Annotated in this window: 118 protein-coding genes and 1 pseudogene (2 of these 119 only partly in view); 38 read left to right on the forward strand and 81 right to left on the reverse strand. The window is 70.2% G+C overall.

Annotated features, from left to right (window positions below; translation table 11 throughout):
* From OG912_RS11925 to OG912_RS11935, 3 genes are all read right to left on the reverse strand, one after another.
* Positions 1-1,043: the beginning of a protein kinase gene (locus OG912_RS11925; RefSeq protein WP_327709339.1), read on the reverse strand. The gene continues 1,672 nt to the left of window position 1, outside the view; 1,043 of the gene's 2,715 nt are visible here — the first part of the coding sequence; it begins with the start codon at positions 1,041-1,043; its stop codon lies beyond the left edge, outside the window.
* Between the two features lie 179 nt (positions 1,044-1,222).
* Complete coding sequence (locus OG912_RS11930; RefSeq protein WP_327709340.1) at positions 1,223-3,169, reverse strand: serine/threonine-protein kinase; 1,947 nt, start codon at positions 3,167-3,169, stop codon at positions 1,223-1,225.
* A 430-nt stretch (positions 3,170-3,599) separates the two neighbouring features.
* Complete coding sequence (locus OG912_RS11935; RefSeq protein ID WP_327709341.1) at positions 3,600-5,306, reverse strand: glycerol-3-phosphate dehydrogenase/oxidase; 1,707 nt, start codon at positions 5,304-5,306, stop codon at positions 3,600-3,602.
* 249 nt (positions 5,307-5,555) lie between these two features.
* On the opposite strand from OG912_RS11935, the gene OG912_RS11940 reads away from it, so the two are divergent.
* Both OG912_RS11940 and OG912_RS11945 read left to right on the forward strand, forming a co-directional pair.
* Positions 5,556-6,818, forward strand: coding sequence for a nucleotide sugar dehydrogenase (locus OG912_RS11940; protein WP_327709342.1), 1,263 nt, complete (start codon positions 5,556-5,558; stop codon positions 6,816-6,818).
* A gap of 106 nt (positions 6,819-6,924) precedes the next feature.
* A complete protein-coding gene (locus tag OG912_RS11945; protein WP_327709343.1) occupies positions 6,925-7,530 on the forward strand; it encodes a hypothetical protein in 606 nt (201 codons plus the stop codon).
* Between the two features lie 76 nt (positions 7,531-7,606).
* Here the strand turns inward: OG912_RS11945 and OG912_RS11950 are convergent, their stop codons facing one another.
* The 4 genes from OG912_RS11950 to OG912_RS11965 all read right to left on the reverse strand — a co-directional run bounded on the left by OG912_RS11950 (position 7,607) and on the right by OG912_RS11965 (position 11,979).
* On the reverse strand, positions 7,607-8,731 hold the full coding sequence (locus OG912_RS11950) for a GuaB3 family IMP dehydrogenase-related protein (protein ID WP_007453079.1): 1,125 nt from the start codon (positions 8,729-8,731) through the stop codon (positions 7,607-7,609).
* 104 nt (positions 8,732-8,835) lie between these two features.
* Complete coding sequence (gene guaB / locus OG912_RS11955) at positions 8,836-10,338, reverse strand: IMP dehydrogenase (protein WP_326738165.1); 1,503 nt, start codon at positions 10,336-10,338, stop codon at positions 8,836-8,838.
* A gap of 128 nt (positions 10,339-10,466) precedes the next feature.
* Positions 10,467-11,042 carry a sigma-70 family RNA polymerase sigma factor gene (locus tag OG912_RS11960; RefSeq protein WP_326738164.1) on the reverse strand — a complete coding sequence of 192 codons (576 nt, stop codon included), beginning with the start codon at positions 11,040-11,042 and terminating at the stop codon, positions 10,467-10,469.
* Between the two features lie 325 nt (positions 11,043-11,367).
* Positions 11,368-11,979, reverse strand: coding sequence for a response regulator transcription factor (locus tag OG912_RS11965; protein WP_003948568.1), 612 nt, complete (start codon positions 11,977-11,979; stop codon positions 11,368-11,370).
* Positions 11,980-12,390: 411 nt separating this feature from the next.
* Here OG912_RS11965 and OG912_RS11970 point away from each other — a divergent pair, with 411 nt between their 5' ends.
* A complete protein-coding gene (locus OG912_RS11970) occupies positions 12,391-12,717 on the forward strand; it encodes a WhiB family transcriptional regulator (RefSeq protein ID WP_327709344.1) in 327 nt (108 codons plus the stop codon).
* A 121-nt stretch (positions 12,718-12,838) separates the two neighbouring features.
* On the opposite strand, the gene OG912_RS11975 is transcribed toward OG912_RS11970, so the two are convergent.
* Complete coding sequence (locus OG912_RS11975; RefSeq protein ID WP_326738163.1) at positions 12,839-13,729, reverse strand: LysR family transcriptional regulator; 891 nt, start codon at positions 13,727-13,729, stop codon at positions 12,839-12,841.
* Between the two features lie 89 nt (positions 13,730-13,818).
* Here OG912_RS11975 and OG912_RS11980 point away from each other — a divergent pair, with 89 nt between their 5' ends.
* On the forward strand, positions 13,819-14,475 hold the full coding sequence (locus tag OG912_RS11980) for an MOSC domain-containing protein (protein ID WP_327713399.1): 657 nt from the start codon (positions 13,819-13,821) through the stop codon (positions 14,473-14,475).
* A gap of 57 nt (positions 14,476-14,532) precedes the next feature.
* A complete protein-coding gene (locus tag OG912_RS11985; protein WP_326738162.1) occupies positions 14,533-15,306 on the forward strand; it encodes an SDR family NAD(P)-dependent oxidoreductase in 774 nt (257 codons plus the stop codon).
* Positions 15,307-15,314: 8 nt separating this feature from the next.
* Here the strand turns inward: OG912_RS11985 and OG912_RS11990 are convergent, their stop codons facing one another.
* Positions 15,315-16,844 carry a right-handed parallel beta-helix repeat-containing protein gene (locus OG912_RS11990; protein WP_327709345.1) on the reverse strand — a complete coding sequence of 510 codons (1,530 nt, stop codon included), beginning with the start codon at positions 16,842-16,844 and terminating at the stop codon, positions 15,315-15,317.
* A gap of 214 nt (positions 16,845-17,058) precedes the next feature.
* Here OG912_RS11990 and OG912_RS11995 point away from each other — a divergent pair, with 214 nt between their 5' ends.
* The 5 genes from OG912_RS11995 to OG912_RS12015 all read left to right on the forward strand — a co-directional run bounded on the left by OG912_RS11995 (position 17,059) and on the right by OG912_RS12015 (position 22,426).
* Positions 17,059-18,144 carry a substrate-binding domain-containing protein gene (locus tag OG912_RS11995; protein ID WP_327709346.1) on the forward strand — a complete coding sequence of 362 codons (1,086 nt, stop codon included), beginning with the start codon at positions 17,059-17,061 and terminating at the stop codon, positions 18,142-18,144.
* Between the two features lie 144 nt (positions 18,145-18,288).
* Positions 18,289-19,617 carry an ABC transporter substrate-binding protein gene (locus tag OG912_RS12000; RefSeq protein WP_327709347.1) on the forward strand — a complete coding sequence of 443 codons (1,329 nt, stop codon included), beginning with the start codon at positions 18,289-18,291 and terminating at the stop codon, positions 19,615-19,617.
* Positions 19,617-20,510: a carbohydrate ABC transporter permease gene (locus OG912_RS12005; protein WP_326738158.1), complete on the forward strand. Its 894-nt coding sequence runs from the start codon at positions 19,617-19,619 to the stop codon at positions 20,508-20,510. The genes OG912_RS12000 and OG912_RS12005 overlap by 1 nt, the downstream gene beginning before the upstream one ends.
* A complete protein-coding gene (locus OG912_RS12010) occupies positions 20,507-21,361 on the forward strand; it encodes a carbohydrate ABC transporter permease (protein ID WP_327709348.1) in 855 nt (284 codons plus the stop codon). Before OG912_RS12005 ends, OG912_RS12010 begins: the two co-directional genes overlap by 4 nt.
* 36 nt (positions 21,362-21,397) lie before the next feature.
* A complete protein-coding gene (locus OG912_RS12015) occupies positions 21,398-22,426 on the forward strand; it encodes a hydroxyacid dehydrogenase (RefSeq protein WP_327709349.1) in 1,029 nt (342 codons plus the stop codon).
* Positions 22,427-23,229: 803 nt separating this feature from the next.
* Here OG912_RS12015 and groL read toward each other — a convergent pair.
* The 4 genes from groL to OG912_RS12035 all read right to left on the reverse strand — a co-directional run bounded on the left by groL (position 23,230) and on the right by OG912_RS12035 (position 26,872).
* Positions 23,230-24,852 carry a chaperonin GroEL gene (gene groL, locus OG912_RS12020; RefSeq protein WP_326738155.1) on the reverse strand — a complete coding sequence of 541 codons (1,623 nt, stop codon included), beginning with the start codon at positions 24,850-24,852 and terminating at the stop codon, positions 23,230-23,232.
* Between the two features lie 104 nt (positions 24,853-24,956).
* Positions 24,957-25,265 carry a co-chaperone GroES gene (groES, locus tag OG912_RS12025; protein ID WP_024490209.1) on the reverse strand — a complete coding sequence of 103 codons (309 nt, stop codon included), beginning with the start codon at positions 25,263-25,265 and terminating at the stop codon, positions 24,957-24,959.
* Positions 25,266-25,529: 264 nt separating this feature from the next.
* Positions 25,530-25,859, reverse strand: coding sequence for a hypothetical protein (locus OG912_RS12030; protein WP_327709350.1), 330 nt, complete (start codon positions 25,857-25,859; stop codon positions 25,530-25,532).
* Complete coding sequence (locus OG912_RS12035) at positions 25,856-26,872, reverse strand: polysaccharide deacetylase family protein (protein WP_327709351.1); 1,017 nt, start codon at positions 26,870-26,872, stop codon at positions 25,856-25,858. Before OG912_RS12035 ends, OG912_RS12030 begins: the two co-directional genes overlap by 4 nt.
* Positions 26,873-26,968: 96 nt before the next feature.
* On the opposite strand from OG912_RS12035, the gene OG912_RS12040 reads away from it, so the two are divergent.
* Entirely contained in the window at positions 26,969-28,234 is a 1,266-nt protein-coding gene (locus OG912_RS12040) for a class I SAM-dependent methyltransferase (RefSeq protein WP_327709352.1), read from the forward strand.
* 10 nt (positions 28,235-28,244) lie between these two features.
* Here the strand turns inward: OG912_RS12040 and OG912_RS12045 are convergent, their stop codons facing one another.
* The 6 genes from OG912_RS12045 to OG912_RS12070 all read right to left on the reverse strand — a co-directional run bounded on the left by OG912_RS12045 (position 28,245) and on the right by OG912_RS12070 (position 33,099).
* Positions 28,245-28,610, reverse strand: a complete 366-nt coding sequence (locus tag OG912_RS12045) for a hypothetical protein (RefSeq protein ID WP_327709353.1) — start codon at positions 28,608-28,610, stop codon at positions 28,245-28,247.
* 52 nt (positions 28,611-28,662) lie between these two features.
* Positions 28,663-29,328, reverse strand: coding sequence for a hypothetical protein (locus tag OG912_RS12050; RefSeq protein WP_327709354.1), 666 nt, complete (start codon positions 29,326-29,328; stop codon positions 28,663-28,665).
* A gap of 53 nt (positions 29,329-29,381) precedes the next feature.
* Positions 29,382-29,852, reverse strand: coding sequence for a VOC family protein (locus OG912_RS12055; protein WP_327709355.1), 471 nt, complete (start codon positions 29,850-29,852; stop codon positions 29,382-29,384).
* A gap of 63 nt (positions 29,853-29,915) precedes the next feature.
* On the reverse strand, positions 29,916-31,166 hold the full coding sequence (locus tag OG912_RS12060; protein ID WP_327709356.1) for an RNA polymerase sigma factor: 1,251 nt from the start codon (positions 31,164-31,166) through the stop codon (positions 29,916-29,918).
* Between the two features lie 51 nt (positions 31,167-31,217).
* Positions 31,218-31,580, reverse strand: coding sequence for a YciI family protein (locus tag OG912_RS12065; RefSeq protein ID WP_327709357.1), 363 nt, complete (start codon positions 31,578-31,580; stop codon positions 31,218-31,220).
* A gap of 43 nt (positions 31,581-31,623) precedes the next feature.
* Positions 31,624-33,099, reverse strand: coding sequence for an MFS transporter (locus OG912_RS12070; RefSeq protein ID WP_327713400.1), 1,476 nt, complete (start codon positions 33,097-33,099; stop codon positions 31,624-31,626).
* A 122-nt stretch (positions 33,100-33,221) separates the two neighbouring features.
* On the opposite strand from OG912_RS12070, the gene OG912_RS12075 reads away from it, so the two are divergent.
* Positions 33,222-33,929, forward strand: a complete 708-nt coding sequence (locus tag OG912_RS12075; protein ID WP_327709358.1) for a TetR/AcrR family transcriptional regulator — start codon at positions 33,222-33,224, stop codon at positions 33,927-33,929.
* Here the strand turns inward: OG912_RS12075 and OG912_RS12080 are convergent.
* From OG912_RS12080 to tsaB, 4 genes are read right to left on the reverse strand one after another with little or no spacing between them, the layout of a single operon-like run.
* Positions 33,874-34,158, reverse strand: a complete 285-nt coding sequence (locus tag OG912_RS12080) for a hypothetical protein (protein ID WP_327709359.1) — start codon at positions 34,156-34,158, stop codon at positions 33,874-33,876. The genes OG912_RS12075 and OG912_RS12080 overlap by 56 nt on opposite strands.
* The gene (tsaD, locus tag OG912_RS12085) at positions 34,155-35,258 is read right to left on the reverse strand and encodes a tRNA (adenosine(37)-N6)-threonylcarbamoyltransferase complex transferase subunit TsaD (protein WP_327709360.1); all 1,104 of its coding nucleotides are present in this window, start codon (positions 35,256-35,258) and stop codon (positions 34,155-34,157) included. Before tsaD ends, OG912_RS12080 begins: the two co-directional genes overlap by 4 nt.
* Positions 35,258-35,785: a ribosomal protein S18-alanine N-acetyltransferase gene (gene rimI, locus OG912_RS12090; protein ID WP_327709361.1), complete on the reverse strand. Its 528-nt coding sequence runs from the start codon at positions 35,783-35,785 to the stop codon at positions 35,258-35,260. Before rimI ends, tsaD begins: the two co-directional genes overlap by 1 nt.
* Positions 35,782-36,429, reverse strand: a complete 648-nt coding sequence (gene tsaB / locus OG912_RS12095; RefSeq protein ID WP_327713401.1) for a tRNA (adenosine(37)-N6)-threonylcarbamoyltransferase complex dimerization subunit type 1 TsaB — start codon at positions 36,427-36,429, stop codon at positions 35,782-35,784. Before tsaB ends, rimI begins: the two co-directional genes overlap by 4 nt.
* A gap of 195 nt (positions 36,430-36,624) precedes the next feature.
* Here tsaB and OG912_RS12100 point away from each other — a divergent pair, with 195 nt between their 5' ends.
* Positions 36,625-37,161, forward strand: coding sequence for a hypothetical protein (locus tag OG912_RS12100; RefSeq protein WP_326740737.1), 537 nt, complete (start codon positions 36,625-36,627; stop codon positions 37,159-37,161).
* Between the two features lie 24 nt (positions 37,162-37,185).
* On the opposite strand, the gene OG912_RS12105 is transcribed toward OG912_RS12100, so the two are convergent.
* The 9 genes from OG912_RS12105 to OG912_RS12145 all read right to left on the reverse strand — a co-directional run bounded on the left by OG912_RS12105 (position 37,186) and on the right by OG912_RS12145 (position 46,468).
* A complete protein-coding gene (locus OG912_RS12105; protein ID WP_326738142.1) occupies positions 37,186-37,350 on the reverse strand; it encodes a hypothetical protein in 165 nt (54 codons plus the stop codon).
* A 139-nt stretch (positions 37,351-37,489) separates the two neighbouring features.
* Entirely contained in the window at positions 37,490-38,056 is a 567-nt protein-coding gene (gene tsaE / locus OG912_RS12110) for a tRNA (adenosine(37)-N6)-threonylcarbamoyltransferase complex ATPase subunit type 1 TsaE (RefSeq protein WP_326738141.1), read from the reverse strand.
* 40 nt (positions 38,057-38,096) lie between these two features.
* Positions 38,097-39,320, reverse strand: a complete 1,224-nt coding sequence (locus tag OG912_RS12115) for an alpha/beta fold hydrolase (RefSeq protein WP_327709362.1) — start codon at positions 39,318-39,320, stop codon at positions 38,097-38,099.
* A gap of 135 nt (positions 39,321-39,455) precedes the next feature.
* Positions 39,456-40,625, reverse strand: coding sequence for an alanine racemase (gene alr / locus OG912_RS12120; protein ID WP_327709363.1), 1,170 nt, complete (start codon positions 40,623-40,625; stop codon positions 39,456-39,458).
* 82 nt (positions 40,626-40,707) lie between these two features.
* A complete protein-coding gene (locus tag OG912_RS12125) occupies positions 40,708-41,094 on the reverse strand; it encodes a DUF488 domain-containing protein (RefSeq protein WP_327709364.1) in 387 nt (128 codons plus the stop codon).
* 32 nt (positions 41,095-41,126) lie between these two features.
* A complete protein-coding gene (locus OG912_RS12130; protein WP_327709365.1) occupies positions 41,127-42,593 on the reverse strand; it encodes an NAD(P)H-hydrate dehydratase in 1,467 nt (488 codons plus the stop codon).
* A 29-nt stretch (positions 42,594-42,622) separates the two neighbouring features.
* Positions 42,623-42,991, reverse strand: a complete 369-nt coding sequence (locus tag OG912_RS12135; RefSeq protein WP_326738136.1) for a holo-ACP synthase — start codon at positions 42,989-42,991, stop codon at positions 42,623-42,625.
* Between the two features lie 29 nt (positions 42,992-43,020).
* Complete coding sequence (gene glmS, locus OG912_RS12140) at positions 43,021-44,868, reverse strand: glutamine--fructose-6-phosphate transaminase (isomerizing) (RefSeq protein WP_327709366.1); 1,848 nt, start codon at positions 44,866-44,868, stop codon at positions 43,021-43,023.
* 118 nt (positions 44,869-44,986) lie between these two features.
* Positions 44,987-46,468, reverse strand: coding sequence for an MFS transporter (locus OG912_RS12145; protein ID WP_327709367.1), 1,482 nt, complete (start codon positions 46,466-46,468; stop codon positions 44,987-44,989).
* A gap of 133 nt (positions 46,469-46,601) precedes the next feature.
* Here OG912_RS12145 and OG912_RS12150 point away from each other — a divergent pair, with 133 nt between their 5' ends.
* Together OG912_RS12150 and OG912_RS12155 are read left to right on the forward strand one after the other, a co-directional pair.
* Entirely contained in the window at positions 46,602-47,585 is a 984-nt protein-coding gene (locus OG912_RS12150; RefSeq protein WP_327709368.1) for an Lrp/AsnC family transcriptional regulator, read from the forward strand.
* 66 nt (positions 47,586-47,651) lie between these two features.
* Positions 47,652-49,103, forward strand: coding sequence for an ATP-binding protein (locus OG912_RS12155; RefSeq protein WP_327709369.1), 1,452 nt, complete (start codon positions 47,652-47,654; stop codon positions 49,101-49,103).
* A gap of 103 nt (positions 49,104-49,206) precedes the next feature.
* Here the strand turns inward: OG912_RS12155 and OG912_RS12160 are convergent, their stop codons facing one another.
* The 3 genes from OG912_RS12160 to OG912_RS12170 all read right to left on the reverse strand — a co-directional run bounded on the left by OG912_RS12160 (position 49,207) and on the right by OG912_RS12170 (position 52,450).
* Positions 49,207-51,090, reverse strand: a complete 1,884-nt coding sequence (locus OG912_RS12160; protein WP_327713402.1) for an ATP-binding cassette domain-containing protein — start codon at positions 51,088-51,090, stop codon at positions 49,207-49,209.
* Between the two features lie 305 nt (positions 51,091-51,395).
* Entirely contained in the window at positions 51,396-51,602 is a 207-nt protein-coding gene (locus OG912_RS12165) for a DUF397 domain-containing protein (protein ID WP_327709370.1), read from the reverse strand.
* The gene (locus tag OG912_RS12170) at positions 51,599-52,450 is read right to left on the reverse strand and encodes a helix-turn-helix domain-containing protein (RefSeq protein WP_327713403.1); all 852 of its coding nucleotides are present in this window, start codon (positions 52,448-52,450) and stop codon (positions 51,599-51,601) included. Before OG912_RS12170 ends, OG912_RS12165 begins: the two co-directional genes overlap by 4 nt.
* Positions 52,451-52,585: 135 nt before the next feature.
* On the opposite strand from OG912_RS12170, the gene OG912_RS12175 reads away from it, so the two are divergent.
* The 5 genes from OG912_RS12175 to argG all read left to right on the forward strand — a co-directional run bounded on the left by OG912_RS12175 (position 52,586) and on the right by argG (position 57,330).
* Positions 52,586-53,092: an ATP-binding protein gene (locus OG912_RS12175; protein ID WP_327709371.1), complete on the forward strand. Its 507-nt coding sequence runs from the start codon at positions 52,586-52,588 to the stop codon at positions 53,090-53,092.
* Positions 53,093-53,340: 248 nt separating this feature from the next.
* Positions 53,341-54,213, forward strand: a complete 873-nt coding sequence (locus OG912_RS12180; RefSeq protein WP_327709372.1) for a helix-turn-helix domain-containing protein — start codon at positions 53,341-53,343, stop codon at positions 54,211-54,213.
* Between the two features lie 107 nt (positions 54,214-54,320).
* Positions 54,321-54,794 (forward strand): carboxymuconolactone decarboxylase family protein, encoded by a 474-nt coding sequence (locus tag OG912_RS12185; RefSeq protein ID WP_327709373.1) that lies wholly within the window; start codon positions 54,321-54,323, stop codon positions 54,792-54,794.
* Between the two features lie 36 nt (positions 54,795-54,830).
* The gene (locus tag OG912_RS12190; RefSeq protein ID WP_327709374.1) at positions 54,831-55,754 is read left to right on the forward strand and encodes an RNA polymerase sigma-70 factor; all 924 of its coding nucleotides are present in this window, start codon (positions 54,831-54,833) and stop codon (positions 55,752-55,754) included.
* A gap of 130 nt (positions 55,755-55,884) precedes the next feature.
* Positions 55,885-57,330, forward strand: coding sequence for an argininosuccinate synthase (gene argG, locus OG912_RS12195; protein ID WP_327709375.1), 1,446 nt, complete (start codon positions 55,885-55,887; stop codon positions 57,328-57,330).
* A 61-nt stretch (positions 57,331-57,391) separates the two neighbouring features.
* Here argG and OG912_RS12200 read toward each other — a convergent pair whose 3' ends face one another.
* Positions 57,392-57,793: a winged helix-turn-helix transcriptional regulator gene (locus OG912_RS12200; protein ID WP_327709376.1), complete on the reverse strand. Its 402-nt coding sequence runs from the start codon at positions 57,791-57,793 to the stop codon at positions 57,392-57,394.
* A gap of 84 nt (positions 57,794-57,877) precedes the next feature.
* Between OG912_RS12200 and OG912_RS12205 the strand changes: the two genes are divergently transcribed.
* Entirely contained in the window at positions 57,878-58,786 is a 909-nt protein-coding gene (locus OG912_RS12205; RefSeq protein ID WP_327709377.1) for an NAD(P)-dependent oxidoreductase, read from the forward strand.
* A 290-nt stretch (positions 58,787-59,076) separates the two neighbouring features.
* On the opposite strand, the gene OG912_RS12210 is transcribed toward OG912_RS12205, so the two are convergent.
* A complete protein-coding gene (locus OG912_RS12210) occupies positions 59,077-61,170 on the reverse strand; it encodes a DUF7507 domain-containing protein (protein ID WP_327709378.1) in 2,094 nt (697 codons plus the stop codon).
* 189 nt (positions 61,171-61,359) lie between these two features.
* On the opposite strand from OG912_RS12210, the gene coaA reads away from it, so the two are divergent.
* Entirely contained in the window at positions 61,360-62,355 is a 996-nt protein-coding gene (gene coaA, locus OG912_RS12215; protein WP_326738120.1) for a type I pantothenate kinase, read from the forward strand.
* A gap of 19 nt (positions 62,356-62,374) precedes the next feature.
* Positions 62,375-63,340 (forward strand): DUF389 domain-containing protein, encoded by a 966-nt coding sequence (locus OG912_RS12220; RefSeq protein WP_327709379.1) that lies wholly within the window; start codon positions 62,375-62,377, stop codon positions 63,338-63,340.
* A gap of 46 nt (positions 63,341-63,386) precedes the next feature.
* Here OG912_RS12220 and glmM read toward each other — a convergent pair whose 3' ends face one another.
* The 4 genes from glmM to OG912_RS12240 form a co-directional block, all read right to left on the reverse strand.
* Positions 63,387-64,745 (reverse strand): phosphoglucosamine mutase, encoded by a 1,359-nt coding sequence (glmM, locus tag OG912_RS12225; protein ID WP_327709380.1) that lies wholly within the window; start codon positions 64,743-64,745, stop codon positions 63,387-63,389.
* 163 nt (positions 64,746-64,908) lie between these two features.
* Positions 64,909-65,445, reverse strand: coding sequence for a 30S ribosomal protein S9 (rpsI, locus tag OG912_RS12230; protein WP_326738117.1), 537 nt, complete (start codon positions 65,443-65,445; stop codon positions 64,909-64,911).
* 45 nt (positions 65,446-65,490) lie between these two features.
* The gene (rplM, locus tag OG912_RS12235; protein WP_326738116.1) at positions 65,491-65,934 is read right to left on the reverse strand and encodes a 50S ribosomal protein L13; all 444 of its coding nucleotides are present in this window, start codon (positions 65,932-65,934) and stop codon (positions 65,491-65,493) included.
* A 730-nt stretch (positions 65,935-66,664) separates the two neighbouring features.
* Positions 66,665-68,284: an ABC-F family ATP-binding cassette domain-containing protein gene (locus OG912_RS12240; protein WP_327709381.1), complete on the reverse strand. Its 1,620-nt coding sequence runs from the start codon at positions 68,282-68,284 to the stop codon at positions 66,665-66,667.
* A gap of 67 nt (positions 68,285-68,351) precedes the next feature.
* On the opposite strand from OG912_RS12240, the gene OG912_RS12245 reads away from it, so the two are divergent.
* Positions 68,352-69,206: a hypothetical protein gene (locus tag OG912_RS12245; protein ID WP_327709382.1), complete on the forward strand. Its 855-nt coding sequence runs from the start codon at positions 68,352-68,354 to the stop codon at positions 69,204-69,206.
* A 50-nt stretch (positions 69,207-69,256) separates the two neighbouring features.
* A complete protein-coding gene (locus OG912_RS12250) occupies positions 69,257-71,128 on the forward strand; it encodes a DUF4034 domain-containing protein (RefSeq protein WP_327709383.1) in 1,872 nt (623 codons plus the stop codon).
* A gap of 7 nt (positions 71,129-71,135) precedes the next feature.
* On the opposite strand, the gene truA is transcribed toward OG912_RS12250, so the two are convergent.
* The 31 genes from truA to rpsJ all read right to left on the reverse strand — a co-directional run bounded on the left by truA (position 71,136) and on the right by rpsJ (position 88,650).
* Positions 71,136-71,990 (reverse strand): tRNA pseudouridine(38-40) synthase TruA, encoded by an 855-nt coding sequence (truA, locus tag OG912_RS12255; protein ID WP_327709384.1) that lies wholly within the window; start codon positions 71,988-71,990, stop codon positions 71,136-71,138.
* 91 nt (positions 71,991-72,081) lie between these two features.
* Positions 72,082-72,585, reverse strand: a complete 504-nt coding sequence (rplQ, locus tag OG912_RS12260; RefSeq protein WP_136328425.1) for a 50S ribosomal protein L17 — start codon at positions 72,583-72,585, stop codon at positions 72,082-72,084.
* Positions 72,586-72,886: 301 nt separating this feature from the next.
* Positions 72,887-73,909: a DNA-directed RNA polymerase subunit alpha gene (locus OG912_RS12265; protein ID WP_003966937.1), complete on the reverse strand. Its 1,023-nt coding sequence runs from the start codon at positions 73,907-73,909 to the stop codon at positions 72,887-72,889.
* Positions 73,910-74,046: 137 nt separating this feature from the next.
* Positions 74,047-74,451, reverse strand: coding sequence for a 30S ribosomal protein S11 (rpsK, locus tag OG912_RS12270; protein WP_003956432.1), 405 nt, complete (start codon positions 74,449-74,451; stop codon positions 74,047-74,049).
* A gap of 105 nt (positions 74,452-74,556) precedes the next feature.
* Entirely contained in the window at positions 74,557-74,937 is a 381-nt protein-coding gene (gene rpsM, locus OG912_RS12275) for a 30S ribosomal protein S13 (RefSeq protein ID WP_014154579.1), read from the reverse strand.
* 194 nt (positions 74,938-75,131) lie between these two features.
* Complete coding sequence (rpmJ, locus tag OG912_RS12280; RefSeq protein ID WP_003956441.1) at positions 75,132-75,245, reverse strand: 50S ribosomal protein L36; 114 nt, start codon at positions 75,243-75,245, stop codon at positions 75,132-75,134.
* 60 nt (positions 75,246-75,305) lie between these two features.
* Positions 75,306-75,527 carry a translation initiation factor IF-1 gene (gene infA / locus OG912_RS12285; protein WP_014047798.1) on the reverse strand — a complete coding sequence of 74 codons (222 nt, stop codon included), beginning with the start codon at positions 75,525-75,527 and terminating at the stop codon, positions 75,306-75,308.
* 289 nt (positions 75,528-75,816) lie between these two features.
* Entirely contained in the window at positions 75,817-76,653 is an 837-nt protein-coding gene (map, locus tag OG912_RS12290) for a type I methionyl aminopeptidase (protein WP_326738111.1), read from the reverse strand.
* Positions 76,654-76,769: 116 nt separating this feature from the next.
* Positions 76,770-77,426 carry an adenylate kinase gene (locus OG912_RS12295; RefSeq protein ID WP_327709385.1) on the reverse strand — a complete coding sequence of 219 codons (657 nt, stop codon included), beginning with the start codon at positions 77,424-77,426 and terminating at the stop codon, positions 76,770-76,772.
* Complete coding sequence (secY, locus tag OG912_RS12300) at positions 77,426-78,745, reverse strand: preprotein translocase subunit SecY (protein ID WP_326738109.1); 1,320 nt, start codon at positions 78,743-78,745, stop codon at positions 77,426-77,428. The genes OG912_RS12295 and secY overlap by 1 nt, the downstream gene beginning before the upstream one ends.
* A 224-nt stretch (positions 78,746-78,969) precedes the next feature.
* Entirely contained in the window at positions 78,970-79,425 is a 456-nt protein-coding gene (rplO, locus tag OG912_RS12305; protein WP_018550610.1) for a 50S ribosomal protein L15, read from the reverse strand.
* Position 79,426: 1 nt separating this feature from the next.
* Positions 79,427-79,609, reverse strand: a complete 183-nt coding sequence (rpmD, locus tag OG912_RS12310) for a 50S ribosomal protein L30 (protein ID WP_018550611.1) — start codon at positions 79,607-79,609, stop codon at positions 79,427-79,429.
* Entirely contained in the window at positions 79,609-80,211 is a 603-nt protein-coding gene (gene rpsE, locus OG912_RS12315) for a 30S ribosomal protein S5 (protein ID WP_326738108.1), read from the reverse strand. Before rpsE ends, rpmD begins: the two co-directional genes overlap by 1 nt.
* Positions 80,212-80,258: 47 nt before the next feature.
* Complete coding sequence (rplR, locus tag OG912_RS12320; RefSeq protein WP_018550612.1) at positions 80,259-80,642, reverse strand: 50S ribosomal protein L18; 384 nt, start codon at positions 80,640-80,642, stop codon at positions 80,259-80,261.
* 2 nt (positions 80,643-80,644) lie between these two features.
* Positions 80,645-81,184, reverse strand: a complete 540-nt coding sequence (gene rplF / locus OG912_RS12325) for a 50S ribosomal protein L6 (RefSeq protein ID WP_326738107.1) — start codon at positions 81,182-81,184, stop codon at positions 80,645-80,647.
* A gap of 21 nt (positions 81,185-81,205) precedes the next feature.
* The gene (rpsH, locus tag OG912_RS12330; RefSeq protein ID WP_326738106.1) at positions 81,206-81,604 is read right to left on the reverse strand and encodes a 30S ribosomal protein S8; all 399 of its coding nucleotides are present in this window, start codon (positions 81,602-81,604) and stop codon (positions 81,206-81,208) included.
* A 224-nt stretch (positions 81,605-81,828) separates the two neighbouring features.
* Positions 81,829-82,014 (reverse strand): type Z 30S ribosomal protein S14, encoded by a 186-nt coding sequence (locus tag OG912_RS12335; RefSeq protein ID WP_024491590.1) that lies wholly within the window; start codon positions 82,012-82,014, stop codon positions 81,829-81,831.
* Between the two features lie 2 nt (positions 82,015-82,016).
* The gene (rplE, locus tag OG912_RS12340; protein ID WP_018550615.1) at positions 82,017-82,574 is read right to left on the reverse strand and encodes a 50S ribosomal protein L5; all 558 of its coding nucleotides are present in this window, start codon (positions 82,572-82,574) and stop codon (positions 82,017-82,019) included.
* Positions 82,574-82,897 carry a 50S ribosomal protein L24 gene (gene rplX / locus OG912_RS12345; RefSeq protein WP_018550616.1) on the reverse strand — a complete coding sequence of 108 codons (324 nt, stop codon included), beginning with the start codon at positions 82,895-82,897 and terminating at the stop codon, positions 82,574-82,576. The genes rplE and rplX overlap by 1 nt, the downstream gene beginning before the upstream one ends.
* A 2-nt stretch (positions 82,898-82,899) precedes the next feature.
* Positions 82,900-83,268, reverse strand: a complete 369-nt coding sequence (gene rplN, locus OG912_RS12350) for a 50S ribosomal protein L14 (protein ID WP_003966950.1) — start codon at positions 83,266-83,268, stop codon at positions 82,900-82,902.
* Positions 83,269-83,375: 107 nt separating this feature from the next.
* Positions 83,376-83,660 carry a 30S ribosomal protein S17 gene (gene rpsQ / locus OG912_RS12355; protein ID WP_024494977.1) on the reverse strand — a complete coding sequence of 95 codons (285 nt, stop codon included), beginning with the start codon at positions 83,658-83,660 and terminating at the stop codon, positions 83,376-83,378.
* A complete protein-coding gene (gene rpmC / locus OG912_RS12360; protein ID WP_024494976.1) occupies positions 83,660-83,884 on the reverse strand; it encodes a 50S ribosomal protein L29 in 225 nt (74 codons plus the stop codon). Before rpmC ends, rpsQ begins: the two co-directional genes overlap by 1 nt.
* Positions 83,884-84,303, reverse strand: a complete 420-nt coding sequence (rplP, locus tag OG912_RS12365; protein ID WP_003966953.1) for a 50S ribosomal protein L16 — start codon at positions 84,301-84,303, stop codon at positions 83,884-83,886. Before rplP ends, rpmC begins: the two co-directional genes overlap by 1 nt.
* Before the next feature lie 5 nt (positions 84,304-84,308).
* Positions 84,309-85,145: a 30S ribosomal protein S3 gene (gene rpsC, locus OG912_RS12370; RefSeq protein WP_326738105.1), complete on the reverse strand. Its 837-nt coding sequence runs from the start codon at positions 85,143-85,145 to the stop codon at positions 84,309-84,311.
* Positions 85,145-85,492 carry a 50S ribosomal protein L22 gene (rplV, locus tag OG912_RS12375; protein WP_026290933.1) on the reverse strand — a complete coding sequence of 116 codons (348 nt, stop codon included), beginning with the start codon at positions 85,490-85,492 and terminating at the stop codon, positions 85,145-85,147. The genes rpsC and rplV overlap by 1 nt, the downstream gene beginning before the upstream one ends.
* Before the next feature lie 42 nt (positions 85,493-85,534).
* Entirely contained in the window at positions 85,535-85,816 is a 282-nt protein-coding gene (rpsS, locus tag OG912_RS12380; protein WP_015610726.1) for a 30S ribosomal protein S19, read from the reverse strand.
* Positions 85,817-85,828: 12 nt separating this feature from the next.
* Positions 85,829-86,665: a 50S ribosomal protein L2 gene (gene rplB / locus OG912_RS12385; protein WP_024494973.1), complete on the reverse strand. Its 837-nt coding sequence runs from the start codon at positions 86,663-86,665 to the stop codon at positions 85,829-85,831.
* A 39-nt stretch (positions 86,666-86,704) separates the two neighbouring features.
* The gene (gene rplW / locus OG912_RS12390; protein WP_014154589.1) at positions 86,705-87,028 is read right to left on the reverse strand and encodes a 50S ribosomal protein L23; all 324 of its coding nucleotides are present in this window, start codon (positions 87,026-87,028) and stop codon (positions 86,705-86,707) included.
* On the reverse strand, positions 87,028-87,678 hold the full coding sequence (gene rplD, locus OG912_RS12395) for a 50S ribosomal protein L4 (RefSeq protein WP_326738104.1): 651 nt from the start codon (positions 87,676-87,678) through the stop codon (positions 87,028-87,030). The genes rplW and rplD overlap by 1 nt, the downstream gene beginning before the upstream one ends.
* A 4-nt stretch (positions 87,679-87,682) precedes the next feature.
* Positions 87,683-88,327: a 50S ribosomal protein L3 gene (gene rplC / locus OG912_RS12400; RefSeq protein WP_136328436.1), complete on the reverse strand. Its 645-nt coding sequence runs from the start codon at positions 88,325-88,327 to the stop codon at positions 87,683-87,685.
* Positions 88,328-88,341: 14 nt separating this feature from the next.
* Complete coding sequence (gene rpsJ / locus OG912_RS12405; RefSeq protein ID WP_003948644.1) at positions 88,342-88,650, reverse strand: 30S ribosomal protein S10; 309 nt, start codon at positions 88,648-88,650, stop codon at positions 88,342-88,344.
* A gap of 505 nt (positions 88,651-89,155) precedes the next feature.
* Here rpsJ and OG912_RS12410 point away from each other — a divergent pair.
* The 3 genes from OG912_RS12410 to OG912_RS12420 all read left to right on the forward strand — a co-directional run bounded on the left by OG912_RS12410 (position 89,156) and on the right by OG912_RS12420 (position 94,107).
* Positions 89,156-90,826 carry an RNA ligase family protein gene (locus OG912_RS12410; protein ID WP_327709386.1) on the forward strand — a complete coding sequence of 557 codons (1,671 nt, stop codon included), beginning with the start codon at positions 89,156-89,158 and terminating at the stop codon, positions 90,824-90,826.
* Positions 90,826-93,066, forward strand: a complete 2,241-nt coding sequence (locus OG912_RS12415; protein WP_327709387.1) for a poly(A) polymerase — start codon at positions 90,826-90,828, stop codon at positions 93,064-93,066. The genes OG912_RS12410 and OG912_RS12415 overlap by 1 nt, the downstream gene beginning before the upstream one ends.
* 114 nt (positions 93,067-93,180) lie before the next feature.
* A complete protein-coding gene (locus OG912_RS12420; RefSeq protein ID WP_327709388.1) occupies positions 93,181-94,107 on the forward strand; it encodes an ornithine cyclodeaminase family protein in 927 nt (308 codons plus the stop codon).
* 16 nt (positions 94,108-94,123) lie between these two features.
* Here the strand turns inward: OG912_RS12420 and OG912_RS12425 are convergent, their stop codons facing one another.
* Both OG912_RS12425 and OG912_RS12430 read right to left on the reverse strand, forming a co-directional pair.
* Positions 94,124-94,333: a DUF397 domain-containing protein gene (locus tag OG912_RS12425; protein ID WP_327709389.1), complete on the reverse strand. Its 210-nt coding sequence runs from the start codon at positions 94,331-94,333 to the stop codon at positions 94,124-94,126.
* Positions 94,330-95,208, reverse strand: coding sequence for a helix-turn-helix domain-containing protein (locus OG912_RS12430; protein WP_327713404.1), 879 nt, complete (start codon positions 95,206-95,208; stop codon positions 94,330-94,332). Before OG912_RS12430 ends, OG912_RS12425 begins: the two co-directional genes overlap by 4 nt.
* Before the next feature lie 163 nt (positions 95,209-95,371).
* On the opposite strand from OG912_RS12430, the gene OG912_RS12435 reads away from it, so the two are divergent.
* The 3 genes and pseudogenes from OG912_RS12435 (at position 95,372) to OG912_RS12445 (ending at position 97,914) form a co-directional block, all read left to right on the forward strand.
* Complete coding sequence (locus OG912_RS12435; RefSeq protein ID WP_327709390.1) at positions 95,372-95,797, forward strand: ATP-binding protein; 426 nt, start codon at positions 95,372-95,374, stop codon at positions 95,795-95,797.
* A gap of 299 nt (positions 95,798-96,096) precedes the next feature.
* Entirely contained in the window at positions 96,097-97,080 is a 984-nt protein-coding gene (locus OG912_RS12440) for a helix-turn-helix domain-containing protein (RefSeq protein WP_327709391.1), read from the forward strand.
* A 14-nt stretch (positions 97,081-97,094) separates the two neighbouring features.
* Positions 97,095-97,914: pseudogene (locus OG912_RS12445) on the forward strand (hypothetical protein).
* A 12-nt stretch (positions 97,915-97,926) separates the two neighbouring features.
* Here OG912_RS12445 and OG912_RS12450 read toward each other — a convergent pair.
* A complete protein-coding gene (locus tag OG912_RS12450) occupies positions 97,927-99,051 on the reverse strand; it encodes a GNAT family N-acetyltransferase (protein WP_327713405.1) in 1,125 nt (374 codons plus the stop codon).
* On the opposite strand from OG912_RS12450, the gene OG912_RS12455 reads away from it, so the two are divergent.
* The 5 genes from OG912_RS12455 (at position 99,016) to OG912_RS12475 (ending at position 102,864) form a co-directional block, all read left to right on the forward strand.
* Complete coding sequence (locus tag OG912_RS12455) at positions 99,016-99,174, forward strand: hypothetical protein (RefSeq protein ID WP_327709392.1); 159 nt, start codon at positions 99,016-99,018, stop codon at positions 99,172-99,174. The genes OG912_RS12450 and OG912_RS12455 overlap by 36 nt on opposite strands.
* A gap of 227 nt (positions 99,175-99,401) precedes the next feature.
* Positions 99,402-99,884 (forward strand): DUF6301 family protein, encoded by a 483-nt coding sequence (locus OG912_RS12460; RefSeq protein ID WP_327709393.1) that lies wholly within the window; start codon positions 99,402-99,404, stop codon positions 99,882-99,884.
* Complete coding sequence (locus tag OG912_RS12465) at positions 99,881-100,324, forward strand: TY-Chap domain-containing protein (protein ID WP_327709394.1); 444 nt, start codon at positions 99,881-99,883, stop codon at positions 100,322-100,324. Before OG912_RS12460 ends, OG912_RS12465 begins: the two co-directional genes overlap by 4 nt.
* Positions 100,325-100,345: 21 nt before the next feature.
* Complete coding sequence (locus OG912_RS12470; protein WP_327709395.1) at positions 100,346-101,932, forward strand: HEAT repeat domain-containing protein; 1,587 nt, start codon at positions 100,346-100,348, stop codon at positions 101,930-101,932.
* Positions 101,933-102,174: 242 nt separating this feature from the next.
* A complete protein-coding gene (locus OG912_RS12475; RefSeq protein ID WP_327709396.1) occupies positions 102,175-102,864 on the forward strand; it encodes a hypothetical protein in 690 nt (229 codons plus the stop codon).
* Positions 102,865-102,943: 79 nt separating this feature from the next.
* Here the strand turns inward: OG912_RS12475 and OG912_RS12480 are convergent, their stop codons facing one another.
* Entirely contained in the window at positions 102,944-103,411 is a 468-nt protein-coding gene (locus OG912_RS12480) for a hemerythrin domain-containing protein (RefSeq protein ID WP_327709397.1), read from the reverse strand.
* A gap of 281 nt (positions 103,412-103,692) precedes the next feature.
* Between OG912_RS12480 and OG912_RS12485 the strand changes: the two genes are divergently transcribed.
* Together OG912_RS12485 and OG912_RS12490 are read left to right on the forward strand one after the other, a co-directional pair.
* Positions 103,693-104,748, forward strand: coding sequence for an SGNH/GDSL hydrolase family protein (locus tag OG912_RS12485; RefSeq protein WP_327709398.1), 1,056 nt, complete (start codon positions 103,693-103,695; stop codon positions 104,746-104,748).
* A 17-nt stretch (positions 104,749-104,765) separates the two neighbouring features.
* Positions 104,766-105,224, forward strand: a complete 459-nt coding sequence (locus OG912_RS12490; protein ID WP_327709399.1) for a GNAT family N-acetyltransferase — start codon at positions 104,766-104,768, stop codon at positions 105,222-105,224.
* Between the two features lie 72 nt (positions 105,225-105,296).
* On the opposite strand, the gene OG912_RS12495 is transcribed toward OG912_RS12490, so the two are convergent.
* The 5 genes from OG912_RS12495 to rpsG form a co-directional block, all read right to left on the reverse strand.
* Positions 105,297-106,520 carry an arylsulfotransferase family protein gene (locus OG912_RS12495; RefSeq protein ID WP_327709400.1) on the reverse strand — a complete coding sequence of 408 codons (1,224 nt, stop codon included), beginning with the start codon at positions 106,518-106,520 and terminating at the stop codon, positions 105,297-105,299.
* Between the two features lie 97 nt (positions 106,521-106,617).
* On the reverse strand, positions 106,618-107,586 hold the full coding sequence (locus tag OG912_RS12500) for a TauD/TfdA dioxygenase family protein (protein WP_327709401.1): 969 nt from the start codon (positions 107,584-107,586) through the stop codon (positions 106,618-106,620).
* Between the two features lie 456 nt (positions 107,587-108,042).
* Complete coding sequence (gene tuf / locus OG912_RS12505; protein WP_219573674.1) at positions 108,043-109,236, reverse strand: elongation factor Tu; 1,194 nt, start codon at positions 109,234-109,236, stop codon at positions 108,043-108,045.
* 160 nt (positions 109,237-109,396) lie between these two features.
* Positions 109,397-111,526 (reverse strand): elongation factor G, encoded by a 2,130-nt coding sequence (gene fusA, locus OG912_RS12510; protein WP_327709402.1) that lies wholly within the window; start codon positions 111,524-111,526, stop codon positions 109,397-109,399.
* A 38-nt stretch (positions 111,527-111,564) separates the two neighbouring features.
* Positions 111,565-111,916 carry the 3' portion of a 30S ribosomal protein S7 gene (rpsG, locus tag OG912_RS12515; RefSeq protein WP_014047773.1) on the reverse strand. Its footprint extends 119 nt past the window's final position, so only the last 352 of its 471 coding nucleotides appear in the window; its start codon lies off the right edge, out of view; the stop codon is at positions 111,565-111,567.

The following is a 111,916-nucleotide window of genomic DNA, read 5'->3' on the forward strand; positions in this document are numbered from 1 at the left end:
GGGTCGTACGGGGCCGGGGTGCCGGGCCGGCCGAGAGGCTGCGGCGGGTGGGCGGGCCGCGGGACCGGAAGGGTGCCGGTGTCCTGCGCCTCGTCCGTACCGGCCCGGCGCTCCTCCTCGCTGAGCCGGGCGGCGGCGCGGGCGCCCGCACGGTACGCGGCGATGGCCCCCGCCCGCGCGGCCCGCGCCTGGGCGCCGCCCGCCTCGGAGGCGGGGACGGGCACGGTGGCGGGCGGCGGGCGGCGCACGGCCTCCAGCTCACCGGCTCCGTGCGGCTGCACCGGAGTGGCCCCGGGCCCCGACTCGATGGCCGCGGGCCCCCGGGAACCGGGCACCTCGGGCGAGCCGTACGGATCGGCGCCCTCGGGCTCGGGCGGGACGTACGGGCCCGTGGGGCCGGACTCGACCGCGGGGCTGCCGTACACGCCCTCGGCCTCGCCGTCGTCGTCGGCGCGCGGCACCGGAACGTACCCGCAGAGCGCCTCCTCCGCCGCCCCGGCCGCCAGGCCGGTCAGCACGACGCGTCCGTCGTCGCAGATGAGCACCGTGCGCACGGTGATGTTGCGGTGGGTCCAGCCGTGCGCGTGCAGGACGCGCAGCGCGGTCAGGACGTCGGAGCCGATCTCGGCGGCCCGGAACGGATTGAGCGGGTGTTCCGCGAGCAGGGCCGCCAGCGGCCGGGCCGCGACCAGTTCGCTCACGATCCAGAGCGAACCGTCCTCGGCGAACACGTCGAACACCTGGTCAAGGCGCGGGTGGTCGGGCACCTGGGCCGCCGCCTGGGCGGCCTCGATGGCCCGCCGGACCGCCGGATCGGTGGACCGCCGCACCGTGCGCCCGCTCGTCCGCCGCGCGGCCGTGGGCAGCCCCTCCGCGTCGAGCACCTCGGCGTCCACGACCTCGGGCAACGGCACCTGACGGACCAGTACCTCCTGGCCGCTGTAGGTGTCGAACGCCCGGGTCTCGACCAGTTCGTACTCGTCGGACGGAGGCAGCGGAAGGCGGTAGCGGTCGGCAAGTACCCGACCCGCATAGTCGTCCACGACGCCTCCCCAGAGCGCGCTGTCCCCCGGTCACGTAGACCGCACGAAACCGCCAATTGCAGTCACTTACTGTGCAATTGACTTGTGATTTCGGCTGCGTACGGTCTTCGAGCTCTCACAATACGTGGCTGGAGGCGGCCGCGCGGCAGGGTCGGCGCAACCCGGCCGGACGGCTTGCCTCAGCCGAGCGGCTTGAACGTGTCGAACGCCGTCTTGCGCAGCGTCCGGCACTCCTTGCTGTCCCACGCGTCGGCCTTGCAACTGATCATGATCGCGTAGCCGTGACCGCTGTCGACCTTGAAGCCCCGGTTGATCACCCGGACCCGCTGGCCCTGCTGCGTACGCTCGAACTGCCAGTCGGCGACGGTCGGGTAGCCCTTGTACTGGACCTCGTTTATGCCGAGGTGGTGGTAGTTGTTGCTGGTGGCCGCGACGGCGGCCCTGGCGGCTCTCCACGCCCCGGCGGCGTCGCCGCCCGGCGAGCCGGTGTAGTCGACCTGGATGCGGGGGAAGCCGCCGCTGACGTTGTATATGGCGCCGGAGTTGTCGCCTGCCGTCTTGTCGAAGCGGAAGTTCTCGGGCATCGCCATGGAGAAGTGGAACTGCTTGTTCTCGACCGTCCGGAATCCGGCGGGCACGGCGTCGGCCGACTTCTCGTCCTTCGCGTCGTCCGACCCCTTGTCCGAGTCGTCGTCCGCGCCCTGGCCGCCGTTGCCCTTCGCATCCTCGCCCTGGCCCTGGCCCTGCTCCTTGCCGCTGCCCTGCTCCGTGTCGCCGGAGCCGCCGGAGCCGCTGCCCGCGGAGGTGCCGGCCGAGGCGGACGTGCCGTCCTTGGTGCCGCCCGCGTTGTCGGAGCCCTTGTCGTCCCCGCCGAGCGTGAGCGCGAGGACCGTGCCGAGCACCGCGAGCGCGATGACGGCCGCGATGATCGCCAGCGTGCGGCGCGGCACCACGTCCGTGAGGGACGCGCGGGGCGGGGTGACCGGCGAGGTGGCAGGGCGCGGCGGCGGTACGGCCCCCGAGGGGGAGGCCGTGGCCGTCGCGGGAGCCGTGGCCGGCCGGGCCGGAACGGAGGCCGCTGCGACCGCACCGGCACCGGCTGCCGCCTTCGCGTTCCGCGTCGAGCGCAGCGCCCCGCGCAGCCGGTCCCGTGCCCCTTCGCCCGTCTCACCGGACTTCTGCGCCGCCTTGGGCGGGGCATCGGCCACGTTCTTGGGGAGGGCCATCACCTGGGTGGCGTCGGCCGGCGGCGGCACCGGAAGCTCCGGCTCCTCCGGGGCGTTGATGACGTCGTTGAGCAGGGCGCGCGCGCCCGCGTCGTCGAGCCGCTGCTCGGGGTCCCGGGCGAGCAACCCGTAGATGACCTCTTCCAGCGGGCCCGCGTTCTTCGGCGGGTCGAGCGGCTCGGTCATCACGGCGGTCAGGGTCGCGATCGCGGACCCCTTGTCGTACGGCGGGCAGCCCTCCACGCTCGCGTAGAGCAGTCCGCCGAGCGACCACAGGTCGGCCGGCGGTCCCGGCTTGTGCCCGCGGGCCCGCTCCGGCGAGATGTACGAGGGTGCGCCGACGAGCATGCCGGTGGAGGTGACCGACGGGTCGCCCTCGACCTGGGCGATGCCGAAGTCGGTCAGCACGACCCGGCCGTCCTCGGAGATCAGCACGTTGGACGGCTTCACGTCGCGGTGCAGGATGCCCTCGCGGTGCGCGGAGCGCAGCACGTCGAGGATGGCGAGGCCGACCTCGGCCGCCCGCTTCGGCGTCAGGACGCCGTCCTCGCGCACCGCCTCGGCCAGCGACTTGCCCTCGATGAGTTCCATGACGATCCACGGCCGGTCGTCCTCGTCGACCACGTCGTAGACGGTGACCGCGCCGTTGTTGCGGATCCGGGCGATCGCCTTGGCCTCGCGCAGCGTGCGCGTGATGAGCCGGCGCTTCTCGTCGTCGTCGATCGCCGTGGGGAACCGCAGTTCCTTGACCGCGACCGTGCGGCCCAGCGTCTCGTCGACGGCGCGGTGGACCGTGCCCATTCCGCCCCGGCCGAGCACCTCTCCGAGCCGGTACCGCCCCGCGAGAAGACGTCCGTCCTTGTCCCGTTGGGGCCCCCGTGCCTGCTCCGCCTCCGACATGCGTCCCCTCTGCGATCAACCCGCCCTGGCAGAGCGTTCATTGTCCCTCACCCCGGGACCGGTCCTGGTGCCGGGTCCGGGGACCGTCATCACGTGGCCGGCGGAAGGGATTTCCTGCCGGGCCCGTACGCGTGGCGCTGCCGCGCCATGGCCGCGCCCCCCACCGTTCCCTGCCCAGGGAACCACATCTCATCCGGACACCTTCCTGCCTACCACGGCCCGTCGTCCGGAGCGATGACCCGAACCGTCGCATTCCGCGCCTGTCCTGACGTACCGCCCCAAAGACCGGCCGCGGGGCGCCACCGGCCCCTGCGAACCCACGCCGTGCGCACCGAAGTTCCGGGGCCCCACACCCCTGCCCCGCCCGGCGGAGGCGGGCGGCGGAGGCGGCCGGCGGGCTGCGGGCTGCGGGGCTCCGGGCGAACAGGCCCTAAATGGGCACGATGTCCGGCGCCCCCAGCCGCGCCGCGTCCGCCGTCAGGTCGTCGGGCTGGCGCTGCGACTCCCGTTCCGCCTCCACCCGCTTCTCGTAGTGCGCGACCTCGCGATCGATCCGGCCCTGGTCCCAGCCGAGCACCCGCGCCATCAGCTCCGCGCACAGCCGGGCGGAGCGCGTACCCCGGTCGAAGGTCTCGATGGAGATCCGGGTGCGCCGGGTCAGTACGTCGTCGAGGTGGCGGGCCCCCTCGTGCGAGGCCGCGTACACGATCTCGGCCTTCAGGTAGTCGTCGGCGGACGGCAGCGGTTCGCCCATCACCGGATCGGCGACGATCAGCTCCAGGATCTCCTCGGTCATGGAGCCGTACCGGTTCAGCAGATGCTCCACCCGGGCGACATGGAGGCCGGTCCGGGCGGCGATCCTGGCCCGCGCGTTCCACAGGGCGCGGTAGCCCTCGGCGCCCAGCAGCGGAATGTCCTCCGTGACACATTCGGCCACCCGCTGGTCCAAGGCGTGCACGGCCTCGTCGACGGCGTCCTTGGCCATCACCCGGTACGTCGTGTACTTCCCGCCCGCGACGACCACGAGGCCCGGCAGCGGATGCGCCACCGTGTGCTCGCGCGAGAGCTTGCTGGTCGCGTCCGACTCACCGGCCAGCAGCGGGCGCAGACCCGCGTAGACGCCCTCGACGTCATCCCTGGTCAGCGGGGTGGACAGCACCGAGTTGACGTGTTCGAGGAGATAGTCGATGTCCGCGCTGGACGCCGCCGGATGCGCCTTGTCCAGGTCCCAGTCGGTGTCCGTCGTCCCGACGATCCAGTGCCGTCCCCACGGAATGACGAAGAGGACCGACTTCTCGGTGCGCAGGATCAGGCCCGTGGAGGAGTGGATGCGGTCCTTGGGGACGACCAGGTGGATGCCCTTGGACGCCCGTACGTGGAACTGGCCGCGCTCGCCGATCAGCGCCTGGGTGTCATCCGTCCAGACGCCGGTGGCGTTGACCACCTGTTTGGCCCTGACCTCGTACGTATCGCCTGCCTCGACGTCCTCCACCCGGGCGCCGACGACGCGCTCGCCCTCCCGGAGGAAGCCGATCACCCGCGCCCGGTTCGCCACCTGCGCGCCGTACCCGGCGGCGGTGCGCACCAGCGTCGCCACATAGCGGGCGTCGTCCATCTGGGCGTCGTAGTACTGCAGGGCCCCCACCAGGGCGTCGCGCTTCAGCGCCGGCGCGACCCGCAGGGCCTGGCGGCGGGAGAGGTGCCGGTGCACGGGGAGCCCGCGGCCGTGCCCGGACGACACCGACATCGCGTCGTACAGCGCGACGCCCGAACCGGCGTACAGCCGCTCCCAGCCCTTGTGCTGCAACGGATAGAGGAAGGGCACCGGCTTCACCAGGTGCGGGGCGAGGCGCTCCAGCAGCAGCCCGCGCTCCTTCAGTGCCTCGCGGACGAGCGCGAAGTCGAGCATCTCCAGATAGCGCAGCCCGCCGTGGATCAGCTTGCTCGACCTGCTCGACGTGCCGGACGCCCAGTCGCGCGCCTCGACCAGCCCGGTCGAGAGCCCTCTCGTCACCGCGTCGAGCGCCGTCCCGGCGCCGACCACGCCCGCCCCCACGACCAGCACGTCCAGTTCGCGCTCGGCCATCGCGGCGAGCGCCTCGGCGCGCTCCGCGGGTCCCAGTGTCGCTGTCCTCACTGCTGCCTCCCGGTAGATCGGGGTGGTACGGCACGGGGGATGCGGTCCGACCGCGGGGTCGGATGCCCGTGCCCACCTCTCGATTCTGTCCGCGCTCCGCGACTTCAGCCACCGCCTGTGGACAACACCCGGACGACGGGGGCCGCACAATGCGACATATAGGTCATATTTACGCTTAGTCTGACATTGCGCTGTCCCCAGCGGTTGCGCTTTCTGTCCTCATGGTCTTAGGGAAGGACGGCCACCCACGTGCCTGCAGACCTCGCCGTCATCGGACTCGGTCACCTCGGCCTGCCCCTCGCCCAAGCCGCCGTCTCAGCCGGTATCCAGACCATCGGCTACGACACCGACCCCCGGGCCTTCGCGGAACTCTCCGCGGGCCGCACCCCCGTCGAGGGATCGCTCACCGCGTCCGACATCCGCCGGATGCTCTCCGGGGGTTTCCGCCTCACCACCAACCAGGCCGAGCTGGGCCGGGTCCGTACCGCCGTGATCTGCGCGCCCACCCCCCTGGGCCCCGACCGCACCCTCGACCTCACCGGCGTGGGCGACGCGGCCCGCGCCCTGGCCGCCCGGCTGCGCCCGCACACCACCGTGCTGCTGGAATCGTCCGTCCCCCCGGGCACCACCGAGAACTTCCTGCTCCCCCTCCTCGAAGAGGGCTCCGGACTGCGCGGCGGACGCGACTTCCACCTCGCCCACTCCCCCAGCCGCCTCGACCCCGGCAACCGCACCCACGTCTACGCCAACACCCCCAAGGTCATCGGCGGCCTGACGCCCGCCTGCACCGAATCGGCCGCCGCCTTCTACAGCCGGCTCACCGACAAGGTCGTCCGCGCCCGCGGCCCGCGCGAGGCCGAGATGACGAAGGTGCTGGAGACCAACTTCCGGCACGTCAACATCGCCCTGGTCAACGAGATGGCCGTGCTCTGCCACGACCTCGGCGTCGACCTGTGGGACGTCATCCGGTGCGCCGAGACCAAACCCTTCGGCTTCCAGCCCTTCCGCCCCGGCCCCGGCGTGGGCGGCCACGGCGTTCCGGTCGACCCGGGCTACCTCCCGTACAACAGCCGCACCCCCGGCCACCCCCTGCGGATGGTCTCGCTCGCGCAGGAGATCAACGACCGGATGCCGCAGTACGTGATCCAGCGCTGCGCCACCCTCCTCAACGAGCACGGCAAGTCCGTCCGCGGCGCCCGGGTCCTCCTCCTCGGCGTCACCTACAAGCCCGACCTCGCCGACCAGGAGGCCTCCCCCGCCCGCGAGATCGCCACCCGGCTGATGGACATGGGAGCCCAGATCGGCTACCACGATCCGCACGTCCTGGACTGGCGCGTACGCGAACTTCCGGTCCCCCGCGCCGATTCGCTGTACGAAGCGGCCTCCAGCGCCGATCTGACGGTGCTGCTCCAGCACCACCGCACGTACGACCTCCAGGGCCTGGCGGTGAAGGCACAACTCCTGCTCGACACCCGCGGCGCGACCCCGGCAGGGGCCGCGCACCGGCTCTGATCGCAGTCCCCCCAAGGATTTTTGTGGGCCGATGTCGGAGCCGACTGCTAGCCTGCGGCGTCACGCATCGCACACTCGTGCGCCACAGTCCCAGGGGGAACCCAACATGAGCACGCCCGTACCACCGCCGAACCAGCCGTACGACGCCCAGCCCCAGGCCGGCAACCCGTACGCCGGCCAGCCCGGCCAGCCCCAGCCCGGCCAGCCCCAGCCCGGTGCCCCGTTCCCGGGCCAGCAGCCCGTCGGCGCTCCGTACGGCGGAGGCGCACCCTTCGGCGGCGGCGCACCGTTCGCTCCGGTGGCACCGGCGCGCAGCAACGTGGGTCTCGGCATCCTCGTCGCGCTCGTCGCGGCACTCGTCGCGGCGGGTATCTACGGCGCGATCATCGGCGCCACGGAGCACGAGATCGGCTACGCGGCCGTGGGTGTCGGCGCCCTCGTCGGCTTCGCCGCCGGCAAGCTCGGCGGCCGCAACCCCGCCCTGCCGGTCATCAGTGGTGTCTTCGCACTGCTCGGCGTGTATCTCGGCCAGCTGCTCGGTGCGGCGATCCTCCTCAGCGACATCGTCCCGCTCTCGGTCTCCGAGATCTTCTTCGATCACTTCAGCGACCTGAGCCAGGCGTGGAAGGAAGAGATCGACTTCCTCGGCGTCGTCTTCTTCGTGGTCGCCGCAGTGGTGGCGTTCTCCACGGCCAAGAAGACGTCCGACTAGTCACGGACCGCACCCGAAACACCGGAGGGCCCGGACCGCGATCGCGGTCCGGGCCCTCCCGTCATGCTCGGAGCACTCAGCGGCGGTGCTGCGAGTCCGCCACCGTGACCTCGACGCGCTGGAACTCCTTGAGGTCGCTGTACCCCGTCGTCGCCATCGCCCGGCGCAGCGCGCCGAAGATGTTCATCGAGCCGTCGGGGGTGTGCGAAGGACCGGTGAGGACCTCCTCCGTCGTGCCGACGGAGCCCAGGTCGACCAGCTTGCCGCGCGGCACGTCCTCGTGGACGGCCTCCATGCCCCAGTGACGGCCGCGGCCCGGCGCGTCCGTCGCGCGGGCGAGCGGGGAGCCCATCATCACGGCGTCCGCACCGCAGGCGATGGCCTTCGGCAGGTCGCCGGACCAGCCCACGCCACCGTCCGCGATCACGTGCACGTACCGGCCGCCGGACTCGTCCATGTAGTCGCGACGGGCACCGGCCACATCGGCGACCGCGGTCGCCATCGGGACCTGGATGCCGAAGACGTTGCGCGTGGTGTGCGCGGCGCCGCCGCCGAAGCCGACGAGGACACCGGCAGCGCCCGTACGCATCAGGTGCAGGGCCGCGGTGTACGTGGCGCAGCCGCCGACGATCACCGGGACGTCCAGCTCGTAGATGAACTGCTTCAGGTTGAGCGGCTCGGCCGCGCCCGAGACGTGCTCGGCGGAGACCGTCGTACCGCGGATGACGAAGATGTCCACGCCCGCGTCGACGACGGCCTTGGAGAACTGGGCGGTGCGCTGCGGGGAGAGCGCGGCGGCGGTGACGACACCGGAGTCGCGCACCTCCTTGATGCGCTGCCCGATCAGCTCCTCCTGGATGGGGGCGGAGTAGATCTCCTGGAGCCGGCGGGTCGCGGACTCGACCGGCATCTCGGCGATCTCGTCCAGGAGCGGCTGCGGGTCGGCGTGCCGGGTCCACAGGCCTTCCAGGTTGAGCACGCCGAGGCCGCCGAGCTCACCGATGCGGATGGCGTGCTGCGGGGAGACGACGGAGTCCATGGGAGCGGCCAGGAACGGCAGCTCGAAGCGGTAGGCGTCGATCTGCCAGGCGATCGAGACCTCCTTCGGGTCGCGGGTCCGGCGGCTCGGGACGACGGCGATGTCGTCGAATGCGTATGCCCGGCGGCCGCGCTTGCCGCGCCCGATCTCGATCTCAGTCACGATGTGTGGCCTTTCCCTCTACGTCTGCGCTGTCCAGTATCCCCGACACGTGCGTGAGGGGCGGTTCCGGGAACCCCGGACCGCCCCTCACCTGCGCTGTCGCGTTACTTCCTGCTGTAGTTCGGTGCTTCGACCGTCATCTGGATGTCGTGCGGGTGGCTCTCCTTGAGACCCGCCGAGGTGATCCGCACGAAGCGGCCCTTGCTCTCCATCTCGTCGACGGAGGCGGCGCCCACGTACCCCATCGTCTGGCGGAGACCGCCGACGAGCTGGTGCAGCACGTTGGCCAGCGGGCCGCGGTAGGGCACCTGGCCCTCGATGCCCTCGGGGACGAGCTTGTCGTCGGAGGACACCTCGGCCTGGAAGTAGCGGTCCTTGGAGTACGAGCGGCCCTGGCCGCGGGACTGCATCGCGCCCAGCGAACCCATGCCGCGGTAGGACTTGAACTGCTTGCCGTTGATGAAGAGGAGCTCGCCCGGAGACTCCTCGCAGCCGGCGAGCAGGGAGCCCAGCATCACGCTGTCGGCACCGGCGGCGAGCGCCTTGCCGATGTCGCCGGAGTACTGCAGTCCGCCGTCGCCGATGACCGGGACGCCCGCCGCACGGGCGGCCAGCGCCGCCTCGTAGATCGCGGTGACCTGCGGGACGCCGATGCCGGCGACCACACGGGTCGTACAGATCGAACCGGGTCCGACACCCACCTTGACGCCGTCCACACCGGCGTCGACCAGGGCCTGGGCGCCGTCGCGGGTCGCGACGTTGCCGCCGATGACGTCCACGTTCACGGCCGACTTGATCTTCGCCATCCAGTTGAGGGCGTTGCTGTTGTGGCCGTGCGAGGTGTCGACGATCAGGAAGTCCACCCCGGCCCCGGCCAGCGCCTGGGCGCGGTCCAGCGCCTCCGGGCTGGCGCCGACGGCCGCGCCGACGAGCAGCCGGCCCTCGGCGTCCTTGGCCGCGTTCGGGTACTGCTCGGCCTTCTTGAAGTCCTTGACCGTGATGAGGCCCTTGAGGATGCCCGCCTCGTCGACCAGCGGAAGCTTCTCGATCTTGTGGCGGCGCAGCAGCTCCATGGCGTCCACGCCGGAGATGCCGACCCGGCCGGTGACCAGCGGCATGGGGGTCATGACCTCGCGCACCTGGCGCGAGCGGTCCGACTCGAAGGCCATGTCGCGGTTGGTGACGATGCCGAGCAGCTTGCCCGCCGGGTCGGTGACCGGGACGCCGCTGATGCGGAACTTGGCGCAGAGCGCGTCGGCCTCGCCGAGCGTGGCGTCCGGGCTGACCGTGATCGGGTCGGTGACCATGCCGGACTCGGACCGCTTCACCAGGTCGACCTGGTTGACCTGGTCCTCGACCGAGAGATTGCGGTGCAGTACGCCGACGCCGCCCTGGCGGGCCATGGCGATGGCCATACGGGCCTCGGTCACCTTGTCCATCGCGGCGGAGAGCAGCGGGATGTTCACGCGTACGTTCCGCGAGATGAGCGTCGAGGTGTCAACCGCGTTGGGCAGCACTTCGGATGCGCCCGGCAGCAGCAGCACGTCGTCGTATGTCAGCCCGAGCGTCGCGAATTTCTCGGGCACTCCGTCGACGTTTGCAGTCATGACACCTTCCCCAAATGGCCTTGATCGGTGCGGATGTCCATGCTAACGGCCTCCGGGGGTGTCTCATTCCATGAGCAAGATCACCGGGAGGTTCTGTAGCTTCCTACGGCACGGACCGGTGTCCCGCTTCACTGTTCCGCGAGGGCCCGCAGCCGGCTGAGCGCACGGTGCTGGGCGACCCGGACGGCACCCGGCGACATGCCGAGCATCTGTCCGGTCTCCTCGGCGGTGAGCCCGACGGCGACCCGCAGGACCAGGAGTTCGCGCTGGTTCTCCGGAAGGTTGGCGAGAAGCTTCTTGGCCCAGGCGGCATCGCTGCTGAGGAGCGCCCGCTCCTCGGGCCCGAGCGAATCGTCCGGCCGCTCCGGCATCTCGTCGGAGGGCACCGCGGTCGATCCCGGGTGCCGCATCGCGGCCCGCTGGAGATCGGCCACCTTGTGGCCGGCGATGGCGAAGACGAAGGCTTCGAAGGGCCTGCCGGTGTCCTTGTACCGCGGCAGGGCCATCAGCACCGCGACACAGACCTCCTGCGCCAGGTCCTCCACGAAGTGACGGGCATCACCGGGCAGCCGGTTCAGCCGGGACCTGCAGTAGCGCAGCGCGAGGGGGTGTACATGGGCCAGCAGATCATGGGTGGCCTGCGCGTCACCTTCGACGGCACGATGCACCAGGGCACCGATCACCGTCGTTCCTTCCTCGCGCATCGAACCATGGTGCCCCGGAGCCGCATCATCCGCGGCACCGCGTCCGTAGTTGTGCACCGAAGCGTTATGAGCGGGTGCGCCGGAAGTCATGTCCTGCGCCCTCCCCTTCCGCTCGACCGAATCGTTCCCGAGGAACTCCACGCTCTCAAGGATGCGTCATCGGCCGGGAAGCGTCACATGCCGCCGGGGCGGCGGGCTGCACGGGCGGGGTACGAGCAGGTCGCGTCGGGGGAAACGACCCGGCTCCGCACCCCTCGCCCGGGGTCGCCCCGTCCGCCCGCGAGCGGACGGGGAGTGGATGTCGGCGGCCGGTCACGGCCGGCCCTCAGCGGACCAGCCCCCAGCGGAAACCGAGTGCCACCGCGTGGGCGCGGTCCGAGGCGCCGAGCTTCTTGAACAGGCGCCTGGCGTGCGTCTTCACCGTGTCCTCGGAGAGGAACAGCTCACGGCCGATCTCCGCGTTGGAGCGACCGTGGCTCATCCCTTCGAGCACCTGGATCTCACGCGCGGTGAGCGTGGGCGCCGCACCCATCTCGGCCGAGCGCAGCCGCCGCGGGGCGAGCCGCCACGTCGGATCGGCCAGTGCCTGGGTGACGGTCGCCCGGAGCTCCGCCCGGGAGGCGTCCTTGTGCAGATATCCGCGGGCCCCGGCGGCGACCGCGAGCGCGACGCCGTCCAGGTCCTCCGCGACCGTCAGCATGATGATCCGCGCCCCGGGGTCGGCGGAGAGCAGCCGCCGGACGGTCTCCACACCTCCCAGACCGGGCATGCGTACGTCCATCAGAATCAGATCCGAACGGTCGGCACCCCAGCGGCGGAGGACTTCCTCCCCGTTGGCCGCCGTCGTCACACGCTCGACGCCGGGCACGGTCGCGACCGCGCGACGGAGCGCTTCTCGGGCAAGCGGGGAATCGTCGCAGACGAGAACGGATGTCATGACCGCCCTCCGAAGCTGATGCGCGTCACCTTGAGCCTCCAGGCTGTTACAAGTCGTCACCTGTGCGGTTGACGCTCTCGGACACTTGCCCGATCGCTTTCTCTGCCAACCGCCTCCGCACTCTCAACGATGGTCACTCGAAAGAGTTACGGGTCGGACGGCCGGGTTCGGCACTCTACGTGAGGGGTCGAGCACGGAGGAGAGCGCCACGGGGTCGTTCAGCCGTCAACCGAACCTTTCCAGGAACTTATGCCCCATTTAGCGGGTTTTCTTCCCTTTTGCTGGTGTCTGTGGATAGATTCGCAATCAGTCATATTTACATCTACTAACACCGTAGATGTACGGTCATGGGCACGGTACGACGGACGACCACGACGTTTCCGACTCAGCATGGTTTCGAGGGGACAAGCAATGGCAGATTTCTCCCGCCTTCCCGGACCCAACGCCGATCTGTGGGACTGGCAGCTGCTGGCGGCCTGCCGAGGGGTCGACAGCTCACTGTTCTTCCACCCCGAGGGGGAACGCGGAGCCGCCAGGAGCGCCCGCGAGACCTCCGCGAAAGAGGTCTGCATGCGATGCCCGGTACGCGCCGAGTGCGCAGCCCACGCGCTGGCGGTACGCGAGCCCTACGGGGTGTGGGGAGGACTGACCGAGGACGAGCGCGAGGAGCTCATGGGCCGGGCAAGGAACCGGCTGATCAGCGCGGTGGCACCGTCGTCGCCGCCCGGACACGGCTGACCCTCGCCGCACTCCACAAAGGCAGAAACGTTTCTCCACTCAGACCCCGGGCGCACGCTTCTCCTTCGGGCCGCGGGCGCACGCTCCTCGTCGCCCGGGCCCGTGGGCCCGCGGAGGCCGCTCAGCGGGCGGCCGCCAGCGACAGCTGGTCCAGGGTGGCCGCCACGGCCGGAACCTGCGCCAGGTCGGGCAGGGTCAGCGCAACGATCTCGCGCTCGATGGCCGGCTCCACGCTGACGGTCCGGGCACCCCTGGGGCGTACCGACTCGATCGCCAGCGCCGGCAGGACGGCCACCCCGAGACCCGCGCCGACCAGGCCGATCACCGCCGGGTAGTCATCCGTGGCGAAGTCGATCCGCGGGGTGAAGCCGGACGCCTCGCAGACCTCCACCAGCTGCCGGCGACAGCGCGGGCAGCCGGCGATCCACGGTTCGCCGGCGAGTTCGCCGATGCCCACCTCGGCCCGGTCCGCGAGCGCGTGGCCCTCGGGAACCAGACCGATCAGCCGGTCGGTCAGCAGCGGGCGCACCACCAGGTCGTCCCACTCGGCGCCCGGTGTGCCGTAGCGGAAGGCCAGCGCGATGTCGCAGTCGCCGTCGCGCAGCATCTCCACCGAGCGGGGCGGCTCGGCCTCGACCAGGGAGACCCTGGTGCCGGGATGAGCGGCCCGGAGTGCCGCGAGAGCGCCCGGGACCAGGGTGGAGCTGCCACTGGGGAAGGAGACGAGCCGGACCCGGCCGGCCCGCAGCCCGGCGATCGCGGCGACCTCCTCCTCGGCGGCGGTGAGCCCGGCGAGGATGCCCGAGGCATGCCGTACGAGCGCCTCACCGGCCTGCGTCAGCCGCATCTCGCGTCCCGTGCGGATGAGGAGCGTGGTGCCCGCCGAGGCCTCCAGCGCCTTCATCTGCTGGCTCACGGCGGGCTGGGTGCAGCCCAGCTCGCGGGCGGCGGCGGAGAAGGAGCCGGTACCGGCCACGGCGCGCAGGACTCGGAGATGACGGGCTTCGATCACCCTTTGAATATAAGGGAATCTTGGGTCGGTCGCGAATTTCCGGCGTGCAGCTTTGGGTCGGGAGTGGTTAGCGTGCAGCCATGAACGCGATGACCGTGCTGACCGTGAACACGGGCCGCCCCGTGGCAGTGGACTACACCGACTCCCCGGGCGGCGTGACCGGGATCGACAAGCACCCCGTCGAGGGGCTTGTACGGGTCTGCGATCCCGGCCCCGAGGGCAGCGGCCTGGCCGGCGACGCCGTCTGCGATCTGCGCCACCACGGCGGCTCGCACCAGGCCGTGTACGCGTTCGCCCGCGAGGAACTCGACGCGTGGGAGCGGGAGCTGGGGCGCCCGCTGCCCAACGGCTGCTTCGGCGAGAACCTGACCACGAGCGGTGTGAAGGTCGGCGGCGCACTGATCGGCGAGCGCTGGCGGATCGGTGGCGAGCTGGTTCTGGAGGTCACGTCCGGCCGGATTCCGTGCCGTACGTTCGCGGGGCACGTCGGCGAGGAGCGCTGGGTCAAGCGGTTCACGCAGGCGGCCTTCCCCGGCGCGTACTTCCGGGTGCTCACGCCGGGCAGCATCCGGGCCGGCGACCCCGTCGAGATCGTGCACCGGCCGGATCACGAGGTGACGGTGGAACTGCAGTTCCGGGCCGTGACGACCCGGCGCGGGCTGCTGCCGCGGCTGCTCGCGGCAGGCGAGGCGCTGCACCCCTCGGCCTTGCGGAAGGCGCACGCGTACGTGGCACTTCAGGGGTGAGCGGGGAGCGGTGGGCGGGTCGTCCGAAGGCATCCGCGGGGCACTAACGTGCCGCGTATGACGACTGCACTGATTACGGGCGCGACCGCGGGCATCGGGGCCGCCTTCGCGCGGCGGCTCGCGGCCGAGGGGCACAACCTCGTGCTGGTGGCCCGCGACACCGACCGGCTGCGGGAACAGGCCACCGAACTCCACGACCGGCACGGTATCGAGGCCGAGGTGCTGACCGCGGACCTGTCCCGGGACGACGGGATCGCCGCGGTCGAGACCCGGCTGGCCGACCGCAAGGAGTCGGTCGATCTGCTGGTCAACAACGCCGGGTTCGGCAACAAGGGCACCTTCCTCGACGTCCCCATGGCGGACGAACTGGCGATGCTCAAGGTGCACTGCGAGGCGGTCCTGCGGCTGACCTCGGCGGCCGCGGCCGGCATGAAGGAGCGGGGCAGGGGCGGCATCGTGAACGTGGCCTCCGTGGCGGCGTTCGTGCCGCGCGGTACGTACGGTGCGTCCAAGGCGTGGGTCGTGCAGTTCACCCAGGGCGCGGCGAAGGACCTGGCAGGTTCGGGCGTGCGGCTGATGGCGCTCTGCCCCGGCTTCGTACGGACGGAGTTCCATCAGCGGGCCGGGATGGGCACGGGCAACATCCCCGGCTGGATGTGGCTCGACGCCGACAAGCTGGTGGCCACGGCCCTGGCGGACCTGGCGCGCGGCAAGTCGGTCTCGGTTCCGGACGCGCGGTACAAGGCGTTGATGGGGCTGGTGAAGGTGACGCCGCGCGGCCTGCTCGGAGGGGTTACCTCCAAGACAGGCCGCAAGTACGGACCTCAGTGAGCGGCGGGTTACCGCACGCCGCGGCCCGCGTAGGCGCCGATGTTGGGGGCGCCGGGCTTGAGACGGTTGCCGAAGTAGTCCTTGCCGCCGTTGTCGTCGATGACGGCTCCGGCGGCGAGGGCGGGCGAGCCGGCGCCGAGCCGGAAGTCGTCCCGCAGCTTCGGGTCGGCCGTGATGCCGCCGGGGTTCGGGCGCGTCATGTCGATGCCGTAGAAGGCGTTGTGGTCGAAGGAGAGCCCGGCTGTCGGGTTCTTGAACGCGTAGCCGCCGGTGCCTTCGCTGACGAAGACGTTGTTGCGGACGGACAGTTCGTGCTGGGTGGTGGCGGGGCTGCCGGCGTCGTCCTGGACGAGGTAGCCGGGGATCTGCTCCTTGTTGTGGAAGGTGTTGTTGTAGATCTCGGTGCCGAGGATCGGGCCCCAGCAGTTCTGGATCAGGCGGGCGCCGTCGTTGCGGCTGACGTTGTAGCGGGCGACCGTGCCGATGGTCTTCGCGCCGCTGTAGGGGCAGATCAGCAGGAAGCCGCCCTTGTTGTCGTGGCTGTAGTTGTACTGGAAGACGGTGTTCTGCGAGGCGCCGTCGGCGTCGAAGGACATGCCGTCGTGGGTGTTGCCGCCGCCGGAGACCTCGTTGTACTCGACGGTCGTGTCGTCGGTGTTGAACGTCCAGATGCCCGCGTTGGCGGAGGGCGAGCGGAGCTGGAATCCGTCGACCCGGTTGTGGTCGACGCGGGCGCCGCTGGTGGTGTCGAGCTTCATGCCGTCGCCGGCCAGGGACTTCAGCGTGTTGTGGTGGATACGGACGCCGGTGCTGGGAGTCCACTCCCCCGGGTAGACGTTCGGGTCCTGCTGCCCGCCGACCAGATCGCGTTTGGAGAACGTCGACTTGAAGTAGATGCCCTCGCGGTCGACGTCCTCGATGCGGTTGTGGCCGATGTCCAGGCCGTCGTACCAACTGGCCTTCGCCGTGCCCTCGACGGCGATGTGGATGGCGCTGGAGCCGGACACGGTCTTGTAGTCGCCGCCGCGTACGTCGTGGATGTAGAGGCCGCTGATGTCGAAGCCCCGGGCGACGCCGTAGTCGGTCAGGCGCAGACGGACTCCGTTGCGCTCGCTGCCGGGGTTGTCGGCGTTGGTGATCTCCAGGGCCCTGAGGTGCACGTACTGCGTGTTGGAGAGCAGGACGGTGTCGTGGGCGCCGGCTCCGTCGAGCCTGGCGCGGGCGGGGCCGTTGCCGTAGTCGGCGATGGTGAACGGGGCGCGGGCGGAGCCGGTGCCCGTGGGGGCGAGGGTGCCGGTGCAGGTGGCACCGCGCCTGAAGAGCAGCCGGTCGCCGGGCCCGTAGGGGTGCGCGTTGGCTTCGGCGAGGGTGGTCCAGGGATGCTGCCTGCTGCCGGTGGCCCCCTGGGGGGCGGCGCCGCAGTCGACGTGGAAGGTGCGGCCGGCGGATGCGGCCTGCGCGGTGCTCGGGCCCGCGAAGGTCAGACCGGCGGCGGCAGTCAGGGCCGCGAGCGCCGCGGCGGTGACGCGATGTCTCACAATTCCTCCGTACGAACAGTCAGGGTCGGGACAGGCCTGGAACGGCCGGGTCGGCATCGCCGGGAATCCTGGACTCGGATTGATCGAACGTCAATGGATAGCGTTTGAATGATCGAAACTCCCATCGTTCGATCACGTTGGTCTAGGGTCGGACACCGGCTCCGGCACCGGCCGGGCCAGGGGCCGGGCCACACACTGCGAGGGGACTGCCGCCGTGCGCGAAAGTGCTGTTGAACGTCATGACCGCCTGCTCGGACTGGTACGCGACCGGGGCTCCGCCCGGGTCTCGGACCTGGCTTCGCAGCTGGGGGTCTCACCCGTCACGGTGCGCCGGGACGTCGAGGACCTGGCCGGCCGCGGCCTGCTCGAACGGGTCCACGGTTCGGTGTCCTGGCCTCAGGACGCCGTCCCCGCCGCAGGGCCCGCCGGCCCGGGAAACGGGCTGGTGCTCGGCATGCTCGCGCCCTCCGCGACCTACTACTTCGCCGAGGTCATCAGGGGCGCCCACGAGGCCGCCGCACGGGCCGGCGCCCGGCTGATCCTGCGGATCTCCGACTACCGGCCGCAGGAGGACCAGGCCCGCACCGAGGGGCTGCTGTCCGCGGGAGCCGAGGGGCTGCTGGTCGCGCCCGGCTGGCAGCACCCGGGCGACCCGTCGGCTTTCGGTGACTGGATCAGCTCGCTGCCCGTGCCGACCGTCCTGCTGGAGCGCAGGCCCACCGCCGGATCACCCCTGGACGGCCTGGACCGGGTCTGCTCGGACCATGCGCACGGAGTACTGCTGGCCGTGCGCCACCTGGTGGACCTCGGGCACGGGGCGCCGCTGCTGATGGCCCGCGCGGACTCCCCCACCGCCCTTGCGGTGCGCTCCGGATACGCGGAGGCGCTGACCGTGCTCGGGCTGCGCGCACCGCAGGACGTGATCGATTCCGTACCGGCGGAACTGGCCCCGGAGGCGTTCGAGGAAGCCGTGCAGGCACTGCGCGAAGCGGTCCTGACGGGGGTGGCGACGGCCGCGCTGATCCACAACGACGTGGACGCGATCCAGGTGGTCCAGCGCCTGGCCGAACTGGGCGTGCGGGTGCCGGAGGACCTCGCCCTGATCGCGTACGACGACGAGGTGGCGGCGCTCGCGGACACCCCGCTCACCGCCGTGGCCCCGCCCAAGCGCGAGGTGGGCCGCCATGCGACGGAACTGCTGGTGGAGCGGCTGGGGCAGAGCTCCGACGCCCCCCGCCGGCATCTGACACTGCTCCCGCAGCTGCGGGTCAGGGACTCCTGCGGAGGGCCGCTCCCGTAGGCGGCCGCGGACGCCTCAGTAGCTTCCGTACGCAACTTTTTTGATCTTTTTTCGATCAATCGCTCTTTCGCTCTTGACTTCGGTCACGGCTGGTCCAAGGATCACGGCCAACGCCAATGTCGCCGCCTGTTCAGGAGCCTCGCTGTGAGCCGCAGTTCGAGCAGAACGTCCCTCGCCGTAGTCGGCGCCGCCACCGCCCTCGCCGTTCTCACGGCCTGTGGCGGCAGCGGAGACGACAGTTCCGCCGCCGGAAGTGACGGCAAGCCCGTCAGCATCACCTTCTGGGGCTGGACCAAGGGGTCCAAGGAAGTCGTTGACGCGTTCAACGCCTCCCACACGAACATCAAGGTGGTGTACGAGGAGATCCCGTCCGGAAACGCGGGCGGCTACGCCAAGATCTCCAACGCCGTGAAGGCGGGCAACGCCCCCGACCTCGTCTCCATCGAGTACCCGCAGCTTCCGGAGTACGTCAGCCAGGGCGCGCTCCAGGACATCGGCCAGTACTTCACCGAGGACGTCAGGAAGAAGCTGCTGCCCCAGGCGGTGGAGCTGACGACGCTCGGCGGCAAGAACTGGGCCGTCCCCTTCGACGCCTCGCCGCAGTCGTTCTACTACCGCAAGGACCTGTTCGAGAAGTACGGCGTCGAGGTCCCCAAGACCTGGGACGACTTCCGCAAGGCCGCGGAGAAGGTCAAGAAGGCCGACAAGAAGGCCCGGATCGGCACGTTCTTCCCGGACGACCCCACCACGTTCCAGGCGATGGCCTGGCAGGCCGGCGCCCAGTGGTACAAGCCCGAGGGCGACACCTGGAAGGTCGACACCACCGACGCCGCGACCAACAAGGTCACCGACTACTGGCAGGGTCTGCTCGACGACGACCTGATCCGCGCCAACGCCTCCTTCAGCCCGGAGTGGACCAACTCCCTCAAGAACGGCGGCACCGTCGGCTACCTCGGCGCGGCCTGGGGCGCGGGTGTCCTCAAGGGCACCCTGCCCGAGCAGAGCGGCAAGTGGGCCGTCGCCCCGATGCCCAGCTGGGACGGCAAGCCGGCCAGCGGCATGCTCGGCGGCTCCACCTTCGCGGTGACGAAGGACAGCAAGAAGGCCGAGGCCGCAGTCGAGTTCGCCACCTGGATGTCGACCACCCCGGAAGGCATCAAGGCCCGCATCGAGTCCGGCACGTCCAGCGCCTTCCCGGCCGCCGCTTCCCTGCGCCCGGTCGCGAAGAAGGCCTTCGACGCGGACTTCTACGGCGGCGAGGACATCTACCAGGTCTTCGAGGACGCCGCGACGTCCATCGGCCCGAACTGGAACTGGGGCCCGACGACCGGCACCACGAACACCACGATGAAGGACCAGTTCGGCAAGGTCGCAAGCGGCGGGACCACCATCAAGGAAGCGGTGAAGGCCGGGCACGACGCCACGGTCGCCGAGCTGAAGAAGCGCGGTCTGAAGGTCGAGGACGCAGGCTGATGAAGCGCGCCCGGACCTCCAGAGCCGCCGCCATCCTGCTGGGGCCCTTCTTCGTACTGTTCACGCTGGCGATGGTGCTGCCGATCGGCTACGCGGTCTGGCTCAGCCTGTTCACCGAGAAACAGTCCGGCCTGGGCTTCGGCGGCACCGAGACCGTCTTCAGCGGACTCGACAACTACACGGCGGCCCTGGGCGACCGGGCGTTCCGCGAGGGCTTCGGCGTACTCCTCGGATACTGCCTGTTCTACATCCCGCTGCTCCTCGTCGGAGCCCTCGCCCTCGCGCTGCTGCTGGACTCCACGCTGGCCCGCGCCCGCCGGTTCTTCCAGCTCGCGCTGTTCCTGCCGCACGCCGTGCCCGGCATCATCGCCGCGCTGATCTGGGTGTACCTCTACACCCCGCAGCTCAGCCCGGTGGTGAGCGCCATGGAGTCCGGAGGCATCGGCTTCGACTTCTTCTCCCCCGAGGGTGCCCTGCCCTCCATCGTCAACATCGCGCTGTGGGAGTGGCTCGGCTACAACATGGTGATCTTCTATGCCGCGTTGCAGGCCATCGACCGCTCCGTGCTCGAAGCGGCCACCGTCGACGGGGCCGGCGCCTGGCGGATCGCGATCGGCATCAAGGTCCCCCTGATCCGCGCCTCCGTCGTGATGGTCGCGCTGTTCACCGTCATCGGCTCGCTCCAGCTGTTCACCGAGCCGCTGATCCTCAACAAGGGGACCGGCTCCGCCGTCTCCTCCACCTGGACGCCGAACATGTACGCGTACACCGCGGCCTTCGAGCGCAATGACTACGGTCTCGCCGCGGCCGCCTCCATCCTGCTGGCGCTCACGGCCGCGCTGCTGTCCTTCGTCATCACCCGCTTCACCGGCCGGAAGGGCAAGAAAGCATGAGTTCCCCCGCCTCCCACGGCCGCTGGATGTCGAAGACAGCCGTCAACGGCTTCCTGCTGCTCGCCGTCGTCTACATGCTCTTCCCGCTCGTCTGGCTGGTCACCGCGGCCACGAAGGACACCGGTGGCCTGCTCGCGGGCAACGCGTTCTCCTTCGACGGCTTCAACCTCGGCGAGAACCTCTCCAACCTGGCCTCCTACGGCGACGGCATCTACTTCCGCTGGTACCTCAACAGCCTTCTGTACGCGGGCGGCGGGGCGATCGTCTGCTCGCTGATCTGCGTCGCCGCGGGGTACGCCTTCGACAAGTACGCGTTCCGGGGCAAGGACCAGCTGTTCGGCATGGTGCTGCTGGGCGTGCTCGTCCCCACCACCGCGCTCGCCCTGCCGATGTACCTGCTGGCGTCCAAGGTCGGCCTGGTGAACACCTACTGGTCGGTGCTGATCCCGGTGCTGGTCAACCCGTTCGGCGTGTATCTCGCCCGGGTGTTCAGCTCGGGCTACATACCGAACGAGGCACTGGAGGCCGCCCGGATCGACGGGGCGGGTGAGCTGCGCATCTTCTGGTCCGTCGGTCTGCCCATGGTCATGCCGGGCTTCGTGACCGTCTTCCTCTTCCAGTTCACCGCGATCTGGAACAACTTCTTCCTCCCCCTCGTGATGCTCTCGGACCGCAAGCTCTTCCCCCTGAGCCTCGGTCTGTACTCGTGGAACACCAACACCCATGGCGAGCCGAGCTTCTACCCCCTCGTGGTCACCGGCTCCCTTCTGGCCGTCATCCCGCTGATCGTCGCCTTCGTCTCCCTGCAGCGGCACTGGAAGGCGGGACTGACCGCCGGAAGCGTCAAGTGACCGTCCATGCGAGCCCAGAGGAGTACGAGTTCCACCATGCCGCACGCCACTGACAACCGGCCCCGGGCCCTGCTCGCGATGGCCCCCGGCATCGCCGGACGCCTCCTCGCCGAACGCCACCACACCCGGCTGGCCGCCCTCACCCGTACGGACACCGAGCTCGTCGCCCACGACCTGGCCGACCCGACGCCCGAGGTGGCGGCCGCGCTCGCCGAGGCCGACGTCCTCTTCACCTGCTGGGGCGCGACCCCGCTCACCGCACCGGTGCTGGCCGCCGCCCCCCGGCTGCGGGCGGTGGTGCACGCGGCCGGGTCCGTGAAGCACCACATCACCGACGCCTGCTGGGAACGGGGCATCGCCGTCACGTCGGCGGCCGGGGCCAACGCGCTGCCGGTGGCCGAGTTCACCCTCGCCGCGATCCTCTTCGCGGGCAAGCAGGTCCTGCGTTCCGCACAGCGCTACCGCGAGCTGCGCACCAAGCACGACTGGCTCGACGAGCTGGACGGCACCGGCAACTACCGCCGTACGGTGGGCATCGTCGGCGCCTCCCGCATCGGCCGTCGGGTGATCGAGCTGCTGCGCCCCTTCGATCTCGACGTCCTGCTGTACGACCCGTATGTCAGCGAGGAGGAGGCGGCGCTGCTGGGCGTCCGTCTCACCACGCTCGACGATCTCTGCGCGAGCAGCTCCGTCGTTTCGGTGCACGCCCCGCAACTGCCCGAGACGCACCATCTCATCGGTGCCGCCCAGCTGGCGGCGATGCCGACCGGTGCGACGCTGATCAACACGGCGCGCGGGTCGCTGGTCGACGAGGCCGCGCTGCTTCCCGAGCTGACGAGCGGGCGGCTGCACGGGGTCCTGGACGTCACGGACCCCGACCTCCCCCTGGCGTCCTCGCCGCTCTACGACCTGCCGAACGTGCTGCTGACTCCGCACGTCGCCGGATCGCTCGGCAACGAGCTGCACCGGATGGCGGACCAGGCCCTGGACGAACTGGAACGCTTCGCGTCCGGCCGCCCGTTCGCGGACCCGGTGCACGGGGACGCGCTCTCGCGGTCGGCGTAGGTTGCCCGCCCGGCCCGTCCGGCCCGCCCGGCCCGTCCGGCCCGATCAGCCCGATCAGCCCGATCAGCCCGATCAGCCCGTCCGGCCTGCCCGGCCTGCCCGGCCTGCCCGGCCTGCCCGGCCTGCCCGGCCTGCCCGGCCCATCCGGCCAGCACCGCCCATACGGGCCCACCGGCTAACCCTGCCCATCCGGCTAACACGGCCGGCCCGGCCGGCCCGGCCAGCCTCAGCGGCCGAATCCAGCCTCGCCGGCCACTCCAGCCCCTCCGGCGATTGAGGAGCGGGGGTACGGGGGCAGCGCCTCCGGGGCTCCGCCCCGGACCCCGCTCCTCAATCGCCGGAGGGGCTGGATTCGGCCGAGCCTCAACCGCCGGAGGCGCCGGATCCGGGCGAGCCTCAACCGGAGGGGCCGGATCCGAGCAAGCCTCAGTCGCCGGAGGCGCCGGATCCGGGCGAGCCTCAACCGGAGGGGCTGGATTCGGCCGAGCCTCAACCGCCGGAGGCGCCGGATCCAAGCGAGCCTCAACCGCCGGAGCCGGATTCGGGCGAGCCTTAACCGCCGGAGCCGGATCCGGGCAAGCCTCAACCGCCGGAGGCACCGGATTCGGGCGGTGAAAACCTCATGCGCCGGAGGGGCCGAGTTCGAACGGCGAAGCCCATACGCTGGGGCCTGCCGGCGGAGCCTCATGCACCAGGCGGCCCAGATCCCGGGCGGCAAAGGCGCCGGCGCGGCCGGATACGCAAAAGGCCCGGTACCCCTCGCGGGGTACCGGGCCTCACCGCTTGCGCGGCACAGCTACACGCTAGTGCGAGTGGCCGTGACCGTGACCGGCCTCGGCCTCTTCCTCGGCCGGCTTCTCGACGACCAGGGTCTCGGTCGTGAGCAGCAGCGACGCGATGGACGCGGCGTTCTCCAGCGCGGAGCGGGTGACCTTGACCGGGTCGATGACGCCGGCCTTCACCAGGTCGCCGTACTCGCCGGTCGCGGCGTTGAAGCCCTGACCCTTGTCGAGCTCGGAGACCTTCGAGGTGATGACGTAGCCCTCGAGGCCCGCGTTCTCCGCGATCCAGCGGAGCGGCTCGACGGCGGCGCGGCGCACGACCGCGACACCGGTGGCCTCGTCGCCGGTCTTGCCGAGGTTGCCCTCGAGGACCTTGACGGCGTGGACCAGAGCGGAGCCACCACCGGAGACGATGCCCTCCTCGACCGCGGCGCGGGTCGCGGAGATGGCGTCCTCCAGACGGTGCTTCTTCTCCTTGAGCTCCACCTCGGTGGCCGCACCGACGCGGATCACGCAGACACCGCCGGCCAGCTTCGCCAGGCGCTCCTGGAGCTTCTCGCGGTCCCAGTCGGAGTCCGTGGACTCGATCTCGGCCTTGATCTGGTTGACGCGGCCGGCGACCTCGTCGGACTTGCCGCCACCGTCGACGATGGTGGTGTCGTCCTTGGAGACGGTCACGCGACGGGCGGTGCCCAGCACGTCCAGACCGGCCTGGTCGAGCTTGAGGCCGACCTCCTCGGCGATGACGGTCGCACCGGTGAGGGTGGCGATGTCGCCGAGCATGGCCTTGCGGCGGTCACCGAAGCCCGGGGCCTTCACCGCGACGGCGTTGAAGGTGCCACGGATCTTGTTGACGACCAGGGTCGACAGGGCCTCGCCCTCGACGTCCTCGGCGATGATCAGCAGCGGCTTGGAGGCACCGGCCTGGATGACCTTCTCCAGGAGCGGCAGCAGCTCCTGGATCGAGCCGATCTTGCCCTGGTGGATCAGGATGTACGGGTCGTCGAGGACGGCCTCCATACGCTCCTGGTCGGTCACCATGTACGGGGACAGGTAGCCCTTGTCGAAGGCCATGCCCTCGGTGAACTCAAGGTCCAGACCGAAGGTGTTGGACTCCTCGACGGTGATGACACCGTCCTTGCCGACCTTGTCCATCGCGTCCGCGATGAGGTCGCCGACCTGGCTGTCCTGCGCGGAGAGCGCGGCCACGGCGGCGATGTCGGACTTGTCCTCGATCGGGCGGGCGGTCGCGAGGAGCTCCTCGGACACGGCCTTGACCGCGGCGTCGATGCCCTTCTTCAGGGCGGCCGGGGACGCACCCGCGGCCACGTTGCGCAGGCCCTCGCGGACGAGCGCCTGGGCCAGGACGGTGGCGGTGGTCGTACCGTCACCGGCTACGTCGTTGGTCTTGGTCGCCACCTCCTTCACCAGCTGGGCACCGAGGTTCTCGTACGGGTCGTCCAGCTCGACCTCGCGCGCGATGGTGACACCGTCGTTGGTGATGGTGGGCGCACCGAACTTCTTGTCAATGACGACGTTGCGGCCCTTGGGGCCGATCGTCACCTTGACCGTGTCGGCAAGCTTGTTGACGCCGCGCTCGAGGGCGCGACGGGCGTCCTCGTCGAACTTCAGGATCTTCGCCATGGAGCTGAACTGTCCTCTCAAAACCAAGAACTGCGCCCCTCGCCGCCCGGCTAGTTATTTCGCAGGGGGCCAGGGGCGCAGAACAGAAGCAAACGTTTGGTGAATTACTTCTCGATGATCGCGAGCACGTCGCGAGCCGAGAGGACGAGGTACTCCTCGCCGTTGTACTTCACCTCGGTGCCGCCGTACTTGCTGTACAGAACGACATCGCCGGTCTTGACGTCGAGCGGAAGACGCTCGCCGTTCTCGAAGCGGCCCGGGCCCACGGCCAGGACGACGCCCTCCTGGGGCTTCTCCTTGGCAGTGTCCGGAATGACCAGGCCGGAGGCCGTGGTCTGCTCGGCGTCGAGCGGCTGGACCACAATGCGGTCCTCGAGCGGCTTGATCGCAACCTTGGTGCTGGTCGACACGATCCGGTCTCCCCCTTCGGAGATCTCACGGGGTTATCAGTCTTTGGGTGGCGACCAGATGGGCCCGTCGTCGCGGGTGCCGGACCTGCTGGTCGCACAGTACTGCTGGCACTCTCCAGTGGGGAGTGCCAGCACTGAGACTATGACCGCGATTAGCACTCGGTCAAGCGGAGTGCCAATTCACGCCCCTCGTGGCGTCCGGCCGTTCGCCGTCGAGCCCGGCCCGGCACAGGGAGAACGCCACAGGCACCCGGACCGTTCCGCACGTCAGCCGTGCCGGCACCCCGCGTCCAGGACCGCCCCGTCGCGCGGCCCCGGCCGCTCCGGCCACCAGCGAACCGGCGGGCGCACCACCCGGGAGTCCCCGGCCACCGCGGGGCGGCCGCAGGCGACGACGACCATCGCCCCCGGCGCCCCGTGATCACCGCGCACGGCCGCGGGCCGCACCTCCGGGGCGCTCGGCGACGGGTTCATCCGCTGCGCCGCCTTCCGGCCCAGCCGCTCGATCGGGTCCACCGACTGTGCGCAGCCGGCGGTGACGGTCAGGAGCGCACCGGCGGTCAGCAGTCCGGCCAGCAGCCGGTGCGCCCTTCTCATACGTAGTCCTCCAGCCGGGCCACCGCGTATCCCTTGTCCGTGATGACCTTCATGACGGACCGGATCAGGTCGGGCATGCTGCCCTTCCACTCCTTCTTGCCGCGGAAGTGGGTGAGGATGATGTCGCCGGGGTGCAGGTCCTGGTCCTCCTCCCGCCACTCCATGTGGTCGGGGAACGCCTCCGCCGCCCACAGCGGTACGGCCGTGATGCCGCAGGACTTGGCGATCCGCAGGGTGTCGCCGTTGTAGTTGCCGTACGGCGGCCGGAAGAGCCGGGGGCGCTCGCCGTACTGCTTCTCGAGGATGTCCTGCTGGTCGCAGATCTCCTGTTTCTGCTCGGCATGGGAGAGCCCGGGCATGTAGCGGTGGTTCAGCGTGTGGTTGCCGAGGACGACCCCACGGGCCTGGGCCTCCTTGAAGTACGCGTAGTCGTCGCGCACCAGGTAGTCGCTGAGGAAGGCGCTGTACGGGATGTTCAGCTCCGACATCATCCGCAGCAGCTCGGGGTCCTTGTCGTCCCCGTCGTCCATCGTCAGGAAGACGATCTTCTCCTTGGTGGGGACCGTGGTGAAGACCGGCGGCAGCGACGCGTCGCCGCCCTCGACCTCGAAGCCCTTACGGGTGGTGAGGTGCGGCTTCACGGCGGGCGGGGCCGGCGGAGCCAGCGGGGTGCTCGCCAGTCCCCACTTCTTGGCGGCGACGGCCCGTGCGGCCTGGACGCGGCGCGCCTTCTCGGCCTGCGCCGCGGCGGAACCGGCCGCTCCCGCCGGGGCGCCCTTCGGCGGTCCGGCATGGGCCGCCGCCTCGCGCACCGGGTCGGCCGCGGCCCGCTGTCCGGTCTCGGCCGCGCAGCCCGAGGCGGCTGCGGCGACCAGGAGTGCGGCGAGCACCGCATAGCCCGGCCGGCGCCGCAGGTGGCCCTGCCCGCGCTTCCTGCGCCCCTGTCCGCCCGATGCCGCACCCGGTCTGAGACGCTTCATGGCAAATTCTTCCTTTTGTCGTACTGGCTGCATGGCGCCGCATCCTGCCAGCCCGGGATCGGGTATCCGGGCCGACACAGCACCCGCCCCGCACGGTCCCCCGCCTGGCGCGCAGCCGACTGGCCCACAATGGGGCGGGTGAACGCTCTCGCCCCGACCGGCCCGTCCGACGCCCCCGACCCGTCCGACGCCCCAGACCCCCTCGCCGCCTTCCTGGCCCTGCGCGCCCCCGAGGGCGCCGAACTGCTGGCCGGGCTGCGGTCGTACGACCCCGCCACCGAACTGGCCACCGCCACCCGGCTGCGCCGCAGCCACCCGGCCGCCCTCGTATCGGCGGCGCTGGGGCAGGCCCGGCTGCGGCAGCGGGCGGTGGCGAAGTTCGGCGCCGAGGACGCGCACCGGATGTTCTTCACGCCGAACGGGGTCGAGCAGGCGACCCGCACCTCGGTGGCCGGCTACCGCGCGCGCCGGTTCGCGGACGCCGGGGTGCGCAGCGTCGCCGACCTCTGCTGCGGGATCGGCGGCGACGCGATCGCCCTGGCCCGCGCCGGGATCTCCGTCCTCGCCGTGGACCGCGACCCGCTGACCGCCGAGGTGGCCCGTGCCAACGCCGCCGCGCTCGGCCTGGACGCGCTGATCGAGGTCCGGTGCGCCGACGTCACGGAGATCGACACCACGCCCTACGACGCGGTCTTCGTCGACCCGGCCCGCCGGGGCGGACGCGGCCGGATCTTCGACCCCGAGGCGTACTCCCCGCCCCTGTCCTGGGCGACCGCGGCTGCGCTGAAGGCGCCCAGGGCCGCCCTGAAGATCGCCCCGGGCGTCCCGCACGAGGCGATCGGGCCGCAGGCGGAGGCCGAGTGGATCTCGGACGGCGGCGACGTGAAGGAGGCGGTGCTCTGGTTCGGCGAGGGCTTCGAGGCGGGCTCCTACCGCGCGACCCTGCTCCCGTCGGGCGCCACCCTGTCCGCTCCGGCCGCGCTGCCCGCCCCGCCGGTGGGCCCGGTGGGCCGCTATCTGTACGAGCCGGACGGCGCGGTGATCCGGGCGCATCTGGTCGCCGACATCGTGGAGCGGTGCCACGGCAGGCTGTTCGACGAGATGATCGCGTACGTCACGAGCGACGAGCTGTACGACTCCCCGTACACCGCAGGTTACGAGATCACCGATCAGCTGCCCTTCAACATGAAGCGGCTGAAGGCGCTGCTGCGGGAGCGGAAGGTCGGCGTCCTCACCGTCAAGAAGCGCGGCTCCGCGGTCGAACCGGAGGAACTGCGCAGGAAGATGAAGCTCCAGGGCCCGAACGCGGCAACGGTCTTCCTGACCCGGGTCGCGGACGCGCCGACGATGCTCGTCGGCCGCCCCGTGACCGGCCCGGAGGCCGGCCGCGGCTGACGGACCGGCGCTACGCGAGGTCGGTCAGGTCCTCCGCGTAGACCTGCGAGAGCGGCTGCGGGCCCACGTACTGCTGGCAGTTGCACTGCCCCGACTCGAAGCGCACCGGCTTCTTCTGCTCGTCCCACGCGGTCGGCACCTCGACCCGCTCGTGGCACTTGCCCCGCTTGTCGTGCTTGGCGAGGTGGTGCGTGCAGCCGCAGACCGGTTCCGGCGGCCGGTTCGCCGCCTCGACCGCCAGCCGTTCCTGCTTACCGGCCTCCAGCAGTTCCAGCCTGCGGGCGTGCCGATTGCGCAGCGCCGTACGGACGTTGTCGACCACCCAGCCGAAACCGCCCGTCCAGAAGATGATGAGCACCCACCAGTACCACTCCATGAAAACGCCCTCCCCCGGAGTAACCCGCGCACGCCCCAGGATAGGGCCGGGGTCAGCGGTGGGCGCCGCCGCCGGAGGAAACGAGCGGCTCGGGCGCGACCCCGCCGGCCAGCGTCCTGAGGACCCAACGCCGGTGCCAGAAAGCCTTGATGATGCCAACGAGGCCGATGAGCCAGCCGATGAAACCGAGGCCCATGATCAGGGCCATCAGGCCGTAGGTGTCGCTGCCGCGTACGGCGCCCGCGGGCACGGCGAAGCAGGCGTACAGCCCGAAGGCACAGAGCGCGAAGGAGCCCAGCAGCCAGGCGAGGCTCACGCCGGGCAGCCGGAACGCGCTGTCGCCCGCCGGGTCACGGTCCAACGCGCCCCACTGCGCGAGCAGTCGGCGGATCTCCCGGTCCCGGCGCAGGCCGATGACGACGAGGATGACCGCCGGCACCAGGCAGCAGGCGCCCATGACCAGCATGATCGCGCCGATGAAGGCGCTGATGACGTCGTACGACTCCTCGAAGGTGATGAACGCCGCGCCGATCAGCGCCCAGCCGAGCGCACCGAGCGCACCCCACAGCCACAGCAGCCCGAGCCGGCCGGGCCCGAGGTGCATCTTCACCAACGCCCCGAGAATGAAGGCCCGGTCGGCGAGCAACGCGCTCCGGTCGGGCCAGGAACGTATCTCCACGGGCGGCGGGGGCGGCGGCAGCGCTGAGCGAGGGGACATGGGTCCGACCCTATCGAGCGCCGGGCGCCGCCCCACGCCCGAGTGATCACATGTCAGGCATTGCGCAGGGCCTCGATGTCCAGGCGCTTCATGCCGAGCATCGCCTTCATGGCGCGGGCCGCCTTCTCCGGGTCGGGATCGGTCAGGGCTTCACCGAGACCGGGCGGGATGATCTGCCAGGAGACGCCGAACCTGTCCTTGAGCCAGCCGCACTGGCTCTCCTGGCCGCCGTCCGCGGTGAGCTCGTCCCACAGACGGTCCGCCTCCTCCTGCGAGTCGCAGTCGACGGAGAGCGAGACCGCCTCGCTGAAGGGGAACTCGGGGCCGCCGTCGAACGCGATGTACTCGGCGCCGTCCAGCTGGAAGCGGACGGTCATCACCGCCCCCTCCTCGCCGGGCGACGCGGCCGTCCAGCGGGTCACGTCCAGGACGCGCGAGTCACCGCCGATGACGGAGATGTAGTGGTTCGCAGCCTCCTCGGCCTGGTTCTTGTCGAACCACAGGAACGTGGTGACCTTCTGCATGGTCTTCTCCTCACGCGGTGGTACCGGGTGCCGTGCAAGGTAGACCGGCGGTGGCCCCGGAACTCATCGGCCGGCCCGGTCCAGGAGCAGGGCCCGTTCCCGCTCGTTGCGGGTGAGCTCCGCCGCCCGTACGAACTCGGCGCGTGCCTCGTCCGTACGCCCCATCCGCTCCAGCAGATCCCCGCGGACGCTCGGCAGCAAGTGGTACGTCTTGAGCGCGGGGTCGGTGGCCAGCGCGTCGACGAGGGCGAGAGCGGCGGCCGGCCCCTCGGCCATGGAGACGGCGACCGCGCGGTTGAGCTCGACGACCGGGGACGGGGTCAGGGCGGCGAGCCGGTCGTAGAGCGCGGCGATGGCTGCCCAGTCGGTGTCCTCGTAGCGCGCCGCCCGGGCATGGCAGGCGGCGATGGCCGCCTGGAGGGCGTACGGGCCCAGGGCCTGCCCCGCCTCCGCGGCCGTTTCGCCCGCCCGGAGCAGGGCCGCGTAGCCGCGGCGGATCAGCAGCCGGTCCCAGCGGGCCCGGTTCTGGTCGGCGAGCAGCACCGGGGCGCCGTCCGGTCCGGTCCTGGCGGCGGTGCGCGCGGCCTGGAGCTCCAGCAGGGCGGCCAGTCCGTGCACCTCGGCTTCACCCGGCGTCAGCCCGGCCAGCACCCGGGCCAGCCGCAGCGCGTCCTCGCAGAGGCCGGGGCGCAGCCAGTCGTCGCCGGCGGTCGCGGCGTAGCCCTCGTTGAAGACCAGGTAGATGACTTCGAGCACCGATCCGAGGCGGGCGGCGCGCTCGGGGCCGTACGGCACCTCGAAGGGCACTCGGGCCCGGCCGAGCGCCCGTTTGGCGCGGACGATCCTCTGGGCGACGGCCGGCTCGGTCGTGAGGAAGGCGCGGGCGATCTCCTCGGTGGTGAGGCCGCCGAGGAGGCGCAGGGTGAGGGCGATCCGGGCGTCGGTGGAGAGCACCGGGTGGCAGGAGGTGAAGATCAGCCGCAGCAGGTCGTCGTCGATCCGGTCCGGGTCCGCGGCACCCGGGTCCGGTTCGCCGGAGACGGTCTCCACGTCGCGGCCCATCTCGGCCAGCTTGCGGGCGTACGTCTCGCGGCGGCGTACGAGGTCGATGGCGCGGTGCTTGGCCGTGGCCATGAGCCAGGCTCCCGGGTTGTCCGGGACGCCCGACTCCGGCCACTGCTCCAGCGCGGCGACCAGGGCGTCCTGCGCGAGCTCCTCGGCGATGCCCACGTCCCGGACGATCCGGGCGACACCGGCGATGATCCGCGCGGACTCGATCCTGAATACCGCCTCAACCGCGCTCGCTGCCGTCACGGCCACCCATCAGAGCAGCCGCCCCGGGCCCGGGCAAGCGCGGCCGGCCGGTCAGCCGGTCGCTTCGTCGATGGCCCGGACCTCGGAGGTGACGCTCCAGCTCTCCGGGTGGCACTGCAGGAACCGCCTGGTCCACTCCAGGGCCTCTTCCTTGTCCTTGCACTGGAGGATGGCGTACCCGCCGACGACCTCCTTGGTCTCGGTGAAGGGCCCGTCGGTGTAGCTGAGCTTTCCGCCGGACCAGTGGACCCGGGTGGCCTGGGCGGTAGGGGTGAGGCCGGCCGTCTCCAGCATCACGCCCGCCTTGCTGATCTCCTCGAACAGGGCGCCCATGCGCTTCTCGAAGTCCGGGTCGGGCTCGAAGCCGGCGGCGGCCTGCTCGTCGATGCGGATGAGGGACATGAAGCGCGGCATGGTGACTCCTCGGTCGGAAGGGCGGGGACCTCTTCCCCGCCTCTCACCTGTGCGTCGAACGGGAGACAGCCGAATCGACACTTCCCCCGGAATTCTTCAAAGAAATGTCCGGATCGGCCACCGGGCCCGTTCCGGGAGTGGTCACCGCCCCGGTTTCCCGCTCGCGCGGAAGCAGGACCAGCGCGGCGAGGGCCCCCGCCGCGAGCAGTCCGGCGGCGGCCCAGAACGCCGTCGCGTAGCCGGAGACCAGGTCGGCCGGGCGGTTCGAGTCCCCGCTGACCTGCGCGGCGACCGTCACCAGGACCGCGAGCCCCAGCGAGCCGCCCACCTGCCGGGAGCTGTTCAGCAGCCCGGAGGCCATACCGGTCTCCCCGGGCGCGACATCGGTCGTGGCGGCCGTGCCGAGAGGGACGAAGCACATGCCGATCCCGACGGCGGAGACCAGGGACGGGCCGAGGACGAACGTGAGGAAGGTGCCGTCCGTCCGGGCCGTGACCGCGAAGCCGGCGATGCCGAGAGCGGCCAGCGTGCCGCCCACGGCCAGCAGCCGCCGGGTGCCGAGCGCCGCGACCGTACGGGTGGCGATGACCGAACCCGCGACGACGCCCGCGCTGAACGGCAGGAAGGCGATTCCGGCCGCGGTCGGTCCGTAGCCGAGCACCTGCTGCAGGCAGAGCGAGACGAAGTAGAACGCGGCGAACTGACCGGAGCTGAGCAGCAGGCAGAACAGGTTCGCCGTCAGGACCGGCCGCCCCCTCAGCAGGCCGGGCCGCAGCAGCGGATGCGCGGTGCGCTGTTCGACGGCGACGAAGGCGACGAGCAGCACTGCCGCTCCGCCCAGCGTGGCGAGGGTCCTGGCGGACCCCCAGGGGTGGGTCGAGGTCCCCACGAGCCCGAGGACGAGCAGGGCCGTACCGCAGGTGGCGAGCAGCGCCCCGGCCACGTCGAGCCGGGCGCCGGCTCCCGCGGGTCCCGGGGTCGGCCCGGTGCGCAGGGAGGCGAGCAGCGCGAAGGCCACGATCGGCACGTTGACGAGCATCACCGCACGCCAGCCCGCGACATCCGTGAGCACTCCGCCGGCCAGTACCCCGACCGCACCGCCCGCCGCGCCCGCCATGCCCCACAGCCCCAGGGCGCGGGAGCGCGCGGGCCCGGCCGGGAAGGCGATGGCGATCAGCGCGAAGGCCACCGGAGCGAGCGCGGCGGCGCCGACCCCCTGCACCGCCCGCGCGGCGATCAGGGTGCCGGGCGACCCGACGAGTCCCCCGGCCAGGCTCGCCGCACCGAAGAGCGCCAGGCCCGCGATCAGGACGGGGCGGCTGCCGAGCAGGTCGGCGAGCCGTCCCCCGAGCATCAGCAGCCCGCCGAACGCGAGCGCGTACGCGTTGACGACCCACAGGAGCCCCTGCGGTGTGAAGCCGAGATCGGCGCGCATGTCCGGCAGCGCGACGTTCACCACGGACATGTCCAACGCCACCATGAACTGCACGGTGAGAGCCACCGGCAGCAGCCAACGCATCTGCCGTGATCGGTCGTTCACGGTCTTCCCCTTCCCTCGCGGACACTCGGTCGGGTCATTACTATACGCGTATAGAAATTAAGCGCAGATGATCCGGCGAAGGGACGGGAGACAATGCCCGGGTGTCAGGGACAGAGAAGAAAGCACCGGCGGCGAAGCGGTCCGTGGGGCGGCCGCGCAGGCTCGACCCGGACGCGATGGTCGCCACCGCGCGCCGCATCATCGAGGAAGAGGGCGTGGACGCCCTGAGCATGCGCAGGGTCGCGAAGGAGCTCGGCTCCACGCCGATGGCGCTCTACCACTACGTCCAGGACAAGGACGAGCTGCTGATGCTCACCCTGTCCGGGACCGCGGCCGCCTTCCCGCGCCCCGAACTGCCCGCGGACCCGCGCGCGCGCCTGCTCACCGTCGCGACGCACCTGCACGGGATCCTGGCGCAGCTTCCCTGGGTGCTCGACGTCCTGGCGCTGGGTGAACTCACGGACAAGGACGCCCTGTGGATGGTCGAGGAGATCGTCGACTGCGCGATCCTCTGCGGCCTCTCCCCCGAACAGGCGGTACGCGCCTACCGGACGATCTGGAACTACGTCTACGGCGACCTGGTCTTCCGTCGGTCGGCCGCCCGCCGCGCCGAACACCCGCCGTCCAAGCGGTACTTCCCCGAGATGGTCACCGATCAGGACGCGGCGGCACTGCCCCGCCTCACCGCGATCCGGAACGACTGGCGGGCCTACGCCGCCGACTACGAGGCGGCCGACGAACTCGACGCGATCATCACCGGTCTGCTGGCCCGAGGGACTCGAAACGCCAGCGGTGCACCGGCCGGGTGACGATCGCCGCGTCCGGTTCGGGCAGCTCCGGCAGTTCGTCGCCGTACGCGCCCTCCCACCAGGTCATGACCAGGACCCGGTCCTGCGGCGCGCGCAGCAGCTCGCTGCGCAGCGGGGGGCGCGCCAGCTCGCCGGTGCGGGCGCGCGCCCACTCCAGCAGTTCCGCGCCCCGGCCCTCGGTGGCCCGGGCCTCCCACATCAGCGCGACGGTGGCGCCGTTCCCGCTCATGAGTACAGGTTGTCCTTGCTGATCTCGTGCACGTGGTCGTGCGTGTGGGCGTGACCGGCGCCCGGTACGTGGGTCTCGGTGACCGGCAGCGAGGAGTCGGCCGAGAGCTCCAGGTCGGAGGCGGGCCGGTTGCGGGCCACCATCTCCGCGCCCAGCGCCGCGACCATGGCCCCGTTGTCGGTGCACAGTCCGGGCCGCGGCACGCGCAGCCGGATGCCGGCCCGCTCGCAGCGCTCCTGGGCGAGCGCCCGGAGCCGCGAGTTGGCCGCGACGCCGCCGCCGATCATCAGGTGGTCGACGCCCTCGTCCTTGCAGGCCCGGACGGCCTTTCGGGTGAGCACGTCCACCACGGCCTCCTGGAAGGACGCCGCCACGTCCCGTACCGGCACCTCCTCGCCCGCGGCGCGCTTCGCCTCGATCCAGCGGGCGACGGAGGTCTTCAGGCCGGAGAAGGAGAAGTCGTACGCGGGGTCGCGCGAGCCGCTCAGGCCGCGCGGGAACGCGATGGCCTTCGGGTCGCCCTCCTTCGCGAGCCGGTCGATGACCGGGCCGCCGGGGAAGCCGAGGTGCAGCACCCGGGCGATCTTGTCGAAGGCCTCGCCCGCCGCGTCGTCGATGGTCGCGCCGAGCGGCCGGACGTCGTTGGTGATGTCGGGGGCGAGCAGCAGCGAGGAGTGCCCGCCGCTGACCAGCAGCGCCATCGTCGGCTCGGGCAGCGGGCCGTGCTCCAGCTGGTCGACGCAGATGTGCGACGCCAGGTGGTTCACGCCGTACAGCGGCTTGTTCAGCGCGTACGCGTACGCCTTGGCCGCCGAGACGCCGACGAGCAGGGCGCCGGCGAGGCCGGGGCCCGCGGTGACGGAGATGCCGTCGAGGTCGCGGCCGGTGACGCCGGCCTCCTTCAGGGCGCGCTCGATCGTGGGGACCATCGCCTCCAGATGCGCGCGGGAGGCGATCTCCGGGACGACGCCGCCGAAGCGGGCGTGCGTGTCGACGCTGGACGCGACGGCGTCGGCGAGGAGCGTCGTCCCGCGGACGATACCGACGCCGGTCTCGTCGCAGGAGGTCTCGATGCCGAGTACGAGCGGTTCGTCAGCCATCAGTCAGTCCCGTTTTCTTGTACGTGCTCTTGTACGTGTTCTTGTACGTGTTCTTGTACGTGGAGGCGCATGACGAGTGCGTCGATGTTGCCCGGCTGGTAGTAGCCGCGCCGGAAGCCGATCGGTTCGAAGCCGAAGCGCTCGTACAGCTTCTGCGCCCGGGTGTTGTCGACCCGGACCTCCAGCAGCACCTCGGCGCACTCGAAGGCCGTGGCGTGCTTCAGCAGGTCGGTCAGGAGCTCGGAGCCGAGCCCGCCGCCCCAGTGGCCGCGGGTGACACCGATCGTCTGCACGTCGGCGAGGTCACCGGCCGCGGCGAGGCCCGCGTATCCGACGATCCGGCCGGAGACCGGGTCCTCGGCGACCACATAGCGGCGGGTGGCCTGCGGGCCGCGGGCATGTGCCAGTTCGGACCAGAACATGCCGGCCGACCAGGCGTCGTCCGGGAACAGCTCGTGTTCCAGGTCGAGCACCGGATCGATGTCCCACCAGCGCATCTCGCGCAGCACTGCGGTCGTGGCGGTCACTTCGGCGTGACCACCTTGTAGTTCTTCGGGACCTGCGCGTCGGGCCTGCGCAGATAGAGCGGCTGCGGCGGCAGCAGCTCGTCCCCCGCGGCGAGGCGTTCGGCGGCGAGGGCGGCCATCGCACCGGCGGCGAGGTGCTCGGGGCCGCGCGCGTCCGGGAACGCGTCCGGGTAGAGCACCGCACCCGCCCCGACGACGGGGAGCCCGGCGAGCTGCCCGGCGATGTCGGCGGGCCGGTCGACGGCGGGTTCACCGGTGCGGGTGAGGGGGTCCTCGTACCGCGCCCAGTACACCTCCTTGCGGCGGGCGTCCGTCGCGACGGCGAACGGTCCCGCCACCCCGGCCTGCCCCGCGGCGTACGCGAGAGCGTCCAGGGTGCACAGCCCGTGCACGGGCACGGACAGCGCCGAGCCGAACGTCGCGGCCGTCACCAGGCCGACCCGTAGTCCGGTGTACGGGCCGGGGCCGACGCCCACGACCACGTCCGTCACGGTGTCGAGCGTCACTCCGGCCTCGGCGAGGACCCGGTCGACGGCGGGCAGCAGCAGCTCCCCGTGCCTTCGGGCGTCGACCTGACCGGACTCGGCGACGACGCGGGTCCCGTCGTGCAGGGCGACGGTGACAGCGGGGGTGGCGGTATCCATAGCGAGCAAGAGCACGCAAACAGCCTACGGCTCCGCCGCGGGCGGTACGGCGCCCCGTACGGCGTCCCGGTGCGGGGGTGCTCCGGTGCTACCGTCACCGGGTATACGCGGAGTACGTGTAAACGCTTGTACGACATACGACGAACTGCAACGGCGAAAGAGGCGCGAACGGTGGCTAGGGGCAGCTCGGGAATCGTGGCCGCGCTCACCGCGGCGGCCGTGGCCGTCGTCGGCTTCCTGGCCTACCAGGCATCGGCCGACGTCCCCGACAACCTCGCCGCCACGCCGAAGGCGTCCAGCAGCGCACCGGCCAAGGGCGGCCACGCCAAGCCGAAGCCGAAGAAGGACCCGCTGGCGGTTCCCGCCGCGTCCGGCTCGGGCATGCGCGTGGTGTACGCGCTGGGTGACCGCCGGGTGTGGCTGGTGAACGCGAAGAACAAGTCGACCCGGACCTTCAAGGTGATGCCGAGCGCGGTGAGCCCGCTGCCGGGCACCTATCCGGTGAGCTCGCGCTCCGGCAGCGTCACGGGCTCCGACGGGGTGCCGATCGAGCACGTGGTCCGGTTCGCGACGACCGATGACGTGGCCATCGGCTTCAGCGCCGCGCAGGACGGCTCGATGGAGGCCCCGGACCCGACGCTGAAGGCGGGTGGCGTCCGGATGTCCCGTGCGGACGGCGACGCGGTGTGGACGTTCGCCACGGTGGGCGTGAAGGTCAACGTCGTCCCGTAGCCCCGAGGGGCGCGCCCGTGGGGCTCAGGCCCGCTTCGTGTTCGTTCCCGTGCCCTCGCGCGGCGCGGGGGCCGCGCCGCGCGGGCCGGCCGGCGGGGTGGAGACCGCGTCGGCCGCCGCCCCCGCGGCCAGCAGGTCTCTCATCGATACCGCCCGCGGCGGCTGCACGTCACGCTCGGATGTCGGCATGGACGCCTCCTCGGGCTCCGGTGGAAGGCACGGTTAGGCAGACCTAACCTGCTCTCGCCCTCCATGTCACCACGCCCGCACCGCCCCGCGCAACAATTTACCGACACCATGTCGGAAACGGGCCCGGGGCGACCTCGTCTCAGGCGCCCGCCACGTCCCACGGGTCCCAGGAGTCATTCCGCAGCCCCGCCCACCGCACGCCGACGCCCACGAGCGTCACTACGCGCCGTTCGTCGTCCGTGTCGCCGACGGCGCGGTCGATCAGCACCTGGAGACGGTCGTCGGAGAGCTCCTCGACCTTGCCGTCGCCCCACTCGACGACGACCACCGAATCCGGCAGCGACACGTCGAGGTCCAGGTCCTCCATCTCGTCGAGCCCGCCGCCCAGGCGGTACGCGTCGACGTGGACCAGCGCCGGTCCTTCGCCGAGCGGGGGGTGGACGCGGGCGATCACGAAGGTGGGGGACGTGACGGCGCCGCGCACGCCCAGGCCCTCGCCGAGACCACGGGTCAGGGTCGTCTTCCCCGCGCCGAGTTCGCCGGTGAGCATCACCAGGTCGCCGGGGCGCAGGACGCCGGAGATCCGGCGGCCCAGAGCCTGCATCTGTTCGGGTGATTCGACGGCCAGGGTCACGGTGACGGTGTCGGTGACGTGCGCGACGGATCCGGCGGGCTCGGCCGCCGGGCTGCTGTGCGGTGCTTCCATGCCCGCCAACGTTAGAGGATTTCCGGTACGGCCCCGGCCCTCACCCACGCGCCTCGGAGGACTCCGGTACGGCCCCGGCCCGCACCAGCAGGTCCGCCAGCCGGTCCGTCACCGTCTCCGGGTGCTCCAGCATCACCAGGTGGCCGGCGTCCGGGACGATGACCAGTTCCGCGTCGGGCAGCCGGTCCGCGATCGCCTCGCTGTGCGAGCTGGGCGTCACCAGGTCCTTGTCGCCCGCCAGGACGAGCACCGGGACGTCCCGGAACAGCGGCAGCGCATTGCTCTTGTCGTGCTCGGCGAAGGCGGGGTAGAACTCCGCGACGACATCGATCGGCGTGGACTCGATGAGCCGTTCGGCGAACCGCTCGACCGCCGGGTCCACATCCCGTGAGCCGAACGAGTACCGCTTGATCAGCCCGGCGAACAGGTCCGCGGTCGCCCGCCTCCCCCGCTCCACCAGCTCCGCCTGCGAGCCGAGCGCCTTCAGCACGCCGGGCAGCACCCGCCGTACCGCGTTCACGCCCGCCACCGGCAGCCCGAAGCTGACCTCGCCGAGCTTCCCGCTCGACGTGCCCACGAAGGCGACGGCGGCGACCCGGTCGCGCATCAGGGCCGGATACTGATCGGCCAGCGCCATGATCGTCATGCCGCCCATGGAGTGCCCGACCAGCACCACGGGCCCCTCGGGAGCGGCCGCGTCGATCACGGCCTTGAGGTCACGGCCGAGCTGGTCGATGCCGACGTGCACGCCCTGCGCCTGCGCCCGGCCGCGCTCGGAGCGGCCGTGGCTGCGCTGGTCCCAGTGGACGGTGCGCACGATGCCGCGCAGGGCCGCCCGCTGGAAGTGCCAGGAGTCCTGGCTGAGGCAGTAGCCGTGGCTGAAGACGACCGTCACCGGGGCGGGGGCCTTGCGTCCGAAGAGACGGCGTCTGCGCGGACCGGCGGCGGCCGGGCCGGGGGGCGTGCCGCCCGTTCCCGCGCCGCTGCCCGGGTCGACCTCGTCGACCTCGTAGTACAGCTCCGTGCCGTCGTCGGCCGTCGCCCGGCCCGGCAGCCCGCGCAGCGAGCCGTACGGTCCGGTGGCGTCCAGGGCCAGCCTGGCCCGCTTGCGCATCCCGCGGCCGACCGTCAGCCGCTCGACCGCGACCCCGGCCGCCGCGCCTGCGGCGATCACCCCTATGGCGGCCCCGGCGATCCCCGCCCGGCGCCAGCCGACCGCCGAAGCGGCCGTCGCCACCGCGTCCCCCGCGCTGATCTCACTCACCGTGCCGCGCTCCTCGTCGGTCGTGCCGTGTCCGTCGGGTCAGGGTCGGGGTCGGAATCGGCCCGGTCTCCTGCGATCTCGTCAGGCCGTCCCCGGACATGCTCAGATCGTGCCTGGTCAGGGGCGCTTGTTCGGTCAGGACCCGGCCGAGGGGCCCTCCGGCGTTTCGTCGTCGCGGTAGACGCGCGGCACTCTGCCGCTGATACGGGTGACGATCTCGTACGCGATCGTGCCGGCCGCCTGCGCCCAGTCCTCGGCGCTCGGCTCGCCCCGGTCCCCCGGGCCGAACAGCACGGCGTCGCTGCCCACCGCCGGCTCGTCCCCGTGGAGGTCGACGACGAACTGGTCCATGGCCACCCGGCCCGCGACCGCCCGCCTGACACCGCCGACCAGGACCGGGCCGCGGCCCGACGCGTGGCGCGGGATGCCGTCCGCGTACCCCAGCGGCACCAGGCCGAGCGTGGTCTCCGCGGACGTCGTGTAGTGGTGCCCGTAGCTGATGCCATGACCGGCCGGCACCCGCTTGACCAGGGCGACGGACGCGGCGAGCGTCATCACGGGACGCAGTCCGAAGTCCGCCGGGGTGCCGAGCTCGGGGCTGGGCGAGATGCCGTACATGGCGATCCCGGTCCGCACGAGGTCGAAGTGCGACTCGGGGACCGTCAGCGTCGCCGGGGAGTTCGCGATGTGCCGCACCTCGGGCTCCACGCCGGCCTTCTCCGCGTACGCCACCATGTCGCGGAACGCTTCCAGTTGCGCCGTGATGGAGGGGTGTCCGGGCTCGTCCGCGCAGGCGAAGTGCGACCAGAGGCCGGTGACGCGGAGGGCGCCCGCCTCCTCGGCGGTGCGGGCGGCGGCGACCAGTTCGGGCCAGTCGGCGGGCTGGCAGCCGTTGCGGCCGAGGCCGGTGTCGGCCTTGAGCTGGACCCGGGCGGGCCGGCCCGCCTCCGCTGCCGCCGCGGTGACCTCGCGCAGCGCCCACATGCCGCTCACCGACACGTCGATGTCGGCCTCGATGGCCTCGCGCCAGGGCCCGCCGGGCGTCCACAGCCAGCACATCACCCGGCCGCCGAGACCGGCCGCGCGCAGGGCGAGCGCCTCGTGCGGCGTGGCGGTGCCCAGCCAGGTGGCGCCCGCTTCGAGCGCGGCGCGTGCGCAGCGCTCCGCCCCGTGCCCGTACGCGTCGGATTTGACGACGGCCATGAGTTGCGCGCCGGCCGCCCGGGCCCGCAGAACGCGCACGTTGGCACGGAGTGCGGCGAGGTCGATCTCGGCACGGGCTCTCAAGGACGCTGTCTCGTTCATCGCGCCCAGTGTCTCACTGGCTTACGACGGGGCCCTCGGGCGGCGGCCGCGGCCGGGCGCGGCAGCTCGGTGGACGCGCACGTCAGCCGTGGCGCAACTCGTGTTCCACATGGTCGACAAGGACCGGGACGTGGCTGTGCGGGACGTCCTTGACCGCCGTGACGAGCGTCACCGGACCGCCCTCGCGGACCAGCGCCGTCAGCTCGTCCACGGCCGCCGCGTGCACGGGGTCGGCGAGCTCGGCGCGGTAGCGGTCCACGAAGGTGTCGTACCGGGTCGCGGAACGGTCCTCGTGGTACCAGGAGCGCAACTCGTCCGACGGGGTGAGGTCCTTGAGCCACCGGTCGATCACGGCCCGCTCCTTGGAGACGCCGCGCGGCCACAGCCGGTCGACGAGGACGCGGGTGCCGTCGCCGTCCTCCCGGGGGTCGTACACCCTGCGTACGCGCAGATCACTGTCGGCGGTCACCGGCATTCCCCTCTCGACGCTCCCAGCATCACTCAGGCCCTTACGTCCCGCCATGCCGCCGCGATGGCCTCCGCGACGTCCTGCGCGGCGACCGGTGAGCCGTCCGAGGCGTGCCGGGCGGCGAGGCCGTGGAGGTGGGCGCCGACGGACGCGGCGTCGCGCGGGGCGAGTCCCGCGGCGAGCAGCGAGCCGGTCAGCCCGGAGAGCACGTCGCCGCTGCCCGCGGTGGCGAGCCAGGAGGTGCCGGTCGGGTTGACCCGGACGGGCGTGTGCGGGGTGTCCGTGGCGATCAGGGTCGTCGAGCCCTTGAGCAGGACCGTGGCGCGGAAGCGGGAGGCGAGTGCGCGTACGGCGGCGAGCCGCCCCGCCTCGACCTCCTCGCGCGGGACGCCGAGCAGCGCCGCGGCCTCCCCGGCGTGCGGGGTGAGGACGGTGGGCGCGGTGCGCGCCCGTACGACGTCGGCGTCCAGCAGCCGCAGCCCGTCCGCGTCGACGAGCACCGGCACGTCCGTGGCCAGCACGTCGGAGACCGCTTCGACGGCGTCCGTGCCGTCGCCGAGCCCCGGCCCGACCACCCAGGCCTGCACGCGCCCGGCCCTCGACGGCGGGCCCGCGTGGACCAGGGTCTCCGGATGCCGCGCGATCACGGCGTCGCCGCCCGGCCCGACGTAGCGCACGGCCCCCGCCCCGCCGCGCAGCGCCCCGGAGACGGCGAGCACCGCGGCCCCCGGGTAGCGCGCCGATCCGGCGACGATGCCGACGACGCCGCGCCGGTACTTGTCGCTCTCCGCGGCGGGCACGGGCAGCAGCGCGGCGACGTCCGCGTACTGGAGCGCCTCCAGATCGGGTACCTCCGGCAGTTCGGCGCCGAGCCCGATGTCGACGAGGTGCAGGGCGCCGGCCCGTTCGGCGGCCGGGTCGATCAGCAGCCCCGGTTTGTACGCCCCGAAGGTGACGGTCGCGTCGGCGCGCACGGCGGCCCCCCGCACCTCGCCGGTGTCGGCCTCCACGCCGCTCGGCAGATCGACGGCGAGGACGGGCACCCCGTGGGCCGCGTAGTGCTCCACCACGGCGGCGGCGTCCGGCCGCAGTCCGCCGCGTCCGCCGATGCCGGTGATGCCGTCCACGACGAGGTCGATGTGCCCGCCCCAGTCGCGGTGCGGGGCGACGTCGCCGCCGTCCATCACCCGCCCGCCCGCCGCCAGCAGGGCCGCGACGCCGCCCTCGTGGGCCCGGCCGGGTGACACCCGCACGGCCACGACGCCCGCGCCGCGCCGGGCCAGCCTGGCCCCCGCGTACAGCGCGTCGCCGCCGTTGTCGCCGCTGCCGACGAGGAGGACGACCCGGGATCCGTAGACGCGGCCGCCGCGCCGCAGCAGATCGGCGCAGGCGGCCGCGAGCCCGGCGGCGGCGCGCTGCATCAGCGCGCCCTCCGGAAGCCGTGCCATCAGGGCCTGTTCGGCGGCCCGTACGGTCGAAACGCTGTAGGCGGTACGCATGGCTCCAACGTACGCAAGGATCCGCCCTCCTACCCCTCCGCGATCACCACGGCAGAGGCCACCCCCGCGTCATGGCTGAGCGACACGTGCCACTGCCGCACGCCCAGCTCCTCGGCGCGCGCGGCAACGGTGCCCCGGACCCGCAGCCGGGGCTGCCCGCTCTCCTCCACGTACACCTCGGCGTCCGTCCACAGCAGCCCGCCGGGCGCGCCGAGCGCCTTGGCGAGGGCCTCCTTGGCGGCGAACCGGGCGGCCAGCGAGGCGATCCCGCGCCGCTCACCGCTGGGCAGCAGCAACTCCTGCTCCAGGAAGAGACGTTGGGCCATCTGCGGCGTACGCTCCAGCGCCGCGTCGAACCGCTCGATCTCCGCCACGTCGATCCCGACCCCGATGATCACGTACGCACCCTCACTGTTGGCCTGATGGCTCACTCCACGGTGACGGACTTCGCCAGGTTGCGCGGCTGGTCCACCTCGTTGCCGCGGGCCGTCGCCAGCTCGCAGGCGAAGACCTGCAACGGCACGGTGGCGACCAGCGGCTGAAGCAGCGTAGGCGTTGCGGGGATGCGGATGAGGTGGTCGGCGTACGGAACGACCTCCTCGTCGCCCTCCTCGGCGATGACGACGGTGAGGGCGCCGCGGGCCCGGATCTCCTGGATGTTCGACACGATCTTGCCGTGCAGCACCGAGCGCCCGGCCGGGGACGGCACCACGACGACGACCGGCAGACCGTCCTCGATGAGCGCGATCGGCCCGTGTTTGAGCTCCCCGGCGGCGAACCCCTCGGCGTGCATGTACGCGAGCTCCTTGAGCTTCAACGCGCCTTCCAGGGCGACCGGATAGCCGACGTGCCGGCCGAGGAAGAGCACGGTGTCGTGCGAGGCGAGCGACCGGGCCAGCTCCCGCACCGGCTCCATGGTCGCCAGGACCCGGTCGACGGAGCCGGAGATCTCGGAGAGCTGACGGATGACGGTACGGATCTCGTCGCCCCACTTGGTCCCGCGGACCTGGCCGAGGTAGAGGGCGACGAGGTAGCAGGCGACGAGCTGGGTCAGGAACGCCTTGGTCGAGGCGACGGCGACCTCGGGACCGGCGTGCGTGTAGAGGACGGCGTCGGACTCGCGCGGGATGGTCGAGCCGTTGGTGTTGCAGATGGCGAGGACCTTCGCGCCCTGCTCGCGGGCGTGCCGCAGGGCCATCAGGGTGTCCATCGTCTCGCCGGACTGCGAGATGGCGATGACGAGGGTGTGCGGGTCCAGGATCGGGTCGCGGTAGCGGAACTCGCTGGCGAGCTCGGTCTCGCAGGGGATCCGGGTCCAGTGCTCGATGGCGTACTTGGCGATCATCCCGGCGTGGAACGCGGTCCCGCAGGCGACGATCACCACCTTGTCGACCTCGCGCAGCTCGCCGCGCGTGATCCGGACCTCGTCGAGGTGGAGCGTGCCCTCCGGATCGATCCGGCCGAGGAGAGTGTCGGTGACGGCCTTGGGCTGTTCGGCGATCTCCTTGAGCATGAAGGAGGCGTAGCCGCCCTTCTCGGCGGCGGAGGCGTCCCAGTCCACGTGGTACGCACGCACCTCGGCGGGCTCCCCGTCGAACCCGGTGACCACGACCCCCTCCCGCCGCAGCTCGACCACCTGGTCCTGGCCGAGCTCGATCGCGGAGCGGGTGTGGGCGATGAACGCGGCGACGTCGGAGGCGAGGAATGCCTCGCCGTCACCCACCCCGACGACGAGCGGCGAGTTCCGCCGGGCCCCGACCACCACGTCGGGCGCGTCCGCGAACACGGCGACGAGCGTGAAGGCCCCTTCGAGGCGCCGGCAGACCTGCCGCATCGCCTCCGCCGGGTCCGCGCACTGCGAGAACGCCTCGGCAAGAAGGTGGGCGACGACTTCGGTGTCGGTCTCGGAGACCAGGTCGTGGCCGCGCCGTCCGAGCTCGGCGCGCAGGGCGGCGAAGTTCTCGATGATCCCGTTGTGGACGACGGCGACGCGTCCGGCGTTGTCGAGGTGCGGGTGGGCGTTGGTGTCGGTGGGGCCGCCGTGGGTGGCCCACCGGGTGTGCCCGATCCCGGCGGTGCCGGCCGGCAGCGGCCGCTCGACCAGCACCTTCTCCAGATTGAGGAGCTTTCCGGCCTTCTTGGCGGCGGCCAGTCCCCCGTCGGCGAGGATCGCGACCCCGGCGGAGTCGTACCCCCGGTACTCCAGCCGCTTGAGGCCCGCGACGACGACGTCCTGCGCCGACTGCCCACCGACGTAACCCACGATTCCGCACATAATGGTCCTTTCCTGGTCACCAGCCCCTGTTCTTCGCATAGTCGCAGAAGCAACCGCTATTTCAAGCCCGCCAACCAGCCCGGTCGGGCACGTGGAGCCCGTCGGGCCCGGCCCTCATCTACCGCGCGGGCACCCGCACCGCCTCCGGCACCGGACTCCCGGCACCCCTCCGCTCCCCCTTCACCAGCACCAGCACCGCCACCCCCGCGACGACCCCCACCGCCCCGGCCACCACGGCCGCGGCGTCCAGCCCCGAGGCGAACGCCGCCCGCAGCGCGTGCTCCCCCGCCCCCGCCGCCCGCAGCCCCGACGCACCGCCGCCCGCGAGCGCATGGGACTGCTCCTCGCCCAGCGTCCCGCCGATCCGCGAGGTCAGCACCGTCCCGAGCACGGCCACCCCGAAGGCGTACCCGAGCTGCCGGAAGGTGTTGACCGCACCGCCCGCCATGCCCGCCCGCTCCGGCGGCACGGAGGCGAGCGCGGCGCCCGCGAGGGCCGGGGAGACCAGGCCCGTGCCGATGCCCGCGACGACCAGCCCCGGCAACAGCGCGGGCCACGAGGAACCCGCGCCGAGGACCGCCTGTCCGAGCGTGCCGACACCGATCAGGGCGAGCCCGACGCCGATGGTCAGCCTCGGCTGCACCCCGTGCAGCAGCCGCCCGCCGAGGGCGGCGACCACGAACGCGGTCGCGGCCAGCGGCAGGAGCGCCAGGCCGCCCTGGACGGGGCTGAGCCCGAGCACGGTCTGCAGCCAGATCGAGGTGTACGGCAGCACGGCGAAGGCCGCCAGGTTGTACGCGAGCGCCCCGGCCATCACGCCGGTGAACGCGGACTCCCGGAACAACGACAGCTCCAGCAGCGGGTGTTCGACGCGCCGCTCGACGAGCACGAAGCAGAGCAGGGCGAGCGCGGCGATCCCGAACGTGGCGAGCGTGCGCCCCGACGTCCAGCCCAGGCTCCCCGCCCGTACGACGGCGTACGTCGCCGCCGCCGCGAACACCGCGAAGCTCACGGTCCCCGCCCAGTCGATCCGCCGGCCCCGGGCCCCGCGCGACTCGGGCACGGTCCGCACCGTCAGCCAGATGGCGGCGACGCTGACCGGAAGGTTCACGAAGAAGATCCAGCGCCACCCGGGCCCCTCGGTCAGCAGCCCGCCGACGACCGGCCCGATCGCGGCGGCTCCCCCGCTCACCGCACCCCACAGCCCGAGCGCGACGGACCGGTCCTTGCCCTGGTAGACGGAGGCGAGCAACGGCAGCGTGGTCGCGAACATCGCGGCCGCGCCCACCCCCTGGACCCCGCGCGCGGCCACCAGCACCGCGGGCGACGAGGCGAGCCCGCAGCCCAGGGAGGCGACGGCAAAGAGCACGACGCCGGCGACATGGACCCGGCGCCGCCCGAGCAGATCGGCGGCGGCCCCGATGCCGAGCAGCAGCGCGGCGAGCGCGAGCGCGTACCCGTCGATGACCCACTGCAGATCGGCGAGCGACGCGTCCAGCATCCGCGCCATGTCGGGCAGCGCCACGATGACGATCGTGACGTCGAGCAGCAGCATGAACGTCCCCAGACAGACCGCGGTGAGCGGCCCCCACTTGCGCATGTGTTTCTCCCTGTAGGGCTGTACGGCTTCGGCGTGGCCTGCGACCACTCCCGTACGATCGGAGACGAGCGGCCGAACCCACCGGCCAAAGAGCTTCAAGCGCCGGAATCCGACACCGACAAGGCCCATACCCATGGAATCCAACGCAGTGGGCGACAGCCTCGATCTCCGGATCCTGCACGCCCTGGAGCTGGACGCCCGCGCACCGTTCAGCCGGATCGCCACCGCGCTCGGGGTCTCCGACCAGACCGTGGCGCGTCGCTTCCGCAGGCTGCGGTCCGAGGCGGACCTCCGGGTCGTCGGGGTCCGCTGCGCGGCCGCCGAGGACCCGCTCGACCACTGGCTGCTACGGGTGCGCTGCGCGCCCGAGGGTGCGACGGCCATCGCCGAAGCCCTGGCCAAACGCCCGGACACGGCGTGGATCGGCCTCACTTCGGGCGGTACGGAGGTGACGTGCACGGCCAACGTCCGCTCCCGGGACGACGCGGACGACCTGCTCCTCGGCAAACTGCCGCGTACCCCGCACATCGTCGACATCCGCGCCCACCAGCTGCTGCACCGCTTCTACGGCGGCCCGTCCGGCTGGCTCCACAAGAGCGGCGCGCTCTCCCCGGAACAGGCCGCCGCCCTTACGCCCGCGCCGCTCCCGGACCATCCCGGCCCTGCCGTCATCACCTCCGAGGACGAACCCCTCGTCGCCGCGCTGGAAGCGGACGGCCGGGCCACGTACCCCGAACTCCAGAAGGCGACGGGCCGCTCCGAATCGGCGGTCAAGCGCCGCATGGACCGGCTCGTGGCCTCGGGCGCGCTGTACGTGGACGTCGAGTTCGACGCCGCCCCCTTCGGCTTCCGCCACCCGACCATGCTGTGCATCACCGCCGCACCCCGCGCCCTGAACGCGGTGGGCGAGGCGCTCGCCACCCACCCGGAGGTCGCCTACGCGGCGGCGACCACCGGGCCGTCCAACCTGGTGGCGGTGGTGATCACCCGCGACACGGGCCACCTGTACCGCTATCTGAGTGAACGCCTGGGCGCGCTGGAGGGCGTCGAGCATGTGGAATCGATGCCGTTCCTGCGGCGCGTCAAGCAGCTGACGTACCGGCCGTTCCGGGGGTAGCCGGAGGCACTGAGCAGTAAAGTAGGAATGGCTCATACTTTGAGCCGTTCCTACTTCAGGAGAACCGTGGCCTTCACCGGACGCACCCGTGAGCTGCGCATCCTCGGGACATGGCTGGAGCGCGTCGTCTCGGCGACCGGCGGCAGCGCCGGGCAGGCACTGGTGATCAAGGGCCGTCGGCGGATCGGCAAGACCCGGCTCGTGCAGGAGTTCTGCGCACGGTCCGGGCAGCCGTACATCTTCTTCCAGGCGACTCGCAGTCAGCCCGCTCCGCTCGCGCGACGTGCGCTGTTCGACGCGGTCGCCGGTGGCCAGGGAATGCGGGACCACGGATCGGCGCTGGAACACGCCGCCGCCCCCGAGGACTGGGTCCGGACGCTGGCCGCCGTCGCAGCCGCCCTGCCCGCGGACGAGCCGGTGATTCTCGTACTGGACGAAGTCCCCTGGCTGTCGGAGGCGGATGCGGGATTCGACGCGGCGCTCAAGACGGCGTGGGACATGCATCTGTCCGCCAAGCCGGTGCTCCTGCTGCTGCTCGGCTCCGATCTGGCGATGATGGACCGGCTGACGTCGTACGACCATCCGTTCCACGGCCGGGCCGGCCAGTACACGGTGGGTCCGCTCAGCCCTGCCGACGTACAGGACTCCACGGGGCTGAACGCCGCGGCAGCACTCGACGCGTATCTCGTCACCGGTGGCTTCCCCGAAGTGGTGACCGGCTGGCGGACCGGCGAACCGGTCGCCGGATATCTGGACCGCCAGGTGGAGGACCCGTCGTCGGTCCTGCTCACGACGGGCGAGCGGTCCCTCGCGGCGGAATTTCCCGCACGCCTCCAGGCAGGCCGGGTACTCCGGGCGATCGGCTCCGGCGAGCGGACGTTCTCCGGCATCGCCGCAAGCACGGGAGGCGCCGACGGACGCCCCCTGGCGCACGGCACGCTCGCCCCGATACTGACCGAACTCACCGAGGCGAAGCGGATCGTGGCCGCCGACCTCCCCCTGTCCACACAGGCCGCCCCCAAACTCAAGCGCTACCGCATCGCGGACACCTACCTGCGCTTCTGGCTGGCGCATCTGGAGAACGCCGTCGCACAGGCGGAAAGGGGCAGGGGCGAGGTCTCGGCAGCACGTATTCAGCGTTCCTGGCCGTCGTGGCGGGGACGCGCGGTGGAGCCGGTGATCAGGGAAGCACTCGCCCGCCGGGTCCCCGACGGCCTCTTCCCCGAGGCCGTCGAGGTCGGCGGCTGGTGGAACAGGCAGAACAACCCCGAAGTCGACCTCATCGGCGCGGACACCCAGCCCGCGCGCCGCGTGTCCTTCGTGGGGTCGGTGAAGTGGCGCGACGAGACACCGTTCGGCGCACGGGATCTCGCCGGACTCGTCGCGTCCGCACAGCACGTGCCGGGAGCGGAGGATGCGGCTCTGGTCGCGGTCAGCCGTCTGCCCCCGACGGGTGCGGGTGCTGAGGGACTGGCCGCGCACTGGGGGCCGGAGGACGTCATCGCCGCGTGGCGATGACGTGACGGACACTGAGCGGTCCTGGCCACCCGTCGAGGACCTGCGGCGCGGACATGCGCGGCAGGCCCTCGGGGCCGGCTCCGTCAACGGGCCGGGGCGGCCGTCACCGGTCCTGGGCCAGGGCGACGAGTTCGGCGAACAGACCCCCGGCGTGGATCAGGTCGTCGTACGTACCGTCCTCGATCACCCGGCCGTGCTCCATGACGATGATCCGGTCCGCCAGACGTGTGTTCTCCAGCTGATGGGTCACGACGATCGTCATGCAGTCGGCGGCCAGCCGCTTGATCTCCAGGAAGATCTGGTGCTCGCCGCGCGCGTCCATCTGAGAAGTCGGCTCGTCCAGGATCAGCAGCGGGGTCCGCCGGTACAGCGCGCGTCCGCACGCGAGCCGCTGCCACTGCCCGCCGGAGAGTTCCGCTCCGCCGAACAGTTCACGGGCGAGGAGGGTGTCGAGCCGGTTCGGCAGTTCCTCGACGGCCTCGCGCATACCCACGGCGTCGACGGCCTTCCACACCAGGTCGTCGTCCCACGACTTGGGCTGGCCGAGCGTGATGTTCTCGCGGGCCCGCAGCGGCCAGGTGGCGAAGTTCTGCGGTACGAGCGCGGTCCGCTTCCATACGGCCTCGGCGTCGGCCTGCGCCAGGTCGGTGCCGTCCCACAGCACGCGGCCCTTGTCGGCGAGGAGGATGCCGGTGATGAGCTTGGTGAGGGTGGACTTGCCGGAGCCGTTCTCGCCGACCACGGCCAGGATCTCACCCCGGCGCAGGCTCAGGGAGACGCCGTTCACGGCGGGCTGCTCCTTCCCCGGGTACTGGTACACCACCTCGTCGAGCCGGATCTCGTCCACCTGCTCCGGGATCGTCAGCTCGCCACGCTTCGGGGCGCGCGCGTCGGCCATGTCGAGGAAGGCGCGCATGTCGGCGAGGTAGAGCGAGGTGTGGAACAGCGCGGCGCCCTGGACCACGAGTTGGGAGAGCGCGGCGAGGCTGCTCTGCACGGCGACGACGGCGGTCGCGGCGACCGCCAGCGGGACGGCTCCCGTGGTGGCCAGCCAGGCGAGCAGGGTCCAGGTGCCCATCAGGAAGACGCCGCTCACGGCACTGGTGGACACGTCGATGCGCAGCTGCCGTGGTGCGGCGGTCAGGGTGCGCCGGTCGATGCGCTCGGACAGCGCCCGGTACCAGTACAGGAGGTACCCGGTCATGCCGTTGGCGCGGACCTCGTCGCCGTACCGGGCCGAGGTCGCCCACCAGCGCGTCATCCCGCGCACGTTGCGGTCACCGACGTTGAGGTAGTGGGTCTCGTAGTCCACCCGGGCCCGCAGGATCGCACCGAGCCCGGCCGGGAGCACGGCGAGCAGCAGGGCCGGGAGCATGACCCAGTGCAGGACGGTGATGACGCCGCCCGCGGCGACCATGCGGACACCGGCGGCCATGAACCGCTGTGCGTCGCTGACCATGGTGGTGGTGCGGGTGACCCCCACTTCGGCGGCCTCCTGCCGGTCCGCGAAACCGTCCTCGCCGTACGCCGCCACCTCGACCCGGCACACGGCGGCGACCAGCGCGACGTCGGCCTCGGTCATCAGCAGCGGCGTGATGCGGCGTTCGGCGTACGAGGCGAGTGCCACGCTGAGGCGGCCCGCACCGGCGGCGACGGTGACCACGGCCAGGGCGGGCAGGGCGCCGTGCAGACGTTCGGAGACGGGGCCCGTGGCGAGCAGGTACGTCATCGCCTTCGCGGTGAAGGCAAGCGTGAGGGCGGCTGCGGTGCCGGTGAGGAGCTGGCAGAGCAGGAGAACCAGGACGGCAGTCCGGTCCACCGCCCAGGCGAGTCGGACCGTGTGCTTCAGGACGGCGGGCAGGCGTCCGCACATGGTGCGGAATCCGGCTTCCGCCAGGGGGTTCTTGCCGTGCTTGCCCTGGAAGTCGAGTTCGGCCGGGGGTGGGGGTGGGGGTGTATCCGAGTGCGCGGTCGAGGCGTCAGTCACAGTCACCTGTGTCCCTCCTGGGACTCGGTGCCGCACCGGGATGGCTCGGCGGTGCACGGCATAACGACGCCCACGGGGAATCGAACGCGCTCGATTCCGGACGCGTGCGGCCACAGCAACGGCAAGGGTTCGCGGGTCCTGCCCGTGCGCCGGGGCAGCCGTGAGGCATCAGGCTGTGGCCGAATCGCCGACGCTTGAAACGCCTGTGGCGGGTGGGTTTTCCGGCACCCGTCACACACACGAGGACCTGCGGCGCGGGTGTGCGCGGCAGGTCCTCGTGAGGTGCAGAAGCTGTGTATCGGAGGTCAGTTGGCCGATGCGTACGAGACGAAGTCGGCCCAGGCTCCCGGGGTGAAGCCGAGCTCGGGGCCGGGGATGTTCTTCGAGTCGCGGACGCGGATGGTGGTGGGGGCGGGGGCTACCTCGACGCACTGTGGGCCGTCATTGGTGCTGTAGCTGCTCTTGACCCAGGTCAGGTCTGAAGGGTTTCCGGACGAGGGCTTGGCACTCATGTCTCTCCCAGCAGTTTTTCGATGAAGGTCCGCGACAGCCGAGGCGTGAGCGCCTGTGCCCTGATCATGCCGTACCGCATCTCAAGGATCTGGACCTCCTTGGGATCACTGATCAGTCGGCTGATGAGCTGGACTTCGTTGTGCCCCACAGCCGAGCCGTCACTCAACTTGAGCACCTCGTGCGAGCCGCCCAATCCCGCGTGCTCCTCGGTCTCGGTCGGCATGACCTGAATCTCGACGTGCCTCAACGCACTCAGTTCTAGCAGGTGTTCGAGCTGTTCACGCAACACGTTTTTCCCGCCCGTCGGCCTCCGAAGCGTTGCCTCTTCCTGGACGAAGGTCAGCAGTGGCGCGGGCCGACGTTCGAAGATGGACTGGCGGGCCATACGGGCGGCGACGAGCCGGTCGACCTGTTCCTCCGTGTACGCGGGGCGCCGTTCTCCGTACAGCGCCCTTGCGTACGCCTCCGTCTGGAGCAAGCCGTCGATGACGACACCGGCGTACGACCCCAGCTCCACCGCATCGTTTTCCAGCTTCGCCAGATCCCGGACCTTCTTCGGGTACCGCGCCTCCGCCACGTCCTGCTTCATCGCGGAGATCTTGCCGCCCGCGCCCACGGCCTCGTCCGTCCGGTCCAGGAACTCCGGCTTCGGAATCCGCGTCCCGGCCTCTACCTTGTAGACCAGGTTCTCCCCGTACCCGATCACCTCGCCCAACTCCGCCGCGCGTAACCCCGCCGCCTCCCGCCAGAGCCGGATCTGCCGGCCGACCGCCGCGATCACGGCGCCCGAGTCGTCCTCGGGTTCGACGTCCCATTCGGACCCGTCCGTACTGTCGTTGACACCCATAGGCCACCCGCCTCCACCCGTGAACGGCACCCGCCGCTGTACGCGTGGGACAGGTCCGTACAGCCGCTGGACAGTCACCGTCCGTACACGCGTCGATGCTGTTCAGCGTAGCCACGGGCGGCCACGCTGAGTGACGTGAACCGAGAAATCACCCAACCGCGCTCCCATACCGGCCAGTTCGTCGTCCAGCTCTCCGCGACCCGCCGGGGCGCCCGGCTCGCCCGGCTGCTGGCGACGGAACAGCTCCGTTCCTGGGGGCTGCCCCTGGACGACGCCAGCCATGTCGTCGCCGAGCTCGCGGCCAATGCGGCACTCCACGGATACGTACCCGGGCGGGACTTCCGCGTCATGCTGACGGTCGACGGGGACACGCTGCGTATCGAGGTCGCGGACGCACGCGGCGATCAACTTCCGCGCGTACAGGACACCCAGGCCGACCCGTCCGAGGCCGGGCGAGGGCTGCTGCTCGTCGAGGCGCTCGCCACCCGTTGGGGCATCGAGCACGGGCCCTTCCCTCGCAAGACCGTCTGGGCGGAGGTCGCCCTCACCGGGTCCGGAAACCACGACCCGGTGGGCCGCGACGCGATGAAGTACGACGCGGTCGGCCGCGACGCGGCGGCCCACGACGTAAAAGGCTTTTAAGTCCTTTGGGAAGAAGAAACCAACCAAACCCAACCCACCCCGGTGGACCTCAGCAGGCCCCCCGCGCGCCCGCGAGCGCGTTCGCGAGCGCCCGTCACTCGCACGAGTGAGGTTGGCCAACTGGGCTGGATTTCGCCCCGGTTGCCTGGCATATGCTCACGAAATCAAACTACAGAACTGTGACGGCCCCCGCCGGGATGGCAATCCCGAGCGAGGGCCTGACCGCCGAGGAAGGTAACCACTTCCCGATGGATACCCCGCAGATTATCGCGCCCTCCCGCGCCCCGTCGGGTGGCGGCGTCGTCCACGTGAAGGTGCGCCACAGCAGCCACTTCACGGTCATCGGCAACCACCTCGCCCAGCACCACGAGCTCTCGCTCATCGCGATCGGCCTCGCCACGCACATCCAGTCGCTGCCCGCCGGGGCGAAAGTCGGCATCAAGTTCCTGGTCGAGCGCTTCCCGGAGAGCGAGGCCCGCATCGCCGGAGCGCTGCGCGAACTCGAATCGCACGGCTACCTCCAGCGCACCCGCGAGCGTCTCCCGTCCGGCCGCGTCGTCACCCGCACGACGTCGTTCAACCAGCCGCCCTGCGCGACGACGCGGACAGCCCCGGTCGCGGAGTCGGGAGCGATGTGGGCACCCTCAACGCCTGAACGGGCCCCGAAACCCGCCCACATCGCTCTCAACTCGCCGCCGCCCTCGCCGACGCCGCCGAAGCGGAAAGCCCCGCCCCTCCCCCGGCCGAAGACGCCGAGCCCCGAGCTGGACCGGACGGCCTCGGCACTCCTGCTCGACCTGAACGGCCGGGCGACCGCGTTCGACCTCTCCGAGGACGACGTCCGGACGCTCGCCCCCGCCGTCGCCGCCTGGCTCGAACGCGAGGCCACCCCGGCCGCCATCAGGCGAGCGCTTACGGGGGAGCTGCCCGAACTGATGAAGTACCCGGTGAAGTTCCTCGGGCACCGGCTGACCGAACTGCTCCCGCCACCGCTCCCGCCCGCCGGACGGCCCCCGCTCTACGACCCGATGCAGAACTGCGACGGGTGCGACCGCGCCTTCAGAGCACCCGAACCCGGGAACTGCGCCGAGTGCCGGTCGGAGCTCGCCGCTACGGCGTAGCAGCCGCGGCCAGGAACCGAAAGGAGCTCCCAGGTCCGTGTCACAGGGCGCCGGGCTGTCTCGTCCTAAGGGGTGTACCCACCGACGAGCACGCAGGAGCACACACCATGGATGCACGACTGAACTACTTCGCCGAGCCCACCGCCGCCAAGGCCCTCAAGCACCTCATGGCGGCGGGCAAGGCGCTCAAGGATTCGACGCTGGCGGCCGCGACGCAGGAGCTGGTGGCACTGCGCGTGAGTCAGATCAATGGCTGCGCCGTCTGCATCGACATGCACACCAAGGAGGCCACCGCGGCCGGTGAGACCTCGGTGCGGCTGCACCTGGTGGCGGCGTGGCGCGAGGCCACGGTCTTCACCGAGGCCGAGCGTGCCGCGCTGGAGCTGGCGGAACAGGGGACGAGGGTCGCGGACGCGGCAGACGGGGTCAGCGACGATGTATGGGCGCGGGCCGCGAAGCACTACGACGAGGAGCAGCTCACCGCCCTGGCGTTGCTGATCTCCTTCATGAACGCGGCGAACCGGCTGAACATCATCGCCCGGCAGCCGGCCGGTGACTACAAGGCCGGACAGTTCCAATGAAATGACCGTCGGTGACCAGGTCGAGGGAGATGCGACGTGAACAAGGTCGGAGAGTTCGAGGAGCTGCGCCCCCTGCTGTTCTCGATCGCCTACCGGATTCTGGGCAGCGTGAGCGAGGCCGAGGACGCGGTGCAGGAGACCTGGCTGCGCTTCGACGGCTCGGCGGTCTCTCCCACGTCGGTCAAGGCGTTCCTGTCCACCACGGTGACGCGGATCTCGATCGACGTGCTGCGCTCCGCGCGGGTGCGGCGGGAGGAGTACGTGGGCCCGTGGTTCCCCGAGCCGCTGCTGAGCGATCCGTATCAGGATCCGGCGCGCTCGGCGGAACTGGCCGACTCGGTTTCGATGGCTGCGTTGCTGCTGCTGGAGCGCCTCAGCCCGCTGGAACGGTCGGTGTTCGTGCTGCGGGAGGTGTTCGGCTTCGGGTTCGACGACATCGCGTCGGCGGTGGGGCGTTCGGAGGCGGCGTGCCGGCAGCTGCTGGTACGGGCACGGCGGCACATGGAGGCCGGGAGGCCGCGGTTCGAAGCGGACCGTCAGGAGCGTGAGGAGCTGGCGAAGCGGTTCTTCGACGCCCTCCGCGAAGGCGACGTCGTCGGCCTGCGGGATCTGCTGGCGGCCGACGTACAGATGGTCGGGGACGGCGGCGGCAAGGCCCCGCAGCTGGCCAGGGCCGTCGTCGGCGCCGAGAACGTGGCCCGCCTGCTGGCCTCCGTCTTCCCGCTGCTGGCCCGGATCGAGGTGACGTGCGAGCCGCACCAGGTCAACGGTCAGCCCGGCGCCGTCTTCCGCGACAGGGACGGAAAGGTCCTTCACACCCTGGCCCTCGATGTGCTGGACGGGCAGATCCAGACCATCCGCTCGGTGATCAACCCCGACAAGCTCGGCCACCTCGGACCGGTGGCCGACGCCTGGAGTATCAACGACGAGGTGAAACGGGCCCGCCGGCAGATGAAGTGACCCGAAGCCGGTCCGGGCCGGCTCGCGGCTCGCACGTCACGTCGATCCGGGCCATGGTGGATTTCCGGGGCCCGGAAGCGGGGAGTTCTCTCGCGTTGCATGATCATGCGAGATGATGCATAATCTTCCTATGTCTAAGGTCCTCACCTCCCTGCCCACCGGCGAGCGCGTCGGCATCGCCTTCTCGGGCGGCCTCGACACCTCGGTCGCGGTCGCGTGGATGCGCGACAAGGGCGCTGTCCCGTGCACCTACACCGCCGACATCGGTCAGTACGACGAGCCCGACATCGCCTCCGTGCCCGGCCGCGCCAAGGCCTACGGCGCCGAGCTCGCGCGCCTGGTCGACTGCCGTGCGGCGCTCGTCGAGGAGGGGCTGGCCGCGCTCACCTGCGGGGCGTTCCACATCCGCTCGGGCGGGCGTGCGTACTTCAACACCACGCCGCTCGGCCGCGCCGTCACCGGCACGCTCCTGGTGCGGGCGATGCTGGAGGACGACGTACAGATCTGGGGCGACGGCTCCACGTACAAGGGCAACGACATCGAGCGGTTCTACCGCTACGGTCTCCTCGCCAACCCGCACCTGCGGATCTACAAGCCCTGGCTCGACGCGGACTTCGTGACCGAGCTCGGCGGCCGCAAGGAGATGTCGGAGTGGCTGGTCGCCCATGACCTGCCGTACCGCGACAGCACGGAGAAGGCGTACTCCACCGACGCCAACATCTGGGGCGCCACCCACGAGGCGAAGACCCTGGAGCACCTGAACACCGGCGTCGAGACCGTCGACCCGATCATGGGCGTGAAGTTCTGGGACCCCTCGGTCGAGATCGAGACCGAGGACGTCACGATCGGCTTCGACCAGGGCCGCCCTGTCACCATCAACGGCGAGAAGTTCGACTCCGCCGTCGACCTGGTGATGAAGGCGAACACCATCGGTGGCCGCCACGGCATGGGCATGTCCGACCAGATCGAGAACCGGATCATCGAGGCCAAGAGCCGCGGCATCTACGAGGCCCCCGGCATGGCCCTGCTGCACGCCGCGTACGAGCGCCTGGTCAACGCGATCCACAACGAGGACACCCTCGCCCAGTACCACAACGAGGGTCGCCGCCTCGGCCGTCTGATGTACGAGGGCCGCTGGCTGGACCCGCAGGCGCTGATGGTGCGCGAGTCGATCCAGCGCTGGGTCGGCACCGCCGTCACAGGCGAGGTCACGCTGCGACTGCGGCGCGGCGAGGACTACTCGATCCTCGACACGACGGGCCCGGCGTTCAGCTACCACCCGGACAAGCTGTCCATGGAGCGCACCGAGGACTCCGCGTTCGGCCCGGTCGACCGGATCGGCCAGCTCACGATGCGCAACCTCGACATCGCCGACTCCCGCGCCAAGCTGGAGCAGTACGCGGGCCTCGGCCTGATCGGCACCGCCAACCCGGCCATCGGCGCGGCCCAGGCCGCAGCCACCGGCCTGATCGGCTCGCTGCCCGAGGGCGGCGCCCAGGCCATCGCCTCCCGCGGCGAGGTCTCGGAGGCCGACGAGATGCTGGACCGGGCCGCGATGGAGTCCGGCACGGACTAGTACTCCACTCCACGAAAGGCCGGCCCGGCGCCCTGCGCGCCGGGCCGGCCTTTCGCTGCGTTCAGCCCTCGGAAGTCACCCGCGCGCCCGCGGCCGGTGGCTCACCGTGTGAGGTCTCGACCACCTCGGCCCCTTCCCGTCGGATCCGCTCGACTCCCCAGGCTCCGAGCGGCCCGAGCGCCTGATTGAGCGTGTGCCCGTGCTCGGTCAGGGAGTACTCCACCCGCGGCGGCACCTCCGCATAGACCTTCCGGTGCACGAGACCGTCCGCCTCCATCTCCCGCAGGTGCTGCGTCAGCATCTTCTCGCTCACGCCCGGCAGACCGCGGCGGAGCTCGGCGAAGCGGCGTACGCCATGGGCGTCGAGTTCCCAGAGGATCAGGCCCTTCCACTTGCCGCTCACCACGTCGAGCCCGGCGTCGATACCGCAGATGTACGGCCCGATCCTCGGTGCCCTGGCCATCACTGATCACCCTTACTCAAAGGTAAGTACCGCAGAAAATAGTGGGTACTTCCGAGAGTAGTGACGCTCTCCGAGCATGGAGGGGTGAACGAACAACGGAACCACACCACTCCGCAGGACAAGGCTGTCACCGTGATCGGGCTCGGCCCGATGGGCCGTGCGATGACCCGCACCCTCCTCGCCGCCGGCCACCCGGTCACCGTCTGGAACCGCACCGCAGGCCGGGCCGACGGCGTCGTCGCGGAGGGAGCGACGCTCGCGGCGACACCCCGTGCAGCGGTCGAGGCAAGTGACCTCGTGGTCCTCAGCCTCACCGACTACCGGGCGATGTACGACATCCTCGACGGTGCCACCGCCTCGCTCGCCGGCCGGACCCTGGTCAACCTGAGCTCCGACACCCCCGACCGCTCCCGCGAGGCTGCCGCCTGGGCGGCCGGCCACGGCGCCGGCTTCCTCACCGGAGGGGCCATGGTCCCCGCGCCGATGGTCGGCACGGAGGCGTCGTACGTCTACTACAGCGGCCCCGACAAGGTGATGGAGAACCACCGGGCGGCGTTGACGCTGCTCGGCACACCGAAGTATCTGGGCGAGGACCCCGGCCTCGCCCAGATGATGTACCAGGCCCAGCTCGCGGTGTTCCTCACCACCCTGTCCGCACTGATGCACGCCACCGCCATGCTCGGCACCGCAGGAATGACAGCCGCAGAAGCACTGCCGGAGTTGCTCGCCGCCGCCGACTCGATCGGCGACATCATGCGGGCCGGCGAGGAGAGCCCCGGCACCGCGCTGGACGCCGGCGAGCATCCCGGCGACCTCAGCACAGTCACCATGATGGGCGCGACGTCCGACCACATCGTCGAGACCAGCACCGCGCTCGGGCTCGACCTCGCGCTCCCTCTGGCCGTGCAGGCCCACTACCGGGGCGCGATCGAGAACGGGCACGGCGGCGACAACTGGACCCGCATCATCGACAGCATCCGAGGACCCCGCTGAGCGGACGCGGGACCGATGACTCCGAACGGCGACGAAGACGGCCGGGCGGGGCCGGCCACGACGACCGCCTTCGCCGTCGAGGGGGACCCGGCATCGCCGTACGGGTGCAGACGCGTCCGACGATGCCCTGTTCGCCGCCGTCGAATCCGGCGGGGAACTTCCTTACGGGGTGAGGAAGTTGATCGACGGCTCTTGATGCCCGGCGAAGGGGGACGGCTCCCCCCTCTTCGTACGCAGACCGGCCCGGCGCCGTGGGGCGCCGGGCCGGTCTCTCCGTCAAGCGGGCCGGATCAGTGCGAGTGTCCCTTCCGCGACCCGTGCGACGCCGACTTCCGCCTGCGTGGCACCAGGATCAGCGCTCCGCCGGCCGCCGCGATCGCTGCGGCAATGCCGAGGGGGAGGAGCATCGGCGCTCCGGTGTCCGGCATCGCGCCGCCGTCATGAGCGGGGGCCGAGGACGTCGGCACAGGCCACGAAGGGGTGTGTGTCGGTGAGGGGGCGGGAGTGGAGGTGTGGGTCGGGGTGTGAGTCGGGGCCGGGCTGTGGGTGCGGGTCGGCGTGGGAGTCGGGTTGTGGGTGTGGGTCGGCGTGGGAGTCGGGGTGGGCGTCGGGGTCGGGGTGGGCGTCGGCGTGCTCACCTGGATCGTCGCTCTGTCCGGCGGAGACTTCACCGCACCGTCGTTGCCCGTCGCGACCGCGTGGTTCATCACGCTCCCCCGCTCCACGTCGTCCTCGTCCACCACGTAGGTACCCGTACAGGTGGTGCTGTCCCCGGGCGCCCCCTGCCCGGCCAGCGTGGTGGACTCGCAGGTGACGCCTTCGACGAGGTCGTCGTGGATCCGGAGATCCTCGACCGGGCTGTCGGTGACATTGCCGACCACGTAGCTGTACTCCACCTCGTCCCCGAGTGCGTACGGCTGCGAGTCGTCCACCTGCTTGTCGAGCGTCAGGCCGACCGCGCCGCCCAGGGGCAGGTTCACACTCGACGGCGGGGAGAGGACCGTCTCGTCACCGCTCCTGCCCGATGCTTCGGCGGTGTTGGAGATGTAGCCGCGCCCGGCATCGCGACCGGTGACGGTGTACGACGCCGTGCAGGTCATCGTCGCTCCGACGGCCAAGGTGGTGCCGGGGCAGGTCACCGGTCCGACGGTGGGGTCGTCCACGCCGACGTCACTGAGATCGGAACCCCCCGAGTTCGTCACCACGAACTCGTACGGCACCCGCGTGCCCGGCACGATCACCTCGGGCAGCGGCTGCGCGATGCTGACCTGCTTCACGAGATTGAGTTCCGGCAGCGGCTTCAGCGAGCGGGCGGAGAGCGTACGGATGAGGTGGACGTCGGTGAAACCTCCCGTCGACGCACCGAAGCCGAACTTGTACGTGGCGGGGACCGGCTGGGGTGCCTCCGTCTCCAGGACCTGCTGGGCACCGTTTCCGTCATGGAAGTCGACCAGCACCGTCAGCACGGGGTCGGGGGCCGGGCTCACGCGCACCGTCACGGTGCGGCGGGACGCCTCCAGAATCTGCTGCGCCGCTTCGGGCGTCGTCCCCGCAGGGAGGTCGGCCGCAGTGGTCGGCCCCTGGAGCTTGCCGGGAAGGGTGGACGGCCAGGGCGCCGTCGTCGTCAGGTTGCTGGTGGTGGCGGCCAGGAAGCAGTAGCCCTCGGTGCCGTGGCCGGGCCCCCGCACCGTGACCATGTTGCTCCCCGGTCCCGGAACCCGGAATCCCGTACCGGCGGGGGAACGTCGCGCGCAGCCGTTGCCGCGATGCTCCCAGTCACCGAAGTAGTTCCCCAGGACGTCCAGGCCGACGCCCAGATAACCATGGTCGACACCCGGCACGAAGTCCATGTTCGCGTCGTCGTTCGGCAGCTTCTGGGCGTAGCCGAGGCTCCCGCCGAACGCCCCTGGCGCGGACAGTTCGGATGCCCCGTCCACCAGGAAGAACGAGATGCCGTCGGCCGGATTCGCGACCGGTGTGCCTCCGTACTGCCATTGGTCGAAGGAGACTTCCAGCCCTTCGTTCGCGGGCAGCGCCTTGTTGTGGATCACCGCCGAGGCCCGGTCGTTGCCCGCGTCCGTCAGCTGGAGGTAGCCGTACGGCGCTGCGTTGCGGGGCGGTACGGGACCCACCGCCGTATCGGAGCAACCGCCCAGCGGATGCGGCGTGTTGCCTATGGGCGGCTGCTCGGGCGCGGCACCCGTCAAGCAGGCGGGTCCCACCGCTTCGAAGTCTCCGTCCGCGGTCGCCCCGGTGAACGGCTCCTCCACCAGGGTGGGCGACACGGCGGCGGCGCTGCTGCCCGTGGCCGGCGCGGCGCCGGGCAGCAGGGAGACGGCCATGATCGCTGCCGTCAGAGCCAGGGCTCCGGTCGACAGCGCCACGCGCCCTCGACGGACCTGCACAGAATGAGGTCGTAGCATAAATGGGACAATATGCATGATCCTGCGCAGGGTAGCTCGGCACGCCGCATGCCTCCCTCCCCACCCCCATCCGCCGGAGCCCGGCCCCACCCGTCCCCACGTGACCGACCCCACCCCCCACTCCGTTAAAACTCCCGCAACAATGAACCTGTGATCACTTCGCCGACACGGAGCACGAACCGACGCGCCGAGCCCGCCGCGACGCCGTACGTCGACCTCTCCCGGGCGGAGTGGAGCGCGCTGCGCGACAAGACGCCGCTGCCGCTGACCGCCGACGAGGTGGAGCGGCTGCGCGGGCTCGGGGACGTCATCGACCTCGACGAGGTCCGGGACGTCTACCTGCCGCTCTCGCGCCTCCTCAACCTGTACGTCCAGGCCACCTCCGGGCTGCGCGGCGCTCTGAACACCTTCCTGGGCGACGCGGGCAACGGGCACGGGGAGCAGCGCGGGACCCCGTTCGTCATAGGGGTCGCGGGCAGCGTCGCGGTGGGCAAGTCCACCAGCGCCCGTATCCTCCAGGCGCTGCTGGCCCGCTGGCCGGAGCACCCGCGGGTGGAGCTGGTGACCACGGACGGGTTCCTGCTGCCGATGAAGGAGCTCCACGCGCGCGGCCTGATGTCGCGCAAGGGCTTCCCCGAGTCGTACGACCGGCGCGCCCTGACCCGTTTCGTCGCCGACATCAAGGCGGGCAAGGACGAGGTGACGGCCCCCGTCTACTCGCACCTGATCTACGACATCGTGCCGGACGAGCGGCTCACCGTACGGCGTCCGGACATCCTCATCGTCGAGGGGCTGAACGTGCTGCAGCCCGCCCTGCCCGGCAAGGACGGCCGGACCAGGGTCGGGCTCGCGGACTACTTCGACTTCAGTGTGTACGTGGACGCGCGGCCCGAGGACATCGAGACCTGGTACCTCAACCGCTTCCGCAAGCTGCGCGCGACGGCGTTCCAGGACCCGTCCTCGTACTTCCGTAAGTACACACAGGTCTCCGAGGCGGAGGCGATGGAGTACGCGGCAACAATGTGGCGGACCATCAACAAGCCCAACCTGGTGGAGAATGTGGCGCCGACCCGCGGCCGTGCCACGCTGGTGCTGCGCAAAGGCCCCGACCACAAGGTCCAGCGGCTGTCCCTGCGCAAGCTCTGACTCCGGAAAGGGTGCACGCGTGCTGCATCTACGCCTGATCGTCCCGGCCGACCGTACGGACGAGGTGACGGGCCTGCTGGAGCGGACCGTCGGCACCGCCCATCTCGCGGTGCTGCCGGGGGTCGCGCGCGACCCGGTGGGCGACGTGGTGCTGTGCGACGTGGCGCGCGAGGCGGGCGACGAGCTGATCGGCGCGCTGCGGCGGCTCGGGGTCGACGAGTTCGGGTCGATCACGGTCGAGAACATGGACCTGACGCTCTCCGCGAGCGCCGACCGGGCCGAGGAGGAGGCACCGGGCGAGGGCGCGGACGCGGTGGTGTGGGAGGAACTGACGGACATCACCCACGAGGAGTCGACGTTCTCCATCACCTACGTGGCGTTCCTCTCGGTCGCGACGATGCTCGCGGCCTGCGGTGTGATGCTCGACAACGCGATCCTGATCGTGGGCGCGATGGCGGTCGGTCCGGAGTTCGGGCCGCTGGCCGGGATCTCCACGGCCCTGGTGCAGCGCGCCCCGCGTCTGGTGTGGCGCTCGCTGTGGGCGCTGGTCGGCGGTTTCGCCGCGGCCATGGTGCTGACGGCCGGCTTCGCCTGGCTGATGGACGTCTTCGGGCTGTTCGACGAAGCGATGATCGAGGCACCCCGGCCGAACACGGCGTTCATCTGGCAGCCGGACTGGATGTCGTTCGTGGTGGCGTTCCTCGCGGGCATCGCCGGGACGCTCTCCCTCACGTCGGCGAAGTCCGGGGCGCTGATCGGTGTCGCGATCTCGGTGACGACCGTGCCGGCCGCGGCCAACGCCGCGGTGGCCTTCAGCTACAGCGACTACAGCCAGATGACGGGCTCCGTCCAGCAGTTGCTGGCGAACCTCGGCGGGATCGTGCTCGCGGGGACGCTGACGCTGCTGGCGCAAAAAGGCCTGTGGGTGGTGGCCCTCCGCCACCAACGGAGGCACCCGAAGCCGCCCGTGACCACGGACGCGTAGCCCGGAGGGCGGGTGCGCATGGCCACGCACCCGTCCTCCGCCCTGCTCAACCCAGCGCGGACTTCACGACGTCGGCCAGGCGTCCGGCCACCGCGCGCGCCTGCTCGATGTCGGCGGCCTCGACCATGACCCGCACCAGCGGCTCCGTACCCGACTGGCGCAGCAGCACGCGGCCGGTGGCGCCCAGCTCGCGCTCGGCCTCGGCGACGGCCGCGGCCAGCTCCGGGGAGGTGCCCACGCGGGACTTGTCGACGTCCGGCACATTGACGAGGACCTGCGGCAGGCGCTCCATCACCCCGGCCAGATCGGCGAGCGAACGGCCGGTGGCGGCGAGGCGGGCCGCCAGCATCAGGCCGGTCAGCGTGCCGTCGCCGGTCGTGGCGTGGTCCAGGACGATGACGTGTCCGGACTGCTCGCCGCCCAGGGCGTAGCCCTCGGCCTTCATCGACTCCAGGACGTAACGGTCGCCGACGGCCGTCTGGACGAGGTGGATGCCCTCGCGCTCCATGGCGATCTTGAAGCCGAGGTTCGACATCACGGTGCCGACCACGGTGTCCTTGCGCAGCTGCCCGGCCTCACGCATGGCGAGCGCCAGCACGGCCAGGATCTGGTCGCCGTCGATCTCCTCGCCCGCCGCGTCCACGGCCAGGCAGCGGTCGGCGTCGCCGTCGTGCGCGATGCCGAGGTCGGCGCCGTGCTCGACGACGGCGGCGCGGAGCAGCGACAGGTGCGTGGAGCCGCAGCCGTCGTTGATGTTCAGGCCGTCCGGCTCGGCACCGATCGTGACGACCTCGGCCCCGGCCCGTGCGAAGGCCTCGGGCGAGACGTGGGCGGCGGCGCCGTGCGCCTCGTCCAGGACGACCTTCAGGCCGTCGAGCCGGTTGGGGAGGACTCCGATGAGGTGGGCGACGTAACGGTCGAAGCCCTCGGCGTAGTCGCTGATCCGGCCCACGCCGGCGCCGGTGGGACGGGCCCACGGCTCGCCGGTGCGGTGCTGCTCGTAGACCGTCTCGATGCGGTCCTCCAGCTCGTCGGCGAGCTTGTGGCCGCCGCGGGCGAAGAACTTGACACCGTTGTCCGGCATGGCGTTGTGGCTGGCGGAGAGCATGACTCCGATGTCGGCGCCCAGGGCCCCGGTGAGGTAGGCCACGGCCGGGGTCGGCAGCACGCCGACACGCAGGACGTCGACGCCCGCGCTGGCGAGACCGGCCACCACGGCAGCCTCCAGGAACTCTCCGGAGGCGCGGGGGTCGCGGCCCACCACGGCCGTCGGCCGATGGCCCTCGAAGGTGCCTGCCTCGGCCAGTACGTGCGCCGCCGCGACCGACAGACCGAGCGCGAGCTCGGCCGTCAGATCCGCATTGGCGACACCGCGCACGCCGTCCGTGCCGAAGAGTCGTCCCACTGGTGTCCTCCGAAGGTGCTCCGAAACGCAAAAATCAGACTAAGTAAGCAACAAGCCTATGAATGCCTTATGCCGTTATATGCCCGTGACCGCTAATAAACGAACGCCCCGGCAGCACGAGTGTGCCGCCGGGGCGAACGTGTAACGCGGTAGAGCAGGCGGTTTAGCGCTTGCTGTACTGCGGGGCCTTACGGGCCTTCTTGAGACCGGCCTTCTTGCGCTCGACCGCACGGTCGTCACGGCAGAGGAAGCCGGCCTTCTTCAGCGTGGCGCGGTTGTTGTCCACGTCCGCCTCGTTCAGCGAGCGGGCCACGCCGAGGCGCAGGGCACCGGCCTGACCGGAGACGCCGCCACCCGAGATGCGGGCGATGACGTCGTAGCGGCCGTCGAGCTCGAGCACCTTGAAGGGCTCGTTGACTTCCTGCTGGTGCACCTTGTTGGGGAAGTAGTCCTCAAGGGTGCGACCGTTGATCTTCCACTTGCCGGTGCCCGGAACGATCCGGACGCGGGCGATGGCGTTCTTGCGACGGCCCAGGCCGGCCGCCGGCTGCGGGTCGCCGAAGCGGCCCGCGAGCGACTCGGAGGTGTACTCACCCTCGACGGGGACCTCCGACTCGAAGGTGGTCACCTCGGCGAAGGTCTCTTCGCCCTCGGTGCCCTCGGTGCCCTCGATGGGCGCTTCTGCAGTGGTCTCGGCCACGATTCTCCTCAGATCTTTCTTTACGTCTTTGGGGGGAGGCCGGAACTACTGCGCGACCTGGGTGATCTCGTACGGGACCGGCTGCTGCGCGGAGTGCGGGTGCTGGTCACCCGCGTACACCTTCAGCTTCGAGATCATCTGGCGACCCAGGGTGTTCTTGGGGATCATGCCCTTGATGGCCTTCTCGACAGCCTTCTCGGGGTTCTTCGCGAGGAGCTCGTCGTAACGCACGGAGCGGAGACCGCCCGGGAACCCGGAGTGGCGGTACGCCATCTTCTGGGTCTTCTTGTTGCCGGACAGGTGAACCTTGTCGGCGTTGATGATGATGACGAAGTCGCCCATGTCCATGTGGGGGGCGTAGATCGCCTTGTGCTTGCCTCGGAGGAGGTTCGCAGCCGTGGTGGCCAGACGGCCGAGGACGATGTCCTCCGCGTCAATGATGTGCCACTGGCGAGTGACATCGCCGGGCTTGGGGCTGTACGTACGCACTTCGTAGCCTTCGCTTCTTCAGTGGATGGGGTCCAGACACACGGCACCTCTGAAGCGACCATGCAGCTGGGGCTCACAGTGCCGGGACGCTGCCCGTATGCGAGCCACTGGTAACTGCTCCAGGGAACCTACGTAAGGGCCCTTCGCGTGAGAACGACGAAGCCAATACGTATAACAGTCACCGAGACTACCCGCCGCGCCCCGGACGGGTCAAAACGGGTCCCTCGGCCGGGTGGGCTCGCGGGGTTCCGGGTCCCCTGGCTGGGGGTTCCGTCCTCAATCGCCGGACGGGCTTGGTGGTGCGGGTGCCCCGCGGGGGTTCGCCCCTGTCCGGTGGGTGGGGGTCCGGGGCCCCTCCGGGGCGTCTCCTCGGACGACGAACGTTCCGCGGGTACGCGAACGACCCGGGTCGATGTTCGTCGTCCTGCGGGGACTCCCCTGCACGGCCCCGAACCCGGCCGCCCTGCGTCTGCGGCAGTCATCAGGGCCGGTGTTCAGACGCAGGGGCGGCCGGGTGGGGGCGTGCAGGGGAGTCCCCGCAGAAAATGGCGTACGACCCGGGTCCCTGTTCGTCGTCGGGTGCACACGCCATTTTTGAGGAGTCTCCCCGGAGGGCCCCCACCCCCACCCACCGGGCAAGGGCGAACCCGGCGGGGGACCCGCACTCAAGCCCGTCCGGCGATTGAGGACGGAACCCCGCACCCCGACCGGGGCGGCGCCGCCGGAGGCGTTACCGGGCCCTTTCGACCCGCCGCTCGTCCCACACCGGCTCCGCCGTCTCCCGTACGACCCCGTCCGAACCGAAGACCAGGTACCGGTCGAAGGACTTCGCGAACCACCGGTCGTGCGTGACGGCCATCACCGTCCCGTCGTACATCTCAAGCCCGTCCTGCAGGGCCTCGGCCGACTCCAGGTCCAGGTTGTCCGTCGGCTCGTCCAGCAGCAGCGCGGTGGTGCCGGCCAGCTCCAGGAGCAGGATCTGGAAGCGGGCCTGCTGCCCACCGGACAGCCTCTCGAAGGCCTGGTCCCCCTGCCGCTCCATCTCGTACCGCCGCAGGACGGACATCGCCCCGCCCCGGTCCTTGGCGTGCTCCGTCCACAGGATCTCGACGAGCGTCTTGCCCAGCAGCTCCGGATGGGCGTGGGTCTGCGCGAAGTGCCCCGCCACGACGCGCGCGCCGAGCTTCCACTCTCCGGTGTGCGCCACGTCGCCCCCCGCCAGCAGCCGCAGGAAGTGTGACTTGCCGGACCCGTTGGACCCGAGGACGGCGACGCGCTCCCCGTAGAAGATCTCCAGGTCGAACGGCTTCATCAGACCGGTCAGTTCCAGGTTCTTGCAGGTCACCGCCCGCACCCCGGTCCGGCCGCCGCGCAGCCGCATCTTGATGTCCTGCTCGCGCGGCGGCTCCGGGGGCGGGCCGGCGTCCTCGAACTTCTTGAAGCGGGTCTGCATCGCGTGGTAGCGGTTGGCCATGTCCGGGCTGTTCGCCGCCTGCTGGCGCATCCGCAGGACGAGGGCCTTCAGCCGGGCGTGCTCCTCCTCCCAGCGACGCAGCAGTTCCTCGAAGCGCGCGAACCGTTCCTTGCGGGCCGCGTGGTACGTGCCGAATCCACCGCCGTGCACCCATACGTCGCTGCCGGCCGGTCCGGGCTCCACGCTGACGATCTTCTCGGCGGCCCGGGAGAGCAGCTCCCGGTCGTGGGAGACGAAGAGGACCGTCTTACGGGTCTCCTTCAGCTTCTCCTCCAGCCAGCGCTTGCCGGGGACGTCGAGATAGTTGTCCGGCTCGTCGAGCAGCAGCACCTCGTCGGGCCCGCGCAGCAGCGCCTCCAGCACCAGCCGCTTCTGCTCGCCTCCGGACAGCGTGCGCACCTCACGCCACTGCGCCTTCTCGTACGGGACGCCGAGGGCCTGCATCGTGCACATGTCCCAGACCGTCTCGGCCTCGTACCCGCGCACCTCCGCCCAGTCGCTCAGTGCCTGCGCGTACGTCATCTGCGCGGCCTCGTCGTCGGTGGTGAGGATCAGCTCCTCGGCCCGGTCGACGGCGTGGGCGGCCTCCCGAATCCGGGGCTGGGCGACGGAGACCAGCAGGTCCCGCACCGTGCGCTCGTCGCGCACCGAGCCGACGAACTGCTGCATCACGCCGAGCCCGCCGCTCACCGAAACCGAGCCGCCGTGCGGCTGGAGGTCCCCGGCGATCAGCCGCAGCAGCGTGGTCTTACCGGCGCCGTTCGCCCCGACGAGGGCGACCACGGCACCGTCCGCGACGCGGAACGAAGCATCGCCGAGCAGCACCCGCCCGTCCGGTAGGTAGTACTCGAGATGGCCTGCTTCAAGATGTCCCATACAGAGCATTGTCACGGGCAGCGAAGCTGTGGCCCAACCGGTTTAGGTTCCGTCTAGGATTCGGCGCATGAGCTTTGGGCAAGGGGGGCCCTCCTGGGGGCCCGGGGGCACTGGGACTCCGGACTGGGCAGCGCTGGCCGAGGAATCCGCGGCACGCGCCAGGCGCAAGAAGTGGCTGATGATCGGCGGGGGCGCGCTGGCCACCGCCGCGGTAGCCGCGATCGTGGCGACCGCCGTCATCTCGACCGGCAAGAACGACCCCGGCGGCACGTCGGGGAAGAACGCGAGCGAGCTGCCGTCGGCGACCGCTCTGCCGAGCGAGACGGCAGAGCCCGAGCCGTCGTTCTCGTCGGTCGCCCCGCTGCCCCCGCCGGACCCCAAGGACTACATATCCGACGTGAAGAAGGACCGGGCGCCCGTCACGGTGGACGCCTTCTTCCCCGGAAAGAAGCTGACGATGGGGAACCGCGCCTACTCCAAGGGCGCGACGCACCGCACCACGAAGTGCGCCGCGGTCACCAAGGCCGGACTGGGCCCGATCCTCACGAACAACGGCTGCGACCAGGTCATCCGGGCCACGTACAGCCGCAGCGGTGTGGCGGTGACCATCGGCCTCGCGGTCTTCGAGACCGAGGCCCAGGCCAAGAAGGCCGCCCAACAGGCCATCGGCAGCATCGTGTCGCTCGGCGGATCCGGTGTGCCGGACTTCTGCCGCCCCGGTTCCGTGTGCCGCCGCACCTCCAACTCCTATGGTCGGTACGCCTACTTCGCGATCAGTGGCTTCACCAGCGGCAAGGGCGTCACCAAGGCCGACAAGAACGTGTTCGCTGTCGGCGACGACCTCACGAACTTCACTTTCCGCCAGATCCGCCACCGCGGCGAGGTCCAGGCCTCGGCCGCGGCCACCGCCCCCACTGCCTGACCCCGCCCGTCCTTCGGTTCAGCCTCTCCCGGATGCGGAGGACCGCTGCTGTGCGTCTCGTCTTCCTGGTCTCCTTCCTGCGCATCCTGCGCCACCGCGACGCCATCGGCGTCGACCTGGCCCCCGACGAAGCCGTGCTCCTGGACCCGCCGGACGCCCCGCTGCGCGCCGCCCTCACCGCGGCGACAGGGGGCGACCACGCCCCGGCGCGGGAGCTCCTGGCCTCGACGCGGCTGCACGCCCAGTGGGAGCGCAGGGATGCGTACGTGAGCCGGCTGGCCCGGACCGCGCTGCACCACGACGGCTGGCTGGACGCCTGGCTGACGGAGTCGCCCGACGACCCCGACGCCCTCCTGGTCGTCGCCGACTTCCACCTCCACCAGGCCTGGGAGGTACGGACGAGCGCCCGCGCGAAGGATGTCGAACGCGACCAGTTCCAGGCCTTCTTCGCGCTCCTGGAGGACGCCGTGCCGGTGATCGCCGCCGCGGCCGAGCTCAACCCCGCCGACCCGGTCCCCTGGCGCATCGCGCTCACCCACGCCCGCGGCATGCAGGCCCCGCGCGAGGTCTTCGACGCCTATCTCGCCGAGGCCGAGGCCCGCGACCCGCACCACCTCGGCTGCCACGTGCAGGCGCTGCAGTACGTGTGCGCCAAGTGGTACGGCTCGCACGAGGAGATGTTCCGGTACGCGGAGCGGGTGGCCGAGTCCGCCCCGCCCGGCTCCAGGCTGCACGCGCTGCCGCTCCAGGCGGCGCTGGAGTACCGGCTGTCCGAGGCGGACGAGCCCGAGGGCCCCGACCCGTACGGGCCCAAGGTCGAGGCGGCCATCACCCGCGCCCTGGCCCTCTCCGACACCTACGACGGGGAGGGCGACCGCGAGGCGGCGGGCTTCCGCAACGACCTGGCCCTGATGCTGGTCATGGCCGACCGGCCGGCCGAGGCCCTCGACGTGTTCCGGGCCATCGGCGTCCACGCCACCGAATCCCCGTGGAACCGGCTCGGCGACCCCCGTACCGAGTTCCTCGAAGCCCGGTCCGACGTCCGGCTCGACCTCGCCTCACGCATCCCGCTCTTCGGCCGGCCGCCCGAGCCGCCCGCCACCGCCCCGGACTGGGCGGCCCTGGCCCCGCGCGCCGTCGCGATCGTCCCCGCACCCCCGGCCGACGTCGCCCAGGCGGCTCTGATCTGCGGCTTCTCCTTGCGTACGGCCCCGGCCGGCGAGGGCTACAGCTATGTCGAGGTGGTCCCTGAGGCCACCCGCGGCCGACGCGCGGCGCTGCTCCCCCAGGAGCCGCTGACCGCCGCGGCGGAGACGTTCACGACCGGCGAGAGCTGGCCCGCCCTGATCCTGCACCGCACCCCCGAGCGCTGCACCGTCACCGCTCTCCACCAGGGCCGGCAGATCACGGCGCACACCTGGGACACCGAGTCCGCCGCCCCCGACCACGCCGATGTACAGGACACCGCGGCGGACCTCGCCCATCTGTACCGGGTGGCGGACCCGCGCCCGCTGGCCCACATCCTGCGCGCCACCGGCGACCCGGTCCGCCACCAGGCCGATCTGGTGACCGCCCTCGGCCTGCCGCCCGTACCGCAGGGGTTCGGCGGGGACACCGAGATCCTCGGCGAGATCCCCGGCGCCCGGGTACAGGCCCGCCGCTCCATCCTGGCGGGGATGCGCGACACGATGACGACGGGCACCGGCAGCCATCCGCGCGCGCCCGGCCACGACACCCCACGGACGGGCCGCTGGTGGCTGACCCGCAGCGCCGCACTCGTGGCCGTCGGCGCCGCCGCGGTCCTCGCCTGGTGGAGTCCGCGGATCGGCTGGTTCCGCTCCTCGCTGCTGAGCGGCGCGGCGCTGTACCTGGCGGGGGCCCTCACGGCCGAGCTGCGCCGGCGCAGGCGTACCACCCCCTGACCGGACGTCAGCAGCAGCCGGCTCCAGGAAGCGTCCGCACGTTGCGAGCCTCCACCGCCCTGGCCGCGAGCAACTCATCGGCCGGGTAGGCGACTTCCTCCAGCGTCAGCCCGTGCGGTCGCACCACATGCACCCCGGGATCGCGCACCCGGGCGGCGAGGACCTCGGCCGGCCACGGATTCGGGCGGCGCCCGTCGCCCACGAACAGCATCGCCCCGACCAGCGCACGCACCATGTTGTGGCAGAAGGCGTCGGCCTGCACGGTCCCGGTGATGATCCCGGACGCCTCGTCACGTGCCCAACTCAGCTTCTGCAGCGTCCGGATGGTCGTCGCACCCTCGCGCTTCTTGCAGTACGCGGCGAAGTCGTGCTCCCCCGTCATGCGCGCGGCAGCCGCGTTCATCGCGTCGAGGTCCAACTGCCGGTCGTGCCACAGCACATGACCGCGCACCAGCGGATCGACCCCGCCCGGCCCGTCCGACACCCGGTACGCGTACCGGCGCCACAGGGCGGAGAACCGGGCGTTGAACCCGGCCGGCGCCTCCTCGATCCGCCGGATCCGGACATCGGGCGCCATCCGGCCGGCCATCCGCCGCAGCAGCATCGAAGCGTGCGCGGCCCACACCTCGGCCGGCAGGTCCACGTGCGCGACCTGACCCCGGGCGTGCACACCGGCATCGGTGCGCCCGGCCACGGTCAGGTCATAGGTGCGCGGGGAGCGGGTCACGGTCCGCAGCGCATCCTCGATCTCACCCTGGACGGTCCGCCGGCCCGTCTGCTTCGCCCAGCCGGAGAAGTCCTTGCCGTCGTACGCCAGGTCCAGCCGCACCCGGACGAAGCCGGGCTCCACCACGTCACTCACACCAGCGATCCTCTCAAGATCCGTACCACAGCGAAACGGGCCCGCACCGCCCCGAAGGGTGATGCGGGCCCGTCCAGAGGTCTCAGAACGCTCAGGCGTCCTTGGACTCCTCGTCGGCCTCGGCCGGCTTGGCGTCCTCGACGGACTCGACCGGGGTCTCGTCCTTCTTGAGGGCGTCTTCCTTGACCGCACGCTTCGTGGCGGCCTCGGCCTCACCGGTGGCAGCCTGCGCCACGGTCAGGGCCTCGACCAGCTCGATGACGGCCATCGGGGCGTTGTCGCCACGACGGTTGCCGATCTTGGTGATGCGGGTGTAACCACCGGGGCGGTTCTCGTACCGCGGGGCGATCTCGGTGAAGAGCGTGTGCACGATGCCCTTGTCCGTGATCGACTGCAGCACCAGGCGACGGTTGTGGATGTCGCCCTTCTTCGCCTTGGTGATGAAACGCTCGGCGACCGGACGCAGGCGGCGGGCCTTGGCCTCGGTCGTGGTGATGCGGCCGTGCTCGAACAGCGACTTCGCAAGGTTGTTGAGAAGAAGCTTCTCGTGCGCAGCGCTGCCGCCCAGACGGGCACCCTTGGCGGGCTGAGGCATGGTTTTCTCCTTGTGTGCTGCACCGGCCGTATCAGGTACCGGTGTCAGTTCCCGTGAGGCGGTCGCCACACGGAAGTTCCAGACGCCGTCCGCACTCGAAATCGAGCCTCAGCCCGAAATTCAAGCCCGTCCGACGCTTGAGGACAAAGCCCTCGCGTACGAGCCAGAATCAAGCCCGTCCGACGCTTGAGGACAAGCCCCTCGCGTACGAGCCAAAATCAAGCCCGTCCGGCGATTGAGGACAAAGCCCCCGCCCGGTCCGGGGCACCCAGAAAACCCGGGCACCCCAGCCGGAGGCGACTCAGTACTGCTCGGTCTCCACGAAACCGGCATCCGCGTCGTCGTCCGCACCGAACGCGTCGGCCGCGGCGGTCGGGTCGAAGCCGGGAGGCGAGTCCTTCAGCGCCAGGCCCATACCGGCCAGCTTCGCCTTGACCTCGTCGATCGACTTCGCACCGAAGTTGCGGATGTCGAGCAGGTCCGCCTCGGAGCGGGCCACGAGCTCGCCCACCGAGTGGATGCCCTCGCGCTTGAGGCAGTTGTACGAGCGGACCGTGAGCTCCAGCTCCTCGATCGGCAGCGCCAGATCGGCAGCCAGGGCGGCGTCCGTCGGCGAGGGGCCCATGTCGATGCCCTCGGCGTCGATGTTGAGCTCGCGCGCCAGACCGAACAGCTCGACCAGGGTCTTACCGGCCGACGCCATGGCGTCACGGGGACGCATGGCCTGCTTGGTCTCGACGTCGACGATCAGCTTGTCGAAGTCGGTGCGCTGCTCGACACGGGTCGCCTCGACCTTGTACGTGACCTTGAGCACCGGCGAGTAGATGGAGTCGACCGGAATCCGGCCGATCTCCTGGCCCACCTGCTTGTTCTGGACGGCGGAGACGTAGCCGCGACCGCGCTCGACGGTCAGCTCCATCTCCAGCTTGCCCTTGCCGTTCAGCGTGGCCAGGACGAGGTCCGGGTTGTGGACCTCGACACCGGCCGGCGGGGCGATGTCGGCAGCGGTGACCAGGCCGGGACCCTGCTTGCGCAGGTACATCACGACCGGCTCGTCGTGCTCCGAGGAGACGACCAGCTGCTTGATGTTGAGGATGAGGTCGGTCACGTCCTCCTTGACGCCCGGCACGGTGGTGAACTCGTGCAGGACACCGTCGATACGGATGCTGGTGACAGCGGCACCCGGGATCGAGGAGAGGAGCGTGCGACGCAGGGAGTTGCCGAGCGTGTAGCCGAAGCCCGGCTCCAGCGGCTCGATGACGAACCGCGAGCGGAACTCGTCAACGACCTCTTCGGTCAGCGACGGACGCTGAGCGATAAGCATGTGTGAATCCTTCAGTCGTGGGCGCCCACTATTTGACACCCGACAGATGAAACAAGGATACGGGCGGCACACCCCCGTAGGGGGCATACCGCCCGTACCCACGCTACTGACGCACGGCCGTCACCGGCCGTTGCGGATCAGACGCGGCGACGCTTCGGCGGACGGCAGCCGTTGTGCGGCGTCGGGGTGACGTCCTGGATCGAACCGACCTCCAGGCCCGTGGCCTGCAGGGAGCGGATCGCGGTCTCGCGGCCGGAGCCCGGACCCTTGACGAAGACGTCAACCTTGCGCATGCCGTGCTCCTGCGCGCGGCGGGCGGCCGACTCGGCGGCCATCTGCGCGGCGAAGGGGGTGGACTTGCGCGAGCCCTTGAAGCCGACGTGGCCGGCGGAGGCCCAGGAGATCACGTTGCCCGAGGGGTCCGTGATCGAGACGATGGTGTTGTTGAACGTGCTCTTGATGTGGGCGTGCCCGTGAGCGACGTTCTTCTTTTCCTTGCGACGCACCTTCTTGGCTGCGCCCTGACGACCCTTGGGGGGCATGTCTTGACTCCAGATGGAGAGGGGAGGTGATCGGTCCTACAGCGAAGACCGCTGGATACTGCGGATGTCCGGCGAACCGGACGCTCGCAGTGCGTCCGCTGAGGACTACTTCTTGCCCGGCTTCTTCTTACCGGCGATCGCGCGACGCGGGCCCTTGCGGGTACGAGCGTTCGTGCTGGTGCGCTGACCGTGGACCGGGAGACCGCGACGGTGGCGGATGCCCTGGTAGCAGCCGATCTCGATCTTGCGGCGGATGTCGCCCTGGATCTCGCGGCGAAGGTCACCCTCGGTGCGCAGGTTGGCGTCCACGTACTCGCGGATCTTGACCAGGTCCTCTTCGGCCAGGTCACGAACGCGGGTGTTCGGGTTCACGCCGGCGGCGGCGAGGATCTCCTTGGACCGGGTGCGCCCGATACCGAAGACGTAGGTGAGGGCAACCTCCACGCGCTTTTCGCGCGGGATGTCAACACCTGAAACGCGTGCCATTCAATGGCTCCAGTTGTTATGTCGGGGGTCTTCCGCAGCGCCACTCCCGACCGCCGACCTCTCGCTGGGAGAGGTGGTACGCCCGGGTCTCCGGCCCCCGCCGGAGGTGTCGTCAGCCGTGGCTTGGACGGGCACTGCGTATGTACGTTTACGTGCGTCGCGCGAAGTACTGCGAGATGCGAGGGGGTCGTGCGTCAGCCCTGGCGCTGCTTGTGGCGCAGGTTGTCGCAGATGACCATGACCCGACCGTGACGGCGGATCACCTTGCACTTGTCGCAGATCTTCTTGACGCTCGGCTTGACCTTCATGGGATGTCAGGTTCTCCGGGTCAGTGCCGGCACCCCGCCGAAGCGAGATGTAGGCAAGATCTACTTGTAGCGGTAGACGATCCGGCCACGCGTCAGGTCGTACGGGGAAAGCTCCACCACGACCCGGTCGTCCGGGAGGATTCGGATGTAGTGCATCCGCATCTTGCCGGAGATGTGCGCGAGGACCTTGTGACCGTTCTGGAGCTCCACCCTGAACATGGCGTTCGGGAGAGACTCGATCACGGTGCCCTCAATTTCGATGGCACCTTGCTTCTTGGCCACGCTTCGCCTTTCGAATCGGCTACCTTGATCGACTTCCGTCACTCGTATGCGGACACACGGATGCACGAGAGCCGACGAGTCAGTCTACGTCAGCGGACTCCAAAAGACGAATCCGTCAAGTTTGCCCACCGCGGCTGATCCTTAGACCTCCGGGTGGCCGTCAATCACCCCAGCGGGTCGGGTGCCGCCTCCACGCCGCCCCCTCCCCCACGCAGACCTCGCGAGCTCGGCGCCGGGGCGCCTCGCAGGCTTCGGCCCGCTGCGCCGGGCTCCGCCCGTCGGACGGAACTCATCCCAGCGGGTCGGGTGCCGCCTCCACGCCATACTGCGCCAGCTTCTCGCGGCCGCAGTCCGGAGCGGTCAGGACCAGCGGGCCCTGCTCCGTGAGGGCGATGCTGTGCTCCCAGTGGGAGGACCAGGTGCCGTCGGTGGTGATGACGGTCCACTCGTCCTCCAGCACCTCGGTGCGGGCCGTACCGAGGGACACCATCGGCTCGATGGCCAGGCAGAGGCCCGGGACGAGCTTGATGCCCTTGCCGCGCTTGCGGGCGACATAGTTCAGCACGTGCGGGTCCATGTGCATCTCGGTGCCGATGCCGTGCCCGCCGTAGTCCTCGATGATCCCGTACTTGCCCGTCGCGGGACGGGGCTGGCGGCGGATGTAGGTCTCGATCGCCTTCGAGATGTCGACCAGGCGGTTGTTCACCTTCATCGCGGCGATGCCGGCCCACATCGACTCCTCGGTCACCCGCGAGAGCTCGATGAGCTCCGGAGCGTGACCGGTGCCGACGAAGGCCGTGTAGGCGGCGTCGCCGTGCCAGCCGTCGATGATCGCGCCGCAGTCGATGGAGATGATGTCGCCGTCCTTGAGGACGGTCTTGTCGTCCGGGATGCCGTGGACGACGACCTGGTTCACCGAGGTGCAGATCGTCGCGGGGAATCCGCCGTACCCGAGGAAGTTCGACTTCGCGCCGTGGTCGGCGATCACCTTGCGGGCGACCTGGTCCAGGTCCAGCGTGGTGGCGCCGGGCACCGCCGCCTCGCGGGTGGCGGCGTGAATGGCAGCGACCACCAGCCCCGCCTCACGCATCTTCGCGATCTGCTCGGGGGTCTTGATCTGCACCATTGCGCGGCGCCTTTCTGGATACGGGGGGACGGGTCAACGATACGGCCGCAAACAGTCGGCCGCGGCGCCCAAGGACGCCGCGGCCGACTGCACTGCATGTACTACGGGGTGCTCTCTCAGCCCTTGTCGGACTTCAGAGCCTCCATGGCCCGCTCGGTCACGTCGGTGACCTTGCCGAGCGCGGAGATGGTGACCACCAGGTTCTGCGCCCTGTAGTAGTCGATGATCGGCTCGGTCTGCGTGTGGTAGACCTCCAGCCGGGTGCGGACCGTCTCTTCGCTGTCGTCGTCGCGCTGGTACAGCTCGCCGCCGCAGGTGTCGCAGACACCCTCGGTCTTCGGCGGGTTGTACGTCACGTGGAACACGTGCGCGCTCTCGTTGCGGCAGACCCGGCGGCCCGCGATCCGCTTCACGACCTCGTCCTCGGGGACTTCCAGGTCGAGAACCGCGTCCAGCTTTACGCCCTCGTCCTTGAGCATCACATCGAGAGCCTCGGCCTGACCCACGTTGCGCGGGAAGCCGTCGAGCAGGAAGCCGTTGACCGCGTCCGGCTGGGACATGCGGTCCTTGGCCATCCCGATCGTGACCTCGTCCGGCACCAGCTGCCCCGCGTCCATGTAGGCGCGGGCCTGCTTGCCAAGGTCAGTGCCCTGGCTGATGTTGGCGCGGAAGAGGTCGCCCGTGGAGATGTGCGGAATCGACAGGTTGTTGGCAAGGTACGCAGCCTGCGTTCCCTTGCCGGCACCCGGCGGGCCGACGAGGACGATTCGCATCAGCGGAGGAACCCTTCGTAATTACGCTGCTGGAGCTGACTCTCGATCTGCTTCACGGTCTCCAGACCCACACCCACGATGATCAGGATGCTTGTCCCGCCGAACGGGAAGTTCTGGTTCGCGCCACCGAAGCCTGCCAACGCCATCGTCGGCACAAGAGCGATCAGACCCAGGTACAGCGAGCCCGGCCAAGTGATCCTGTTGAGCACGTAGCTCAGGTACTCGGCAGTAGGTCGACCTGCCCGGATACCCGGGACGAAGCCACCATACTTCTTCATGTTGTCGGCGACTTCCTCGGGGTTGAACGAAATCGCCACGTAGAAGAAGGCGAAGAAGACGATCAACAGGAAGTACGTCGCCATGTAGTACGGGTGGTCGCCCTTGACGAAGTGGTCCTGGATCCAGGTCGCCCAGCCCGCGGTGGAGTTGGAGAACTGGACGATCAGGGCCGGGATGTAGAGCAGCGAAGAAGCGAAGATGACGGGGATCACACCCGCCTGGTTCACCTTCAGCGGGATGTAGGTGGACGTACCACCGTACGACCGGCGTCCGATCATGCGCTTCGCGTACTGCACCGGGATGCGGCGCTGGGCCTGCTCGACGAAGACGACGAGGGCCACCATCACGAAGCCGATCAGGATGACGGTGCCGAACTCGATCCAGCCGTCCGCGAGCTTGCCGCTCGTCTTGATGGCCCACAGGGCGCCGGGGAAGCTGGCGGCGATCGAGATGAACATCAGGATCGACATGCCGTTGCCGATGCCGCGGTCGGTGATGAGCTCACCGAGCCACATGACGGCGGCGGTGCCGGCGGTCATCGTGATGACCATGACGACCGTCGTGAACATCGACTGGTTCGGGACGATCTGGTCGGCGACCGGGCAACCGCTGAAGAGCGCACCGCTGCGTGCGGTGGCCACCAGGCCGGTGCCCTGCAGGATGGCGAGTGCGACCGTCAGATAACGCGTGTACTGCGTGATCTTGGCCTGGCCGGACTGCCCCTCCTTCTTGAGCGCCTCGAGTCGGGGAATCACCACGGTCAGCAGCTGAAGAATGATGCTGGCCGTGATGTACGGCATGATGCCGAGCGCGAAGATCGTGATCTGCAGCAGTGCACCACCGCTGAACATGTTCACCAGGCCGAAGAGGCTGTTGTTGCCCTTACTTGCCTGATCAACACAGGTCTGGACGTTCTCGTAGCTCACTCCCGGTACAGGGATGTGTGCCCCGAGCCGGTAGAGCACGATGATGCCGAGCGTGAAGAACAGCTTCTTGCGCAGGTCGGGCGTCTTGAACGCCCGGGCGAACGCGGTGAGCACGGTGCCTCCTGCGACCCCCGCGCAATGCGTAGAGGTGACGGTCTTGAGGATCGATGAATACGTAAATAGCCAAAGGGCCCAAGGCGCTTGCGCCCAGGGCTTACCACAGCAACGGAGGCCACCTTACCGGCGTACATGCCCCCCTAGGAACGACCAACCGGGGATGCCCCATATGAGAGGCATCCCCGGTTGGATGTTCAGGCCACCGAATGGTCCGAGTTGTCTCAGACGAGCTCGGTGACGGTGCCGCCGGCAGCGGCAATCTTCTCCTTGGCGGAGCCGGAAACGGCGTCAACCGAAACCTGCAGCGCCACGGAGATCTCGCCCTGTCCGAGGACCTTGACGAGGTGGTTGTTGCGCACAGCGCCCTTGGCGACCAGATCGGCCACCGTGACCTCTCCACCCTCGGGGTAGAGCGTCGCGAGCTTGTCCAGGTTCACGACCTGGTACTCGGTGCGGAACGGGTTCTTGAAGCCCTTGAGCTTCGGGAGACGCATGTGGAGGGGCATCTGGCCACCCTCGAAGCGCTCCGGAACCTGGTAACGGGCCTTGGTGCCCTTGGTACCACGACCAGCGGTCTTACCCTTGGATGCCTCACCACGACCCACACGGGTCTTGGCGGTCTTGGCACCCGGGGCAGGCCGGAGGTCATGCGCCTTCAGCGGCTTGTTCTCCGCCATGTCAGTCGACCTCCTCAACCGTCACGAGGTGGCGGACGGTGTGAACCATTCCGCGGAACTCGGGGCGGTCCTCCTTGACAACCACGTCGTGCAGGCGCTTGAGCCCGAGCGAACGCAGGGTGTCGCGGTGGTTCTGCTTGCTGCCGATGTACGACTTCGTCTGCGTGATCTTGAGGCGAGCCATTACACACCCGCCGCACGAGCACGAAGGAGAGCCGCGGGGGCGACGTCCTCGAGGGGCAGACCACGGCGAGCCGCGATCTCCTCGGGACGCTGCAGGCCCTGGAGGGCCGCCACGGTCGCGTGCACGATGTTGATCGGGTTGGAAGACCCGAGCGACTTCGACAGGATGTCGTGAACGCCGGCGCACTCCAGAACGGCGCGCACCGGGCCACCGGCGATCACACCGGTACCGGGGGAAGCAGGCTTGAGCAGAACGACGCCCGCAGCCTTCTCGCCCTGGATCGGGTGAGGGATGGTGCCCTGGATACGCGGAACCTTGAAGAAGCTCTTCTTGGCCTCTTCAACGCCCTTCGCAATGGCCGCGGGAACTTCCTTGGCCTTGCCGTATCCGACACCGACGGTGCCGTCACCATCGCCCACCACGACCAGCGCGGTGAAGCTGAAGCGACGACCACCCTTCACAACCTTGGCGACACGGTTGATCGCGACGACGCGCTCGACGTACGCGGTCTTCTCGGCGGCAGCTGCGCCGCCGTCACGGCCCTTCCGGTCCCGCCGCTCGCCGCCACCGGCACCGCTTCCGCGGCGCTGGGGTCCAGCCATTGGATTTACCTCTCTCTGTTACGTCCGCTGTACGTAGGAACCGGGGCTTAGAACTTCAGCCCGGCTTCACGGGCGGCGTCAGCCAGAGCGGCAATCCGCCCGGCGTACTGGTTACCACCGCGGTCAAACACGACGGCCTCGACGCCTGCGGCCTTGGCACGCTCAGCGACCAGGGCGCCGACCTGCTTGGCCTGGCTGCTCTTGTCGCCCTCGCCACCACGGATGGAGACGTCCAGGGTCGACGCCGACGCGAGCGTGTGGCCCGCGATGTCGTCGATGACCTGAGCCACCATGTGGCGGTTGGAACGCGTCACAACCAAGCGCGGACGCTCCGGCGAACCGGAGATGTGCTTGCGGACGCGGATGTGGCGACGCTTGAGGGCTGCACGCTTGTACGCGTCGCCCTTGGCGATCTTTACGCCGTATGCCATCGCTACTTACCAGCCTTTCCGACCTTGCGGCGGATGACCTCGCCGGCGTACTTGACGCCCTTGGCCTTGTACGGGTCAGGCTTCCGCAGCTTGCGGATCTTGGCCGCGGTCTCGCCGACCTTCTGCTTGTCGATGCCCTCGACGGTGAACTTCGTGGGGGACTCCACCTTGAAGGTGATGCCCTCCGGGGCCTCGATCAGGATCGGGTGGCTGTAGCCCAGGGCGAACTCCAGATTGGAGCCCTTCGCCTGGACGCGGTAACCGACACCACTGATCTCGAGCGCCTTGATGTATCCCTGGGTCACACCGGTGATCATGTTCGCCACCAGCGTGCGGGACAGGCCGTGAAGGGCCTTGTTCTGACGCTCGTCGTTCGGGCGGGCGACGTTCAGGACGCCGTCCTCACCCTTGGTGACCTCGATCGGCGACGCAACGGTGTGCGAGAGGGTGCCCTTGGGGCCCTTCACTGCGACCGTACGGCCATCGATGGTGACGTCCACACCGGCGGGAACCTGGATGGGGAGCTTGCCGATTCGCGACATGAGCTATTCCTCCGTTCCCGACTACCAGACGTAGGCGAGGACTTCCCCACCTACGCCCTTCTTGCTGGCCTGCTGGCCGGTCAGGAGACCGTGGGACGTGGAGATGATCGCCACGCCCAGGCCGCCGAGAACCTTCGGCAGATTGGTGGACTTTGCGTATACACGCAGACCCGGCTTCGAGATTCGCTTGATGCCGGCGATCGAGCGCTCGCGGTTCGGGCCGAACTTCAGCTCGAGGACGAGGCTCTTGCCAACCTCGGCGTCCTCGACCTTCCAGCCCGTGATGAAGCCCTCCTGCTGGAGGATCTCCGCGATGTGCGACTTGATCTTGCTGTGCGGCATCGTGACGTCGTCGTGATACGCCGAGTTCGCGTTACGCAGACGCGTGAGCATGTCTGCGATGGGATCAGTCATGGTCATGAGTTGGCCTTCGGCCTCTCTCGCCGGGGTTTCCTGTATGCGCCATCCCTCTCCCTACTCAGAGGCAGGACGGGTGCGGTGCGGGGACCTACGGCGTAGTAAGTCGGTCTTGGGCGGCAGGCGCCCAACCCCACAAGCCTACGGCATGTGAGGCCGGGCTCCTGCCGACCAGATGCTTACCGAGAGTCTCCGGGTATTCCCAACGCCCAAGGGGCGAAGGAGAATTACCAGGAGCTCTTGGTCACGCCCGGCAGCTCGCCACGGTGAGCCATCTCACGAAGGCACACGCGGCACAGGCCGAACTTGCGGTAGACGGAGTGGGGCCGGCCGCAGCGCTGGCAGCGGGTGTACCCGCGGACGCCGAACTTCGGCTTGCGGGCGGCCTTAGCGATCAGGGACTTCTTCGCCACGGTCAGTTCTCCTTGAACGGGAAGCCGAGGTGACGAAGGAGGGCACGACCCTCGTCGTCATTGGTCGCCGTGGTGACCACGGTGATGTCCATGCCCCGGACCCGGTCGATCTTGTCCTGGTCGATCTCGTGGAACATGACCTGCTCCGTGAGACCGAAGGTGTAGTTGCCACGGCCGTCGAACTGCTTCGGCGACAGGCCACGGAAGTCACGGATACGCGGAAGCGCGAGCGACAGCGTACGGTCCAGGAACTCCCACATGCGGTCACCACGGAGGGTGACGTGGCAGCCGATCGGCTGCCCCTCGCGCAGCTTGAACTGCGCGATCGACTTGCGGGCCTTGGTGACGGCCGGCTTCTGGCCGGTGATCGTGGTGAGGTCGCGCACGGCGCCATCGATCAGCTTGGAGTCGCGGGCGGCGTCGCCCACACCCATGTTGACCACGATCTTGACCAGACCGGGGATCTGCATGACGTTCTCGTAGGAGAACTCCTCACGCAGCTTGCCGGCGATTTCCTCGCGGTAGCGCGTCTTGAGACGCGGCGCAGTGGTGGTAGTCATCAGATGTCCTCACCGGTGCGCTTGGCAACGCGGATCTTGTTGCCCTCGTCGTCAAAGCGGTAGCCGACGCGAGTAACGACCTTGTTGCCGTCCTTCTCAACAACCAGCTGCACGTTGCTGACGTGGACGGGCGCCTCGGTCGTCACAATGCCACCGGTCTGCGAACCGCGAGCGGTCTGACCGGCCTTCGTGTGCTTCTTGACCCGGTTGACACCCTCGACGAGGACGCGGTCCTGAGCAGGGTAGGCAACGATGACCTTGCCCTGCTTGCCCTTGTCCTTACCGGTGATGACCTGAACCAGGTCGCCCTTCTTGATCTTCATGCTTACAGCACCTCCGGCGCGAGCGAGATGATCTTCATGAACTTCTTCTCGCGCAGCTCACGGCCCACCGGGCCGAAGATACGGGTGCCGCGGGGGTCGCCGTCGTTCTTCAGAATGACGGCGGCGTTCTCGTCGAAGCGGATGTACGAGCCATCCTGACGACGACGCTCCTTGACGGTGCGAACGATGACGGCCTTGACGACGTCACCCTTCTTCACGTTGCCACCGGGGATCGCGTCCTTGACGGTGGCGACGATGACGTCACCGATGCCCGCGTAGCGGCGACCCGAGCCACCGAGAACACGGATGGTGAGAATTTCCTTCGCACCCGTGTTGTCGGCGACGCGCAGTCGCGACTCCTGCTGGATCACGTCTATCTCCTGATCGTCTGCCGGTTCCCGGCGGGGGCCGCTCCGTTACCGGAACGGACCCCCGCCGAGCCTGGCGGAACCTGCCTGAAGGGGAAGCCCCTCAGGAATTACTTGGCCTTCTCGAGGATCTCGACGACGCGCCAACGCTTCGTGGCGGACAGCGGCCGGGTCTCCATGAGGATGACACGGTCGCCGACGCCGGCGGCGTTCTGCTCGTCGTGAGCCTTGAGCTTGTTCGTACGGCGGATGACCTTGCCGTACAGCGCGTGCTTGACGCGGTCCTCGACAGCGACGACGACGGTCTTGTCCATCTTGTCGCTGACGACCAGACCCTCACGGGTCTTACGGAAACCGCGGTCAGTGTTCGTCTCAGTCACAGTCTTCTCGCTCATCAGACGCTCTCCACCGTCTCGATGCCGAGCTCGCGCTCACGCATCAGGGTGTAGATCCGGGCGATGTCCTTACGGACGGACTTGAGCCGGCCGTGGTTCTCGAGCTGTCCGGTCGCCGCCTGGAAGCGGAGGTTGAACAGCTCTTCCTTGGCCTCGCGGAGCTTGTTGAGGAGCTCCTCGTTGCCCAGCTCGCGCAGCTCGGACGTCTTGGTACCGGCCGACATCACGACTCACCTGCCTCGCGCCGAACAATCCGGCACTTCATCGGAAGCTTGTGAGCAGCGCGGGTGAGCGCCTCACGAGCAATCTTCTCGTTCGGGTAGGACAGCTCGAACATCACCCGACCCGGCTTGACGTTCGCGATCCACCACTCGGGAGAACCCTTACCGGAACCCATGCGGGTCTCGGCAGGCTTCTTCGTCAGGGGACGGTCCGGGTAGATGTTGATCCAGACCTTGCCGCCACGCTTGATGTGACGGGTCATCGCGATACGAGCGGACTCGATCTGACGGTTCGTCACGTACGCCGGGGTCAGCGCCTGGATGCCGTACTCGCCGAACGCAACCTGCGTGCCACCCTTGGACATACCGCTGCGCTTCGGGTGGTGCTGCTTGCGGTGCTTGACCCTACGGGGGATCAGCATTTCGGTCAGGCCTCCGTTCCGGTGCTCTCAGCCGCCGGAGCAGCGGCGGTCGCGTCGGCCTTGGGGGCCTCGGCGGCCGGAGCCGACTGCTGCGGCTTGCGGCCGCGACCGCCACGCTCGCCACCACGGCCACCGCGGCCGGCCGGACGGTCAGCGCCGCCACGGGCCGGGCGGTTGCCCGCACGGGCAGCAGCGTTCTCGGCGCGGACCTCGGCGATGTTCTTGACGTCGCCCTTGTAGATCCAGACCTTCACGCCGATACGGCCGAAGGTCGTCTTGGCCTCGAAGAAGCCGTAGTCGACGTTCGCACGGAGGGTGTGCAGGGGCACGCGGCCCTCGCGGTAGAACTCCGAGCGGGACATCTCGGCGCCGCCGAGGCGACCGCCGCACTGGATCTTGATGCCCTTGGCGCCGGCCTTCATCGTGCTCTGCATGCTCTTACGCATGGCACGACGGAAGGAGACGCGGGAGGAGAGCTGCTCGGCGACGGCCTGGGCCACCAGCTGAGCGTCCACCTCGGGGTTCTTGACCTCGAGGATGTTCAGCTGGACCTGCTTGCCGGTCAGCTTCTCCAGCTCGCCACGGATGCGATCGGCCTCGGCGCCGCGGCGGCCGATGACGATGCCCGGACGGGCGGTGTGGATGTCAACGCGGACGCGGTCGCGGGTGCGCTCGATCTCAACCTTCGAGATGCCGGCTCGCTCCATGCCCTTCGTCATCATGCGACGAATGGCAACGTCTTCCTTGACGTAGTCCTTGTACAGCTTGTCGGCGTACCAACGGGACTTGAAGTCCGTGGTAATGCCGAGCCGGAACCCGTGCGGGTTTACCTTCTGGCCCATTACCGGGTTCCTTCCTTGCTGCTGACGACCACGGTGATGTGGCTGGTCCGCTTACGGATCCGGTAGGCACGGCCCTGAGCACGCGGACGGAACCGCTTCAGGGTCGGGCCCTCGTCCACGTACGCCTCGCTGATGACCAGCGAAGAGGCGTCAGGGTGGTCGTAGTTGTGTGCAGCGTTGGCAATGGCGCTGTCAAGCACCTTGCCAACCGGCACGCTCGCGGCCTGCGGGGCGAAACGCAGGACCGCCTGAGCCTCCGTGGCATCCATGCCACGGATGAGGTCCACCACTCGGCGGGCCTTCATGGGCGTGACGCGGATGTACCGCGCCTGGGCCCTGGCTTCCATGGTTGTCCCTTCGGTGTGAGTCATAGTCGTTTCCACCCCGCGCTAGCGGCGCTTCGACTTCCGGTCGTCCTTGACGTGGCCGCGGAAGGTGCGAGTCGGCGAGAACTCGCCGAGCTTGTGGCCGACCATCGACTCGGTGACGAACACCGGGACGTGAATCTTGCCGTTGTGCACCGCGATGGTGTGACCCAGCATGGCCGGGATGATCATCGAGCGACGGGACCAGGTCTTGATGACGTTCTTGGTGCCAGCTTCGTTCTGGACGTCCACCTTCTTGACGAGGTGGCCGTCGACGAAGGGCCCCTTCTTGAGACTGCGCGGCATCTAAACCCGCTCCTAGCGCTTCTTGTTCGTCTTGCGGCGGCGGACGATGTACTTGCTCGATGCCTTCTTCGGCGAGCGAGTACGACCCTCCTTCTGACCCCACGGCGAGACCGGGTGACGTCCACCGGAGGTCTTGCCTTCACCACCACCGTGCGGGTGGTCGACCGGGTTCATCGCAACACCGCGGACGGACGGGCGAACGCCCTTCCAGCGCATGCGACCGGCCTTGCCCCAGTTGATGTTCGACTGCTCGGCGTTGCCGACCTCGCCGATCGTGGCGCGGCAGCGGGCGTCGACCAGGCGAATCTCACCCGACGGCATACGAAGGTGGGCCATGGTGCCCTCCTTCGCCAGCAGCTGCACGGAGGCACCCGCGGAACGGGCGAACTTCGCGCCGCCGCCGGGCCGCAGCTCGATGGCGTGGATGGTCGTACCGACCGGGATGTTGCGCAGCGCCAGGTTGTTGCCGGGCTTGATGTCGGCGGCCGGGCCGTTCTCGACACGGTCGCCCTGTCCCAGGCCACGCGGCGCGATGATGTAGCGCTTCTCGCCGTCCGCGTAGTGCAGGAGCGCGATGCGCGCGGTGCGGTTCGGGTCGTACTCGATGTGCGCGACCTTGGCCGGCACGCCGTCCTTGTCGTGACGACGGAAGTCGATCACGCGGTAGGCGCGCTTGTGGCCACCACCCTGGTGGCGAACGGTCACACGACCGGTGTTGTTACGGCCGCCCTTGCTGTGCAGGGGGCGGACCAGCGACTTCTCCGGCGTGGACCGCGTGATCTCGACAAAGTCGGCGACGCTGGAGCCACGACGGCCCGGGGTCGTCGGCTTGTACTTGCGGATACCCATTTCTCAGTCCTCGTCCGATTCCGGACGACTCGACCTCCGCTAGGAGGTCGGGCCGCCGAAGATGTCGATACGGTCGCCCTCAGCGAGGGTCACGATGGCGCGCTTGGTGTCAGCGCGCTTGCCGAAACCGGTCTTGGTGCGCTTGCGCTTACCCTGACGGTTGATCGTGTTGACCCCGGTGACCTTGACCGAGAAGACCGCTTCCACGGCCTGCTTGATCTGGGTCTTGTTGGAGCCGGGCGCGACGATGAACGTGTACTTGTTCTCGTCGAGCAGCGCGTAGCTCTTCTCCGAAACAACCGGCTTGACGAGAACGTCACGCGGGTCGGAGTAGGTCTTGCTGGTAACGGTCGCCTCACTCATCAGGCGTCGCTCCCTTCGGTCTCAGCGGTCTGGGGGCCAGACACGAAGGACTCGAAAGCGGCCTGGGTGAAGACCACGTCGTCAGAGACGATCACGTCGTACGTGTTCAGCTGGCCCGGGTCCAGGATGTGCACCTGGGGCAGGTTGCGCGCGGAGAGCCACGCGGCCTCGTCGTTGCGCTCGACGACCAGGAGCACGTTGTTGCGCTCCGAGATCTTGCCGAGCAGCGTCTTGACGGCCTTGGTGGAGATGCCGCTCTCGACCACGCCGGTGACGACGTGGATGCGGGAGTGACGCGCGCGGTCCGAGAGGGCACCGCGCAGGGCGGCGGCCTTCATCTTCTTCGGGGTGCGCTGCGAGTAGTCACGCGGCTTGGGGCCGTGAACGACGCCACCGCCGACGAACTGCGGCGCGCGGGTCGAACCCTGGCGGGCGCGGCCGGTGCCCTTCTGGCGGTAAGGCTTGCGCCCACCACCACGGACTTCACCGCGACGCTTGGTCGAGTGCGTGCCCTGACGGGCAGCTGCCAGCTGTGCGACAACGACCTGGTGGATCAGCGGAACGCTGGTCTTCGCGTCGAAGATCTCCGCGGGGAGCTCGACGGTACCGGCCTTGTCGCCTGCCGGCGAAAGGATGTCAATGGTGCTCATTACCTCAAGCCCCCTTGGCCGCGGTACGGACCAGGACGAGGCCGCCGTTCGGACCGGGGACTGCGCCCTTGATGAGGAGCAGACCCTTCTCCGCGTCAACCGCGTGGATGGTCAGGTTCTGGGTGGTGACGCGCTCGTTACCCATACGACCGGCCATGCGCATGCCCTTGAAGACACGCCCAGGGGTGGCGCAGCCACCGATCGAACCGGGGGAACGGTGCTTGCGCTGGACGCCGTGACCGGCGCCGAGGCCCTTGAAGTTGTGACGCTTCATGACACCGGCGAAGCCCTTGCCCTTGCTCTTGCCCGTGACGTCAACCTTGACGCCGGACTCGAACACCTGGGCGGTGATCTCCTGGCCCAGCGTGTACTCGCTGGCGTCAGGGGTGCGGAGCTCCACCAGGTGGCGGCGCGGAGTCACGTCGGCCTTGGCGAAGTGACCCTTGAGGGGCTTGTTCACCTTGCGCGGGTCAATCTCACCGAAGGCGATCTGGACCGACTCGTAGCCGTCGCTGTCGTTCGTACGAACCTGCGTCACGACGCACGGACCGGCCTTGACGACGGTAACCGGGACAACCCGGTTGTTCTCGTCCCAGACCTGGGTCATACCGAGCTTCTCGCCCAGGACGCCCTTGATGTTCTTGCTCATCTCGGCCCGTCCCCTCAGAGCTTGATCTCGATGTCGACGCCAGCCGGCAGGTCGAGGCGCATCAGCGAGTCAACCGTCTTCGGCGTGGGGTCGAGAATGTCGATGAGGCGCTTGTGCGTGCGCATCTCGAAGTGCTCGCGAGAGTCCTTGTACTTGTGCGGCGACTTGATGACGCAGTACACGTTCTTCTCAGTGGGCAGCGGCACCGGGCCCGCGACCGACGCACCAGTGCGGGTCACCGTCTCGACGATCTTCTTCGCCGAGGAGTCGATGACCTCGTGGTCGTAGGCCTTGAGCCGGATGCGGATCTTCTGTCCCGCCATGGCTACTAGTAGTCCTGTCTCTCGTAACGCTCTGGAACCCGAGGTTCTGGTAACTCCGCCTCCGACCCACGCGGTCGGGCGTGTCGCATCCCCTCTACGAAAAAATCCCGAAGGATTTCCCAACCAAGGGGGTGCGGGCCTGAGACCGCGCTGCCGGGGGTGGAACCCCACCGGGCGCCTGGCCGGTGCCACACATGCGCTTCCCGAAAGATTCCCGTACGTCCGGCCCTTACAGGGCCGACGAGTACTGTGGGACTCGCTTCCGGTCCTCCCGGCGGGAGGCGCGCAGCATTGACACTCAACCGAGCAACCTGGTCAGTGTGCCATACGGGGCACGAGCCTGGCCAATCGGGCGGAGGATCTTACCCCTCGCGGATCGATGGTCAAACGCGGGCACGAATCGTGGCGGCCGCCCCGTTCGCTCCGCCGCGTTATTCGGTCGAGTGCCGCGGGCCCGCACCCCTACAGTGACCGGCCGGGACGGCGACTCACGGGGGCAGGGAACATGCGTACGCACTATCCGCGGACCGCGCATCTGCCCTGGTCACCCGGGGCCACCTCGGACGATGTACGGATCGGCGACCTCGCCGGACTGACCGGCTCGCAGGTCGTGGTCACCGAGAAGCTGGACGGCGAGAACACCACGTTGTACGCCGACGGGCTGCACGCCCGCTCCCTCGACTCGGCACACCACCCCTCCCGCGGCCGGGTCAAGGCGCTCCAGAGCCGCATCGGCCCGCGCATCCCGGCGGGGTGGCGGATCTGCGGGGAGAACATGTTCGCCCGCCACTCGATCCCGTACGAGGACCTCGCGAGCCACTTCTACGGCTTCTCCGTCTGGGACGGGGAGCTGTGCCTGGACTGGGACCGGACCGTGGGTTTCCTGCGGGACCTGGGGATCCCGACGCCGGCGGTGCTGTGGCGCGGCGTGTTCGACACCCGGGCCGAAAAGGCGCTGCGCGCGCTGAAGCCGGACACGCTGCGCCAGGAGGGCTACGTCGTCCGCCCTGCCGAGAGCTTCCCGGCCGCGGCGTTCGGGCGGCGCGTGGCGAAGTGGGTGCGGCCGGGCCATGTGACGACGGACACGCACTGGATGCACACGGCGGTGGTGGAGAACGGGCTCGGTCCCGCCGCCGCCCTGTGGGCCGTGCGCTCGGGCGCCCCGGTGGACCCGGCCGCCCTCGCCGTCGCCACGGGCACCGGTCCGGGCGACGCGGCCGCGGCGCTCGCGACGGGCGACGCGCTGGACGCGCTGGGCCGCACCGGCGACGACCGGCTGACCGGGGTGCTCGCCGCCCTGCTGCACCGCACCCGCCGGGCCGCACTCGCACCGGCGCTCGCCGGACCGCTGGGGATGCCGCTCGCCCGCCGGACCGCGGACCTCGTCGGCCTGTACCCCGCACTGCACCGCCCCTACCCGGACGAGGAGCGCCACAGCGGCCTGGCACGGATGTCGCTCGCCGCCGACCTGCCGGTCCTGCACGCGCTGGCCACCGTGCTGGCGGACGGGCCCGAGGCGCGCGAGCAGGCGGAGTGGTCGGCGCTGCACGCGGCGGACGTGGCGGAACCGTCCGGACTGCCCGAGGCCTTCGCCGGCCTGGATCCGGAGCCCGCCGCGCGCTGCCTGGCGCAGGCCCGTGAGGCGTACGCGCTCGGCCGCGTCAGCACCGCGGAGGAGGCCGTCGCCGCGACCTGGCGGTGGCGGTCCGGGGACTTCCCGCGCCTGGTCCACCTGGCCGGCCCCTCCGGCAGCGGCAAGAGCACCTTCGGCCGCGGACTGCCGGGCATCGCCACGTACGTCTCGCTCGACGACCTGCGCGAGTCCCGCGGATCCCGCGCCGACCAGAGCGCCGGCGCGGACATCCTGCGCGAGGGGCTGGACCGCCTCGACGCCGCCCTCGTCCCCGGCGCCACCGTGGTCTGGGACGCCACCTCGCTCAACCCGCACCAGCGCTCCCTGGTCCACGCGGTCGCGGAGCGCAGGAACGCCCTGGTCACCCATGCCGTGGCGTGGATCGGCGAGGCCGAGCTGACCGCACGCAACGGCCGGCGCAGCCACCCGGTGCCCCCGTCGGTCCTGGCCTCCCAGCTGCGCCGCTTCGTACCCCCGTATCCCGGCCAGGCCCACCGCACCTGGTACATCGGCACGAGCGGAACCGTGGAGGACCGGACCTGATGCGTACGAGCGAGGAGATCTACCACCGGGTCCGCTGGGACGCCCGGTTCGACCCGGCGCGCTTCGTCCTGGGCGTCGCCCAGCGCGGCCGGGACCCCAAGCGGGTGCCGCTGGAGCGGTTCACGCCCGGCGGGGACATCCCCTGGCACCGGGTGCTGTTCTTCGAGGCGGACGGCGAGGTGGTGTGGGACCGGTCCACAGGCACCGACCGCATCGACGCGACGGACGCCGGCCGAGTGCGGAGCCCGCGCCGCCTCCCGTCCCCTTACTTCACCTCCCGCGTCCCGCACGCCTTCTCCCCTTCTACCGGCACCTGGGAGCCGTCGCCCGCCCGGCCCCCGGGCGGCCCGTCCGGTTCGCTGACGGTGCTCACCTGGAACACCCTCTGGGACCGCTACGACAGCGACCGCATCGACACCGCCCGGCGCCGCCCGCTCCTGCTCGACGCCCTGCGTGCGGCGGACGCGGACGTCATCGCGCTCCAGGAGGTGGAGCCCGCGCTGCTGGAACTGCTGCTGGACTGCGCCTGGGTACGGGACGGATACGTCCTGGCCACCGACCCGGCGGGCCGTGACGTACCGGACTGCGGACTGCTGCTGCTCAGCCGGCTGCCCGTGAGCGAGGCGGCTCTGCACGCGCTCGGCCCGCACAAGGCGGTGGCGGCGGCCGTCGTCGAGACGGCCGAGGGCCCCGTCACGGTGGCCGTGATCCACCTCAGCAGCGACCACTCTCCCGAGGGAGCCACCCGCCGCAATGTCGAACTGGCCGACCTGGCAACGGGGTTGGCGGCAGTCGACGGTGAGCTCCTGCTCGTCGGAGACTTCAACGACGGCGGCGACCACCCGCAGACCCGCCTGGCGATGACGGATGCCTGGACCGAGGTGCACGGCCCCGCCGACCGCACCCCGACCTTCGACCCGTCCGTGAACCCCCTGGCTGCGGTCTCCTCCCTGTCGGGCCGTGTCTCCCGGCTGGACAGGGTCCTGCTGCGTACGGAGAGGCTGCGCGCGAGGTCAGCGACCCTGACCGGCGAGGTGCCCGGCCCGGAGGGGCTGTACGTCTCCGATCACTACGGGGTACGGGTGGAGGTCGGCCCGTCTCCGTCGACGGCCGCCGAGGGGGTATCCGATGGTGTATCCGAACGGGTCGCCGCCGCCCTTCCCGGCGCCCGGATCCACGTCGTCGGTTCCCGGCGCATGGGCTGCGCGCTGCCCGGCGCGGACCTGGACCTGGTCGCGGCCCTGCCCGGCGCCCCGGAGCCGGCGGGGGTGCGCTCGCGGTTGACGGCCGCCTTCCCGGAGGCACGGGACCTGCGCGAGGTGTCCGGCGCCCGGGTGCCCGGCCTGCGCTGGCGGCTCGACGGCCTCCGGGTCGACCTGGTCACCGTGGCGACCGGCACCCTCTCCCCCGCCGAGGCGGTCGCCCGCCGCACCGAGCTGGGCCATGCGGCGGCGGTCGCGCTCAGCGCGGTGAGCGACGCCGAAGCGGTGCTCGCGGCGGCGGATCCGTACCGGGACGCGTTCACCGCTCTCGCCCGGGACGTCAAGGCGTGGGCGGGCGCGAGGGGCCTCGACTCCGCGCCCTTCGGCGGTCTTCCGGGCCTCGCCTGGGCCGTACTCGCCGCCCGTACCGCTCACGAGGCGGGCGACCTGCCTCCGCTCGCGCTGCTCCGGCACTTCTTCGCAACCTGGGCGGTGTGGGACTGGGACGAGGCGGTGGGCGTGGCGGCGGCAAGCGGTGACCCGGTCACGGTGCTGACTCCGACAGCCCCGGTGCGGTCCTGCACCACACAGGTCTCCGCCGCCGGCCGCGATCTCCTGACCGCCGAGCTGTACCGCGCCTGGGAGACCCTGGAGGCGGCGGAGGACGGCACCGACCCGCGTTCGCTGCTGTGCGCACCGCCGCGCCTCCTCGACCTGCACGCGTCGTGGGCCCTCGCCTCGGTACCCCCGGGCGGCCCCGATGAGGGGCGGCTACGCGGCAGGCTCCTCGCCCTGACCGCCGCACTCGCCGAGGCGGGCGCCGCCGACTGCCGCGTCTGGCCGCGCCCGCTCACGGCCGACGGCCGCACGGGGTACGCGATCGGGCTCGGCGCGACGCCGCCGGACGGGGCGCGGCTGGCGGAGATCGGGGCGGGGGTGCTGCGGGGGATCCGGGACGCGTCGTTGGCGCCGGTAGGGCTGCCCGCGCTGCGGTCGAGCGGGGACGCGGCGTTCGCGGCCCTCCTCAGCCCGGCGTAGGCCGAGCGGCTGACTTCCTGTCTGGGCCCGAGGACGGATGACCGCGCGGGGCCGATCCGGCAGGGTGTTCTCTGCTGCTTCCCCACTACTGCTCACGCGAAGGAAGTGTGCGCGATGTCCGTGCTGCTGCTGAATGACGACGACGTGCGTGCTCATCTCGACGCTCCCACGGCCGTCCGCGTCGTACGGAACGCTCTCCTGGCCGCGAATGAAGGCGGTCTCCACGCGCCGCCACGGGTCCGTGCCGACCTCGGGGGCGGTCAGCTGGTGTTCACGGCAGGCCATCTGCGCGCGGAGAAACTGTTCGGCTTTCGTGCCTACGACACCCTCGTCGGAGCGGAGCAGCTGGTGGCCGTGTGGGACACCGAGGGCGGGCGGCTCCGGGCCGTCGTGCACGGCGATGAGCTGGGCGCCCGACGGACCGGCGCCATCGGTGCCGTAGCGGTGGACGCGGCGGCAAACCCGGGACCGGTACGACTCGGGCTGGTGGGAGCAGGCACGCACGCCTGGACACAGCTGTGGGCCATCAGCTCGGTGCGACAGGTGAGGGAGGCCACGGTGGCGGCCCTCAGACCGGAACGCGCGGAAGCGTTCGCCCGGCGGGCTGACGAGGAACTGGGCGTCACGGTACGGGCGGTGCGTACGGCGGAGGAGGCGGTACGCGATCACGACGTCCTGGTCGTCGCCACGAACAGCCCGGTGCCCGTCCTCGACGCCGACTGGATCGCGCCGGGGACGCATGTGACGACGCTCGGGCCGAAGACGATCTCGCGCCACGAAGTGCCTGAGGCGTTGGCAAACCGGGCCGATGTGCTCTTCACCGACTCCCCGGCCCAGGCCGCCGCCTACAGCGAGCCGCACATCCTCCCCGTCGACCGGATGATCGCTCTGGGCGCCATCCTGTCCGGTACGGCGACGGGCCGGACGAGCCCGGAGCAGATCACCGTCTTCTGCTCCGTCGGCCTCGCAGGCACCGAGGTCGCTGTCGCGGCCGCGCTGGGGGAGGCGGCGCATCACCACGCGAGGCGGCTGCGGCCCTGATCGAAAATGCTGCTGATCAGCGCCCGGCAACGTACGGGACGAAGCCCGTCCACGCGTCGTCGCCGAAGGTGAGCTGCGGGCCGGGCCGGCTCTTGGAGTCGCGGACGTGCGTTGTGCCGGGGGCTGTCGCGATCTCGACGCAGTCGCCTTCGTTGCCGTTGCTGCTGTAGCTGCTCTTGAACCAGGCCAGCTCGAAATCGCCCGGCGCGGAGGTCCTGCGCATCATGTCTCTCCCAACACTTGCTCAATGAGGGTCAGAGTCTCCCGGGTCGTGAGAGCCTCGGCCCGGATCACGCCATACCGCAGTTCGAGGATACGGAGTTGCTTCGCGTCGGTCACCCGGCGCCCGTTGAACGCCCCGTGCGAACGCCCCACCGCCGAACCGTCCTTGAACTTCAGCACGTCGATGTCACCGTCCATCCCGGGGTGCGCCTCTCTGTGCGTAGGCATCACCTGGAGGATGACATTGCGCAACTTACCGATCTCCAGCAGCCGTTCAAGCTGCCGTCGCCACTCCAGCATTCCTCCGATGGGCCGCCTGAGTACCGACTCCTCCTGGACGAAACTGAGAGCCGGTGAAGGCGTCCGATCGAAGATCGCTTGCCGGGCCATGCGCCCAGCCACCATCCGTTCCACCTCGTCCTGCGAGTACGGAGGCTGCCGGGCCTCGAACAGGGCCCGCGCATGGCCAGGGGTCTGCAACAGCCCATGCAGGCCGTGCGCCACATAGGCCGCAAGCTCAACCGCCCTGGCCTCCACGCTCGCCAGGTCCCGCACCTTCTTCGGGTACCGAACCGCCGCCACATCCCGCTTCATCGCGGCGATCTTGCCGCCCGCGCCCAGCACCTCGTCCGACCGGTCAAGGAACTCCGGCCGGGGAATCCTCCGCCCGCCCTCCACCTTGCGGACCAGGTCCTCCCCGTACCCGATCGCGGCCCCGAACTCACAAGCCCGCATCCCGGCCGCCTCCCGCCACGCCCTGATCTGGCGCCCCACGGCCGCAACCACCGCAACGCCCGACTCGTCATCGGGATCGACGTCCCAGCCGGGCTCGTCCGCCCCGCCGCCGACCTGCTCCGTACCGACCCCGTCCACACTCATCCGTGCCCCATTTCCGACGCGCGTGCCGTTCTTCCTCAACCGCCTCTGTTCCCCGCACGTCACTCCGGACAGCCGGGACAGCGCTGGACAAGCCCGGGACAATCCCCGTACGCAAGGGCTTGATTACTGGGCACGGTACGCAGACCCGGCCACGCTGAGTGATGTGAACCAACAAACCGCCACCCCCCAACTCCACTCCACAGAACGCACATTCACCGTTCTGCTCTCCCCCACCCGCCGGGGCGCCCGACTGGCCCGCCTTCTCGCCGTAGCCCATCTCGATCTCTGGGGCCTGCCCTCCGAGGCGGCCGCGCACATCGTCGCGGAGCTCGCCACCAACGCCACGGTCCACGGCCGGGTAACGGGCCGGGACTTCCAACTGCGCCTCAGCGTCCATGCGGACGACCGCCTGCGGATCGAGGTCACCGACACCCGGGACGATCGCCTGCCCGTGGTGGCGGCCCCCGACCACCTTGCGGAGAGCGGGCGCGGCCTGCTCATCGTGGAGGCGCTCGCCGACCGCTGGGGCATCACTCCGGGCCCGGTCCCGCGTAAGACGGTGTGGGCGGAACTCGACCTCGTACTGTGACCGACTCCACCGGGTCGCGGATGCCCACGACCTACGCGACCACGACCCGGTGACCCACGACGCGGCCACCCACGACGTCTAAAGGCTTTTAAAGAACTCAGGGAAATAACCAAACCAAAACCCGACCCCGCCCCCGTCCTGACCTGCATCACTCGCGCGAGTGAACCTGGGCAACTGGGCTGAATTCGAGACGGGTTGGTCGACATATGCTCGCCGCGACAACCACAGAACGAGACGGCCCCCGCCGAGACTGACAATCTCAACCGGGGGCCTGACCACGAGGAAGTAGTCCCTTCCTGATGGATACCCCGCAGGTTATCGCGCCCCCGTGCGCCCAGCCCGGCTCCCCCGGCACATCCGGACCCCCTGACGTCACGCCGACCTCCGGCGTCATCCACGTCAACACCCGCCACGTGTCCGGCTTCGTGATCATCGGCAACCACCTCGCCCAGCACCGCGAGCTCTCTCTCATCGCGATCGGCCTCGCCGTCCACATCCAGTCGCTGCCCGCCGGAGCCAAAGTCGGCATCAAGGTCCTCACCGACCGCTTCCCCGAGAGCGAAGCCCGCATCACCGCCGCCCTCCACGAACTCGAAGCCGAGGGCTACCTCCACCGCAGCCGCGTACGACTCCCCAGCGGCCGCGTCGTCACCCGCACCCTCTCGTACAACCAGCCAGGCGCCACCGCCCCCGCTCCACAACGAGAACGACGAGAACCCCGACGGCAGGTGCCCACCGCGCCTGAGCCCGCACCCGCACCCGCACCCGCACCACCCCCTCCCCCCGTAGCGGAACCCGCCGCACCGCCGCTCCCCGCACCCGTCCACGTACCGGCTCCAACGGCGCCCAGGAAGCAGCCCCCGCCGCTCCCCCAGCCCCACACACCCACCCCGGAACTACTCCGAACCGCCGAAGCCGTCCTCACCGACCTCCGCCGCCACGCACCCCAACTCACCCTCAAGGAAGAAGACATCCCCGCCCTCGTTCCCGGCATCGCCGCCTGGCTCGAACGCGACGTTCACCCCGACACCATCCGCCACGCCCTCACCGACCAACTCCCCATCCCCGTCAAACACCCCGCGAAGTTCGTCCGCAGCCGCATCACCGCCCTCCTGCCACCCCCACTCCCCGGCACCGCAGACCTCACCCCACCGCCCCGCCCCAAACCCCTCACCATCCCGCTCCAGAACTGCGACACCTGCGACCGCGCCTTCCGCGCCACCCACCCCGGCCACTGCCGCGGCTGCCGAAGCGACACACACGCAGCCACCTACGCCCTCTGAACGGACCCGCACGCATGGTCAGCTCACCCCACGAAGCAATGCACCGCATCTTCCAGGAGTACCCGGGCCTCTTCTCCCGCGTCTCCGAAGTACTCGGCATCGACATCCCGCCGCCCACCTCCGCGACCGTCCTGCCGAACGACCTCACCGAGAACAGCCCCGTCGAACGTCGCGTAGACACCCTTCTGCGCATCGAGACGCAAGACGACGGCCCCTTCCTCCTCGCCGTCGAAGCCCAAGGCAAGAAGGACCCCCGCAAGACCACCAGCTGGCCCTACTACGTCAGCTACCTCCACAACCGCTACGGCGCCCTCCCCGTCCTGCTCCTGGTCGTCTGCCAGGACCACACCACCGCCCAATGGGCCGCCACCCCGATCACCATCGGCCTCCCCCAATGGCCCACCCTCACCCTCAACCCACTCGTCGCCGGACCCCACAACATGCCCGTCATCAAGAACGTCGCCGAAGCTGTCCGCCGCACTGCGCGACGTACCCGAAACCATTGCCGAACCCATCGCCGAACTCACCGCACAGGGCCTGGGCAACCGCCCGGCCGCACAACAGTGGAGGAACCTGGTGGCCGTGGATACCTCTTTCTACAAGTCCTTCATGTCCGAAGAAATCCGGGACGAAGGACGAGCCCAAGGCCGAGCCCAAGGACGGGCCGAAGGGCTCCTGCTGATCCTCGAAGCACGCGGTATCGCCCTCACCGACGAGCTCCGACAGAACATCACCACCTGCACCGATTCCCGCCTGCTGAACCAGTGGCTCCAGCGCGCCGCCACCGCTACCACCACCGCGGAAGTCTTCGCCGAGGATCCCGAGGGTCACTGAGCGGCCAGGCCATCAGAAGCCGAAGGAGTTGTGCGGTTCGGAGTCGGCCCGGAACATCCGGGCAAGCTGTCCGCTCGCGCCCTCGGTGTGCTGCGTGAGGTGGCCCGCATACGCGAGGTCGTGCGCCGACATGCCGCCGAAGTAGAGCGTGCTGAGCGCAGCGAGCGCGACGATCAGGTCTGCCGGCTCGTCGGTCGGCATGCACGTCACCGCGGCATCGTCTGCCCGGAGCTGCCATGTCCCGTTGTTCTCCGGACACATCCGGTCGTCGTCGATGGTGAATCGCAGCGTGCCGGGCGTGAGGTACGCGCGTTGCGTCAGGGCGCGCGGGACGTCGAGAAGGCGCGCCCAGAGGTTGTCCGTCTGGCGGGTGACGCGCATCGCCCGCGGGTTCGCCAGCATCCATCGGAGGGGTTCGTCGCGCGGACGGGCGGGCGCCACGACGGTCTTGGTGAGGTCGAAGTCGATGAGGAGCCCCCACAGAGCGCGGTAGGCCACCGGGTTCATCGCTTCCAGAGCTTCCACCACGAGCGTTCCCGCCCGGTCCGCGGTCGGCGACCACGGCAGTCGGAAGTTGGCGATGCCGTCCACATCGCCGCGCTGGTCTCGGTGGACGAGGAAGCGCAGCGGTCCGTTCGTACCGTCCGCTTCGTCGGACAGTCCGTCCCATCGCCCGGGGAGCGGACTGAGCTCCCCGACGCGGTGTGCCCGAACGTCCGCATGCACCCGGGGCCAGGCCTTCTGCGCGTCCGCAGCGCCGATCAGCTCCAGCGACCCGAGATCCGGCGCTGACGGAAGTAGGGCCGCTTCGTGACGCGCCAGCTCCCACCGGGTGCGGTAGGTCGCGGGCGAGAACCCGAACCGTCCGTAGATGCTGCCCTCGCTCGCGCTGAGCATCGCCAACGGCTCGCCCCGCTCCAGAGCCGCATCGAACATGGCCTGCATCATCCGCCGCAGGCAACCGCGCCGGCGATGCGTCGCGATCACCCCGGTGGAGGTGACGCCGGCCATGCTGACCGTCCCTCCGCCGGGGACCGTCACCTCGAAGGAGATGGTCCCCGACGCACCGACGCACCTGCCGTCGGCGAACGCCGCGATCGGGTGGAAGGACTCGTCCGCAGTGTCGGCTGCGGCCAGCTCTTCGAGCTGATCGGCGTCGGCGGGCGCGCGCTGCGGAGGCCATGGCTCTGGGCCGCCGTGCCACGCGGCGTCCGCGGGCTCCCACTCGGCATGCCGTTCGCGAACGGCAAGGTCCGGTAGTACGCGGCCATCTCGTCGCGTCGCGGCGGGCGGACTTCAGTCACCATGCCGGATATTGCATCCCCGTCCGCGCAGCCGGGCAACCACATATCCGTGGGCCACCGGGATGTGGGTGTCAGAGCAGCGTGTGATGATCGGCGGAATGTCAGCCGCACGGGTGAGGAGGACGGGGGCGGGCCGGTAAGAGTGGTGCCGCGCCTCCGGGGCGTATGACGCAATGGCGTGCGTTGAGTGATACCGAGGTCGTCGAACTTGCCGCACGGTTGCGGTCGTTGGACTGTACGTGGGAGCTGGGGGCCACGCCGAGCTCCAGACGGTCCGCACAGTTCACGCGTCAGGCGCTGATGATCCGGCCGCGTTGGGAACTCCTCGACACCGGGTTCAAGCGGCCCGGGCGTGGCTCGTCCCGCAGCAGACGAGCCCAGGACGAGGGGATGGTCGAACGCGTGCGCCTGCGTCTGACCGACTACGCGGCCGAATGGGCCCTGTCCCAGGACGCGTTCGCGAGGATGGCCGCCGCGCTGCACACGTCGTTGGGCACGCCGACGGACCGCAGGCCAGGCTCCCCTGCCGCGGTTCACTGGGCCGGTTCCGACACCACCCTGGTCCTCGAACACACGGGAGATTCGGTGTACTTGGAACTGGTGACCAACAAAAGGCTCTCCCTCGACGAGGAACTCCTGCGGATGGACGAGGAAGGACTGCTGTGACGGGCTGGGACGGGTTCGGGCAGAGGCTCGCCGAGCAGCTGAGCACGCTGGGCGCCGGATCGGTGCTGATCATCCGCGAGGGCGGAGGGACGGGCCGGTACGCGCAGTTCCTGCAGAGCGACGAGGGGGTGGAGGCCGAACTGGTCGGTGATCACGGCCTCGACCCGGCGCTGCGCGCGGGAGAGGAGGGCTCCCGGCTGATCGTCGAGGCGGGCTGGAAGCCTCCCCAGGACACCGTCTACGGCCACAACTGGTGGGCCGAACTGCCCTGGCCGTCGCCTTCGGGCGCGTATCGAAAGCTGGCGGGAATGACGGTGACCGGCCTGCGCGACGGCCTGCGGATCACCGGCCCGGAGGCCCTGGTGTACGAGGCGTGGGACGGGCGCAGAGGCAATCGCGACCTCGTCCTGCCCATGCTGGGCCTCGACCCGAAAACCTGACGAGGGGCGGCGGGCGTCGGCATGACCGCACAGGACGCGCGAGCACAGCGGCTGGCACGGCTCTCCGCGCAGGTCGACTGGCCGAAGGTGGCCGATCTCTACACCGGCGAGCGGTACGGCCCCGAGGTGATGGAAGCGCTCTGGGCGGCCGACCGCGTCACGGCCGACAGGACCTGTATGGATCTGCGCTTCGCGGCCATCGGCGACGGCAGCTCGGTGAGCGGGGCGGCCGCCGAGATACTGCCGTTCCTCGTCGAGGCGGCACGGGATCCGGACGTGACGGTGCGCTTCGAGATCCTGCAGACGATCGCCGACATCGCCGGCACGGGCAACACCGCCCCGACCGCGAAAGTCGACCGGATCCTCGAAGGCAGGTGGCGGCCCACCGTCGACGCGAGGTGGCCGGCCGCCTGGGAGCGAGCCGCCGAGGAGCTGCTGCCGCTGCTCGACGACAGGGACTACGTCATCCGGGGCAGCGCGGTCCGTGCGCTCGCGCAGTCCGCGGCCCACGCGGACGCCCTGATCGCCGACTTCCGTACACGCTTCGACGACGAGCCGGACCCCTGGTCGGCCGGGTGCCTCGTCCTGGGCGTCGGCGAGCTCGCCCGCCACGCCACCCGGCGACGCGGCGAGGCCCTCGCGTGGCTGCGGCACCGTATGACCGTCGAGGGCAAGGGACCGGAACCCGACATCGTCGAGGACGTCGACGCCTGGCTCGCGTGGGACGAGGAGATCCGCCACGATGTCCGGCTCCAGGCGGTGGAGGCCTTGTGCCGCGCCCTGCCCGAGCACGCCGATCCCCTCTACGCCCCCGTCACCCTCGCCGCGCTGCTCGCCTCCTCGGCCTCGACGGCCTACCCGCCCGCGGAGTGCTTCTCCCCGCGCATCGACGTCATCGCCGAGGCCGACCGGCGACTCGGAGCCGACCTGCCCGGACGGCTCACCCTCGCGCACGCGCTGCTGCGCCACGACGGCACCGATGAGCGCGCGGGTGGCCTCAGGATCGCCGCGTCCCTGATGTCCCGATGGCGCTCCGCCGTACCCGCACTCCTGCCGGCCGTGGCCGAGCTCGTGGGTGATGCCCGTCCGGAGAACCGTGTCTTCGCCCTGCGCGTCCTCGCCATGTGCGGAGCCGCCGCACGCCCTTGGGCCGACCTCGTCGCCACGCATCTCACCCCGGCCGGCGAACCCGACGAGCTCACACGGGAGCACGCCGCGTGGGCGCTGAGCCGGATGGGCGACGACCGCTGCGTCCCGTACCTCCTCGAACTGCTCCGCACCCGCGGCGATTTCACCCACCGCCCCACGGGTTCGATCGACCGTCCCTGGAACCGCAGCGACCTCAGCCTCGCCGAGGCGCTCGCCCCCTTCGCCCCACTGCCCGAAGATCCGGCGGCGGGGGAACAGATCCCGCACGACCACCGCTCCGACGCGATGGCCGTCGTCCGGAGGCTGTGCCGGCTCCCCACGGACCCCGCGCAGGTCACACCGCACCTGCGCGCCATCCTCGACGCCGACGAACGCTCCGTACGCCACGACGACTGGCGTTCCGTCCGCGACGACGAGGACCTGTGTGCGGCGGCCCGTGCGGTCCTGGACGCCGGCTGATCCCCGCGAAAGACCCCTGCTTCCGCTTGCCCATGGCCGCCGACAACTCCCCTGCCGAGACGCACCGGTGACGCCCAGTCCGCACTTCTCTACAGTTGTGCCGACACCGGCCACGGGGGGCAGCGATGGCGGAGCCAGGTACGCGACGTCCAGTTGTGCCGCCACCAGGGGCACCGCCCCGCCGGGCCCCCGCGCCTGTCCTCCGCCTCGCGCCCCGGGCGCGGCGCGGCGTCCTGTGGTGGATGGGCTGGCTGGTGCCGGTGATCACCGCGCACCGCCTGTGCTCACCGACCCGCGCCGACCGGGTCAGAGACCGCGCGATCGACAGGGCGCAGATCTGGCGTGGTGCGCTCGGCCTCGCCCTGACCGTCGCCGCCTGGCTGGCCCTCGGACTCGTGCCCGCGAGCGAGATTCCCAAGCGGTTCTGGCAGAGCTTCGCCTACACGGCCGGCGCCATGCTGATCATCTTCAACGTGTGCGGGATCGCGGTCGCACTGGCGTCCAAGGGCCGGAAGTGGGCCGCGACCAAGATGTGGCGCGGCCCGCTCCTCGCCTACGTCCTCACCTGTGCCTCCTGGATGGTCTTCATCCAGACCCGCCTCTCCGACTGGCCGCCGCGCTCACCCGTGACCGCCGTCTGCGGCCTGTGGCTGGGTCTCTTCGGCATGTACGGCATGCTGCTGCTCATCCTCAACGGAGGACGTAGCGCAGACGTCAACGACTGCCTGCCGGTCTTACTGCCGACGTTCTTCATGCTCTGCCTGACCCTGCCCACGATGGGAGACCCGATGTACGACCAGGTCTCCACGCCGGTGCACCTGCTCCTCGGCCTCACCGGGCCGGTGACGCTGGTCCTCCTGGCCTACTGGCAGCTGCGGCGCCTGCGCGTACTGCACGGCGTGCGCCTGTCCGACCTGTCGCAGGGGCCCTGACCGGCCGGCCCACCGCCTCCCGCGACGACGAGGCTCTGTGCGCGGCGGCCCGCGCGGTCCTGGAGGCCGACCGATCCCGTCAGAGGTTCCCGCGCGCGTCCGGATGAGCCGCACGCCATGCCGTCATCGAGAGGTCCCACTCGTCCCCGGACAGCGCGGTGAGCGAGGCCGGGAACAGGCCGTCCTCCTCCTTCGCGATGTGGTGGTACAGCTCGTCGACCGCCTCGCGCAGGCGTACGACGTCCTCGGCGCGCCCCAGATCGACCTGGTCGAGGAACGCGGCGAGCTCACGGTGTTCGGCCACCAGCGCGTCGATGTACCCGGCGTACTCCTCATTGCCGCTCATCACCGCGAAGAGCCCCTGCTCCTCCCCCTGCCAATGGGCCCGCAGCTCCCGCCCCATCCGGGCCACCAGCTCCGCGGCCAGGCCCTGGTCACCGGAGTCCAGGGCGCGCAGGGCGCCGCCCGCCGCGTCGGTGACGGACTCGTGCTCCGCGATGAACTCCTTGATCAGCGGGATCTCACGGCAGCCGCAGTAGTGGCACATACGCCCACTTTGCCAGATATGCACCTTCCGGCAGGCGCCACGGGTGACGACACCCTCCACCCGCGCGACTCCATGCCGGAAGCCCTGGTCGAGCACTCGAGCACGGCTTCGCACGCCTGATGAACCGGCGCACGCCGGCCGTGACGCGTGGACCAAGTTGCCCTACTTCGAGTCTTTTGACCCGCTTAATCCCTTCAAACCGGTTGACATTCAGGAGTGGAATGCCGGACGTTCAGCCGTGTCCCACCGATGCGCCCCAGGGCCGGAGAGATGGCACACAGATGACTTTCGGAGACAGGAACCCGAGCCCGGAGCGCGGGAGGCGCCAGGTGGCGCCCGACGCGGTGACGGAGCAGGTGCACACCACAGGGAGGGTCAAGGACCTGGGGAAGACGTTGCAGTTCAGCTGGCCCGGGGTGTATTTCGAGGGCCGCTTCCGCGGGACCGGCCTCGGCGTGGTGCTCGACTGCGCGGCCGCCGACTACGACGTCCAGGTCGACGGGGTCACCGTCGCCACCCTGGTCACCCCCGGCGACACCACGCACTGGATCAACGGCCTGCGGGACGGCGAGCACACGGTCCGGGTCGTGAAACGCAACGAGACCCCGGGGGACATCAGCACGTTCGGAGGCTTCGTCGCCACGCCAGGGGGTGCCGTGCTGAGCAAACCGGCACCCCGGGACCGCCAGATCGAGTTCATCGGGGACTCCATCACGGTGGGCTACGGCAATGTGTCGGGCACCCGCGACTGCGATCCGGAGCAACTCAAGCGGACCACCAACACCGACGTGAGCCACGGCGCCCTCACCGCCCGGCAACTGGACGCCGACTACCAGATCAACGGCTTCTCCGGCCTCGGCATGGTGCGCAACGTCGCCGGCATCACCCCGGACGTCACGTACCGGACCTACTACGACCGCGCCCTGTTGAACGTGGACGGCGACGTCTGGCAGAACCCGGGGACGTGGCGCCCCCAGATCGTGGTGGTCAACCTCGGCTCCAACGACTTCACCGACCTCACCCCCGGTGAACCGTGGACGCACGACAGCCTCGCGGCCGCCTACCGCACCGCCTACGACGAGTTCCTCCGCGAACTGCGGACGCGCTACGGCGCCGGCACGACCCTCGTGGCCGTCGGCTTCGACCGAAACGACGAGCACGTGCGGCAGGTGGTCGAGGCGCGCAACGACGCCGGCGACAGTGCTGTCCACTACTGGTTCCTGGATCAGTCGGGCCTGGACTTCCTCGGATGTGACCAGCACACCTCGGCCCGCGACGATCAATTGATCGCCGGCCGGCTTGCTCGGTTCCTCAGCAGCCTGCCGACGAAATGGTGAGGGACGGGACTTCCGCCATGCGCACACCGACCACTCAGGCCTGGGCCCTGCGCCCCGCCACCCCCGAGGACCTCGAAGCCATAGTCGAACTCCGGGCCGTCGTGATGCGCCCGGACCTGGTCCGTCTCGGCCGCTACGACGAACACCGGGTGCGCCAGCGGCTGCGGGACTCGTACCTGCCCGAGCACACCTCGGTGATCGTCGTCGAAGGCCGCTTCGCCGGCAGCGTCACCCTCCGCCCCCACCAGGACGGGCACTGGCTGGAGAGCTTCTTCATCGACGAGAAGGTCCAGGGGCGGGGCATCGGCTCGGCCGTGCTGAGCGCCCTGCTGGCCCGTACGGACTCCGAAGGCGTGCCGGTACGCCTCGACGTGCTCCAGGGCAGCGCGGCCCGGCGGCTCTACGAGCGGCACGGGTTCGTCCTGGAGCGCGAGGACCCCGTCGACGTGTTCATGGTGCGGGCGCCCCGCGCCTGAGCGGAAGCCGAGGGCCGGGAGACTCCGGCTTCTTTCGGCAGCAACGACCGACGGCCCGGCAGCATGCGCATGTCACCGGGCCGTCAGGGGCGGCGCAGGTGGCTTTACGCCGGGCTTCCGGTCAGCCTGAAGGAGCCTCGCCGCCGCCCGGCCGGAGACGCGGGAGAGACGGTAGAACGTAGCGCGGCCGGTGTCGGACGATCCGGCTTCCTTCCGGGTCTGCCAGTGCCAGACGGTGCGCCTCGTGGGTGTGACCTCGAACGCCCGGCCCGAGAGGGCGTCGGAGACCAGGATGTTGCCGTTCGGGAGCCGTTCACAACCGCCTGCCACCTCGGTGAAGAATCGTTCATCGGCGCGAGTTCCGTACTCCCATACGATCGCGTGGGTCCTTGGATCCACCTCCAGCACACGAGAACGTCCGACGTCGCTGCCGTTGTCGAGGACCAACAGATTCCCGTTGGGCAACATCGAGGGCTGGTGTTGCCCTGACACCTCACCCGGGCCCCACCACCAGAGAACCCGGAGGGCGTTCGGATCGACCACGGCTATCAGGTCGAGGTCCCGCATCGAGACCAGCACGGCACCACGCGCCCACAGTCCTGCCGGATGCGCGGGCAGGACCTCCAGGGTGTTGGTGTGGAGGATGTCGCAGGGCGAGCCTCGAAGCTGCCGCAACTGCGCGATCGCGCGAGTGACCGGACCGCTGAAGGAGCCCGTCTCGAAGAGCCGGCCGACCTCTCCGGACGGTGCTCCGCAGGCCCGGATGAACGCGCCCTGCCGCGCGAGGATCTTCCCGCGGATCATGGCGGCGAGGGCGGGTTCGGTGGCCAGGATGTCGTAGAGCGACACCTCCCCGATCAGGCCGCCGTCCGCGTCGAGTTCGGCGATCGTGTTGTCCAGCACCGTGGAAGCGAACCCGTCCCCGACGATCCGACGAGGTGACCCGGCCAGCGCCAGGATCCCGCCGCCGGGCAGCAGAGCCAGATCATGATGGGCGGGGATGTCGGCCTGCCACAGCAACGTGGAGTCCGGTGCGAGCTTGATCAGCGCCCGCAGCGGCACCATCGCGAACAGGCAGCCATCGGGGTCCACCTCGACGTGGCTCCAGCCCCGAAGGAAACTCGGCGGGTTGTCCGACTCCGGGAACTGGGCGGCCGTATGGCTCCAGGTGTGTATCTCGGCACCCTTGCGGTCGACAAGCCTGGCGTAAGGGGTGGGGTAGGAAGAGGCCGGGGAGTAGACGAAACAGTCCGCCTCGTCACCGGCCGGAGGCGGGTCGCTGATCAGCTGCGTCACAGGGCACTCCAGGGTCGAATGGTGTGTGCGGAGCGGCGAATCGGTCAGCATCTCCCCGGAGTACGGGGCTGCACCGGACGAGCCCGTGTGCCGCGTCTCAACGGGCGTCGTACGCGGCGAGGGGTTCGCCGCGAAGGGCCTCGGAGGTGAATCCGTCCGGGCCGACCGGGCGGTCGCCGAGCACGGTCACCCGATAGAGGGTGCGGCGGTGTTCGCTGTCGTCGAGGTCGGCCGGCTGGAGGTGGGCGACGGCGCGGTTGTCCCAGACCGCGACGTCTCCGGGTGCCCACTGCCAGCGCACGGTGTACTCGGGGCGGCCGATGTGCCCGTGGAAGAGCTCAAGCAGGTGGTGGCTCTCCCAGGGCAGGAGGCCGAGCAGGTGGGTGACGGACGCGGGCGGTGTGAACAGGGCCCGCTCACCGGTCTCGGGATGGACGCGCACCACCGGGTGCACGGCGAGCAGGGTGTCCTCGGTGAGCCGGCGCAGAATCTCGACGTCCTCCTTGTCGGAGAGCAGCAGTCGAGTGGCGGCGTGCAGGGTGTGTTCGGCGCGCAGCCCGTCGGCGAGCGCACGCAGCGGCTCGGCCAGGCCCTGGTAGGCGGCGACCAGGCTGGTCCACTGGGTGTCGCCGCCGTACGGGGGGACGGCCTCGGCGCGCAGGACGGAGATGGCGGGCGGGTTGGCGGCGGCGGCGAGGTCGACGTGCCAGCCGGAGTGGGGAGCCAGCGCCTTCGGGCGGAAGCGCTCCTCGAACCGCCGCCCATGGCGGGTGTCCTCGACGTCCGGATCGACGGTGAGGATCTCGGGATACCCGTCCGGGTGCACACCGTGCTTGCGGCCCGGTCGCCGGGTCAGTTCGCCGAGACAGCGGCCGAAGGCGATGTGCTCGGCGTGACCGAGCCGCTGGCCGCGGAAGAAGACCACCTTGTGGCGCAACAGAGCGGCGCGGATCGAGGTGATGGCCGAGCCGGTCAGGGGCACTGCGAGGTCGACTCCGTCGAGCACGGCGCCGATACGGCCCGCGAGCCGCCGAACGCCGATGCCGCGATCCAGTGCTTCCGCCATGCGCTTCCTTTCCTCCGGACGGTCGGCGCACCCGGTCGGGCCCACTGCGGAACGGTGTGTCGTCGGGCGGACCGGTGATCCACAGGGCCACGGTCCGGCGCGGGGCGACACGGAGGCGCCGGGGCGTACAACTCGCGCGCCTGCCAAGGGAGTTGGCAAGGCATTGGCGGCGCGCCCTCCATTGTTGTCGCCCCCCGCGCGCCCCGGTCAAGGGGGCACACCACCGGGCGTGACGATTCGGCCACCTTGCGTGTCAATGCATCGTGGTGGAGCGGACCCGCCCCTGCCGACACCCCGAACATGTCGGACCCGGCCTCGGCAACACCCGGACAGCGGGGCGGCAGCCCGTACGCCCGTCGTAAGAAAAAAGAAGGGCCCCGTCCCACCGCTTGCGCGATGGGACGGGGCCCTTCTCGGTGCTCTTGTGCGGAGCTACCAGGTCAGACGCTCAAGGACTTACTTGAGGATCTTGGTGACCTGGCCGGCGCCCACGGTCCGGCCACCCTCACGGATGGCGAACTTCAGGCCCTCTTCCATGGCGACCGGCTGGATCAGCGCGACGTCCATGAGGGTGTTGTCACCCGGCATGACCATCTCGGTGCCCTCGGGAAGGGTCACAACGCCCGTCACGTCCGTGGTACGGAAGTAGAACTGCGGGCGGTAGTTGTTGAAGAAGGGGGTGTGACGGCCACCCTCGTCCTTCGACAGGATGTAGGCCTGGGCCTGGAAGTCGGTGTGCGGCGTGACCGAACCCGGCTTGATGATGACCTGGCCGCGCTCGACGTCCTCGCGCTTGATGCCACGGAGGAGCAGACCGACGTTCTCACCGGCCTGGCCCTCGTCGAGCAGCTTGCGGAACATCTCGATGCCGGTGACCGTGGTGGTGGTCTTCTCGGTCTTGATACCGACGATGTCGACGGTCTCGTTGACCTTCAGGACACCACGCTCGATACGGCCGGTGACGACCGTACCGCGACCGGTGATCGTGAAGACGTCCTCGATCGGCATGAGGAACGGCTTCTCGACGTCACGCTCGGGCTGCGGGATCGACTCGTCGACGGCGGCCATGAGGTCCAGAACGGTCTGGCCCCACTCCTTGTCGCCCTCGAGCGCCTTGAGCGCCGAGACCTTGACGACCGGAAGGTCGTCGCCCGGGAACTCGTACTCGGAGAGGAGCTCACGGACCTCGAGCTCGACGAGCTCCAGGATCTCCTCGTCGTCCACCATGTCGGCCTTGTTCAGCGCGACGACGATGTACGGAACGCCGACCTGGCGGGCCAGGAGCACGTGCTCCTTGGTCTGCGGCATCGGGCCGTCGGTCGCGGCGACGACGAGGATGGCGCCGTCCATCTGCGCCGCACCCGTGATCATGTTCTTGATGTAGTCGGCGTGACCCGGGCAGTCGACGTGCGCGTAGTGACGCGACTCCGTCTGGTACTCGACGTGCGCGATCGAGATGGTGATACCGCGCTGGCGCTCCTCGGGAGCCTTGTCGATCTGGTCGAAGGCCGAGGCCTCGTTCAGGTCCGGGTACGCGTCGTGCAGCACCTTGGTAATGGCGGCCGTGAGGGTCGTCTTACCGTGGTCAATGTGACCGATGGTGCCGATGTTGACGTGCGGCTTAGTCCGCTCGAACTTTGCCTTCGCCACTGGGTCCTCCTGCGGAGTGGTTCTGTACGCCTTGCTTCATCGGCGCCAGGTGATCTTTGCTGGGATGCCGGGGCCCGGGGGCATTCGACGCATTGCTTGCGCGCCGCATCAAATGCCCCACCAGGCTCCGGTGATAAGCCTAAAGCGTCAACTCGGGGAGTTACTCGCCCTTGGCCTTCGCGATGATCTCCTCGGCGACGTTCCGCGGAACCTCGGCGTAGGAGTCGAACTGCATCGAGTAGCTTGCGCGACCCGAGGTCTTGCTGCGGAGGTCTCCGACATAGCCGAACATCTCCGAGAGGGGCACGAGGCCCTTCACGACGCGAGCGCCGCTGCGCTCCTCCATGGCCTGGATCTGGCCACGGCGGGAGTTGAGGTCGCCGATGACATCGCCCATGTAGTCCTCGGGCGTGGTGACCTCGACGGCCATCATCGGCTCGAGGAGCACGGGGGACGCCTTGCGGGCACCCTCCTTGAACGCCTGCGAACCGGCGATCTTGAAGGCGAGCTCCGAGGAGTCGACCTCGTGGTAACCACCGTCGAGAAGGGTGACGCGGACGCCGACCATCTCGTAACCGGCCAGGATGCCGAACTGCATGGCTTCCTGGGCACCCGCGTCCACCGAGGGAATGTACTCACGGGGGATGCGGCCACCGGTGACCTTGTTGACGAACTCGTAGGACGCGTCGCCACCCTCGATGGGCTCGATGGCGATCTGCACCTTCGCGAACTGGCCGGTACCACCAGTCTGCTTCTTGTGCGTGTAGTCGATGCGCTCGACGGTCTTGCGGATCGTCTCGCGGTACGCGACCTGCGGCTTGCCGACGTTCGCCTCGACGCGGAACTCGCGCTTCATGCGGTCGACGAGCACCTCGAGGTGAAGCTCGCCCATACCACCGATGATGGTCTGGCCGGTCTCCTCGTCGGAGTGCACCTGGAAGGACGGGTCCTCCTCGGAGAGGCGCTGGATGGCTACACCCAGCTTCTCCTGGTCACCCTTGGACTTGGGCTCGATGGCGACCTGAATGACCGGCGCCGGGAAGTCCATGGACTCCAGGATGACCGGGTTCTTGTCGTCACACAGCGTCTCACCGGTGGTGGTCTGCTTCAGGCCCATGACGGCGATGATGTCACCGGCGCCCACCGACGCGATCTCCTCACGCTTGTTCGCGTGCATACGGTAGATCTTGCCGATGCGCTCCTTCTTGCCCTTGACCGAGTTCAGCACCGCAGTGCCGGCCTCGAGGCGACCGGAGTAGATCCGGACGAAGGTGAGCTTGCCGAGGTGCGGGTCGCTCGCGATCTTGAACGCCAGGCCGGAGAACGGCTCGTCGTCCGAGGGCTTCCGCTGGATGACCTTCTCCGGGTCCTTCACGTCGTGGCCTTCGATGGCCTCGACGTCCAGGGGGGAAGGCAGGTAGCGGACGACCGCGTCGAGCAGGGGCTGGACGCCCTTGTTCTTGAACGCGGTGCCACAGAACACCGGGGTGACCGTGACGGAGTCCGCGGTGCCCTTCGACGCGAGGGTGATCCGACGGATCGCCTCGTGCAGCTGCTCCTGGGTGGGCTCCTCGCCCTCCAGGTACAGCTCCATCATCGCGTCATCGTTCTCCGAGACGGCCTCGAGGAGCTTGCCGCGCCATTCCTCGGCGGCCTCCTGGAGGTTGTCCGGGATGTCGATGACGTTGTACATCTCGCCCTTGGCGGCCTCTTCGGGGTACACGAAGGCCTTCATCGACACGAGGTCGACAACGCCCGTGAAGTCCGCCTCGGCGCCGATGGGGAGCTGCATGACGATCGGAACGGCGCCGAGGCGCTGGACGATCATGTCGACGCAACGGAAGAAGTCGGCACCGGTGCGGTCGAGCTTGTTGACGAAGCAGATACGCGGCACGCCGTAGCGGTCCGCCTGACGCCAGACGGTCTCGGACTGCGGCTCGACGCCGGCCACACCGTCGAACACGGTGACGGCACCGTCGAGGACGCGGAGCGAACGCTCCACCTCGACGGTGAAGTCGACGTGACCCGGGGTGTCGATGATGTTGATGGTGTGGTCAACATCATTGAGCGGCCAGTGACAGGTCGTCGCGGCGGACGTGATCGTGATGCCGCGCTCCTGCTCCTGCTCCATCCAGTCCATCGTGGCAGCGCCGTCGTGGACTTCACCGATCTTGTACGAGACGCCGGTGTAGAACAGGATCCGCTCTGTGGTGGTCGTCTTGCCCGCGTCGATGTGGGCCATGATCCCAATGTTGCGGACCTTGGCCAGGTCAAGCGAAGTGGTGGCCATAAGGCTCAATCTTCTCTCGGTCTCGATGGGGTAAGCGACTACCAGCGGTAGTGCGCGAAGGCCTTGTTCGACTCGGCCATCTTGTGGGTGTCCTCGCGCTTCTTGACGGCAGCGCCAAGACCGTTGGAGGCGTCGAGCAGCTCGTTCATGAGCCGCTCGGTCATCGTCTTCTCGCGACGGGCACGGGAGTAACCGACGACCCAGCGCAGCGCCAGAGTGGCGGCACGACCGGGCTTGACCTCGATCGGCACCTGGTAGGTGGCGCCACCGACACGGCGGGACTTGACCTCGAGCGAGGGCTTGACGTTCTCAAGCGCGCGCTTCAGCGTGATGACCGGGTCAGCGCCGGTCTTCTCGCGGAGGCCTTCCATGGCGCCGTACACGATCCGC

It is taken from the genome of Streptomyces sp. NBC_00464 (assembly GCF_036013915.1).
Taxonomy (GTDB): Bacteria; Actinomycetota; Actinomycetes; order Streptomycetales; family Streptomycetaceae; genus Streptomyces.

Coding starts and splice junctions, on each gene's coding strand:
- rpsM (WP_014154579.1), bottom strand. CDS start 74,937: ATGGCACGCGTTTCAGGTGTTGACATCCCGCGCGAAAAGCGCGTGGAG.
- rpsE (WP_326738108.1), bottom strand. CDS start 80,211: ATGGCTGGACCCCAGCGCCGCGGAAGCGGTGCCGGTGGCGGCGAGCGG.
- OG912_RS12030 (WP_327709350.1), bottom strand. CDS start 25,859: ATGAGAAGGGCGCACCGGCTGCTGGCCGGACTGCTGACCGCCGGTGCG.
- rplF (WP_326738107.1), bottom strand. CDS start 81,184: ATGTCGCGAATCGGCAAGCTCCCCATCCAGGTTCCCGCCGGTGTGGAC.
- rplP (WP_003966953.1), bottom strand. CDS start 84,303: ATGCTGATCCCCCGTAGGGTCAAGCACCGCAAGCAGCACCACCCGAAG.
- OG912_RS11960 (WP_326738164.1), bottom strand. CDS start 11,042: ATGCGCGAGGAAGGAACGACGGTGATCGGTGCCCTGGTGCATCGTGCC.
- OG912_RS12145 (WP_327709367.1), bottom strand. CDS start 46,468: ATGCGCAAGTGGGGGCCGCTCACCGCGGTCTGTCTGGGGACGTTCATG.
- rplD (WP_326738104.1), bottom strand. CDS start 87,678: ATGAGCACCATTGACATCCTTTCGCCGGCAGGCGACAAGGCCGGTACC.
- OG912_RS12420 (WP_327709388.1), top strand. CDS start 93,181: ATGTCCGTGCTGCTGCTGAATGACGACGACGTGCGTGCTCATCTCGAC.
- OG912_RS12010 (WP_327709348.1), top strand. CDS start 20,507: ATGAGTTCCCCCGCCTCCCACGGCCGCTGGATGTCGAAGACAGCCGTC.
- OG912_RS12070 (WP_327713400.1), bottom strand. CDS start 33,099: ATGCGTTGGCTGCTGCCGGTGGCTCTCACCGTGCAGTTCATGGTGGCG.
- fusA (WP_327709402.1), bottom strand. CDS start 111,526: ATGGCCACCACTTCGCTTGACCTGGCCAAGGTCCGCAACATTGGGATC.
- OG912_RS12440 (WP_327709391.1), top strand. CDS start 96,097: ATGGATACCCCGCAGGTTATCGCGCCCCCGTGCGCCCAGCCCGGCTCC.
- rplW (WP_014154589.1), bottom strand. CDS start 87,028: ATGAGTGAGGCGACCGTTACCAGCAAGACCTACTCCGACCCGCGTGAC.
- OG912_RS12015 (WP_327709349.1), top strand. CDS start 21,398: ATGCCGCACGCCACTGACAACCGGCCCCGGGCCCTGCTCGCGATGGCC.
- OG912_RS12200 (WP_327709376.1), bottom strand. CDS start 57,793: ATGGCCAGGGCACCGAGGATCGGGCCGTACATCTGCGGTATCGACGCC.
- OG912_RS12475 (WP_327709396.1), top strand. CDS start 102,175: ATGGGCTGGCTGGTGCCGGTGATCACCGCGCACCGCCTGTGCTCACCG.
- rpmD (WP_018550611.1), bottom strand. CDS start 79,609: ATGGCTCGCCTCAAGATCACGCAGACGAAGTCGTACATCGGCAGCAAG.
- OG912_RS12295 (WP_327709385.1), bottom strand. CDS start 77,426: ATGCGAATCGTCCTCGTCGGCCCGCCGGGTGCCGGCAAGGGAACGCAG.
- OG912_RS12265 (WP_003966937.1), bottom strand. CDS start 73,909: ATGCTTATCGCTCAGCGTCCGTCGCTGACCGAAGAGGTCGTTGACGAG.
- groL (WP_326738155.1), bottom strand. CDS start 24,852: ATGGCGAAGATCCTGAAGTTCGACGAGGACGCCCGTCGCGCCCTCGAG.
- rplB (WP_024494973.1), bottom strand. CDS start 86,665: ATGGGTATCCGCAAGTACAAGCCGACGACCCCGGGCCGTCGTGGCTCC.
- OG912_RS12105 (WP_326738142.1), bottom strand. CDS start 37,350: ATGCCGACATCCGAGCGTGACGTGCAGCCGCCGCGGGCGGTATCGATG.
- rpsQ (WP_024494977.1), bottom strand. CDS start 83,660: ATGAGCGAGAAGACTGTGACTGAGACGAACACTGACCGCGGTTTCCGT.
- OG912_RS11985 (WP_326738162.1), top strand. CDS start 14,533: ATGACGACTGCACTGATTACGGGCGCGACCGCGGGCATCGGGGCCGCC.
- tsaE (WP_326738141.1), bottom strand. CDS start 38,056: ATGGAAGCACCGCACAGCAGCCCGGCGGCCGAGCCCGCCGGATCCGTC.
- rplR (WP_018550612.1), bottom strand. CDS start 80,642: ATGGCATACGGCGTAAAGATCGCCAAGGGCGACGCGTACAAGCGTGCA.
- OG912_RS12050 (WP_327709354.1), bottom strand. CDS start 29,328: ATGTCCCCTCGCTCAGCGCTGCCGCCGCCCCCGCCGCCCGTGGAGATA.
- OG912_RS11930 (WP_327709340.1), bottom strand. CDS start 3,169: ATGTCGGAGGCGGAGCAGGCACGGGGGCCCCAACGGGACAAGGACGGA.
- tsaD (WP_327709360.1), bottom strand. CDS start 35,258: ATGGCTGACGAACCGCTCGTACTCGGCATCGAGACCTCCTGCGACGAG.
- OG912_RS12130 (WP_327709365.1), bottom strand. CDS start 42,593: ATGCGTACCGCCTACAGCGTTTCGACCGTACGGGCCGCCGAACAGGCC.
- OG912_RS12425 (WP_327709389.1), bottom strand. CDS start 94,333: ATGATGCGCAGGACCTCCGCGCCGGGCGATTTCGAGCTGGCCTGGTTC.
- OG912_RS12005 (WP_326738158.1), top strand. CDS start 19,617: ATGAAGCGCGCCCGGACCTCCAGAGCCGCCGCCATCCTGCTGGGGCCC.
- OG912_RS11970 (WP_327709344.1), top strand. CDS start 12,391: ATGGCAGATTTCTCCCGCCTTCCCGGACCCAACGCCGATCTGTGGGAC.
- OG912_RS12430 (WP_327713404.1), bottom strand. CDS start 95,208: ATGAGTGTGGACGGGGTCGGTACGGAGCAGGTCGGCGGCGGGGCGGAC.
- rplX (WP_018550616.1), bottom strand. CDS start 82,897: ATGAAGATCAAGAAGGGCGACCTGGTTCAGGTCATCACCGGTAAGGAC.
- map (WP_326738111.1), bottom strand. CDS start 76,653: ATGGTGCAGATCAAGACCCCCGAGCAGATCGCGAAGATGCGTGAGGCG.
- rplE (WP_018550615.1), bottom strand. CDS start 82,574: ATGACTACCACCACTGCGCCGCGTCTCAAGACGCGCTACCGCGAGGAA.
- OG912_RS12035 (WP_327709351.1), bottom strand. CDS start 26,872: ATGCAGCCAGTACGACAAAAGGAAGAATTTGCCATGAAGCGTCTCAGA.
- OG912_RS12470 (WP_327709395.1), top strand. CDS start 100,346: ATGACCGCACAGGACGCGCGAGCACAGCGGCTGGCACGGCTCTCCGCG.
- rpsH (WP_326738106.1), bottom strand. CDS start 81,604: ATGACCATGACTGATCCCATCGCAGACATGCTCACGCGTCTGCGTAAC.
- OG912_RS12165 (WP_327709370.1), bottom strand. CDS start 51,602: ATGAGTGCCAAGCCCTCGTCCGGAAACCCTTCAGACCTGACCTGGGTC.
- OG912_RS12080 (WP_327709359.1), bottom strand. CDS start 34,158: ATGAGCGGGAACGGCGCCACCGTCGCGCTGATGTGGGAGGCCCGGGCC.
- OG912_RS12480 (WP_327709397.1), bottom strand. CDS start 103,411: ATGTGCCACTACTGCGGCTGCCGTGAGATCCCGCTGATCAAGGAGTTC.
- OG912_RS12170 (WP_327713403.1), bottom strand. CDS start 52,450: ATGGGTGTCAACGACAGTACGGACGGGTCCGAATGGGACGTCGAACCC.
- rpmC (WP_024494976.1), bottom strand. CDS start 83,884: ATGTCGGCCGGTACCAAGACGTCCGAGCTGCGCGAGCTGGGCAACGAG.
- tsaB (WP_327713401.1), bottom strand. CDS start 36,429: ATGGATACCGCCACCCCCGCTGTCACCGTCGCCCTGCACGACGGGACC.
- OG912_RS12045 (WP_327709353.1), bottom strand. CDS start 28,610: ATGGAGTGGTACTGGTGGGTGCTCATCATCTTCTGGACGGGCGGTTTC.
- OG912_RS12065 (WP_327709357.1), bottom strand. CDS start 31,580: ATGCCGCGCTTCATGTCCCTCATCCGCATCGACGAGCAGGCCGCCGCC.
- OG912_RS12240 (WP_327709381.1), bottom strand. CDS start 68,284: ATGGGACATCTTGAAGCAGGCCATCTCGAGTACTACCTACCGGACGGG.
- OG912_RS12485 (WP_327709398.1), top strand. CDS start 103,693: ATGACTTTCGGAGACAGGAACCCGAGCCCGGAGCGCGGGAGGCGCCAG.
- OG912_RS12245 (WP_327709382.1), top strand. CDS start 68,352: ATGAGCTTTGGGCAAGGGGGGCCCTCCTGGGGGCCCGGGGGCACTGGG.
- rplC (WP_136328436.1), bottom strand. CDS start 88,327: ATGAGCAAGAACATCAAGGGCGTCCTGGGCGAGAAGCTCGGTATGACC.
- argG (WP_327709375.1), top strand. CDS start 55,885: ATGTCTAAGGTCCTCACCTCCCTGCCCACCGGCGAGCGCGTCGGCATC.
- rplQ (WP_136328425.1), bottom strand. CDS start 72,585: ATGCCTCAGCCCGCCAAGGGTGCCCGTCTGGGCGGCAGCGCTGCGCAC.
- OG912_RS12490 (WP_327709399.1), top strand. CDS start 104,766: ATGCGCACACCGACCACTCAGGCCTGGGCCCTGCGCCCCGCCACCCCC.
- rpmJ (WP_003956441.1), bottom strand. CDS start 75,245: ATGAAGGTCAAGCCGAGCGTCAAGAAGATCTGCGACAAGTGCAAGGTG.
- OG912_RS12150 (WP_327709368.1), top strand. CDS start 46,602: ATGGAATCCAACGCAGTGGGCGACAGCCTCGATCTCCGGATCCTGCAC.
- rpsK (WP_003956432.1), bottom strand. CDS start 74,451: ATGCCCCCCAAGGGTCGTCAGGGCGCAGCCAAGAAGGTGCGTCGCAAG.
- OG912_RS11980 (WP_327713399.1), top strand. CDS start 13,819: ATGACCGTGCTGACCGTGAACACGGGCCGCCCCGTGGCAGTGGACTAC.
- rpsS (WP_015610726.1), bottom strand. CDS start 85,816: ATGCCGCGCAGTCTCAAGAAGGGGCCCTTCGTCGACGGCCACCTCGTC.
- rpsJ (WP_003948644.1), bottom strand. CDS start 88,650: ATGGCGGGACAGAAGATCCGCATCCGGCTCAAGGCCTACGACCACGAG.
- OG912_RS11965 (WP_003948568.1), bottom strand. CDS start 11,979: ATGACATCCGTTCTCGTCTGCGACGATTCCCCGCTTGCCCGAGAAGCG.
- rplV (WP_026290933.1), bottom strand. CDS start 85,492: ATGGAAGCCAGGGCCCAGGCGCGGTACATCCGCGTCACGCCCATGAAG.
- OG912_RS12410 (WP_327709386.1), top strand. CDS start 89,156: ATGCGTACGCACTATCCGCGGACCGCGCATCTGCCCTGGTCACCCGGG.
- glmS (WP_327709366.1), bottom strand. CDS start 44,868: ATGTGCGGAATCGTGGGTTACGTCGGTGGGCAGTCGGCGCAGGACGTC.
- OG912_RS11945 (WP_327709343.1), top strand. CDS start 6,925: ATGAGCACGCCCGTACCACCGCCGAACCAGCCGTACGACGCCCAGCCC.
- OG912_RS12040 (WP_327709352.1), top strand. CDS start 26,969: ATGGGGCGGGTGAACGCTCTCGCCCCGACCGGCCCGTCCGACGCCCCC.
- guaB (WP_326738165.1), bottom strand. CDS start 10,338: ATGACTGCAAACGTCGACGGAGTGCCCGAGAAATTCGCGACGCTCGGG.
- OG912_RS12500 (WP_327709401.1), bottom strand. CDS start 107,586: ATGGCGGAAGCACTGGATCGCGGCATCGGCGTTCGGCGGCTCGCGGGC.
- rpsC (WP_326738105.1), bottom strand. CDS start 85,145: ATGGGCCAGAAGGTAAACCCGCACGGGTTCCGGCTCGGCATTACCACG.
- OG912_RS12185 (WP_327709373.1), top strand. CDS start 54,321: ATGGATGCACGACTGAACTACTTCGCCGAGCCCACCGCCGCCAAGGCC.
- OG912_RS12180 (WP_327709372.1), top strand. CDS start 53,341: ATGGATACCCCGCAGATTATCGCGCCCTCCCGCGCCCCGTCGGGTGGC.
- alr (WP_327709363.1), bottom strand. CDS start 40,625: ATGAACGAGACAGCGTCCTTGAGAGCCCGTGCCGAGATCGACCTCGCC.
- OG912_RS12415 (WP_327709387.1), top strand. CDS start 90,826: ATGCGTACGAGCGAGGAGATCTACCACCGGGTCCGCTGGGACGCCCGG.
- rplO (WP_018550610.1), bottom strand. CDS start 79,425: ATGGCGGAGAACAAGCCGCTGAAGGCGCATGACCTCCGGCCTGCCCCG.
- OG912_RS12055 (WP_327709355.1), bottom strand. CDS start 29,852: ATGCAGAAGGTCACCACGTTCCTGTGGTTCGACAAGAACCAGGCCGAG.